This window comes from Cupriavidus taiwanensis LMG 19424, from assembly GCF_000069785.1.
In the GTDB taxonomy this organism is placed as follows: domain Bacteria; phylum Pseudomonadota; class Gammaproteobacteria; order Burkholderiales; family Burkholderiaceae; genus Cupriavidus; species Cupriavidus taiwanensis.
The window spans coordinates 1,523,035-1,638,377 of record NC_010528.1 but is presented as its reverse complement, the minus strand read 5'-3'; the positions used below and the strand labels follow the sequence as shown (position 1 = coordinate 1,638,377).

Below are 115,343 nucleotides of genomic sequence, written 5' to 3'. Positions count from 1 at the left end.
CAACTCGGACATTTGAACTTAGCCAGAACCGGACATTACAACTTTGCCGCTACACGCGCGTTTCGCATAATGTATATTATGTTAAATCGTTGACGTACCAGGCCGGCGCTACGGAATGCGCTATGAGCTCTGCCCAACGAGCTATCCCTCAACGCCACGCCTGCGTAAACTCGCTGATCACCCTTTCCAGGTGGTTACGCATTGCCGCTCGCGCCGCTGTCGCGTCGCGGGCCATCACCGCCGCGAAGATTCGCTGATGGTCTTCCTGCGATGCCTCGCGCAGCCCCGTGGTATGGAAGTGTTCCTCGATCTTGCCCCATAGCGGATCGCTGCGCCCACTGTCCCACAGCGCGGTGACCATATGCAGCAGGACCCTGTTGCCAGTCGATTCGGCCAGGCACAGGTGGAATTGCCGGTCCGCCGCCTCGTTGGCTTCCTTGTCGTCCATGTGCTCGCGCATCAGGCTCAGGGCCGCGAACATACGGTCAAGGTCGCCGTCCTTGCGCTCGCTGGCCGCCAGGCCGGCGATTTCCGATTCAATCAGAGCCCGGGCGCGCAGTGATTCTATCGGCCCCGGCCGCCAGGGCATCTCAAACGGCTCGCGACCGGGCGTGGGCGCTTCTGCGCAGACGTAGATCCCGGAGCCGCCGCGCACTTCGACCAGTCCCTGTACCTCCAGCGCGATGATGGCCTCGCGCACCAGGGTACGGCTGACGCTGAACCGCTCGGCCAGCGTGCGTTCGGACGGCAGCCGCATATTGGCGGAGAACTCTCCGGATGCGATCAATGCCTGCACCTGGCTGGCCAGGCTCAAGTACGAACGGTCGCTGGCCGCCGGCGGGTTCTCGAGTATCGGACGGGTTGCAAGAGCGCTGGTGGAATGTGGCATCGCAAGTAAGGCGGCGACTGCTGATGTGATCAACGGTTGACCACTCGCCGCAAGAAGGCATGGGCCGGACAGTGCCTGATGCAGACCATGGTAAACCATGACGGCAAAATTGGGCAACCTGTTCATAATTGGTGAACCAGATAATCCAATCCGGTACACCAATGCCGCGCGGCCTGCCGGCCATGACGCGCGCCGGTTCAGGCCGGATTGCCTTTCCGCCCTCTTCTGCCGCATCAGAGTCGCCCCAAGGAAGCCCCACCCATGAAGATGTCGTTCCGCTGGTTTGGCCCGACCGACCCGATTCCTCTCGAATACATCCGGCAGATCCCGGGCATGACCCACATCGTCTCGGCCATCTACGACGAGCCGGTCGGGGAGGTATGGCCGCTGGACAAGATCCAGGCGCTCAAGTCCACGATCGAGGCGGCGGGGCTGCAGTTCAAGGTGGTGGAGTCGGTTCCCGTCCATGAGGACATCAAGCTCGGCAAGCCGACGCGCGAGCGGCTGATTGCGAACTACCAGCAGACCATCAGGAACCTGGCCGCCGCGGGCATCGAGGTCATCTGCTACAACTTCATGCCGGTGTTCGACTGGACCCGTACGGAACTGGCAAAGAAGCTCGATGACGGCTCGACCTGCCTTGCCTTCAGCACCCGCGAGGTCGAACAGATCGACGTCAGCCAGGGGATCGCCCTGCCCGGCTGGGATTCCAGCTACGCTCACGCAGAACTGCAGTCGCTGCTGGCCGAATATCGTGGCATCGACGAAGGCAGGCTCTGGGAGCACCTGGAGCATTTCCTGCGCGCGATCATTCCGGTGGCCCAGGAGTGCGGCATCAAGATGGCCATTCATCCGGACGATCCGCCGCGGCCCATCTTCGGACTGCCGCGCATCGTCAAGAACCGCGACGACCTGGCACGCATCCTGGCGATCGTCGACACGCCGGCAAACGGCCTGACGCTGTGCTCGGGCTCGCTTGGCGCCGGCCCCCAGAACAACGTCGAGGCGCTGGTGCGCGAGTTCGGCGGCATGGGACGCATCCACTTCGCCCATATCCGCAACGTCAAGATCACGCCGGAAGGCGATTTCGAGGAAACCGCCCACCTCTCGAGTTGCGGATCGCTGGATATTGCCGCGATCGTCAAGGCGTACCACGACGTCGGCTTCCAGGGCTATTACCGCCCCGACCACGGCCGCATGATCTGGGGCGAGACGGGCAAGCCGGGATACGGCCTCTATGACCGGGCACTCGGCGCGGTCTATATCAACGGGATGTGGGAAGCGATGGAAAAGACGGCCTGAAGCGCCGTGGGGCTGCGGCCCAGACAAAACATAATCGGAGACCTGTCATGACAATCACCAAGAAATCGCCCGTGTATTCGCGCCGTTCCGCGTTGATCCTGAGCGTCGCTGCCCTCGGCCTTGGCGCGCTGGCAACCACCGCCGCGTGGGCGCAGACCAGCTGGCCGACCAAGCCAGTAACGCTGCTCGTGGGCTTTCCGCCCGGTGGCCAGACCGACTTCGCGGGGCGTGCGCTGCTTAACGGCCTGCAGAGTTCGCTCGGCCAGTCGTTTGTCATCGACAACAAGGCCGGCGTGAACGGCAATATCGCCTCCATCGAGGTCATGCGCGCGGCGCCTGACGGGAACAAACTGCTGGTAGGCAATGGCTCGATGACGATCATGCCGCACGTCTACACCAAGCTTGGCATCGTCGATCCACAGAAGCTGACGCCGATAGGCGTGATGCTGCAGTCGCCGCTGGTCCTCGTCGTGCCTGCCAGTTCGCCCATCAAGACTTACGCGCAGTTCGTCGAGGAGGTCAAGGCGCGCGACAAGTCGGGCAAGACCATCGACTATGGCTCGGGCGGCACCGGCGCATTGCCGCATGTCACGATGGAATTGCTGCGCGAGCGCATGGGCGGCCCGAAGATGAACCATGTGCCCTACAAAGGCAGCAGCCCGGCTATGGTCGACCTGATGGCCGGACGCCTGGATGCGATGTTCGATGCCACGTCGGTCGTCGCGCCTTTCATCAAATCGGGCCAGTTACGGCCGCTGATGGTCACGGGGCCGAAGCGCGTAGCCATGATCCCGGACGTGCCGACCGCTACCGAGAGCGGCATCAAGGACTTCACCATCATCTCGTTCATCGGCCTGTACGGGCCGCCGGGCCTGAGCCCTGACATCGTCAAGAAGGCCAACGGCGCATTGAATACGGCGCTGAAGGACCCGGGCGTCGTCAAGAGCATCGTCGATCGCGGCGACGAGCCCGGCGGCGGCACGCCTGAGCAGCTCGCAACGCTGACCCGCACCCACTACAAGATGTGGGGCGAGGTGGTGAAGGCCAACCACATCACGGCTGATTAAGGCCGCACAGGCCGGTGAATGCCGGTCTGTCGCCAGCGCCGCATCGTCGCGGGCCTCGTTTCGCGCCGCCCCCGCGCCTCACAGCGGGTGCGAGTGCGCGCGATCGTGGATTGGGCGGCAGGCTTTTCCGGCAGCGGTTTAAGCCATTAGCGGGGCGACATGACGCCGACAGCCGTTCTTCAACTGGCACTGACTTCGTTCGTGAGCGACTTGCCGCGTTCGAACTCCGTCACACTGCGCAAGGTTGTTTCGCAAATGGTCATCACGGCTTCGCGGGTGAGGAAGGCCTGGTGCCCGGTCACGATCACGTTAGGGAACGTAACCAGCTGCTGCAGCACGGAGTCGTCGATGATGGTGCCGGACAGGTCGCGGAAGAACAGCCCCGCCTCCTGCTCGTACACGTCGATCGCCAGCCCGCCGAGTTGCCCGCTCCTGAGCGCCGCGATGACTGCTTCCGTGTCGATCAGCCCGCCGCGGCTGGTGTTGATCAGCAAGGCTCCCGGCTTGGCGCGCGACAGCGTTTCGGCGTTGATGATGTGATGCGTCTCGGGCGTGAGCGGGCAGTGCAGCGAGATGCAGTCCGCGCTTGCGCCGATTTCTCCCTCGTCCGCGTAGCGTCCGCCAAGGGCCTCGAATTCGGGGGATGGGTACTTGTCGTAGCCGATCACGTTGCAACCGAACCCGACCATGATCTTCGCAAACACGCGGCCGATCTTGCCGGTGCCGATCACGGCCACGGTCTTGCCGCACAGGTCGAAGCCCATCAGGCCTTCGAGCGAGAAATTGAAGTCCCGCGTGCGGTTGTAGGCCCGGTGGATCTTGCGGTTGACCGCCATCAGCAGGGCCACCGCGTGTTCGGCGACCGAGTTGGGCGAGTAGTCGACAACGCGCACTACCTTGACCCCGAGCGCCTGCGCGGCTTTCAGGTCGACGTTGTTGAACCCCGTGCAGCGCAGCGCGACCAGCCTGGTGCCGCCGCGTCCGAGCGCTTCCAGCACGGTCGCATCGGCGCGGTCATTGACGAAGATGCACACTGCGCCGTGCCCCGCGGCGAGGCCCACCGTCTCGGTGTCCAAGGGAACTTCGAAGTACTTGAGCTGATGGCCTTCGACCGCATTCGCGGCATCGAGATGTTGGCGATCGTAAGACTTTGCGCTGAAAACGGCGATTTCCATGATGTGTCTCCGTGGCGAATCGCATGGGGCGCTCCGCCCAGACTGCCCTGCACTATCCGCCAGCCAGTGTGGCAGCGACCTGTACGAACAGGATTTTCACGATGGTCATTGACGGGAAGATCATCGAGTAGCCGAGGTCGGGCCGGTCGGTGGGCGCGACGCGATTGGCAAAGGCAAGGATGGCGGGATTGCCGGTCGCGCCGCAGATCACGCCCACCGCGAGGTCGAACGGCAGCCTGAAGACCCACAGGCAGAAAATCGCAGTAATCAGCAGCAGGGCAAGCAGAATTACCACGCCATAGATCAGGAAGGACACCCCGGTCACGCCGATGGTGGCGAAGAACTTCGGCCCGGATGCAATGCCCACCTGTGCGAGGAAGATGGTCAGCCCGAAGTTGCGCAGGACCAGGTTGGCCGACAGCGGCATGGTCCAGACGAACGGCCCGAGACGGCGCATCCGGCCGAGCACGAGGGCGACCAGCAGCAGCGCGGCGAGCCCCAGCGCCAGCGTGCCGACGCCGGGAATCGGCACCGGGATCAGCCCCACCAGCAGCCCGAGCGCCGCGCCGATGCCGATCGAGATAAAGCTCAGCTCGGCGGTGCCCTTGATGGAGTCGCCGAACAGCGCACGAATCGGCTTCATATGGGCGCGATTGACCAGCAGGCCGACGCGGTCACCGAACTCGAGGGTGAGGTCCTCGCGGGGCATCAGGTCCGCATCGCCGCGCCGCACATGGGCGATCGAGCAGACCATGCCTTCGGGAAAACGGATATCGCGCAGCGTGTGCCCGACCACGAGCCGGCTTGAGGCGAACACGCGCATATAGTCCAGGTCTTCGCGATGGCTTGTCATGCGGCCCGGCTGCAGTTCTCCGCACAGCGAGGTGGCTTCACGCAGCAAGGCCGGGTCGGTGGCGGTCGCGAGCAGCACGTCGTTGGCCTGCAGGACCAGGTCGTCGGCGGACGGGTAGTTGTGGTGGGCGCGACGCACGGCGGCAATCGCCACCCCCTCCGGCAGGCGCGCTACCACCTCCGACAGACGCACACCGATAAACGCCGGGTTGGTCAGCGCAATCTCGGCGGTCTCAATCAGCTTTGGTGGCGGCCGCACGATATTCGGCTTGAGCAGCGCGGTGAGGGCATACAGAAACAGGATCGGCCCTGCCACGCCGACGGGGTATGCGACGCTGTAGCCCACCGCGGCGCCGTCGCTCTTCATCGCCGTCATCGCGGCCTGCAGGCTTGCCGTGCTGGTTCCCGCGCCGGCGAACATGCCTAGCGACTCATCCAGCTTCACGCCGACCAGCGGCACCAGCGCAACCGCGACCAGTCCGGAGCCAACCACGCCGAGGACCGCAGCGGCGTTGGCCTTGATGCCGTCGGGGCTGGTCAGACCTTTAAAAAACTGCTCCCCGTACTGGATCCCAATGCCATAGAGAAAGAGCAGCAGCCCCAGCGTGCCAAGGATGGCAGGCGGCGCGGACTTCGGCGCGAACCCGCCGATCGCCAGCCCCACGAACAGCACCGCGCCCGATCCGAGCGACACGCCCTTGATATTAATCTCGCCGATGACATAGCCCAGTGCAACCGTGAGGAACAGCGTGAGCAGCGGCTGGGTTTCGAGCAATGTCCGGACTGCATCCATGGCAGCGCCTTTCTGATGGGCAGGAGCAAGGGGGCAGCGGCAAGCAACTGCGCAGGGTCACGCGCGCATTGCGCGGACGGGGGCGATGGCCCTTGTTCCGGGCATGCGTTATTGATTGCGGCTTGTAGGAACCCGATCCTCGTAACAGGCACCGGCCGACACGGCGGCAACCACCGGAATGCCCCTCGAAAATATACGATGCGCCGCACGAATTCAAGAATTGATGCGGCGCAGCTACGGGGCGACAAAACTTCCCGCCTCCGCCCAACTTGCAATCGGCCCTCCGTGCACGCAGTCAGCAGGCGCTGCGCCACCTCCACGTTATGCTGCATATCTTCGACGGAGTGCGGGCCGTGATAGAACGATTTACTTTCGTGCCCGCTCCGCCCTCCCCTCACACACGCCGCTTCTGCCCGGCCCAATACCTGTCCCCGGATGGCTGACGAGACGGCTTCGCGCCGCACGGCGATCGTTGCGTCACGGCGGGTCCGCCGCGCCGCCTCGCAGCACTCATCTACGCAGCGCAGCGCACGCAGCTTGAGCAAAATGCAAGCCCGCAATCGCATTCGTTCCGTGCGCCAGCCCACATTGGCTCTCGGCTTGCCCCCCTAAGCTAGAAAAGTCCGGTGCGAATGTCATTGCGGCATTCGCACCTGAGCTACCCCGCGCGGACCCGCCCGCGAGGCCCCTTCGCCTGTCCGCCTGGCAGATGACTCTGGCATCGATGCTCGGTGGCAGGCCTCCCGAGATTGCCGGAATCGGCTTTCACGTCGATTCGATGGCAACGCCGTGACACCAGGAGGACATACCAATGCGTCAACTCACGATCTTCCGGAAAACCGTGTGGGCATCGATGGTTGGCCTGGTCATGGCAGCGCCGCCGATTTGCGCGGCCCCTGTCAGCTTTGATAACGATGCGTGCACCAACCCCTCGGCCGAAGCCAGGCTGAGGCAGCGGGAAACCGCTGTGCTGGGCCCAGGCCATGCGGAATCGCATGCCAAGGCACGTGCCAAGCAGTGTCGCGTGGCAAAGGGCCTGGAGAAGGCCCCAACGCCGGATGAACAGGTGCTGGCTGCCGCCAGCGCCCAGGCGACCAATACGGCCGGCCAATGGAGCGCACCGTTCGTGATTCCCGTAGTCGGCATCACGGCGGTGTTGCTGCACACCGGCAAGGTGCTGTTCTGGTCGTACGAGCCGACCCAATACCATAATCCGGAGGCGTCCAACACGGGCGTCGCTTACCTCTGGGATTCCCGCACACGGACGGGATACGCCATTACGCCGCCGGAGAATATCTGGTGTGCCGGACAGACGATATTGAGCGACGGCAGGGTTTTTATTGCCGGTGGCAATCTGCGCTACCCGGACCCGAACGCGCCGGAGGGACAGCAAAACTTCAGGGGCGCGCTGAGCAGCTATACGTTCAATCCGCTTAGCGAAACCTGGACCGCGCAACCGAATATGTCGGTAGGCCGGTGGTATCCGACGGCAACCAGGCTGGCGGACAACAGGGTGGTGATTACCAGCGGTCTCGACGAGACCGGCTCCGGCAATACCACCGCGGTGGTCGAGGTGTTCACCCCTGCCGCCAGCATGGACGGGGTCGGCACGATGAGCGTGGTCTCTTTACACGACCCATCCGGCATGTACCCTTTCCAGTACCTGCTGTCATCGGGCCAGATGATGCAGGCCGGGCCTGCTTTCTACAATACCTTGCTGTTGACGCCTGGCAGCTGGTCATGGAGCAGCATTCCGAACTTGCTGAGCTCGCATTATGAATACGCCAACGGCGTTCTCTACACCGACGCCTCGGTCACGCCGGTCAAGCAGGTCGTGATGATCGCGGGTGGCGCCGAAGGCGACAGCGCCTTCCGCAACAACGAATGGTTTGACGTCGGCAACCCTAACGCCGGGTGGAGACAGTTTCCGCAATGGCTGCAGCCTCGCCATAACGCCAATACCGTGATCCTGCCCGATGGCACGCTGTTTACGGTGGGCGGAAATGCTGCCAGCAACGGTTACGACAATCCGCATTTTGACAGCGAGCTCTACAACAAGCCGGCCGGCGATCCGACCGGCAGCTGGATTTCGATGAGTCCGAACACCATACAGGCGGGCTACCACTCCAGTGCCATTCTGTTGCCCGACGCGACCGTGCTGCTGTCCCAGGATGATATGAACCCGCTGGCAACCAGCACGCACCAGGCCCAGGTCTATTCGCCCCCCTACCTGTTCAAGGGCGCGCGCCCCAGCATCACCAGCGCACCCGGTACAGTGAGCCTGGGGCAAACCTTCACCGTCGGCTCCAGTACCCCCAATGTTTCCAGCGTTGCCCTGGTAGCGCCGGGGGCAGTGACCCATGGCAACGACATGCACCAGCGCTATATCAAGTTGCGGTATACCAAACAAGGCGCCAAGAACCTGAGGGTCACCCTGCCCGCCTCGAGCTCCCTGGTGCCGCCCGGTTATTACATGCTGTTTGTCATCGACTCCCAGGGGGTGCCGTCCGTCGCGAAATTCGTTCGCATCTCCTGAATCGGGCACTGGCTGCGCGGCGGCATGATTGTTGCAATGCCGGGTATGGTTGCCCGTTCAGGAGACAGTCATGCCATTCGATGCTCGCCAGCCCGCCCGCACCGGGCGCCATGCCAGGACCGCGCTTGCGGCAATGTTGCTTTGCCTGACCACAACTGGCCTGTACGCCGCGCCGCCTGCCGGCGACGTGGACTTCATGAACAAGGCCGCACAGGCAGGCCAGATGGAGATCGATGCCAGCAAACTCGCCGAGTCCAAGGCCGCGAGCGGCACGGTGAAGCGCTTTGCCAGCCAGATGCTGCAGGACCACCGCGCCGCCGCCGAAGACCTCAAGCGGCTGGCTACCGCCAAGGAGGTGCAGCTCCCAACCACGCCGAGTCCTGACGACCAGAAGAAGCTGGAAGCCATGGGTGCCCTGCAAGGCGCCAGCTTCGACAAGCAGTACGCCAGCGAAGTCGGCGTCAAGGCGCATAACGATGCGGTCGCGTTGTTCCGCAAGGCCGCAAGCGACGCACGCGACAACGATGTACGGGCTTTTGCAAAGAAGACACTGCCGACGCTGGAGCATCACCTGGAATCGGCAAAGAAGATGGCGTCGGAGGTATCGCGATAATGACCGGGACTTCCGGTCACGGGAGAGAGGCCAGCCCGGCCCTTTGCACCCCCACCTGGACAGGTGTAGCGAGTCGTGGCTGACCTCAAGGGAGCATGATCGTGTGTACCAATTTCGCCCCGGCGACCGGGCCGATGCTGCGCGATGTCTTCGGGGTCGAGCCGCCCACTGGCGCATGGAAACCGGAGATCTGGCCGGGCGACCCCGCGCCGATCGTTCGTGCAGATGCGACGGGCCGACGCGAGTGCCTGATGGCGACGTTCGGACTTGTGCCGCGCTCGCGCCACGTCCATGGCGCCAAAGATTTTGAAATGATGAACGTCCGCGCGGAGTATGTCGGCGACAAGCGAGGGTCGTGCAGCGCGTGGCACCGTACCCAACTGTGCGTGGTCCCTGCCTTGGCGATCTACGAACCATGCTACGTTGCCGGCCAGGGGTGGGTCCGCTACCGGATCTGGCTACCGGACGAGCCAGCCATTGGCGTCGCCGGACTATGGAGGCAATGGCCAGATGGGTCCTACTCTTTCGCCATGTTCACGGTAAGCGCGCCGGGCCATGCGGTGATGAAGCTGATGCACACCCCCGGCAAGGAAAAACGCTCGGTCGTCATGATTCCGCGCCTGCAGTGGGATGCCTGGCTCGCGTGCCGGGATCCCGAACTGGCGCGAAGCTTCATGACGCTCTATCCGGCCGAGAAAATGATGGCTACCCCCGCACCGCTTGCGCCCATGCCTGCCGAGGAACCCGGCACGACGGACGTGGATTCTCCGTCGCGGTAGGCCACTTACGCAAACCGGTCATGCAGGATGGAAGCGCTGAGCTGGCGCTTCTTCCAGTACATATGGTCGATACGCTGCTGGAGCTTGCCAAGGACCGCGGGGTCCAGGTTGCCATACGTCAGCAGAACGGCCGGGTGCGTACCGTCGCCGTCTTCGTGCTCCAGGTTGTCGAAGGGCGGAAAACCGTATTTTTCCAGAAACGCCTGGATCTCTTCGTCCGAAGTGCCGGGGTCGATATTGGTGAGCAGCAAGCGGCTCATTTTCTCTCCCAATGTCAGAGGTGACGGCAGGGTGGCGCGCCTTTTGAGGTTAGCACCTTGGCCCCGTCTGGGCCAACGCATGCCGTGTCAGGCCGGCAATCTCCTGCCGCCCGGGCACATCGCCGGTCACGATTGAACGAATTCCCGTGCCAACAGCGACCGACTTTGCAAATACTCCCTGGCATCCCGCGCTCGCGCCAAAGCCAGGCGGAGTTGGCCGGGATTTCGGCTACAGGTCTTTTTTGCGCCGCGCCAAAGACAAAACCCCTCGCAGCACACGCTGTCGAGGGGTTTTGCACAATAAGAGCCTGGCGATGACCTACTTTCACACGGGTAATCCGCACTATCATCGGCGCGGAGTCGTTTCACGGACCTGTTCGGGATGGGAAGGGGTGGTTCCAACTCGCTATGGTCACCAGGCATGAGGGGTTGTGGCGCTGGGGTTGAAGCCAGCGTCACGAATCGGGATGTAGTGTTGGTTGTGTGTGTATCGAGGCACAAGGCGATCGACTCACCAGGTGAAACACACTGGTTATAGGATCAAGCCTTACGGGCAATTAGTACTGGTTAGCTTAACGCATTACTGCGCTTCCACACCCAGCCTATCAACGTCCTGGTCTCGAACGACCCTTCAAGGAGGTCAAGCCTCCAGGGAATCCTCATCTTCAGGCGAGTTTCCCGCTTAGATGCTTTCAGCGGTTATCTCTTCCGTACATAGCTACCCTGCGATGCCTCTGGCGAGACAACAGGTACACCAGCGGTACGTCCACTCCGGTCCTCTCGTACTAGGAGCAGCCCCCGTCAAGATTCCAACGCCCACGGCAGATAGGGACCAAACTGTCTCACGACGTTTTAAACCCAGCTCACGTACCTCTTTAAATGGCGAACAGCCATACCCTTGGGACCGGCTACAGCCCCAGGATGAGATGAGCCGACATCGAGGTGCCAAACACCGCCGTCGATATGAACTCTTGGGCGGTATCAGCCTGTTATCCCCAGAGTACCTTTTATCCGTTGAGCGATGGCCCTTCCATTCAGAACCACCGGATCACTATGTCCTGCTTTCGCACCTGCTCGACTTGTCGGTCTCGCAGTTAAGCACGCTTTTGCCATTGCACTTTAGGTACGATGTCCGACCGTACCAAGCGTACCTTCGAACTCCTCCGTTACACTTTGGGAGGAGACCGCCCCAGTCAAACTGCCTACCATGCACTGTCCCCGACCCGGATTCACGGGCCAAGGTTAGAACCTCAAACAAACCAGGGTGGTATTTCAAGGACGGCTCCACGTGAACTAGCGTCCACGCTTCAAAGCCTCCCACCTATCCTACACAGATCGGTTCAAAGTCCAATGCAAAGCTACAGTAAAGGTTCATGGGGTCTTTCCGTCTAGCCGCGGGGAGATTGCATCATCACAAACACTTCAACTTCGCTGAGTCTCGGGAGGAGACAGTGTGGCCATCGTTACGCCATTCGTGCAGGTCGGAACTTACCCGACAAGGAATTTCGCTACCTTAGGACCGTTATAGTTACGGCCGCCGTTTACCGGGACTTCAATCAAGAGCTTGCACCCCATCATTTAATCTTCCGGCACCGGGCAGGCGTCACACCCTATACGTCCACTTTCGTGTTTGCAGAGTGCTGTGTTTTTATTAAACAGTCGCAGCCACCATTTTATTGCAACCCCTTCACCCTTCTGGCGCAGGCCAGTCAAGCTACCAGGGCGTACCTTATCCCGAAGTTACGGTACCAATTTGCCGAGTTCCTTCTCCCGAGTTCTCTCAAGCGCCTTAGAATACTCATCTCGCCCACCTGTGTCGGTTTGCGGTACGGTCTCGTATGACTGAAGCTTAGAGGCTTTTCTTGGAACCACTTCCAATTGCTTCGCAGCACTAGGCCGCTCGCCCCATAGCCTTGAATTCCGCGCCCGGATTTGCCTAAGCGCCTTCTCCACTACAGGGACCGGGACTTCCAACACCCGGACAACCTTCCGCGATCCGTCCCCCCATCGCATCATACGACGGTGCAGGAATATTAACCTGCTTCCCATCGGCTACGCATCTCTGCCTCGCCTTAGGGGCCGACTCACCCTACGCCGATGAACGTTGCGTAGGAAACCTTGGGCTTACGGCGAGGGGGCCTTTCACCCCCTTTATCGCTACTCATGTCAGCATTCGCACTTCTGATACCTCCAGCATCCTTTACAAGACACCTTCACAGGCTTACAGAACGCTCTCCTACCACGCACTTGCGTGCGTCCGCAGCTTCGGTGACTGGCTTAGCCCCGTTACATCTTCCGCGCAGGACGACTCGATCAGTGAGCTATTACGCTTTCTTTAAAGGGTGGCTGCTTCTAAGCCAACCTCCTGACTGTTTTAGCCTTCCCACTTCGTTTCCCACTTAGCCAATCTTGGGGACCTTAGCTGGCGGTCTGGGTTGTTTCCCTCTTGACACCGGACGTTAGCACCCGATGTCTGTCTCCCGTGATTGCACTCTTCGGTATTCGGAGTTTGCTATGGCGGGGTAATCAGCAATAGACCCCCCAACCATGACAGTGCTCTACCCCCGAAGGTGAGACACGAGGCACTACCTAAATAGTTTTCGGAGAGAACCAGCTATTTCCAGATTTGTTTAGCCTTTCACCCCTATCCACAGCTCATCCCCTAACTTTTCAACGTTAGTGGGTTCGGTCCTCCAGTACGTGTTACCGCACCTTCAACCTGGCCATGGATAGATCATCTGGTTTCGGGTCTACACCCAGCGACTCAACGCCCTGTTCGGACTCGCTTTCGCTACGCCTTCCCTAACCGGTTAAGCTTGCCACTGAATGTAAGTCGCTGACCCATTATACAAAAGGTACGCCGTCACCCCCGAAAGGGCTCCGACTGTTTGTATGCATGCGGTTTCAGGATCTATTTCACTCCCCTCCCGGGGTTCTTTTCGCCTTTCCCTCACGGTACTGGTTCACTATCGGTCGATCACGAGTATTTAGCCTTGGAGGATGGTCCCCCCATCTTCAGACAGGATTTCACGTGTCCCGCCCTACTTGTCGTACACCTAGTTCCACAATCGTGTTTTCGCATACAGGGCTATCACCTGCTATGGCCGGGCTTTCCATCCCGTTCTGCTAACACCACTGCTAAAGAGTACAAGGCTCTTCCCATTTCGTTCGCCACTACTTTGGGAATCTCGGTTGATTTCTGTTCCTGCAGCTACTTAGATGTTTCAGTTCGCCGCGTTCGCTTCCCTTGCCTATGTATTCAGCAAGGGATGACCCATTCGGGCCGGGTTTCCCCATTCGGACATCTCCGGATCAAAGCTTGTTTGCCAGCTCCCCGAAGCTTTTCGCAGGCTACCGCGTCCTTCATCGCCTGTGATCGCCAAGGCATCCACCACATGCACTTGTTCGCTTGACCCTATAACAAGTGTGTCTCGAGGACACGCTCACTACAGGTTGAGTTCTCGCATTTGTGCCGTATTCCAAGTCATCTTTCGATCACTTTAAAATACATTTGGTTGATACAATCACAACCCGGTATCGCGTTCAACTACTGTGCTTCTCATCAAAGCACCGCGACACCTTTACTACATCCCATATTGTTAAAGAACAGCCGATCGTTAGATCGCTTGGCAATGCCAAATGCAAACGCTCAATCCTTAAGCGCTTGCATTTGGCCACCTGGCCTTAACCGACAAACCACCGATAAGTGTGGACGCTCAACGTTGGATGCACGCTCTGAAAGGAGGTGATCCAGCCGCACCCTCCGATACGGCTACCTTGTTACGACTTCACCCCAGTCATGAACCCTGCCGTGGTAATCGCCCTCCTTGCGGTTAGGCTAACTACTTCTGGCAAAACCCACTCCCATGGTGTGACGGGCGGTGTGTACAAGACCCGGGAACGTATTCACCGCGGCATGCTGATCCGCGATTACTAGCGATTCCAGCTTCACGTAGTCGAGTTGCAGACTACGATCCGGACTACGATGCGTTTTCTGGGATTAGCTCCCCCTCGCGGGTTGGCAACCCTCTGTACGCACCATTGTATGACGTGTGAAGCCCTACCCATAAGGGCCATGAGGACTTGACGTCATCCCCACCTTCCTCCGGTTTGTCACCGGCAGTCTCTCTAGAGTGCTCTTGCGTAGCAACTAGAGACAAGGGTTGCGCTCGTTGCGGGACTTAACCCAACATCTCACGACACGAGCTGACGACAGCCATGCAGCACCTGTGTCCACTTTCCCTTTCGGGCACCTAATGCATCTCTGCTTCGTTAGTGGCATGTCAAGGGTAGGTAAGGTTTTTCGCGTTGCATCGAATTAATCCACATCATCCACCGCTTGTGCGGGTCCCCGTCAATTCCTTTGAGTTTTAATCTTGCGACCGTACTCCCCAGGCGGTCAACTTCACGCGTTAGCTACGTTACTGAAGAAATGAATCCCCAACAACTAGTTGACATCGTTTAGGGCGTGGACTACCAGGGTATCTAATCCTGTTTGCTCCCCACGCTTTCGTGCATGAGCGTCAGTCACGTCCCAGGGGGCTGCCTTCGCCATCGGTATTCCTCCACATCTCTACGCATTTCACTGCTACACGTGGAATTCTACCCCCCTCTGACGCACTCTAGCCTGACAGTCACAAGCGCCATTCCCAGGTTGAGCCCGGGGATTTCACGCCTGTCTTATCAAACCGCCTGCGCACGCTTTACGCCCAGTAATTCCGATTAACGCTCGCACCCTACGTATTACCGCGGCTGCTGGCACGTAGTTAGCCGGTGCTTATTCTTCCGGTACCGTCATCGACCCCGGGTATTAGCCAGAGCCATTTCTTTCCGGACAAAAGTGCTTTACAACCCGAAGGCCTTCTTCACACACGCGGCATTGCTGGATCAGGGTTGCCCCCATTGTCCAAAATTCCCCACTGCTGCCTCCCGTAGGAGTCTGGGCCGTGTCTCAGTCCCAGTGTGGCTGATCGTCCTCTCAGACCAGCTACTGATCGTCGCCTTGGTAGGCCTTTACCCCACCAACTAGCTAATCAGACATCGGCCGCTCCTATCGCGCGAGGCCTTGCGGTCCCCCGCTTTCACCCTCAGGTCGTATGCGGTATTAGCTAATCTTTCGACTAGTTATCCCCCACGACAGGGCACGTTCCGATGTATTACTCACCCGTTCGCCACTCGCCGCCAGGCCGAAGCCCGCGCTGCCGTTCGACTTGCATGTGTAAGGCATGCCGCCAGCGTTCAATCTGAGCCAGGATCAAACTCTTCAGTTCAATCTCTGTGTGGACCTTCGGTTTCCCGACCGGTCCTCGCTCTTTCGAGCGGTCGCTCACTCTCAGAAAACTGACTGACCAGATCCGAAGATCCAGTCACGTTTTGCTGTGCGAGCACTGTATAACTTTTAAGCTAAAAGACCGAAGTCTTTCGCATCCGCTATCAAGCGCCCACACTTATCGGTTGTTTGTTTGTTAAAGAACTTCGCTCACCGGCTTTGCCGTTCAGCGCGCTGCGTTGTCAGCAGCGAAGGAACGAGACTTTAAAGAAATTTTTTCGATTAAGCAACTGATTTCGAAAAATTCTTTATTGCGCCTGGCGCCCTCTTTCGAGTCAATTCTTGCGCGCCGCTCCTTCCCCGTTGCGCGATGCCTTGCGAACGAGGGGGCGAATATTAATGCCTGGATGCCTGCCTTGCAAGCGTTTTATCAAGCGCAATGAAAAGAGCCTCTTTTAGCACCTGGGCGGCGCGCTCGCCACCGGGGCAGGATGCATATTGCCCCGTCCACCACCAGCGGCGTGGCCTCGACGCCTCGCGTCGACTCGAGCTCATAGGACCAGGGCAGGCCAAGGTTTGGCTTGGACTACTGCGGAAAGAGCGCCATCTGGCCCGATAACAGCGTCTCGAAGCCATCGTCCAGGAATGGCAAGATGGCATCGGCGATCGGCTGGAGCTGCCGCGTCACGTAGTAGCCGTAGTCGATCGGCGCTGTCCGGACTTCCAGCGGCTCCGGCCCTGCAACCGTCATCACATAGCTGATCCAGCCGCCCTGCTGGTACTGGCGCGGGCGCCCCTGGCGCTCGTTATAGTCGTCGGCGATGCGCGCGGCGCGCACGTGCGGCGGCACGTTGCGCTGGTACTCTTCGAGCCTGCGCCGCAGCCGCTTGCGATACACCAGTTCCTGGTCCAGTTCCCCCGCCAGCGTGCGGCGCACGATGTCGCGCACATAGTCAGCATACGGTTCGCGGTTGAAGACCTTCTCGTAGAGCGTCTGCTGGAAGCGCTGCGCCAGCGGCGACCAGTCGGTGCGCACCGTCTCCAGGCCCTTGAACACCATCTCTCGCGTGCCGCCCGGACGCTCCACCTGGCCGGCATAGCGCTTCTTGCTGCCCAGGTCGGTGCCGCGGATAGTCGGCATCAGGAAGCGGCGGAAGTGCGTCTCGAACTGCAGCTCCAGCGCGCTTTCGAGCCCGTAGGCCTGCCACAGGTGGTCGCGCCACCAGTCGTTGACGTACGCGACCAGGCTGCGCCCGATCTGCGCGGCGTCGGCTTCCGTGCGAGCGCGGCGCAGCCAGACGAAGGTGGAGTCGGTGTCGCCGTAGATCACCTCGTAGCCGCGGGCCTCGATCAGCGCACGGGTCTGCCGCATGATCTCGTGCCCGCGCATGGTGATCGACGACGCCAGCCGCGCATCGAAGAACCGGCAGCCGCTGGACCCGAGGACCCCATAGAAGGCGTTCATGATGATCTTGAGCGCCTGCGCCAGCGGCTTGTTGCCATCGCGCTTGGCGGCCTCCCGGCCCTGCCACACGCGCGCCACGATGGCCGGCAGGCAGTGCTTCGTCCGCGAAAAACGCGCCCCGCGGAAGCCCGGCACCGCATCGGCATCGTCCGGGTGCGCCAGCCCTTCGACCAGGCCGACCGGGTCGATCAGGAAGGTACGGATGATCGACGGGTAGAGGCTCTTGTAATCCAGCACCAGCACGGACTCATACAGCCCTGGCCGTGAATCCATGACGAAGCCTCCGGGGCTGGCCTCGGGCGCCTTCTCGCCCAGGTTGGGCGCGACCAGGCCCTGCCGATGCATCAGCGGCATGTACAGATGCGTGAAAGCCGCCACCGAGCCGCCGTTGCGGTCGGCCGGCAAGCCGGTGACCGTGGCGCGCTCGAGCAGGAACGGCAACAACTCGGTCTTCTCGAAGATTCGCGTTACCAGCTCGCAGTCATGCAGGTTGTAGCGCGCCAGGGCCGGCTTGTCATGGGCGAACATGCGGTCGATGGCGTCCATCCGGTCGTACGGATTGTCGATGGCCTTGCCTTCCCCGAGCAGCGACTGCGCCACAGCCTCGAGGCTGAAGGACGGAAAGTTCCAGGTGGCGGACCGCAGCGCCTCGATGCCGTCGATGATCAGGCGCCCTGGCGCGCTGGCGAAAAAGTGCTGCTGCGCGTTGTGCTCGCGCCATTCCATCTCGGTGCCGCCCCGCCCCAGCCGCAGCGGCACCTGGAACCGGCGCGCGTGCTCCTGCAACACGCGCAGGTCGAATTGCACCAGGTTCCAGCCAATGATGGCATCGGGATCGTGGTCGGCCAGCCATTGGTTCAGCCGGTGCAGCAATTCGGGCCGCGTCGCGCAGTAGTCCAGCGAGAAATCGACGTCGGCGGGCACCTGCGCAGCCGGCCCCAGCACGTAGACCTGCCGCTGGCCGCAGCCTTCCAGCGCGATCGAATAGAGTTCGCCCGCGGCGCTGGTTTCGATATCGAGCGACACCAGCCGCAACGCGGGCCGGTAGTCGGCCGACGGCTTCATCTGGGCGTTGCGCAGCAGCCCGGCGCCATCCGGCTCGCCATCGAACCACACCGGCGCGGTGATAAAGCGCTCCATCAGGTAGCGCTCCGGCGGGCGGATATCGGCTTCATACACGTCGACGCCGGCATCGCGCAGCGTCCTGGCCAACTGGATCAGCTGCCGGTGCTGGGCGCAATACAGCCCCAGCACCGGCCTGCGCTGGAAATCGCGCAGCGCCAGCGGGCGCAGTTCGACCCCGCGTTCGCGGCCCAGCAGCGCCTCGGCGCGCTCGCGCTGCACCTGCGGCACAAAGGCAACCGATGGCTGCGGCGCCAGCCGCAGCCGGCGCGGCCCGTCATCGGTCGCCAGCCAGAATTCGACTTCGGTCCCGGCTGGCGTATCGCGCCAGTGCCGCGTCAGGATGAAGCCTTGCTGAAGTGCCACGTTGCTGCGGGAACAGGAATGGAAATGCGCTGGATGCTGGAGGAAGCGGGCCGGCTTGCGCCGCGCAAGCCGGGGCGCTGCATCAAACCGGCGTTGTGCCTCGCCTTGCTGCCTCGATGGTGGCGATATCGATCTTGCGCATCGTCATCATCGCGTCGAAGGCGCGCCTGGCCGCGGCGCGGTCCGGGTCGGTGATCGCGGCAAGCAGCGCGCGCGGCGTGATCTGCCACGACAGGCCCCAGCGGTCCTTGCACCAGCCGCATGCGCTTTCCTGGCCGCCATTGCTGACGATGGCGTCCCACAGCCGGTCCGTCTCGGCCTGGTCGTCCGTCGCGATCTGGAACGAGAAGGCCTCGCTGTGCTTGAACTGCGGGCCCCCGTTCAGGCCGACACACGGGATCCCGGCAACGGTGAACTCGACCGTCAGCACATCGCCCTCCTTGCCGTCAGGATAGTCGCCCGGTGCGCGCATCACGGCGCCGACGGCGCTGTCGGGAAACGTCTTGGCGTAGAAGTTGGCCGCTTCCAGCGCATCGCGGTCGTACCACAGGCAGATCGTGTTCTTGCCAGGCATGTTGCGTCTCCTTGAAGTTGAAGGGACACGGCGCCGGATCTCCGGCGCCGTGTGGCCGGTGGGCCAGCGTGCCGTTACGAGCGGCGCCGTTGGCGGGGACTCCAATGTCTCACACTCCGCGGCGCCATGCAGGGCAAGGCATGCTATGGCTGCATCACATCGACGGGAAGGCAGCCGGCATGCCGCCGCGGCAGGCGCTGCCGCTTCACTGGGCGGTTTGCGCGCGTACGAAAGCGTCGCGCGCCGTGATGCGCCCGACGTAGTCCTGGATGCGGCGGCTTTCGCGGACCCGCGGCGCGCCGAACTGCCCCGCCCACGCCAGCGACGCGCCCAGGTAGACGTCGGCGGCGCTGAAGCTGTCGCCGAGCACGAAGGGGCCCGGGGACAGGGCTTTTTCGATGGCGTCGATGACTTCGTCATAGTCGCCCCAGCCGACGGTTTGCTTCGGTAGCGGCGCCTGGGCACGCATCATGCGGTCGGTCAGCGCGGGCTCGAAGCAGCTGCCGCAGAAGAACAGCCACCGCAGCACCGTGCCGCGCGCGGACGAGCCCGCCGGCGGCATCAGTCCGGCTTTCGGATAGGCATCGGCGAGCCAGGCGATGATGGCGCCGTTCTCGGTCAGCACGGTGCCATCGTCCAGCACCAGCGTGGGGATCTTGCCCATCGGATTGATCGCCAGGAAAGCCGGCGCCCGGCTTTCTCCCTTGGCGATATCGAGGTGCTGCAACGCGTAATCGGCGCCAACCTCCTCCAGCATCCAGCGCGCCACCGACGCGCGGCTCTGGGGGTTGTAGTAAAGCGTCATGGTCATACCGTCCTCCTGGCCTCGGCCCAATGGATGCGAGGCAGCAGGATAGCACTGACCCGGCGCCGTCAGCCGCTGAACGCCAGCAGCTGCGCGCCCTCGGCAACCTGCTCGCCGATGCCGTAGAGCACTTCGCTGACGGTGCCGTCGGCGGGGGCGCAGATGGTGTGCTCCATCTTCATCGCCTCCATCACCAGCAGCGGCGTGCCGCGCGCGACCGTGTTGCCGGCCTCGACCATCACCGCGATGACCTTGCCCGGCATCGGCGCGGTCAGCTTGCCGCCCTCGCCTTCGGCCTCGCCGGCATGCGCGAGCGGGTCCAGCCAGGCCAGCGTGGCGTGGTGCCCGCCATGGAACACGTGGAACTCGTCGCCATCCACGTGCACCTGTCCGTGCGCGCGCCGCGTGCCGAGGTTGACGCGGATGTCATCCGCCTGGCAGGTATAGGCAAAGGGCGCGGCCTGGTCGGCGTAGACCAGCGTGCTGCCGCGCGCATTGCTGTCCAGCTTCACGTCGAGCACCTGTTCGCCATAGCCGAAGCGCAGCGCGCGCGACACGCCGCCGTTGAGCCGCCACGCGCCGGCGTGGGTCCACGGCGAGTGCGGATCGGCGGCATCGATGCGCAGTTCGCGTGACTCGCGCTCCAGCAGCGCCGCCACCGCCAGCGCGATCAGCTCCATGCCGACCGGCGCGGGCGGCGGGAACAGGACCGCCTCGTTGCGCGCGATCAGGCCGGTGTCGAGGTCGGCGGTACGGAACGCCTCCGACTTCACCAGCCGCTGCAGGAAGGCCACATTGGTCGACAGCCCCACCACGTGGTACGCCGCCAGCGCCTGGCGCATGCGCGCCAGCGCCTCGTCGCGGTCCTTGCCCCAGACGATCAGCTTGGCGATCATCGGGTCGTAGAACGGGCTGATGGTGTCGCCCTCGCGCACGCCGGCGTCGATGCGCACGCCGGCCGGGCCGTGCGGGTTTCCGTCAGCCCCGCCGCCGCGCATGAACTGCACCGCCGGCGGCGTGCGCAGGAAGCGCAGCGTGCCGGTCGACGGCAGGAACTGCTTGTCGGGGTTCTCGGCGTAGATGCGCGCCTCCAGCGCGTGGCCGTCGATGCGCAGCTGCTCCTGCGCCAGCGGCAACGGCTCGCCGGCGGCAACGCGCAGCTGCCATTCGACCAGGTCCTGCCCGGTGATCATCTCGGTCACCGGATGCTCGACCTGCAGGCGCGTGTTCATCTCCATGAAGTAGAAGGAGCCGTCCTGGTTGGCGATAAATTCGACCGTCCCTGCGCCGACGTACCCCACCGCCTTGGCAGCGGCCACCGCCGCCTCGCCCATGGCGCGGCGGCGTTCCTCGGTCATGCCTGGCGCCGGCGCTTCCTCCAGCACCTTCTGGTGGCGCCGCTGCACCGAGCAGTCGCGCTCGAACAGGTAGACGCAGTTGCCGTGGGTGTCGGCGAACACCTGGATCTCGATATGGCGCGGGCGCGTCAGGTACTTCTCGACCAGCACCTTGTCGTCGCCGAAGCTGGCGCTGGCTTCCCGCTTGACCGACGCCAGCGCGGCCTCGAAGCCGTCGCCGGACTCGACTACGCGCATGCCCTTGCCGCCGCCGCCCGCGCTGGCCTTGAGCAGCACCGGGTAGCCGATGCGGTCGGCCTCGCGGCGCAGCAGCGCCGGGTCCTGGTCCTCGCCGTGGTAGCCCGGCACCAGCGGCACCGACGCCTTTTCCATCAGCTGCTTGGCCGCGCTCTTGCTGCCCATCGCGTGGATGGCGGACGCCGGCGGGCCGATAAAGACCAGCCCCGCCGCGGCGCAGGCCTCGGCGAAGGCTTCGTTCTCGGACAGGAAGCCGTAGCCCGGGTGGATGGCCTGGGCGCCGGTCTCCTTCGCCATCTCGATGATATGGTCGGCGCGCAGGTAGCTGTCGCGCGCGGCGGCGCCGCCGATATGCACGGCCTCGTCGCAGAAGGCGACGTGGCGCGCCTCGGCGTCGGCATCGGAATACACCGCGACGGTGCGGATGCCCAGCCGGCGGCAGGTGGCGGCCACGCGGCAGGCGATTTCACCGCGGTTGGCGATCAGGATCTTGTTGAACATGGAGCTTCCTAGTCGTTGTGACATGCCACGATTACATGCGGAACACGCCGAACTTCATCTCGTCGATCGGCGCGTTGAGGCTGGCCGACAGGCCCAGCCCCAGCACCGTGCGCGTCTGCGCGGGATCGATCACGCCGTCGTCCCACAGCCGCGCGCTGGCGTAGTACGGGTGGCCCTGGTGCTCGTACTGGTCGCGGATCGGCTGCTTGAAGGCTTCCTCTTCCTCCGCGCTCCACTGGCCGCCCTTGGCCTCGATGCCATCGCGGCGCACCGTCGCCAGTACGCTGGCGGCCTGCTCGCCGCCCATCACCGAGATGCGCGCGTTCGGCCACATCCACAGGAAGCGCGGCGAATACGCGCGCCCGCACATGCCGTAGTTGCCCGCGCCGAACGAGCCGCCGATGATCACCGTGAACTTGGGCACCTGCGCGGTCGCCACCGCGGTCACCATCTTGGCGCCGTTGCGGGCAATGCCCTCGTTCTCGTACTTGCGTCCGACCATGAAGCCGGTGATGTTCTGCAGGAACACCAGCGGGATCTTGCGCTGGCAGCACAGCTCGATAAAGTGCGCGCCCTTCAGCGCCGACTCCGAGAACAGGATGCCGTTGTTGGCGACGATCCCCACCGGATAGCCCCAGATGCGCGCGAAGCCGCACACCAGCGTGGTGCCGTAACGGGCCTTGAACTCGTCGAACTCGGAGCCGTCGACGATGCGCGCAATCACCTCGCGCACGTCGTACGGCTTGCGCGTGTCGGTCGGGATCACGCCGTACAGCTCTTCCACCGGGTACAGCGGCTCGACCGGCTCGTGCAGCCGGATCTGGTCCGGCTTGCGGCGGTTCAGGTGCTGCACGATATTGCGCGCCAGGCTGAGCGCATGGTGGTCGTTCTGGGCGAAGTAGTCGGCCACGCCGGACAGGCGCGTATGCACGTCGGCGCCGCCCAGGTCCTCGGCGCTGACTTCCTCGCCGGTGGCCGCCTTCACCAGCGGCGGGCCACCGAGGAAGATGGTGCCCTGGTTCTTGACGATGATCGACTCGTCGCTCATCGCCGGCACGTAGGCGCCGCCCGCGGTGCACGAGCCCATCACCACCGCGATCTGCGGGATGCCGCGCTTGGACAAATTGGCCTGGTTGTAGAAGATGCGGCCGAAGTGGTCGCGGTCGGGGAAGACCTCGTCCTGGTTGGGCAGGTTGGCGCCGCCGGAATCGACCAGGTAGATGCACGGCAGGTGGTTCTCTTCGGCGATCTCCTGCGCGCGCACATGCTTCTTGACCGTCATCGGGTAATACGTGCCGCCCTTGACGGTGGCGTCGTTGCAGACGATCACGCATTCCTGCCCGGCCACGCGGCCGATGCCGGTGATGATGCCGGCGCCCGGCGCAGCATCGTCGTACATGTCGTACGCGGCCAGCTGCGACAGCTCCAGGAACGGCGTGCCCGGATCGAGCAGTTGCTGCACGCGCTCGCGCGGCAGCAGCTTGCCGCGCGCCAGGTGCTTGTCGCGCGCGGCCGCGCCGCCGCCTTCGGCCAGCTTCGCGATCTTTTGCTGCAGGTCGGCAACCAGCTCCTGCATTGCCTGTGCATTGGTCCTGAACGACTCGGAGCGGGCGTTCAGCTTGGTTTCAATTACCGCCATAGGGGCCTCGGGCAGTCGGTTATCGGTTGTGTAGGGTCAATCTCTCGGGCCCGGCGCTCAGGCCGTCCTGGATTCATCGAGGTTCAGTTCACGCACCATCTGGTCGCGCATCACGAACTTCTGCACCTTGCCGGTCACGGTCAGGGGCATCTCGTCGACAAAGCGGATGTAGCGCGGAATCTTGTAGTGCGCGATCTGGTCGCGGCAGAAAGCGCGGATCTCGTCTTCGGTGGCGTTCTCGCCCGGCTTGAGCACGATCCACGCGCACACCTCCTCGCCATACTTGGGGTCGGGCACGCCGAACACCTGCACCGCCTGCACCTTCGGATGGCGGAACAGGAATTCCTCGATCTCGCGCGGGTAGATGTTCTCGCCGCCGCGGATCAGCATGTCCTTGACGCGGCCGACGATATTGCAGTAGCCCTCCTCGTCAATGGTGGCCAGGTCGCCAGTGTGCATCCAGCCGTCGCGGATGGCTTCGGCGGTGCGGGCCTCGTCGTCCCAGTACCCCAGCATCACCGAATAGCCGCGCGTGCACAGCTCGCCTTTCTCGCCCACCGGCACGATCGCACCGCTGGCATCGACGATCTTGACCTCCAGGTGCGGCTGGATCCGGCCCACCGTGGTGGTGCGCTTGTCGAGCGGATCGGTGGTGCTGCTCTGGAACGACACCGGGCTGGTCTCGGTCATGCCGTAGGCGATGGTCACCTCGGACATATGCATCTGCGCCACCACGCGTTTCATGGTCTCGATCGGGCATGGCGATCCGGCCATGATGCCGGTGCGCAGCGAAGAGAAGTCGTAGTCGGCGAAGCGCGGGTGGTCCAGCTGCGCGATAAACATGGTCGGCACGCCGTGCAGCGCGGTGCAGCGCTCTTCGCTGACCGCGCGCATGGTGGCCTCGGGGTCGAAGGCCTCGCCGGGGAACACCATCGCCGCGCCCGTCGACACGCATGCCAGCACCGACAGCACCATGCCGAAGCAGTGGTAGAACGGCACCGGGATGCAGAGCTTGTCCTGCTCCGAGAAGCGCATCGCCATGGCGATGAAACGCGCGTTGTTGACGATATTGCGATGCGTCAGCGTGGCGCCCTTGGGCGCGCCGGTGGTGCCGCTGGTGAACTGCACGTTGATCGCATCATGGCGGTCGAGCTGCGCCGTGATACGGTCCAGCTCCGCGCGCGCCACGCCGGCGCCGCGCGCCAGCACGTCCGCATAGCGCATCATGCCGGGGGTCTCGCCCTCGCCCATGCGGATCACGCAGCGCAGCGACGGCAGGCGCGCGGCCTGCAGCGCGCCCGGTGCGCTGGTAGCCAGCTCCGGCGCCAGCGCCTGCAACATCTCGAGGTAGCGCGAGGTCTTGAAGGCCTCGGCGGCAACAATGGCCTTGACGCCGACCTTGTTCAGCGCGTACTCCAGCTCCGCGAGCCGGTAGGCCGGATTGATGTTGACCAGCACCAGGCCCAGGCGGGCGGTGGCGAACTGGGTCACCAGCCACTCCACCCGGTTGGGCGCCCAGATGCCGACGCGATCGCCCCGGGCCAGGCCAAGCGCGTGCAGGCCGGCTGCGAGGGCATCGATCGCTTCGGCAAATTCCCGCCAGTTCCAGCGCACGCCCTGCTCGCGAAAGACCACGGCCTCGCGTTCCGGGAACGCTGCCACGGTCTGCGCCAGCAGCGCCGGCACGGTCTGCTCGGACAGCGCAATGCTGGTGTCGCCACGGACATGCGACAGCCCGCCGATTGGCAGAATGGTGGGAAGCGGCTCTCCCTGCATCTTCATCGTTGTCTCCAAAGCGCGTCGGGTTTCAACTTGAGTTGAGCACAACTCAAGATCACGAATATCGCCGGGGTGATTCGCCCAGTCCGGGTTAACCCCGTGAAGCTGCTATCAATGCTGCCGGTTCGTCATTTCGACTTCCGGTCTCGTCACATCGGAATGCCCAAAAGGTATACGGGCTGCCGGGAAAATTCAACCTTAATTTGAGGTTGACTCAACTACAGGCCAAAATCGAGTACGATGGGATGACATCGCGCGAGGCCGAGGCCGCGCCGCCGCTCCTTCCCTCCTTGCCCGGGTCCGGGCACGGTCTATCATTTCGTGCTTTTGCACACAGGGATCCGACACCATGGAAGACAACGCCGCCGCCCGCCGGATCCCGTCCGGCGCCAGGGCGGAACAACGCATCCGCGACATCCTGCGCGTCAGCCGCGAGGTATTCGCCGAACTGGGCTACGAGAAAACCACCACCACCGAGATCGCCCAGCGCCTGGGCGTGTCCGAGGCGACGGTGTTCACGTACTTCCAGAGCAAGCGCAAGCTGTGCGTGCGGGTGATCGAGGATTGGTACGATGAAATCATCGGCGCCATCGAGCGCGGCATGCCGCGCGACCAGAGCACCAGGGCGCAACTGGCGTTCTACGTGAAGACGCACCTGCGCCTGTTCTTGATACAGGGCACCGGGCTGTGCGCGCTGGTGCTGTCCGAAGGCCGGGCCAAGGGGCCGGAACTGGGGCAGGAATTCGTGCCGCTGCAACGCCGCTATACGGCGCCGCTGATGGACCTGCTGGCGCGCGGCCGCGAACATGGCGAGATTCGCCGCGACGTGCCGCTGAGCCTGTTGCGCTCGGCCATCCTGGGACCGATGGAACATATCCTGTGGGACGCCATCGCGCGCCAGCGCGAGGTGGACATCGACCAGACCGCCGCCGACATGGTGGCAGTGCTGTGGCCCGCGCTGCAGCCGGCGGATATCGAACTGGAGGCGCTGCGCGCCTTCCATGGCGAAGTCGGCGCTGCGTTGCGCAAGCTGGACCAGGCCTGAGAGGATCTCCGGCCGAACCCGCAAAATCCTTGTACGCTGGAGGCGGCATTGACTCCCAGCACGGAGATTGCGACATGGCCATCCAGCTCAACCACACCATCGTCTTCTCTCACGACAAGCGGGTATCCGCCGACTTCCTGTGCGAGGTCCTGGGCCGTCCGCCGGCCGAGCCGTTCGGGCCCTTCCTCGGCGTCGCGCTCGACAACGGCGTCACCCTGGACTTCATGGACGCGCAAGGCGATATCGCCATGCAGCACTACGCTTTCCTGGTCAGCGACGCCGAATTCGACCACGGCCTTGCCCGCGTGCGCGCCCACCAACTCACCTTCTGGGCCGACCCGTACCGGCGCCGCCCCGGCGAGATCAATACCGACGACGGCGGCCGGCGCATCTATTTCGAGGATCCCAGCAAGCACTTCCTGGAGATCTTCACCAGGGGCTGAAGTCCAGGCGGCCATGCAGTGCCTTGGGCGAGACACAGTAGCTGGCGACGCCGCCGCGCTTGTGCCTGTCCTGCGCTTGGTTGATACGGTTGGGCCTCATAGAATGGAATGGCCTGGTTTTCGCCGCATCGAAGGACCATGCAGACCGCCGCCTATCCCTACCACCCCGTGCGCGAGCGGCGCACGCTGACCTGCTTCCTGCTGGCCCTGCTCATGCACCTGCTGCTGGGGGCCCTGCTGTACTACGGCGTGCGCTGGCGCAACGCCGTGCCCACCGGTGTCGCGGCAGAACTGTGGGAGCCGGTCCCGGAAGCCACCGTGCCCGAGCCCGTGGTCAAGCCGGCGCCGACGCCCCAGCCCGTCGAAGAAGAAGACGCCGATATCGCGCTGCAGGAAAAGCAGCGCAAGGCCAGGCAGGCCGAACGCGAAGCAGAGCAAGCGCGCCAGCGCGAAAGCCAGGCCCGTGCCGAAGCGGCCCGCAAGGACACGCAACGCAAGGCCCAGGAAGCGCAGCGCCAGGCCAGCAATGCCGAGCGCCAGGCAGAACTGGCCCGCCTGCGCGCGCAGGCGGGCGGTGCCGGCGCCGCGGCCAACACCGGGGCGGGTTCCGGCTCGTCGGCGAAGCCGTCATCGGGCTATGCCGAGCGCGTGCGCCAGCGGGTCAAGCCGAACATCATCTTCAACGAGGACGTCGCCGGCAATCCGGCCGCGGTGGTCGCCGTCCACATGGCGCCCGACGGCTCGCTGCTGTCGACGCGGCTGGCCAAGTCCAGCGGCAATGCCGGCTGGGACAACGCGGTGCTGCGCGCGGTGCAGCGGTCCGACCCTCTGCCGCGCGACAGCAACGGCGTAGCGCCGTCCAATATCCTGATCACGTTCTGGCCCAAGGACGAGGGCGGCTAGGCCCCTTGCCCCGCCAGGCCGCGCCTGCATCCCGTAGCGGGCGTTATCGCACCAACGGTGTCCCGATAGAAAAAAATTCCAATAAGGCGCGCCTTCCCGGAATACGATTACAATTCCAGCCTGCCTGGAAGGACAACTCGCATGCCTGTGCTACCGCCGGCCCATATCATGAATAGACAAGAACAAGCCGACGGATTCCGCCATGACGACCGCCTCCCCCCTTTCTGTCTCACATCATCCTGCCGCCCGCCCGGCTGGCGCCCCGCTCGACCGGCTCGCGCTCGACCTCGCCGACATCTTCAGCAACAGCGCACGCCTGGTTGCCAGCCACATTGCACAGCACCTGCCCGACACCGACACGCTGCTGGCGGCGTTGCCGACGGGCGCCCTGCTGGGCTCGGCCGATACCTATACCCGGCACCTGGTCTACGGCGATCCGCTGGAACGCTTCTCGGCCATGGTGCTGGTCTGGCGCCCCGGCCAGGCCAGCCCGGTGCACGGCCATCGCACCTGGTGCGCCTACCGCGTGCTGCGCGGCACGCTGACCGAGCAGCACTACCAGTGGGACGCCGCCAGCCGGCATGCCCGCCATACCAATACCGTGGCGCGCTGCGCCGGCGATACGTTCAGCGTGCCGGGCGGGCTGCAGCATATCCACGCGCTCGGCAATGCCAGCCACGAGATCGCGGTTTCGCTGCATCTCTATGGCGTGAGCCGCGACCATATCGCCACCGGCGTAAACCTGCTGGTGCCCGCCGACGCCTAGCCGCCACGCCGCGCGCCGGGTGCGGGCGCGCCCTCCTCCCCTGACCGCCACGCACCATGGACCGCTACGACAAACAGATCCTCGCCATCCTGCAGGAAGACGCCACCTTGCCGGTCGCCGAAATCGGCGAGCGGGTCGGCCTGAGCTCGACGCCGTGCTGGCGCCGCATCCAGAAGCTGGAAGAAGCTGGCCTGATCCGCAAGCGCGTGGCGCTGCTCGACGCCGCCAAGCTTAACGCCGGGGTCACCGTCTTCGTCTCCGTCCGCACCAGCCAGCACAACGTGAAATGGCTCAAGCAGTTCCACGGACTGGTGTCGTCGATTCCGGAAGTGACCGAGTTCTATCGCATGGCGGGCGACACGGACTACCTGCTGCGCGTGGTAGTGCCCGATATCGCCGCCTACGACCGGGTCTACAAGAAGCTGATCCAGGGCGCGGAACTGGCCGATGTCAGCTCCAGCTTCGCCATGGAGCAGATCAAGTACACCACCGCCCTGCCGCTGGACTATGCCTGAGCCCGCACTTGGCGGCTGAACAGGTGACGGTGGGGCCAGCCGGGGGTGGCAAATCGCGCCATGGCAGCGGCTTCGGCCGCGCTTTTCAGCGCATCCTGTTGCAAATACCCCGCATTCCGGCAGACTAGCCGCCACGCATTCCGGGCCCGGAACCTGCTGCGACGCAGCAATGGCTGTAGAATATGCGGCCCCTATTCAAACGGCCGCGGCGTACGGTAATCCGCCCCGCCTCCGCCGAACCCCACGCGAGCCTTGACAGCAGGTTGGAATCACGCGCGCCCTCGCGCGCACTGCCGTCGACACGCGATGCACGAAGGAAACAGCAGTCAATGACAAGTGGCGCACAACGAACGGCAGCCAAAACCCGAGCAGCAGCAGTCAAGGACACCGGCCAGGCCACCCCGGCCGCGGCACACACTGATCCGACGGCCGAAGCCGCCGCGCGCAGCCAGCAGCTGCGCGCGCTGATCCAGCTGGGCAGGCAGCGCGGCTACCTGACCCACGCGGACATCAGCGACCACCTGCCGGAGAACTTCACGGATACCGCCGCGATGGAAAGCATCGTCGGCACCTTCGCCGAGATGGGCGTGAAGATCTATGAGCAGACGCCGGACGCCGAGACCCTGCTGCTGAGCGATGGCCCCGTAGTGGCCTCGGACGAGCAGGCCGAAGAGGAAGCCGAGGTGGCGCTGGCCACCGTCGATTCCGAGTTCGGCCGCACCACCGACCCGGTGCGCATGTACATGCGCGAAATGAGCTCGGCCACGCTGCTGACGCGCAAGCAGGAAGTCGAGATCGCCAAGCGCATCGAGGACGGCCTGAACAACATGGTCCACGCGATCTCGGCCTGCCCGTTCACCATCGCGACGATTCTCGAGCTGTCGGCCAAGGTCGCCAGCAACGAGATCGGCATCGATGACGTGGTCGACGGCCTGAGCGACGAGAGCATCGCCGAGCCGGCCGCCGCCGCGGCGGACGACGCCGACGACAGCAGCCTCGACAGCGCCGACGAGACCGACGAAGATGACGACGACAGCGCCGATGAGGGCAGCAGCGGCCAGCAAAGCGCCGAAGCCGACCTGGCCAGGCTGCGCGAAGAGTGCATGAAGCGCTTCGCGCGCGTCGCCGAACAGTTCGAGCGCATGCGCGCCGAAAGCGAAGCCGGCGGCGCGGCAACGCCTGCCTTCGCCGCCGCGCGGGACGCGGTGCGCGAGGAGCTGCGCACGATCCGCTTTACCGCCCGCACCATCGAGCGCCTGTGCGCCAACGTCCAGGGCATGGTGGATGAAGTGCGCGCGATCGAGCGCCAGGTGGTCCAGCTGCTGGTCGAGCGCTGCGGCATGGAGCGCGAGGACGTCATCGCGCGCTTCCCGGGCAACGAGACCAACCTGGCCTGGGGCCAGGGCCTGGTTGCCGAAGACCGCCCCTACAGCGCGGCGGTGGCGCGCGCGCTGCCGGACCTGGAAGCCCACCAGCAGAAGCTGATCGACATCCAGGCCCGCGCCGCGCTGTCGCTGGCCGAGCTGAAGGCGGTCAACCGCAAGATGCTGGCCGCAGAGCGCCAGATGCGCCAGGCCAAGCACGAGATGACGCAGGCTAACCTGCGCCTGGTGATCTCGATCGCCAAGAAATACACCAATCGCGGCATGCAGTTCCTGGACCTGATCCAGGAAGGCAACATCGGCCTGATGAAGGCGGTCGACAAGTTCGAATACCGCCGCGGCTGGAAATTCTCCACCTACGCCACCTGGTGGGTGCGCCAGGCGGTCACGCGCGCCATTGCCGACCAGGCACGCACCATCCGCGTGCCGGTGCACATGATCGAGCAGATCAACAAGCTCAACCGCCTGTCGCGCGAGATCATGCAGCAGACCGGCAAGGAACCCGATCCGGCGGTGCTTGCCGAGCGCCTGGACATGACCGAGGACAAGGTGCGCTCGATCATGAAGATCGCCAAGGAACCGGTGTCGATGGAAACCCCGGTGGGCGAGGACGGCGACACCAGCCTGGGCGACATGATCGCCGACTCGGACACCGCCACGCCCGCCGATGCCGCCCTGCAGGCCGGCCTGCGCGCGGTGGTGCGCGAGATGCTCGACGAGCTCTCGCCGCGCGAAGCCAAGGTGCTGCGCATGCGCTTTGGCATCGACATGTCGACCGACTACACGCTGGAAGAAGTCGGCAAGCAATTCGATGTCACGCGCGAGCGCATCCGCCAGATCGAAAGCAAGGCGATGAAGAAGCTGCGGCATCCCAGCCGCGCGGACCAGTTGATCACCTATCTGCGCGACGCCTGAGCGGTCTCCCGCTTCCGCGCACAGAGGAGTGTTATCCATGCCTGACTCGAACCTCTCTTTCTTTGGCAGGCTTTCGCTTGCCATGGGCACGTTCTTCGCGATCCTTGGCAACCGCGAGCTGGCCGCCGGCATCAAGCGCCTGCGCGCCGGCGAGCCGGCCGCGCAGGCGGCACCGGTGAGCGCTCCCGCCCCGGCGCCGGTTGCTGAGCCCGCCCCCGCGCTGAAGGAAGCCAGCCCGGTGGCCGCGCTGCAGCTGCTCGGACTGCTCCAGCGCGACGCCCGCTTCGTCGACTTCGTCGAGGAAGACATTGCGCGCTATGCGGACGCCGAGATCGGCGCCGCCGCGCGCCTGGTGCACGATGGCTGCCGCGCGGTGCTGCGCGAGCATTTCACCATCCGGCCGGTGCGCGAGGAAGCCGAGGGCAGCCGCGTGACGCTGGCCGACGGCTTCGACGCCAGCGCGATCCGCCTGACCGGCAACGTGGTCGGCAGCGCGCCGTTCCATGGCGCCATCAGCCATCGTGGCTGGAAGGTCGAAGACGTGCGCCTGCCGCGCCTGGCCGAACGCCACGACGCCAGCGTGATCGCCCCCGCCGAGGTGGAACTATGAGCGAGGCGCGCTATGCCATCGGCATCGACCTGGGCACGACCCACAGCGCGGTCTCCTACGTGGACCTGGCTGCCAGCGAGGGCGAGAAGACCAGCCAGCGCGTGCTGCCGATCACGCAGCTGACCGCGCCCGGGGCGGTCGAGGATCTCGAGCTGCTGCCCTCGTTCCTGTACCTGCCGCACGAAAGCGAACTGGCGCCTGGCGACCTGAACCTGCCGTGGAGCGCCGCGCGCGACTTCGCGGTCGGCGAGATGGCGCGCAGCCGCGGCGCGGGCACGCCGATCCGGCTGGTGTCCAGCGCCAAGAGCTGGCTGTGCCATCCCGGCGTCGACCGCCGCGCCGCGATCCTGCCCGCCGATGCGCCGCCCGAAGTGCCGCGCGTATCGCCGCTGGAGGCTTCGGTACGCTACCTGACGCACCTGCGCGAAGCGTGGGACCAGGCCCATCCCGATGCACCGTTCGGCGAGCAGGACGTCACCGTGACGATCCCGGCCTCGTTCGATCCTGCCGCGCGCGAGTTGACCGCCGAAGCGGCCGCGGCGGCCGGCTATGCCCGCATGACCCTGCTCGAGGAACCGCAGGCGGCGCTCTACAGCTGGATCCAGAAGAGCGCCGGCCAGTGGCGCAAACAGGTCAAGGTGGGCGACATCATCCTGGTGGTGGATGTCGGCGGCGGCACGACCGACCTGTCGCTGATCGCCGTGATCGAGCGCGAAGGCAACCTGGAGCTGCATCGCATCGCGGTCGGCGACCACATCCTGCTGGGCGGCGACAACATGGACCTGGCCCTGGCGCACGTGGTCGCGCGCAAACTGGCGGCGCAGGGCACGCAGGCCGACCCGTGGCAGCTGCGCGCGCTGACCTACGCCTGCCGCGCCGCCAAGGAAACGCTGCTGACCGACCCCGCCACCGATGCCGTGCCGCTGGTCGTGCCCAGCCGCGGTTCGAAGCTGATCGGCGGCTCGATCCGCACCGAACTGACCCGCGCCGAACTGACCCAGACCATCCTGGAAGGGTTCTTCCCGCAAGTCGACGCCTCGGCACGCCCCGTCAGTCGGGCCCGCGCCGGCCTGACGCAGCTGGGCCTGCCCTATGCGCAGGACGCCGCCATCACGCGGCACCTGGCGGCATTCCTGGGCCGGCAAGCCGGTGCCCTGGCCGAGATCGAAGGCCTGCATGCCACGCAGCCGGAAGGCGCCAGCTTCCTGCGCCCCACCGCCGTGCTGTTCAACGGCGGCGTGTTCAAGTCGGGCCTGCTGGTCGAGCGCATCCTGCAGACCCTCAACGGCTGGCTTGCTGCCGAGGGTGCGGCGCCGGCGCGCCTGCTCGACGGCGCCGAGCTGGACCTGGCCGTGGCACGCGGCGCGGCCTATTACGGCTATGTGCGGCGCGGCAAGGGCGTGCGCATCCGCGGCGGCACCGCACGCGCCTACTACGTGGCGGTGGAATCGTCGATGCCCGCGGTGCCGGGCTTCGAGCCGCCGATCCAGGCGCTGTGCGTGGCCCCGTTCGGCATGGAAGAAGGCACCGAGGCCGAGCTGCCGCCGCAGGAATTCGGCCTGGTGGTAGGCGAGCCGGTGCATTTCCGCTTCTTCGGCTCGTCGGTGCGGCGCCAGGACCAGGTCGGCACCTTGCTGGACTACTGGGGGCCGGAGGAGCTGCAGGAGCTGGAAGAAATCCAGGCGACGCTGCCCGCCGAAGGCCGCACCGCCGGCGAAGTGGTGCCGGTCAGGCTGCATGCGCGCGTGACCGAAGCCGGCACGCTCGAACTCGAGGCCGTGCCGCGCGCCAGCGGCGAGCGCTGGAAGGTGCAATTCGACGTGCGCGGCAACGCCGATGCCTGATCCCGCGGCAGCGGCGATGAAGCAGTCGATGAAGCAGTACAGCGTCGGCATCGACCTTGGCACCAGCAACACGGTGGTGGCTTACGCCAGGGCCGGCTCGGACGATATCCGCGTCTTCGACATCGACCAGCTGGTCGCGCCGGGCGAGGTCGCGGCCCGCCCCCTGCTGCCGTCGGTGCGCTACCACGCGGCGCCGGGCGAGCTCAACGGCGATGACCTGCAGCTGCCCTGGCAATCGGCCGCCAGCGCGGCCGCGCGGCGAACCGTGTTCGGGCGCCTGGCGGCGACGCTGGGCGCGCAGGTGCCAGGCCGGCTGGTGGCCAGCGCCAAGAGCTGGCTGTCGCATGCCTCGGTCGACCGCACCGCGCCGATCCTGCCCTGGGGCGGCGAGGAGGATCTCGACAAGATCTCGCCGGTGGTCGCCAGCGCGAGCTATCTCGGCTACGTGTGCGCGGCGTGGAACCACCGCTTCCCCGACGCGCCGCTCGAGCAGCAGGACGTGGTGCTCACCGTGCCGGCCTCGTTCGACGAGGGCGCGCGCGCGCTGACGCTCGAAGCCGCGCGCCTCGCGGGCCTGCCCGCGCTGCGGCTGCTGGAAGAGCCGCAGGCCGCGCTCTACGACTGGCTGTTCCGGCATCGCCAGACGCTGGAACGGGACCTCGCGCAAACCCGGCTGGTGCTGATCTGCGACGTCGGCGGCGGCACCACCGACCTCACGCTGATCCGCGTGGCGATGCAGGACGGGCAGCCGCAGCTGACACGCATCGGGGTGGGTAACCACCTGATGCTCGGCGGCGACAACATGGATTTGGGGCTAGCGCACCAGGTCGAAGCGCGGCTGGGCGACGGCGCGCCGGCGCAGCCGCGCCTGTCGGCCGCAAGCCTGTCGCAGCTGGTGGCGCGCTGCCGCGCCGCCAAGGAACAACTGCTGGGCGCGGACGCGCCCGATGCCGTCAACGTGACGCTGCTGGGCGCGGGCTCCCGGCTGGTCGGCGGCGCGCGCTCGGTGCAGGTGACGCGGCAGGAAGTCGAACAGCTGGTGGTCGACGGCTTCTTCCCCAACGTGCCGGCCAGCGAACGGCCGCGGCGCGCGCGCGGCGCCATCGTCGAGTTCGGCCTGCCCTATGCCGCCGATCCCGCCGTGACCCGCCACGTCGCGGCCTTCCTCGGCCAGCACGCGGCCCAGGCCCGTGCCGCGCTCGGCATGGACGACGCGCCGGACCATGCCCTGCCGGTGCCCGACACCCTGCTGCTCAACGGCGGCGTGTTCCGCGCGCAGGCGCTGGCGCACCGTATCGCCGACACGCTGGGCGGCTGGCGCGGCACGCCGCTGCAGGTGCTGCACAACGCCGATCCCGACATTGCCGTGGCCCGCGGCGCGGTCGCGTATGCGCGCGCGCGCGCCGGCCAGGCGCCGCGCATCGGCGGCGGCTCGGCGCGCAGCTATTTCCTGGTGCTCGACGATGGCGCCACGGGCCAGCAAGGCATCTGCCTGCTGCCGCGCGGCACCGAGGAAGGCCACGAGATCCACCTCAGCGACCGTACCTTCGCCTTGCGGCTGGGCCACCCGGTGCAGTTCCACCTGGTGTCTTCGGTGGCCGAGGCGCCCTACCAGCCCGGCGCGCTGACCGACCTGTCCGGCGGCGACTTCGTGCGCCTGCCGCCGATCGCCACCGTGGTGCCGACGCGCGGCGCCGGCGGCCCGCGCGAAACGCCGGTGCAGATCACCACGTCGCTGACCGAGGTCGGCACGCTCGAAGTCCATTGCATCAACACCGGGGATGCCGCGCAGCGCTGGCGCCTGGAGTTCCAGCTGCGCGGCAACGACGCCGCGGCGGCTGCCCCGGCGCCGACCGCGCACCCGTCGCTGCCGCAGGCGCTGGAACTGATTGACCGCACCTTCGGCGCGCGTTCGCAGGAGGTCGGGCCGAAGGAGGTCAAGCGCCTGCGCGCGCAGCTCGAGCAGATCCTGGGCGCGCGCGAGCAATGGGACAGCGCGCTGCTGCGCGAGCTGTTCGGCGCCTTGTGGGAGCGCGCCAGGCGCCGGCGCCGCACGGCGGACCATGAGCGCCTGTGGCTCAACCTGGCCGGCTATTGCGTGCGCCCCGGCTTCGGCTACCCGCTCGACGAATGGCGCGTCGCGCAGCTGTGGTCGCAGTACGACCAGGGCATCCAGTACGTCAACGAAAGCCAGAACTGGTCGGAATGGTGGACGCTGTGGCGGCGCGCCGCCGGCGGCCTGGACGAAAGCGCGCAGCTGCGCCTGCTGGAAGACATGGCCTTCTACCTGCAGCCGCCGGGCAGCGCGCATTTCAAGAAACCGGCCGGGCCCGCCCGGGGCGGCTATGCCGACATGGTGCGGCTGGCGGGGTCGCTCGAGCGCCTGCCCGTCGACGCCAAGACCGAGCTGGCCGGCTGGCTGCTGACCCGGCTGCGCAAGCCCTCCGAGAACAACCAGGGCTGGTGGGCGGTGGGCCGCATCGGCGCGCGCATGCCGTTCTACGGCAGCGCCCACAGCGTGGTGCCGGCCGACACCGCCGGCCAGTGGCTCGACGCCATCCTCGCGCTCGACTGGAAAAAGGTCGAGCCGGCCGCGTTCGCCGCGGTGCAGATCGCGCGCATGACCGGCGACCGCACCCGCGACCTGCCGGACGAGCACCGCGCGCACGTGGTGCGCCGGCTGGAAGCCGCCAGCGCGCCGCCGGGCTGGATCGCCATGGTGCGCGAGGTGGTGGCGCTCGATGCCGCGGACGAAGGACGGGTGTTCGGCGAGGCGCTGCCCGCCGGCCTCAAGCTGATCGCGGGATAGCCTTCCCAGGCCGCGCAGCCGCAAGCGTCTTGTTTGCCACTTGCCGGCGCCGGTGGGACCGATGACCTACGATGACGGTAGGCTCTCTGGGGTCTCATCGTGCAGCCGTCCGCCCGCCATCCCTGCTTTGCCTTGCTCGCCGTTGCCGTCGCGGCCATGGCCTCGGCCGGGCTGTGCCGCGCGGCCGACGATGCGCGGCTGAAGCAGCGTGCTGAGATGGTCAGCGAGATCGCGGCCATCGACGCGGGCGCCGGCGTCCCGAACCGCAACCACGGCATTGCGCCGGGCGTCCTGTCGGTGATGGGCCAGGTGCCGCGCCACGAGTTCGTGCCGGACCCGCAGAAGCCGCACGCCTACGAGAACCGGCCGCTGCCGATCGGCCATGGCCAGACCATTTCGCAGCCGTATATCGTGGCGCTGATGACCGACCTGCTGCGGGTCCAGCCTGGCGACAGCGTGCTCGAGATCGGCACCGGGTCCGGCTACCAGGCCGCGGTGCTGAGCCAGCTGGCGCGCGCGGTCTACACCATCGAGATCATCGAGCCGCTCGGGCGCCAGGCCTGCGAGCGCCTGCAGCGGCTGGCCTACCGGCAGGTGGCGTGCAAGGTGGGCGACGGCTACTACGGCTGGGACGAGCATGCGCCCTATGACGCCATCGTCGTCACCGCCGCGGCCAGCCATGTGCCGCCGCCGCTGATCCGCCAGCTGAAACCGGGCGGGCGCATGGTGATCCCGGTGGGCGCGCAGTTCCTGACGCAGTACCTGCTGCTGGTCGAAAAATCCGCGGACGGCAGCGTCAGCACCCGGCAGATCCTGCCGGTGCGCTTCGTGCCGCTGGTCGGCAAGCACTGAGGCGCGGCGCGCCGCCGGCCGGGTTACCCGATGCCACGCCCGCCACTGTTTGCCCTGGCCTTGCTCTCGGCCGCCGCGCTCGGCTATGAAATCCTGCTGATGCGGCTGCTTTCCATCATCCTGTGGCATCACTTCGCCTACATGATGATCAGCGTGGCGCTGCTGGGCTACGGCGCCGCGGGGGCGCTGGTGGCCCTGGCGCGCCGGGCGCTGGTCCGGCATTTCGTGCCGGTCTTTGCCGGCGGCGCGCTGCTGTTCGGCCTCAGCGCGCTGGCCTGTTTCGAACTGGCGCAGCGGGTCGGGTTCAACCCGCTGGAAATCCTGTGGGAGCCCGCGCAGCCGCTGCGCCTGCTGGCGATCTACCTGCTGCTGTTCGTACCCTTCCTGTGCGCGGCCACCAGCGTGTGTTTGAGCTTTGCCCGCTTTCCGCAGCAGGTGCCCCGGCTCTACAGCTTCGATATCCTCGGCGCCGGGCTGGGTTGCCTGGGCATCATCGCCGCGCTGTTCCTGCTGGATCCGGTCGACGCGCTGCGCCTGGTCGGCATGGCCGGCATGGCGGCCGCGGCGCTGGCCTGCATGGAATGCCGCTGGCATCGCCCCTGGCTGCCGGTACTGCTGCTGGCGGCGGCAGCCGTTCCGGCGGCCGTCCCGGACAGCTGGATGGCGTTGCGGCCGTCGGAGTACAAGGAGCTGAGCCAGTTGCTGCGCATCGGCGACGCGCGCGTGGTCGCTCAGCGCTCGAGTCCCCTCGGCCTGGTCACGGTGGTCGAGAGCCCGTCGATCCCGTTGCGGCATGCCCCCGGGCTCAGCCTGAATGCCACCGCGGAGCCGCCGCCGCAACTCGCCGTGCTGACCGACGGCGATGGGCTGAGCGCGCTCAACCACTACGACGGCCGGCGCGAAGCGCTGGCCTACCTCGGCGACCTGACCTCGGCCTTGCCGTATCACTTGCTGCGGGCGCCGCGCGTGCTGGTGCTGGGCAGCGGTGCCGGCGCCGACGTGCTGCAGGCGCTCTACCACGGCGCCAGCGAGGTCGATGCGGTGGAACTGAACGCGCAGGTGATCGGGCTGGTGCAGGACCGCTTCAGCGCGTTCTCGGGCAAGCCATACAGCGCGGCGGGCGTGCAGGTGCATGTCGGCGAAGCGCGGGGCTTCCTCGCAGCCAGCCCGCAACGCTACGACCTGATCCAGGTGGCGCTGCTGGATTCCTTCAGCACGTCGTCGGCGGGCCTGTATGCGCTCTCCGAGAGCTACCTCTATACCGTCGAGGCGTTCGGAGAATACCTGCGCCACCTGCGGCCCGGCGGCATGCTTGCGATCACGCGCTGGGTCTCGCTGCCGCCGCGCGACATCCCCAGGCTGTTCGCCACCGCCGTGGCGGCAATGGCGCGCGCGGGCGTGCCCGATCCCGCGCGCCGGCTGGTGCTGGTGCGCGGCTGGAAGACGGCCACGCTGGTGGTCAAGCACGGCGACTTCCAGCCCGCGGAAATCGGCGCGCTGCGCGACTTCTGCCGGGCCCGCTCGTTCGACGTCGAATACCATCCCGGCATCCGGGCGGGCGAGGCCAACCGCTACAACGTGCTCGACCGGCCGGATTTCTTCACCGCCGCGCAGGCCCTGCTCGGCCCCGACCGCGAGGGCTTCCTGTCGCGCTACAAGTTCGACGTGCGGCCCGCCACCGATGACCGGCCGTACTTCTTCCATTTTTTCAAATGGCGCACGCTGCCGGAGCTGATCGCGCTGAAGGCGCAGGGTGGGCTGCCCCTGCTGGACTGGGGCTATCCGGTGCTGGTGGCGACGCTGCTGCAGGCCACGGCCGCGGCCTTGCTGCTGATCGGCATCCCACTTCTGGTGCTGCGGCGGCGGTCGGCAGCCGCGCCCGCCGTGTCCCCATGGCGCACCGGCCTCTATTTCGCCGCGGTCGGGCTTGGCTTCATGTTCGTCGAGATCGCGTTTATCCAGAAATTCATCCTGTTCCTGAGCCACCCGCTCTATGCCGTCGCGGTGGTGCTGTGCGCGTTCCTGTGCTTCGCGGGGCTGGGCAGCCGGTATGCCCCGCGCGTGCCCGGACGCAGTCGGCGCCAGGTGGCGCTGGCAATCGGCGGCGTTTGCGCCGTGGCGCTGCTCTACCTGGCAGCACTGCCTGTGGTGTTCCCGCTGCTGATTGCCTGGCCGGATCCCGCTCGGGTTGCCATCGCAGTGGCGCTGATCGCTCCGCTGGCCTTCCTGATGGGGATGCCGTTCCCGCTCGGCCTGTCAGGGCTCGCGGCCCGCGACGACACGCTGGTACCGTGGGCCTGGGGCATCAATGCCTGCGCCTCGGTGGTGGCGGCGGTGCTGGCCACGCTGCTGGCGATCCACGCCGGCTTTACCGTGGTGGTGCTGGTGGCGCTGCTGCTGTATGCCGGGGCCGCGCTGGCGTGCCCCTGAGGCTTGCGTGGTGCCGCCGGGCCCGCGCCCTCAGCCTGCGGCCGCGTTGTCCTGGGCGGCGTGCAATACCGGCTCGCTCGGCAGCCGCGGCACGAAGCGGTGGCGGTCGATCTCGCCCCCGCGCGCCACGAGGATGGTGCCCTCCGGAATCTCTTCCCACACGCCCTGCACGTCGATCAGCGGCTCCGACAGGACCAGGAAGGCATCGTCGCCCGCGGCGGCGATGCGCGGGTCGTCCGGATAGAGTTCGCGCAACTGCCGGAACGAAGTGCTGTGGAACAGCGAGCGCGAGTTGGTCTCGCTCGAATAGCGCACCGCGACGATCTGCCGGCCGTCGGTCACGCAGACCGTCATGTTGAGCGGAAACTGCACGTCGTGGCGATGCCCGACGTCCTCGATCAGGCCGGCCATCTGCTCCAGCGCGCCGACCGGATCGCGCTCCAGCCCGAAGGTCAGCGCCAGGAAGAACATCACCTCGGAATCGGTCGAGCCCTCGATCCAGCGGAACAGGTGAGGCGCCACCGCCATCATCAGGTCGCGCCGCACCAGCGGATAGTCGCGGATCAGGCCATTGTGGACGAACAGCCAGCGGCCAAAGCGGAACGGATGGCAGTTGGTTTCCTGCGTCGGCGTGCCGGTGGCCGCGCGCACATGCGCCACGAACATCGGCGCGCGCACCGCCCGCGCGGTCTCGCGCAGGTTGGTGTCGCTCCACGCCGGGTGCAGGCAGCGGTAGCGGAACGGCACTTCGGCATGGCGCCCGTACCAGCCCACGCCGAAGCCGTCGCCGTTGGTGGTGGTATGGCCAAGCCGGGAATTCAGGCTCTGGTCGATCAGAGAGTGTTCCGGCTGGAACAATACCGTTTCCAACGCAACGGATTTGCCCGAGTAAGCCAGCCAGCGGCACATATTGCCCTCCTTGTCCTTTGCGAGTGCGGCGCGGTGCTCTCCGCCCCACACTCCAGTTGTAGGACGGCGCGGCGCGAACGGCAAAGAAATGGTCCGTCAGGCACCTTGCCGGCGCCCCGGCCAGCCGGCGATCAGGTGAAGCGATAGGCCAGCGAGATGATGATCGGCCCCAGCACCGGCAGCATCACGTTGGCGATGGCGTAGGTGATGGTGTAGCCCAGCAGCGGCACCGAACTCTGGCTGGCGGCCAGGATGGCGCTGATCGCCGGGGTGCTGACATGCTGGCCGGCGATCGCGCCGACCAGCAGCGGGCCCTCGATCCTGAGCAGCTTGTGCCCGATCCACAGCGACAGGCACGCCGGCCCCAGCGACACCGCCAGCCCGATCAGCGGCAGCACCGCACCGTGCTCGCGGATCAGCGTGATCGCATCCGGCCCGGCGGACAGTCCGACACAGGCGACGAACACCGCCAGCCCCAAATCCTTCAGGATCTGCACCGCCGACGCCGGAAAGGTGCCGAGCGACGGTTTGCGCGACTGGGCCCAGCCGAACACCAGCCCGCTCAGCAGCGCCCCGCCGCCGCTGCCCAGCGAGATGTGCATGCCGCCCAGGCTCACGCTCAGCGTGCCCACCAGCAGGCCGGCCAGGATGCCCACGCACAGGAACACCAGGTCCGTCACCTCGGAGGCCTTGGCCTCCACGCCGATGCCCGCGATGGCCTCTGACAGCGAGGGCTCCAGCCCGACGATGGTGATCACGTCGCCCAGCTGCAGCGGCGTCGAGCGCGTGATCGGCAGCGACAGGCCCGAGCGCCGCACTTCCAGCACCCACACCTCGCGCAGGCGCCGTGCCCCGGCCAGGCGTGCCAGCTCGCCGAGGGTCTTGCCGTTGACCCGGCGCTTGTTCACCACCACATGCTTTTCCACCAGCTGGATGGCTTCGGTGTGCGCCTCGGGCAACAGCACTTCGGGCCCGATCAGCGTGGCGGCCTTCAGCAGGTTGCTGCGGATGCCGACCATCGCCAGGATATCGCCGGGCTGCACGGCGTCGTCATCGCCCAGCTCGATGCTGGCCCCGCCGCGCAGCACCTTGACCACCGAGGCCCGGCCGCCGACCTGGTGCTGCAGCTGGCTGACGGTCATGCCCGCGGCCTGCTGCACCGCGTAGGCGCGCCCGATCAGCCGCGGCAGCGCCGGCTGGGTGGCCACGTCGTCGTCGGACGCGGCCTCCATGCGCGCCGCGACCTCGCGCGCGGCCTTGCGCAGGTCGATGCCGAGCAGGGCCGGCGCAATCTGGCTGGTGAAGAACACGATGCTGATCAGCCCGACCAGGTAGGTCAGCGTATACGCGGTGGCGATATTGGCCTCGTAGCGGCCCACGGTGGCGGCATCCAGGCCCAGGTGCTTGAGCGCTTCGGCGGCGGTGCCGACCACCGCCGACTCGGTCGCGGCGCCGGCCGCCAGCCCGGCGGCGGTGCCCGGATCGAAGCCCAGCCAGGCCGCCGCGCCCAGTGCGATCGCCAGCACGACCACCGCCTCCACCACCGGCAGCACCATATAGCGCAGGCTCGAGCGGTTCAGGTTGGCAAAAAACTGCGGCCCGCCGGAATAGCCCATGGCGAAGATGAACAGGGCGAAAGCCATGTCCTTCAGCTCGCCATGCATCTGGCAGCCGGTCTGCCCCATGAATAGCGCCACGATCAGCGTGCCGCACACGCCGCCCAGCTGGATCGGCCCGACCCGCGCCTTGCCGACGAAGTAGCCCAGTCCGACAGTGATGAACAGCACCAGCAACGGGTTGGCGGCAAGGAAGTCAACGTTACAGGTCATGGGGGCGCGGGTTGGGTTCGTGGAAGCGGCGGGCTCAGGGATTGAGCGGTGGCAGCGCCGGCGCGGGCTGGTGCCCGCGCCGCGGGGCGGGTGTGGCGTAGCGGCCCAGCGCCTGGGCGAGCGGGTTGCCGTCCCAGGCGGACGGCACTGGCGCCGCCCCGTAGAGATGGCGTTGCAGGCCGGTGACGGCATCGGCCAGTGCGGCATCACCGGCGGCTTCGGCCCAGGCCGCGGGCGTGGTGCCGTGGGCGGTGCGGGTCCAGCCGCCCAGCGCCAGGCTGGCGGCGGCCGCATCGCCCGCGCGGCAAGCCCGCAGCGTGGCCGCCAGCCGCGCATCGGCGCCATCTGCGCGGGCGCGGCGGCGCCCGGCGCGCCGTTGCCGCAGGCGCGCCAGGCGCGGCCGCAGCCGCCGCCACAGCAGCGCCAGCACGGCCGCGCCGAGCAGCGCGCCCGCGGCCCACAGCAGCGTGCGCCACGGCAGGCCGCCCTCGCCCGGCAGCGCGCCGGCCGATGGCCCGTCCGGCGCAAGCGCCCCGGCGTTGCGCGCGGCGGCCACCTCGACCTTCACCGCCGGCGCTTCGGAGCTGGCCGGCTGGCGCGTGGCGGGATCGACCCAGTCAACCGTGACCGGGGGCAGCGTATAGCTGCCGGGCCGCTCGAACACATAGGTCAGCGTATCGATACGCGTGCCGCCCGGCCCCCTCGCCTGATCTTGTGCCTGGTCGGACAGCCGCGCATCCGCGCGGAACATGCGCACGCCGCGCGGCGCCGCGGCCGGCGGCGGCACGATCATCATCGCCCGGGTCTGCGGCGCGAAGGTGGTGACGGTGCGCACCAGCGCATCGCCCGCATGCAGCCGGACCACGCCGTGGTCGGGGTTGTGGTCCAGCGTCTGCGTCACGCTGAGCCGCGCCACCGGCAGCAAGCGCCGGCCGGCGGCAGCGCCCGCCGCCGCGGTGCTTTTGCCGCCCGTGCCGGCCCGGATCGTGGTGACCGGCAAGGTGACGCTGCCCTCGCGCGGCGCGCCGTCGTCGCCGGCGTAGGTCACACGTACGGTCGCGGCCGGCAGCTGGAAATCGCCATCCTGCTCGGCGGTGAAGGCATAGGTCTTGCGGATGCCCGCATAGGCCACGCCGTCGATGGTCTCGGTGGAATTCACGGCGCGCGCATCCGGCAAGGTGACCACCGCCCCCGGAACCTCGAGTGCCGGGAACTGCGGCGCTGACAGGAAATAGTTGGGCGCGAGGATGGTGACGTCGATGGCAACCTGCTGGCCCACCAGCACCGGCTGCCGCGCGCCGACTTCCACGCGCACGACGGGCCCGGCGGCTGCCTGCGCCAGCCACGGCCACAGCCACGCCGCCAGCAGCAGGACCAGCGGCGCGATGCGCCGCTGCCACGCGCCCAGGGACATGGGCCGGCGCGTCATCGCGAGCCTTGTCCGGGCGCGGCCTGGCCGTGCTGCAACGCGAACTTGCGCTGCAGCAGGTCGGTCGGCGTGGTCTGGATCGCGCGCATCCACATCTCGGCGTCCTGCGTCAGCACTACCTGCAGCGACTTGCCGCCCGGCGCCGACGGCTTCGCGGCGTCGTACTTGACCTGGTCCGGCGGCAGGTCGGGCGGCTCTTCGCCGTCGTCGGAATCCGGCTTGTCCTTCGGCAATTGCTGCGCCAGCAGCTTTTCCATCAGCGCCAGATTGGCGGCTGCCGCCGGCCACTGCGGCTGGCGCCTGAGCGCCTGGCGGTAGCGCGCCGCGGCCTGCTGGTACTGGCCTTGCCGCGCCAGCGCATTGCCCTGGTTGTAGTCGGCCTGCGCGGAATCGACCCGCGCGAAGCTCTGCACCGCCTGCGCGTACTGGCCGGCGCGATACTGGGCGATGCCGCGCCACATCGGGTCGTCGAACAGCGTCGCGGCGCGCGCAAAGTCGCCCTGTTCGAAGGCGCGCCGGCCTTGCTGGTCGTGCGTCAGCCACAGGTCGACAAAGCGCCATGGGCGTACCGCGCTGCCTTGCGTGGCTGACGCGGATGACTGCGCGCGCGCCTCGGGCGGCGTGGCCAGCGCCAGCGCCAGCAGCAGGCCCGCGCTCCAGCGCACGGTCCAGCCCTTGCGGAACCACAGCATCGCCAGCAGCGCGATCGGCGCCACGAGCCACCAGCCCTCGTCCTTCCAACGTGTGCGGTCCCCGGCCTGCATTCGTTCGAGATGCGACTGCACGTGGCGCTGCACCCAGGCCACGTCGTCGTCGCTGTCCGGCGTGAAGGTCGCCACCGGCACGCCGCCTTCATGGCCAAAGCGCTCCAGCGCTTTCACATCGAGCCGCGCAAATATGCGCGCGCCGTCCTGCTCGACGAAGCCCCCAGCGGCATTGCGCAGCGGCCCGCCCTGCGCAGTGCCCAGCGCCAACACCACCGGCTGGCTGCGGCCGCTGCCGGCCTGGGCGCGGAACGCCGCCGCGGCGGCCGGGTCGACGGCGTCGGTCAGGAACAGGATGGTGCCCGGCACCGGCTCGCGTTTCAGGTCGGCGTCGATCACGCGCAGCGCCTGGGCCATGTCGCGCCCGGGCACCGGCATGATGCGCGTCTGCAGCGCATCGGCGAAGGTCTGCAGCAGGCTGGCGTCGTCGGTCAGCGGCAGCACCAGGTGGGTCGAGCCGGCATAGGCATAGAGGGCGGTGCGGCCGCCGTCGCGGCGCGCCAGCAGCGCCTTGATCTTGAGCTTGGCGCGCTCCAGCCGCGTGGGCGTGACGTCGACCGCGTCCATGCTGGGGGACAGGTCCACGGCGATCGCCAGCGGCGCCTTGTCGTCGAGGAACGGCGGGCGCTCCTGGCGCCAGCTCGGGCCCGCCAGCGCCACCGCGCCCAGCGCCAGCAGCAGCGCGGTCAGGTGCACCGGGCGCAGCGCCAGGCGGCGGCGTTCGCCCAGCATCAGCGCGTCGAGCAGGTGCGGCGCGATGGTCTCGCGCCAGCGCCGCCGCACATCGCCGCGGCGCCGCACTGCCCACACCAGCAGCACGGCCGGCATCAGCCCGAGCAGCCACCACGGGCGCAGGAAATGGAAGTGGGAGAGCGTCTCCAGCCAGGCCGGCATCAGCGCCCTCCCCCGGTGGCATCGGCCATGGCGCCTGGCGGGTCTGACGCTTCGGCGGCATCCGGTGCTTCGTCTTTCCCTGCCGCCTGGCGCCGACGCGGCCGCGCCAGCCACGCCGAATAGCCGAACATCAGCAGCTGGTAACCCAGCACCAGCGCCAGCGCCGCGCCCAGCGGCCACATGAACAGCTCGCGCCGTGGCCGCCACGACAGCGTCTTCTGGTTGTGCGGCGTGATCTGGTCCAACGTCGCGTAGATGGTCTCAAGGCCGGCCTGGTCGGCGCCGAAGAAATAGCGCCCACCGGTCTGCGCCGCCAGCTTCTGCAGCACGTCGAGATCGACCTTCTCCTCGCCCGAGGCGTTGGGATCGCCAATACCGATGGTATGCACCACTACCTTGCGTTCTTTGGCGATGCCCCCGGCGCGCTCCGGCGGCATCCGGCTGGCGGTGTCGTTGCCGTCGGTCAGTACGATCAGCACTTTCTCCGGCGCCTCGCTATGCTCGAACATCTTGATACCGAGCCCGATGGCATCGCCCAGCGCTGTGCTCGGGCCAGCCATGCCGGGCAGCAGGTCGGCGATCAGCGTCTGCACCAGCCGGTGATCCAGCGTGAACGGGGCCAGCGGATACGGGGCGTCGCCGAACACGATCAGGCCGATGCGGTCGCCCGGCCGCCTCGCCACGAAGCCGCTCACGACCTGGCGCACCGCCTGCACACGCGGAATCAGCGCGCCAGCCGGGTCGCGGAAATCGCGTGTATCCATCGACTGGGACAGGTCCAGCGCGATCAGCAGGTCGCGTGCCGGCTGCATCTTCTCGATCGGCGCTTCCAGGAACTGCGGCCGCGCCAGCGCCGTCACCACCAGCGCCCATGCCAGCGGCGCCAGCACCCATTGCAGCCGGTTGCGGCGCGGCACCACGGCGCCGGCGGCCGGCGTCAGCCCCGCGGCGCTGGCCACCTCGCCGAAGAACGGCAGGCGCACCGACGGGCTTTCCTCGCGGTACGGCGGCAGCCACCACCACAGCAGCACGGGCAGTGGCAGCAGCGCGAAGAGCCAGGGGTATTCAAACTGGTACATGGTGCTGCGCGATCCAGCGCCGGCATGCCGCGGCGACGGCGCGCACCTCGGTGTCGGGCCATTGCGCCAGCGCGGCGTCGCCGCGGTACTCGGCGTCCTGCACCAGGGCCGCAAGCTGCGGCGCGACATCCTGGGCCCGTCCCGCATGCGCCCGCAGGAATTCGGCCCAGCCGGCGCCGGCCAGGCTGGCCACCTGCGCGCGCGGCCATGCCGCCAGCGCGGTGCGCTTGAGCAGCGCCGCCATCGCGCGCAAGGCCTCGGCACGGTGTGCGGGGTCCGGATCCAGCGGCAGCGCCGCCAGTTCCGCCAGCGCCTCGCGCCGGTAGCGGTTGGCGCGATAGCGCCGCCAGGCGCGCCAGGCCGCCCACGCCAGCGCCAGCAGCAGCAAGCCCCCGGCGATCGGCCAGCCGATGGTCTGCGGCATCCACGAAGGCAGCGGCGGCACGGCGAGATCGGCCAGCGTTGCCAGGGTTGCCGGGGCGGCGCTGTGCGTGAGGCTCATCGCGCCGCCCCCGTGCGTTGCCGCACCGGCGCCTGCTGCAGCGGCCGGCCCAGCAGCCGCCGCAACTGCGGCGCGGTCTCCTCGGCGGCGGACAGCGGCAGCAGCGGCACGCCCATGGCATGGTGCCAGTCCAGCAGCGACCTGGCGCGCGCATCGGCAAATTCGGCGATGCCGCGCCGCGTGGCTGCGTGACCGAAGCCCAGCTCGACCTGCAGTTCGCCATCGCTGACCACCAGCTGTCCGGAGCCTGGCAGCGCACCGAGGAACGGGTCGTGGACCAGGATGGTCAGCACATCGTTGTGCGTCGCGAGTGCCAGCATCAGGTCGCGGGTGCGGGTGTCATGGCCGTCGAAATCGCTGACCACGATGACCAGGCAATCGTGGCGCGCCATGCGCGCGGTGCGCTCCAGCGCCGCGTTCAGCTGCCCCGCGGCGCGGCGCGCCGGCGCATCGGCGCGCAGGGCCTGGTTGAAGCGCGCGATGCCGCCCAGCAGCTGCTGCACGGCGTCGCGGCTGCGGCGTGGGGCAAACGCTTCGATACGGTCATCCCCCAGCACCACGCCGCCGACGCGGTCGCCCTCGGCCAGCACGCGCCACGCGGCCAGCGCCGCGGCCTCGGCCGCGCTGACCGACTTCATCGCGCGCCGGCTGCCGAAGAACATGTTGATGCGCTGGTCCACCACCAGCAGCACCGGACGGTCTTTTTCCTCGGTGTAGACGCGCACATGGGGCCGGCCGGTGCGCGCGGTCACGCGCCAGTCCATGCTGCGGATATCGTCGCCGGGCAAGTACAGGCGCAATTCCTCGAAAGCCAGGCCGCGCCCGCGCACCCGCGAGGCATGGCGCCCGGCCAGCACGCTGTGCACCGGCTGGCGCGGCAGGAAATGGAAGTCGCGCGCAGCCACCTCAAGCCGCGCCAGCGCCGCGTCATCCACGCTGACACCGGCCACTGCCTGCGACGACGGTGCGTGCACCGCCGGGGCAGCGCGGGCGATGGCGCGGAATGGCAGGCGCATGGGTGCCTTCGCGGTTGGTCAGGCCACCGCCACCTGCTGCACCAGGCGCTCGATCACGGCATCGGCGCCGATGCCGGCGGCATGCGCCTCGTACGACAGGATCAGCCGGTGCCGGAACACATCGCCGACCACGGCCTGCACGTCCTCGGGCGTGACGAAGTCGCGCCCGTGCAGCCACGCATGCGCGCGGGCCACCTTGTCCAGCCCGATCGAGCCGCGCGGGCTTACGCCCACCTGGATCCACTTGTCGAGGTCGTCGTCCACGGGCTTGGGCGCGCGCGTGGCCTGCACCAGCGCGACGATATAGCGCTCCACCGCCTCGCTGACATGGATGCCGTGGATCTCCGCGCGCGCGGTGAAGATGGCCTCGGGCGCGAGCCGCACCGCGGCGCTTGCGCCCCCGGCCGCGCCGCCCGCCTCTTCCGCGCGCGCCAGCCTGACGATGTCGGCCTCGGCCTGCGCCGCCGGATAGCCCACGCTGACATGCATCAGGAAGCGGTCCATCTGCGCCTCGGGCAGCGGATAGGTGCCCTCCTGCTCGATCGGATTCTGCGTGGCCATCACCAGGAACAGCGGCTCGAGCTTGTGCGTGGTGCCGCCGACGGTGACCTGGCGCTCTTCCATCGCCTCCAGCAGCGCCGCCTGGACCTTGGCCGGCGAGCGGTTGACTTCATCGGCCAGCACCAGGTTGGCGAACACCGGGCCGGCCTGGAAGCGGAACTCGCCCTTGCCCCCTTCGGTGAAATAAATCTCCGACCCGGTGATATCCGCCGGCAGCAGGTCCGGCGTGAACTGGATCCGCGACAGCCGCGCATCGAGGTTGCGCGCCAGCATCTTGATGGCGCGGGTCTTGGCCAGCCCCGGCAGGCCTTCGACCAGCAGGTGGCCGTCGGCGAGCAGGCCCAGCAGCAGGCGTTCGATCATGCGCTGCTGGCCCACGATCGATTCGCCCATGCGCTGCTGCAGGGCCAGGACGTCGTCGCGTGTGCTCATGGGGCGTTCCTTGGGGTGTTCTGTGATGCAGCCGGAGCGCGGCGGCCCTGGCCGCCGACGAACCACGCATAGTAGGGATTGTCGGGATCGGCGCGCATGGCCTGCGTGATATGGCTGGCCCACGCCTCGCGGTCGCCGCGGTAGGCGTCGAGACCGGCGTGGTAGAACGTGTGCAGGATCTCGCGCTCGTGGCGCAGTTCGCGCCAGAAGGCATCGTCGGCGCCCGCCAGCGGCGGCTCGCTCTGCAGCGACAGCAGCCTGGACAACGATTCCGGGAAGGCGTCGGGGCGGACCCAGCCGGCGTACTCGATGCGCGGGCGGTCGTCGGTCACGGGTGGGGCGTCGGCCGCATACCAGTCCAGCCCCGCCCGGTCGGTGACCCAGGTGGCCAGCAGCGCCGCGGCCGAGCGCACGCCGACCGCCTGCAGGGCCGCGGCGACCCCGGGCTGCGCAAAGCGCGCGCGGATCTGCGCTACATCCAGCGGTAATGGCGACATCGAACCGACCAGCAGCATCTCGTGCAGCTCGGTGGTCCACAGCGTGGCGTGCGGGAACACGTCGAGGAAGCTGCGCACCAGCATGCGCGTATCGGCGTCGTTCTGCGTCGGCAGCGGCAGCCACTGCGCGACCAGCCCCCCGGGTTGCAGCCGCGCCGCGGCCAGGCGGTAGAAATCGGTCGAATAGAGGTTGGCCACGCCGACGGCAGACGGCGGCGGCGGCTCCAGCGTGATCAGGTCGTAGTGCTGCGGGCTCTGCAGCAGCTCGCGCCGGCCGTCGCGCAGGCGGATCTCCACGCGCGGGTCGGTGGCCACGCCGAAATTCCCCTTGAAGCTGGGCACCGCGCGTGCGACCGGCGGCAGCAACTCCGCCACCACGCGCTGCTCCAGCCCTGGCCACGCCAGCGTCGCGCCGGCCGTGATGCCGGTGCCCAGGCCGATCACCAGCGCAGACTTCGGCGTGCCGTTGTGCACGATCAACGGCAGCAGCGCCTGCAGCCGCATATAGCGCTGCGAGGTCATGGCATCGCCGGAATTGGACACGCCCTGAATGTAGAGGCGCCGGAAGCGGTTGGTGGCGGAGGCCTGCTCCACCACCGCCACGGTGGCGCCGCGCCCTTCCTCGTAGAACACCAGTTCGCCGCCGCGCGCCCGCGCCAGCAGCGTGGCGAGGCGGTCCGGCGGCGCCAGCGCAGCGGCGATCACCGCCAGCACACCCAACATCGGCACCGCCCAGCGCGCCGCGGGCCGCACCCCACTGCCCAGCGCCACCGCCACCACGCCGACCACCGCCGCCGCGACCGCCAGCAGCGACAGCGTACGCACCAGCCCCAGGTGAGGCACCAGCACGAAGCCGGCCAGCGCCGTGCCGGCGATGCCGCCCAGCGTGTTGAGCGCGATCACGCTGCCCACGCCCGCGCCGATGCGCCGGCTGTCGACACTGACGCGCAGCACGAACGGGAACGCCGCACCGAGCAGCAGCGTCGGTACGAACACCACCGTCAGCGCCGCCAGCGCAAATCTCGCGCACGCCGCCAGCAACGGGCTCGCGGTCAGCGCCTGCACCCACGCCGACAGGCTGCCCTGTGCGCGCAGCAGCCATTCGCCCAGCAGCACGAATTCCAGCAACGCCACCAGCCCGGCCGCCGCCACCAGCAAACCGAAGGCACCCCACGGATCGCGCACGCGGTCGGCATGGCGCGCGGCGAGCGCGCTGCCGATGGCCAGCCCCGCCAGGTAGGTGGCCAGCACCACGGTGAAGGCGAAGGTGCGGGTGCTGAGAAACTGGACGATCGCCTGCGACCACACCACCTCATAGCCCAGCGCGATGCCGCCGGCGGCGGCATACAGCAGCAGCGCGAGCCGGCCGTTGGCGACATCGCCGGTGGCAGCGGCATCTTGCGCTGCATGAGCGCCGGCGGGAGCGGACGGGTTCGTTGCCCGCCGCGCCAGCAGCCACGCTGCCAGCGCCGCAACGCCGTTGAGCGCGCCCGCCGCCATGGCGCTGCCGAGGATGCCAAGCCCGGGCACCAGCACAAAGCCCGCCAGCAGCGTGCCGGCGATCGCGCCGGCGGTGTTGGCGGCATAGAGCCGCCCGCCGTGGGTGCCAACGCGGCCCGGGCGCGAGCCCAGCACGCGCATCAGCACCGGCAGCGTGCCGCCCATCGCGGCCGCCGGCAGGATCACCAGCACGAACGGCAACGCCCACGCCAGCAGGCCCACCCGGTCCTCCATCCAGGCAAACGGCGCGGCGGCGCGGGCCAGTGCCAGCGTCGCGCCGATGCCCAGTAGCAGCACCGCGATCTCGAGCCGGGCATACAGCCGCAGCGGATCACCATGGCGGTCGGCACTGCGGCCGAAGGCCCAGCCGCCCAGTGCCAGGCCACCGAAAAACGCGCTCACGGCGGTAGTGACAGCGTGGACTTCGACGCCCACCACCAGCGCAAGTTGCCGGATCCACAGCACCTGAAAAACCAGCCCCGCGGTGCCCGAGGCAAAAAGCAGCAGGGCAGGCACCAGCACGGCGTCCTGCCACGCCAGCTTGTCCTGCCCTGCCTGCGCGGCGGCCCGGGCGCCCTGCCCGTTGGTGGCCGTCGCATGCCGCACCTTATCCTTGCCGGAGCCTGCGCCGGCGCGCGCTTCTACCATGGTGCGATCCCTCTGGAATGGGCCAGCCGGCCCCTGCATCGGAGGCCGGCTGGCCGGTTACGCCGGAGGTTACTTGCCGCCGGCCGCGCCCCTGTCGATCGACGACATCACCGCTTCGGTCATCTGGTCGATGGTGAAGCTCGCCGGCCGCTGGCTGGGTGGGTAGTCCTTGAACGACTGGAGGAACGGTGCCACGCGCGAGGACGCATAACTGATCATGTAGGCGTTCTTCGCGGTCCAGTCATAGTACTGGTCGGAAACCGTATCGGCCCGCTCATAGGGGTCCATGCGCAGGTTGAATGCCTTGGGCACGCGCAGGCAGGTGAACGGGTTGGCCCAGACCTGGAAGCCGCCCGGCTGGCGCTGCTCGCAGAACACGAACTTCCAGTCGTTGTGGCGCATCGCCACCAGTTGCCCGTCATCGTTGAAGTAGAAGAAGTCCTGGCGCGGCCCGGTATTGGTCTGCCCGGTCAGGTATGGCAGGAAGTTATAGCCATCGAGATGTACCTTGAAGGTTTTCCCGCCGATGCTGGTGCCCTTGAGCAGCCGCTCCTTGATATCGCCATCCCCGGCCGCGGCCAGCAGCGTGGGGAACCAGTCGAGCCCGGAAATCATCGTAGTGGACACCGTGTTGGGCTTGATGCGGCCCGGCCACCGGATAATCGCCGGCACCCGGAACGCGCCTTCCCAGTTGGTATCCTTCTCGCTGCGGAACGGCGTGGTCGCGGCATCCGGCCAGCTGAACTGGTTCGGTCCGTTGTCCGTGCTGTAGATCACGATGGTGTTGTCGGCCACCTTCAGGTCGTCGAGCGCCTTGAGCAGCTTGCCGACGTGGCCGTCGTGCTCGATCATGCCGTCGGCATATTCATTGCCGGGCATGCCGCTCTGCCCCTTCATCGACTCGCGGACGTGGGTGAACACATGCATGCGCGTGGTATTCATCCACACGAAGAAAGGCTTGTCGGCCTTCACCTGCTTGTCCATGAACGCGACCGCCGCCGACGTGGTTTCATCGTCGATGGTTTCCATGCGCTTGCGGTTCAGCGGCCCGGTGTCTTCCACCTTGCCGTCGGCGAAAGAGCGGATCACACCCCGCGGCGCATTGGCCTTGACCCAGGCCTGGTCGTTCTTCGGGTAGTACGGGCGCTCGGGTTCCTCCTCCGCATTCAGGTGATAGAGGTTGCCGAAGAACTCGTCGAAGCCATGCGCGGTGGGGAGGTACTCGTTGCGGTCGCCCAGGTGGTTCTTGCCGAACTGGCCGGTGGCATATCCCAGCGGCTTCAGCGCTTGGGCAATGGTCACGTTCTGCGCCTGCAGCCCGACCGGCGCCCCCGGGATGCCGACCTTCAGCAGGCCCGTGCGCAACCCGACTTCACCGGTGATGAAGGTGGAGCGGCCGGCCGTGCAGCTGTTCTCGCCGTAGTAGTCGGTGAAAAGCATGCCCTCCTGGGCGATGCGGTCGATATTCGGCGTGCGGTAGCCCACCACGCCATGGCTGTAGGCGCTGATGTTGGTCTGGCCGATGTCATCGCCAAAGATCACCAGGATGTTCGGCTTCTTGCCGGACGCCGCCGGCGCCGCCAGCGCGGGCGCGGAGGCCGCGGCAACCGGAGCGCTGGTGGCCACCGGCGGATTTTCGCGCGCCGGTACCGGGGCGGCGGCGCCCGGCGCCGGGGTGGCGGCGGGCGCCTGGGCAGCCGGCTGCTGCGCCTTCGGCGGTGTTTCCTTCTTGTCGCAGCCTGTCGCCGCGATTACCGCGGCGGCCATGGCCAGCACCACCAGCCTGGAACGCCGTCCTCTGACTATGCCTTCTTCGATTCGGTGCATCTCCCGCCTCCGTTCATTGACCGCTACGGTCGGTTTACTGTGATACGCGCGCTCATGGCTTGCCGGCCGGATAGACCTGCTGCCAGTCCCGCTTCATGCTGACCACCGTCCAGCCCCTGGCGCGGGCTGCGTCCAGGGCCTTGTCGAGCTTGCCCACCCTGGACTGCCTGTCATAGGCAAACTCGCGCTCGGCATCGTCGTGATGCACCAGCACGGCCAGGCGCGGACCGTCGCCGCCGGTGGTGTACTCCAGCATCTGCAGGTCGCCGTCGGAGTTGCCCACGGCGAGGATGGGCCGGCGGCCGATATGGCGGTAGATGCCGACCGGCTTGCCCGGCCCGTCATCGATGAAATCCAGCTTGGGGTCGCGCACCAGCACCGGCTTGCCGTCGCGCACCTGGTAGCGCACCGCCTGCGAGGAGCCGATCACCTGTTCGGGCGGGATGCCATAGATGGCCTGGCTCCACGGCCGCATGAAGTCGATGGTGCCGCCCGAGACGATGTAGGTCTTGAAGCCGTTGGCGCGCAGGTAGGACAGCAGCTCGAGCTGCGGCTGGTACACCAGTTCGGTGTAAGGCCGGTTCAATTTGGGATGCCGGGACTTTGCCAGCCAGTCGCGGATGGTGCGGTCGTACTCGTCGACGGTCATGCCGCTGTTGGCCTGGGCGACCAGCGTGGCCAGCGCCTTCTCGTCGCGCATCAGACCCTGCAGGTCGTTGGCCATCAGCGCCTTGAAGGCCGGGTTGCTGCGCCACTCCGGATGCTGCGGCGCCGCGGCGCGGACCTGGTCGAGCAGGAAGAAGAACTGGAAGTACAGCGGCTGCTCGCTCCACAGCGTGCCGTCGTTGTCGAACACGGCCACGCGCTCTTCCGGCGGCACGAAGGCGGGCGAGCCGGGACGGGTCACGTCGGCGACGAATTTCAGCAGTGCCTGCCGGGCCGCGCCGTCGCGCCATGACGGCAGCGCCAACTGTGCCGTCTGCGCCGACTGCGCCGACTGCGCGGCCGCATCCTGCGCAGCGGGCGCAGTGGCGGAGGTCGAGCAACCGGCCAGCGCCAGGCCGGCCAGCGACAGCGCGGCGATGGCCTTGCGCGTGTAGCTGGCAAGGATTGCGGGAGGCGCTGCCATGGTCATGCTGCTCGCTCCTGTCGGGGGTTGTGCTGCGGCAAAGAAACGTGGTCCGCGCGGGTGTCAGTGCGCCGCGGGACCGGTGGGCCCGGCCATCGCAACCGGCGGCCGCCGCTGCATTTCCGCCCAGCGGCTTTCGTCCATCACCAGGCGGAAGCCGAGGTGCGACATGCTGTTGAAGGGATCGGTGCCGCGCCGTGCGCTGGGGCGGTAGCTCAGGCAGAAATCCTCGTTGCACAGGAACGAGCCGCCGCGCGTGACGCGCTTGGGCGCGTTGACCGGCACCCCCGGTTCGGACGGATCCCACGATGCCAGCGGGCCCACCGGGTTCTCGATCGGCTGGGCCTTGCCGGCCTCGCGCCGGAACTGGTCGGCGCGGTACCAGTCCGCGACCCACTGCCAGGCATTGCCGGTCATGTCGGCAAGGCCGTAGCCGTTGGGCGGGAAGGTGCCGACCGGGCTGGTGCCCAGCGCCCCGCCCGCCTTGGGGCTGACCACCGGAAACGGCTGATTCTGCTGGCCTTGCCAGACATTGGCCATCTGCCTGCCGTCTGGCGCAAACTGCTCGCCCCAGGCATAGGTCGCCTGCTCCAGTCCGCCGCGCGCGGCGAACTCCCATTCGGCCTCGGTCGGCAGCCGCTTGCCGACCCACCTGGCGTAGGCCTGCGCGTCTTCGTACGAGACCTGCACCACCGGGTGGTTGTCCTTGCCCTCGATCGAGCTGCCGGGGCCGTTCGGATGGCGCCAGTCGGCGCCAGGCACATAGCGCCACCAGCGCGAGTAGTCCTGCAGCGGCACCGGGCGCGACGTGCCGACGAAGACCATGCCGCCCGCGACCATGGCGCTGTCGGGCGGGCGCGGCGTGCCGGGCGGCAGTTGCACGCGCAGGGTTTCCCAGTCGGGCGCGCGCTCGGCGGTGGTGACATAGCCGGTGGCTTCGACGAACTTGCGGAAATCCCCGTTGGTGACGTGGTGCTGGTCCATCCAGAACGCATGCACGCGCACCTTGTGCGCCGGTTTCTCATTGGGCTGCGCCATCTTGCTGTCGCTGCCCATCAGGAATTCGCCGCCCGGCACGCGCACCATGCCGGCCGGGCCGTTCTTGCCATCGCCGATGACAATCGCGGGCGCGGCCGGGGTCCGTCCCTTCAGATACCAGTAGCTGCCGCCAAGGCCGGCCGCGAGCCCCACGCCGAGCAGGCCCGCCAGCAGCCACGCCCGCCTGCCGCCGTGCCGTCGGGCCGCCGGGGCCGCGGGGCCTGCACCGGAATTGCCGCTGTCACGTGGTCCGCTCATTCCCATTGTCTCTGTATGCAAAACACTGCACCGATCAGTGAAAACTATGATCTCAGATGGGTTCGGCAATCAGAAGTCAGCGTTTTAGGCTTTCTGCGGACAGTGAATTAAGTTTTTTCTGATTTACGCCGCCTCAGCGCCACGCACTGCCCACCTGGATATAGAACGCGTTCTGGCCCTTGCTGTGCGCCACATCCACGCCGATCGACACCCCCAGCTTGCGCGCGATCATGTAGCGAAAGCCCGCGCCGACGCTGTAGATGTTGGCGGCATCGGCAAAATCGTGCCAGCGCCCATAGGCCTTGCCGACACCGGTGAAGCCCAGCAGCGACCAGCGCGGCGTCACGTCCCAGCGCAATTCCATTTCCGCCGCGAGCGCGTTGCGGTCCTGGTAGCGCCCCTTCTGCACGCCGCGCAGGTCTACGTACGGCTGCGCGTAGAACGGCACGTCGCCGCTGGAAAAGCGTGTATCGGCGCGCAGGCCCAGGATCACGGTGCGCGCCAGCGGCAGCCAGGTAAAGCCGCGTGCGTTGTACATGTTGAACGACTGGGTACTGCCGAAGCCGCCGCGCGCGAACTGCGCCTCGAGTTCGGCATAGCTGCCGCGGCTGGGGTAGAAGATGTTGTCGCGCGAGTCGTAGTCGATCACCAGGCCGGCCTTGCCGATGCGCTGGGTCCGGTCGAAGCTGCCCAGCTCGCCGGCATCGCCAAATTTGAAGGTCGCGGTCGAATCGAAATACACATAGCGCGGGCCCACGTACCAGCGGGTGTCGGCGATGCGCACCAGCAGTTGCTGGACCAGGAACACCCCGCGCAGCTGATAGGCGAGCGGCTGGTTGCGCAAGCCGTAGTAGTCGAGGTTGGCATCGACCTTGGCCAGCGCGCCGAGATAGCGGTAACGGTCGCCGTCCCAGGTATGGAAATGCGCCACGCCCGCACCCCAGGTGCCGTTTTCGGTATAGGCGCCGCCAATGCCGGTGATATTGGGCGGCGCCGGGCCCTTGCCGCTGGCCCTGGCACTGGCGGCCGCGTCAGCCATCGACTGCGAGAAGAACAATAGCCCGAGGCCCGCGCCGTAACCCACCGCCGGCTCGGTGATGATGGTGGGCACGGGCAGCGCGCCGCTGTGGTTGAGCAGGAAATCGCTCATGTCTAGCGCGCCGTCTTCCTGGTCGAAGAACGACAGCGGCTTCTTGTCGCCAGCCGTGTCGGCCTGCGCCCATGCGCCGCCGCACCAGCACATGGCCAGTGCGAACATCAGAGCGGCAAGGGGTCTCGTCACGGCGCGAGGAATCATCGGCATGCGTCGGGCCTTTGCGTCGCCGCTCGCGCTAAAGCGGAAACTGGATATTCAGCCCCATGAACACCTGGAACTTGGGTACGCCGCTGCCATCATGCTTGAGCGTCCATTGGGGTTCGGCGAACAGGTTGTAGGTGTCCTTGCCGATCTTCCAGATCTTGCCGGCGCCAACGCCGACCGGGATGTAATAGCTGCCGCGCCTGAGATCGAAATTCCAGGTCGCGCTGCTGCGCAGGTACCAGCCCTGCGGCAGGTTGTAGATCACGAACGGCTGCGCGGTCAGGTTGTCTTGCGTGGGGCGGTCGCCCGCACCGGCAAAGGAATGCTGCCAGGTCACCAGGCCGCCGAGCAGGCCCCATTGCTGCGGCGAGATGCCCACCGCCGCCAGGCCGGCCTGCCACTTGCCGGTGCCGGTCTGGTCGCGGGACGCGGTGGGAATGGTGAGCTGTGGCCCGATGCCCCATTCCATGCCCAGCCCTTTCACCAGCACCAGGTTGAACAGGTTCAGGTCGCCCAGCCCGGTCTTGCTGCCATCGGGCGCAACGCCGGGCGTGGTGACCACCGGCAGGGTGAAGCGGACGATCTGCGGCAGCCCGAACAGCTTGTGCGGCACCGTGCCGCGCAGCAGCACGCTATTGCCGTCCTCGTCGCCCAGCCCGTAATAGCGCCCCACGTACTGGTCCTGCAGGTTCAGGGTAATGGTCGGGCTCAGCGGATTGTTCGACGCATTCATGTCGTCGGTCGACGGGCCGGCAGCGAAGGCCAACACCGGCGCCACCGCCGCCACGCACCCTGCAACACGCCTGGACTTCTGCATGAATATATTGACTCCCGGACGCCACGCTGAATGAGACCGCTGCCATCGCCGTTGAAATATGGCGAGAGCATCATGGCAGAGCGGCTTTGGCCTTGTGAAGTAAATATTTGCGATGCCGTAATGAAAGTTTTTGCGTGCTTTTTTTGCGTGTTTTCGCGCCAACAGTGACGCGGGGGTTTGCTGCTAGTATGCAATGTCGAAAAACCGGCGAGGGCGCCGACCGCGTGCCCTGCCCGGTCTGTCCTACCTGTTGATGCCCATGCCAAAAAACCTCGCACAACGGCTTGCCGTGACTGCCCCGCTGCTGCTGGCCTGCGCCGGCGCCCATGCCACCGAAGGCGCGCTCGGGCGTCCCGTCACCGGCACCAGCGTGGTCCCCAATGCGGGGGTGGTGTCGCCCGAGCCGGCGCTGATCGTCAACGTCGGCGAGATCTACCTCGACGGCTCGATCGGCGGCAGCCGCACCGTGCCGATCGCGGGCAAGGCCTCGGCCGGCATCGACGGCAAGATCGCCTTCACCCTGGCGACCGTGATGAAGGTGTGGGACACCGGCACCGGCGCCTGGAACTTTGCCTCCAGCTTTACGCTGCCTTATGTGTGGACCCGGGTCACGGCCAATCTTGCGGTCGGTGGCCGGGGCGCCAGCACACAGGACACTGCCTCGAACCTGTTCGACATCGCCTTTGCGCCGGTCATTGCGGGCTACCATTTTTCGAAGACCGAACACGTGGCCCTGAGCCTGAACGTATGGGCGCCGACCGGCAAGTATGACCCCAACGCCCTCGCCAATCCCAGCCTGAACAACTGGACCTTCATTCCGCAGGTGGCCTACACCCGGCTGTTTCCCGAACACGGGCTCGAGTTCGACGCCGTCGCGGGCCTCCAGTTCTACACCCGCAACCACGCCACCGATTACCAGAATGCGCCGCTGTTCACGCTCGACACCATGCTGCTCAAGCGCTTTGCCAACGGCGCCGGCGTGGGACTGATCGCCGGCACCACGCAGCAGCTCGGCGACGACAGCGGCCCGCTGGCGGACCGCCTGAACGGCTTCCGCGGGCACGACTGGGCGGTGGGCCCGATCGTGACCTACGACACCAAGGTCGGCGCCAAAAGCCTGCTGTCGCTGGGGCTGCGTTGGGTGCCATCGGTGGAAAGCAAGAATCGGCTGAAGAGCACGAACACGTTCATGGGCACGGCGACGCTGGTGTTTTGAAGGCAGGGAACGATGCAGCCACGGGGCGTTCGCACGGCTCCTGAACGGAGCAGCCGCATCAATTTGAGATGCCCGCACGCCAGCGTCCGCCTTGATCAAGCGCAAGCTCCAATTCCTTTCCAGCCTGCAAACTGGCGCCCATGACGACTTTGCCCTCCTCTTCGCCCGTTGCCGCCGAAGCACCCAAGTCCACCTCCGCCGTCCCCGCCGCGCCAAGGCGCCGCCGGGCGCTGGTGCCGCGCGGCCGCTTCGCCTTTGTCACCGGCCTGCTCAGCTGGACCCTGCTGATCGCCAGCACGCTGTTCTGGTGCACGCTGCTGTTTCCGCTGGCGCTGCTGAAGCTGGCGCTGCCGTTCACCGCGGTCAGGCGGCGCATCGACCCGCTGCTCAATGGCATCGCCACCGCCTGGATTTCCGGCAACACCGGCTGGTTCGCGTGGATCCAGCGCGAGCCCTGGGACATCCGGGGCAACGAAGGGCTGCGCTATGCCGACTGGTACCTGGTGAACTGCAACCACCAGTCGTGGGCCGATATCTTCGTGCTGCAGCGGGCGCTGAACCGGCGCATCCCGCTGCTGAAGTTCTTCCTGAAGCAGCAGCTGATTTACGTGCCGGTGATCGGCCTGGCCTGGTGGGCGCTGGATTTCCCGTTCATGAAGCGCCACGGCAAGGCCGAGCTGCGGCGCAATCCGGCATTGCGGCGGCAGGACCAGGAAACCGCCCGGCGCGCCTGCGCCAAGTTCTCGCTGGTGCCGACCAGCGTGATGGTGTTTGCCGAAGGCACGCGCTTTACCGCGGCCAAGCACGCGGCGCAGGATTCGCCGTACCGCCACCTGCTCAAGCCCAAGGCCGGCGGGCTGGCCGTGGCGCTGAACGCGATGGGCAGCAAGTTCCGGTCGCTGATCGATGTCACCATCGTCTACCCCGACGGTGCGCCGGGCTTCTGGGACCTGGCCTGCGGGCGCGCGGGCCCGGTGCTGGTGCGCATGCGCCAGCTGCCGGTGCCGCCGTCGTTCTGCGAAGCCGACTACGGCAGCGACAAGGCCTTCCGCACTGAATTCCACCACTGGCTGGCCCGCCAGTGGGAGGCCAAGGATGCGGAGATCGGGTCGCTGACGCCGCCGCGCGAGGGCTGAGCCGCCGCTAGCCGGGCAGCCGCTCGATGGCGCGCTTGCCCTGGGCCACCGCCGCCGTCAGCGAAGGGCTGCCGGCGTTGTCGCTGTTGGCGATGCTGATGTTGCCGGCGCCGGCCAGCCCGGGCCACGCGGCGTCGGCTGGCACGTTCTCGCCGGCGAGGCTGTCGGGCATGTAGCTGTAGCCGTGCGCCCAGCGGTTGACGGTGATGCCGCGGATGACTTCCTTCGAAGCAAAGCCCTGGTGCCCCAGCATGCGGTCGAGCTGCGTGCGGATGTCGCGCTCCATGGCATCGAACGGCGTGCCCAGCAGCAAGGCGCGGCCAGCGCGGAAGCGGTCGCGCGCGGGCATGCCGCTGTCGGGCACGGTCGGTACATGCAGCATGTGCAGCACGGCCGGGTCCGAGGGCTCCCTGCCCGCGGGCGGCTCCAGCCAGAGATCGGTGTAGGTCATGGCCGGCGCATGGATGCGGCGCGTGCGCAGCGCGGCAAACGCCTGCCAGTGGTCCAGCGCCACCTTGGTGTAGACCAGCGGCGCCTTGGCCTCGTTGTGGAGCACCGCCTTCTGCTGCGGCGGCAACGACGGCAGCAGGTACGGGATCATCATGTTGTAGCCGGCCAGCACCACGTGGCGCGCCTCGACCCGATGCAGGTTGCCGCTGAAGCCATAGGTGACGCGCGTGATCGGGCCGTCGGGCTCGACTGCGATCGCGGTGCTGTTCAGCCGCAGCCGCACCGGCTGCCCGTCGCGGTCGAGGCGGCCATAGTCGAACGCGGCCGACACCACCTGTGCCGGCGTGGCCATGCGCGCCGCGTCCGGGATCAGGCTCTGCACCAGCAGCCGCGCCAGCGAGGCGTTGCCATCGGCAAACCACAGCCGCGAACCCGGCGACTTGCCCAGCCGCGCATTGCCGGCCGGCGCCGGCATGTTGGCGCCGGCTGGCAAGCCGATGGCGATGGCGTCGGCCACGGAGATGCCGTCGGCATCGAGCGCATAGGCGTCGAGGCTGCGGCTGCGTAGGAAGCGCTGGCCGGCCAGGCCGATGCCGGCCTTGTCGCGCAGGAACGTAGCGTAGCGCATCGCGCGCAGCGCGGTGGTGCGCTCGGTGCCGGACAGCGCCGGCAGGTAGTCCGTGGTGCCGGCGGCCAGCCGCGCCAGCGCGGCGCGGTCCGACGCGGGCAACGGCGCGCTGTCGAGGAAGCGCGACAACGCCTGCGCGTCGGCGCCGCCCATGCGCGCGCCGCTGCGCGCGTCGATCCATTCGCCGAACGGGTCGCCCGCGACCCACTGGTCGCGGCCGAAGTGCTCGGCATCGAAAAACACGGCCCGGCCCATGCCGAGCGCGGCATACGGGTCCGCGGCCACGGCGGCGGGCGGATGCGCGGCATCGAGCCCGAGCCCCGCCAGCAGCTCGCGCACCGCGGCGTCGCCGGCAGCGCCTGCCGGCATGTCCGCGCTGCCGCCATAGGTCACCAGCCGCTTGCCGCGCACCGTGAACTCATTGCGCTTGGCGTGGCCGCCGAAATCGTCGTGGTTGTCCAGGATCAGGATGCGGCGCTTGTCGCCGAAGCGGCGGCGGTAGAACCACGCCGCCGCCAGGCCGCTGAGGCCGCCGCCGACCACCACCAGGTCGAAGGCTTCACGCGCCAGCACCGCAGGATATTTCGCGCCTTCGCGCGCCAGGCTGTGGGCCAGCGTGTAGGTGCCCGGATGGTTGCCGCGCAGGCCGGTCAGCGCCGGCGGGTAAGCGGGAGACGGCGCGCCCGCGCGAGGCTGGGCGTGCAGCCATTGCGCCGGCGCCAGTCCCGCGGCGATGCTCAGCGCGGTGCCATTGAGAAAGTCTCGTCGGGTGATGGTCATCGGCGGCTCATCGTTCGGCGTTGGCCCGGCGCTGCGCGGCAAGTGCCTGGCGCCGCGCGGCCACGTCGGCCTCGGGTACCGGCGCGGCGCGGTTGCCCCAGCTGCCGCGGATAAAGGTCAGCACGTTGGCCAGTTCCTGGTCGTCCAGGGTCCAGCCATAGCCAGGCATGTGGTAGTCAGACGGCGCGGTGCTCACGCGGGCGGTCACGGCGCCGTCCAGCAGCAGGTTGACCAGCGACGCCGGGTCCGGATCGGCCACGGTCGGGTTGCCTGCCAGCGGCGGGAATACCCTGGCGAAACCTTTGCCATCGGCGCCATGGCACGGCATGCAGAAGACCGCGTACTGGCGCGCGCCGGGCAGGTCGAAGCGGCCCTGCCGCAGCTGCTGCGCGGTGGCGGGATCGGGCCGGAACGGCTTGTCTTCGCCGCGCGCGCCCGGCAGGGACTTGAGATAGGCAGCGACCGCGTCGAGGTCGGCGGGGCTCATGTACTGGGTGGCGGTGGAAACAACCGTGGACATCGGGCCGAACGAGGTCGCGTGCGCATTGCGCCCGGTGCGCAGGAACTCGGCGATGTCCGCGCGCGACCAGGCGCCCAGCCCGGTGACCTGGTCGCCGGTCAGGTTGGTGGCGGACCAGCCCTCGACGCTGGCGCCGGACAGGAAATGGCGGCTGCGCTCGTCCAGGCCCTTCTCGGCGAACAGCGTGCCGCGCGGCGTATGGCAGGCGCCGCAGTGCGCCACCGCCTGCACCAGGTACGCGCCGCGGTTCCAGGCCGCGTCGCGCGCCGGGTCGTTGCGCACCGGATCGTCATCGAGAAACAGGACATTCCACACCGCGAGCAGGCCGCGCATGCCGAACGGCCAGCGCATCTGCGGCGCGGGATTGCGCTGCGCGACCGGCGCCACCTCGGCGCGCAGGTAGGCGTACAGGGCCGCCACGTCGTCGCTGCGCAGGCGCGCGTACGAGGAGTACGGCATCGCCGGATACAGGCGCTTGCCGTCGCGCGCCACGCCGTGGCGCACGGCGCGGTCGAACTCGGCCAGCGTGTAGGCGCCGATGCCGCTGGCGGCATCGGGCGTGATATTGGTCGAATAGAGCGTGCCGACCGCGGTGCGGATCGGGAGCCCGCCGGCGAATGGCTTGCCGCCTTCGCTGGTGTGGCAGGCCGCGCAGTTGGCGATGCGTGCCAGGTAGCGGCCACGCTCGACCTGCTGCATGTCGCCGGCGGCCTGGGCCAGGCCCGCGGGCAGCAGCGCCGCCAGCGCCAGGCCGGCCAGTTTGCGCAACGCGCGGGAAACAGCAAGGCGAGGCCCGTGGGAAAGAACGCGCATGGAGGCAGTCTGGTCAGGCGGCGGACACGGCCCAGTTGGCGGCCAGCACCAGGCAGGCCACCAGTCCGGCGGCGACAGCCACGCCGGTCACGATCAGCGGCACCGGCCGCAGGTTGTCCAGGTCGCGCTGGTGCTCGCTGCCCTGGCGCAGGCCGAAGAAGCCCCACAGCACGGTCCGCAACAGCCTCAACGGGTTCATGGCATCTCCTCGCACAACGGCAACGGATATCGGGACGAGAGGCCGATTATGGCCCGTCGCTGCCAGCCATACCAGCATCAGATAACTGGAAAAATTACGTATCAGTTGGTGGCGCCCGGGCGATAATCCCCTGACCGCCGCCGCCCTGCCCCCATCATGAAAAGGTACGAAGCCCTGGCCGAAACCCTGGCCGCCGATATCCGCAACGGCAGCCTGCCACCCGGCACGCGCCTGCCGTCGATCCGCAAGACCGTGGCCCAGTACGGCGTCAGCCCGTCGACCGCGTTCCAGGCCTACTACCGGCTGGAAGAGCGCGGGCTGGTGCGGGCGCGCGAGCGCTCCGGCTACTACGTGGCGGGACCGGCGCGGCGCGAGCTGCCGCAGCCGCAGGCGCGCCCGTCGCGGCAAGTGTCGACGCAGGTGGACATCTCCAAGCTGGTATTCGCCGTGCTCGAAGGCGCGCGCGACCGTGAGCTGGTGCAGTTCGGCTCGGCCTTCCCGTCGCCCGAGCTGTTCCCGTGGGAGCGGCTGGGCAAGTCGCTGGCGCGCGCCGGCCGCGCGCTCGACCCGTGGTACTCGGTCAACGACCTGCCGCCCGGCAATGCCGCGCTGCGCCGCCAGATCGCGCTGCGCTACCTGGGCGCGGGCGCGCCGCAGCCGGCCGAAGACCTGGTGGTCACCAACGGCGCGCTCGAGGCGCTGAACCTGTGCCTGATGGCGGTGACGCAGCCTGGCGACGTGGTCGCGATCGAGTCGCCCGGCTTCTATGCCTCGCTGCAGGCGCTGGAGCGGCTGCGGCTCAAGGCCGTCGAGATCCCGGTCGACCCCGCCGAAGGCATTGACCTGGGCGCGCTCGATACCGCGCTGTCGCGCCATCCAGTCAAGGCGTGCTGGTTCATGACGCAGTTCCAGAACCCGCTTGGCGCCAGCATGTCGGAGGACAAGAAGAAGGCGCTGGTGGCCCTGCTCGCGCGCCACCAGGTGCCGCTGATCGAGGACGACGTCTATGGCGAGCTCTACTTCGGCAACCGCTGCCCGCTGCCCGCCAAGGCCTTCGATACCCACGGGCTGGTGATGCATTGCAGCTCGTTCTCCAAGACCCTGGCACCGGGCTTTCGCATCGGCTGGGTCGCGCCGGGGCGCTTTGGCGAGGCAATCCAGCGGCTCAAGCTGATGACCACGCTGTCGGCCGGCGTGCCGACGCAGGTGGCGCTGGCCGAATACCTGCAGCACGGCGGCTACGACAAGCACCTGCGCAAGCTGCGCCATGTGCTGGAGATGCAGCAGGGGCGGATGATCGACGCCATCGGCCAGCATTTCCCGGAAGAGGTGCGGGTGTCGCGGCCGGAGGGCGGGTATTTCCTGTGGGTCGAGTTTGCCGCGGACTTCGATGCCCTCGCCTTGCACCATGCCGCGCTGGAAGCCGGCATCGGCATCGCGCCGGGACCGATCTTCTCGGCGCGGCAGGGGTATCGCAACTGCATCCGGCTCAACTACGGGCATCTGTGGAACGAAGACGCCGAGACCGCGGTGGCCACGCTCGGTCGCCTGATCGCGCAGCAGCAAGCGGGCTAGCGCGCGTCGCGATGGCGGCGCAGGGCCCACTCCAGCGCCTCGAACGCGGCCTGCACCGCCAGCGCCAGCACCGCCGCCGGGATCGCGCCGGCGAGCAGCAGCGTGGTGTCGTTCAGCGCCAGCCCGGTGGCGATGCGCTCGCCGAAACCGCCGGCGCCGACGAAGGCGGCGATGGTGGCGGTGCCCACGCTGATGATGGCCGCGGTCTTGACGCCGGCCAGCAGCACCGGCAGGGCCAGCGGCAGTTCCACGTAGCGCAGCACCTGCGCGCCGCGCAGGCCCAGCGCCCGCGCCGCGTCGCGCATGCCCTGCGGCACCTGCTCCAGCCCTGTGGCGGTATTGCGCACGATCGGCAGCAGCGCATAGAGAAACAGCGCCACCATGGCCGGCCAGACGCCGATGCGCCCCAGCAGCGGGATCAGCATCGCCAGCAGGGCCAGCGACGGCACCGTCTGCAGCACGCTGACCGCGCCCAGCACCAGCTGGCCGGTGCGGCGCCGCCGCGCCGCCAGCATTCCCAGCGGCACGCCCACCAGCGTCGCGGCGCCGACCGCGCCCGCCACCAGCCCGACGTGACGCCGCGCCAGCCGCGGCGTATCGGGTCCGAGCAGCGCGGCCAGCAGCCGGTTGCGCGCACCGGCAGGCGCGGGCGCTGACCGTCGCGCGCCGGTTCCGTCCAGAAAGGCGCGCGCGATCGCGGCGAACGGCTGGCCATCGATCTCCGCCGCCGCATTCATGGCGATCATGTCGCCGGCGCTGACGCGGCCGGCCAGGCGCTGCAATGCCTGCCAGGCCTGCGGGAAGCGCTGCGGCACGTCGAGCCGGTAGACCACCACGGCGTCATAGCGCGGAAAGTAATGCCGGTCGTCTTCCAGCACGCGCAGCCGGTATTTGCGGATCTTGGCGTCGGTGGAATAGATGTCGATGGCGTCGACCTGCCCGGCCGCCAGCGCCTCGTAGGCAACGCCGTGATCCAGCCCGAGCGGGCGCTGCGGCAGGCCATAGCGGCTGGACAGCCCGGGCCAGCCATCGGCGCGGCCGAGGAACTCATGCGACAGCCCGAGCCGCAGCCGCGGCTGTGCCGCCAGATCGCTCAACCGCCGCAACGACCCTGCGCGGGCGTCGGACACGGCCAGCGCATAGGTGTTCTCGAAGCCGAGCGCAATCGACGCCCCCAGCCCCATCGGCGCCAGCGCCCGCCGGATCTCGTCCAGCCCGGCCCCGGGCGGCAGCCTGAGGATCTCGGCGGCCAGCGTGCCGGTGTAGTCCGGGTAGAGATCGATGCTGCCGGCCTTCAGCGCCGCGAACACGATCGCCGTATTGCCCAGGCCGGGCTGGTGCTGCGCGGTGCCGGGCGGTCCCGCGGCCTGGCTCAGCAGCTCGCCAAGGATGTAGGACTCGGTAAAGCGCTTGGAACCGACGCGCAGCGGGTCCGCCGCGCGGGCCGGCAGGCTCGCGCCAAGTGCGGCCGCCAGCACCCATGCCATGGCGAGGCCCAGCCCATGCCGCAGCCCGGGCCGCGCCCTCCCGCCTGCCTGACTTCCACGAATCCCGGCCAACACGTCCGTCCCGATGTGGCGCCGGTGTGCGCCCGGCATCGCTACATCATAGGCCGCTCATGAACTTATCCCGAAATAGTATTTGCAAATTGCATGCTGAAGGCATCAGAATCCAGTTTAGACATACAACCCGTCCGCGCACTTGCGATCACCCTGCGCTCCATGGAAGTCCGGCAACTGGAAGCCTTCGCCGCAGTCGTCACCACCGGCAGCGTCACCGCCGCCGGGCGGCTGCTCGGCCGCTCGCAGCCGGCCATCACGCGGCTGATCCAGGAACTCGAGGCCGAGCTCGGCTTCGCCCTGTTCACCCGCAGCGGGCCGCGGGTCAGCCCGACCGAGCAAGGCTTCCTGCTTTACGACGAGGTCGAGCAGACGCTGGCGGGCATGCAACGGATCCGCACGCGCGCCGCGGCGCTGGCGCGCGGCGATGGCCGGCCGCTGCGCATTGCCGCCACGCCGGCGCTGGCAGCGGGCCTGCTGCCGCCGGCACTGGCGCTGGCGTTCGCCCGCGGGCTGTGCGCGCCGGAGCGCGTGGCGGTGCAGAGCCAGTCGCCGGAGCAGGTGGTGCACGCGGTGCTGACCGGCGCCGCCGACATCGGCCTGAACAGCCTGCCGCTGGAGCACCGGGGCGTGACCGTGCACTGGATCGGCCAGTCCGCCTGCGTGGCGGCGCTGCGTGCCGACGACCCGCTGGCGGCACAGCCGGCGCTCTCCCTGCACGACTGCCGCGGCCGCCGCCTCATCACCATGCACAACCCCTACCGGCTGCGCCGCCGCGTCGACCGGGCGCTGGCCGGCGCCGGCGTGCCGGCGGCGGGGGTGATCGACACCAATACCTCGATCAGCGCCCTGACCCTGGTGCGCGCCGGGCTGGGCATCGCCCTGCTGGAGCCTGTGACCGCGCGCGGGCTGCCCCTGACCGATATTGCCGTGCGTCCCATCGACGCCGATATCCCGTTTTTTTTCGGGGTGATGACGCCACAGGCGCGCCCGGCCAGCACGGCTGTGCTGGGGCTGGTGCAGGCGGTGGCCGACGCGGCTGCCGGCCTGCTGCCCGACCTGGTGCGGCGCGAGCCGGCCGAGCACGGCGCGCTGCTGCAATCGCTCTATGGCGACGCAGGCAACGCTGTCGATGCTGTCGACGCCGGCGATGCCGCGGACCACCCGACCGACGATTCCGGACTGACTAGCCATGACTGACGCCACCGTTGCAACCGCGCCCCCGCCTGCGGGACTCGCCGCCCTCGAAGCCCGGCTGCGCCAGGACCTGGCCTGGCTGGAGCTGCCCGCCAAGGCCTGGACCATGCCGCGCAGCGTCGACGGGCAGGAGGTGCTCGACGTCGCCGTGATCGGCGGCGGCATGGCCGGCCTGGCGGCAAGCGCCACGCTGACCCACCTGGGCGTGCGCGTGCGCGCCTTCGACCGCGCCCCGGCAGGCTATGAAGGCCCCTGGGCCACCACCGCGCGCATGGAAACGCTGCGCTCGCCCAAGCAGCTGACCGGGCCCGCGCTGGGCCTGCCGGCGCTGACCTTCCGCGCCTGGTTCGAGGCGCAGTTCGGCGAGGCCGCCTGGCAGGCGCTGGACAAGATTCCGCGGCTGCAATGGATGGACTACCTGCGCTGGTACCGCCAGGTGCTGGCGCTGGATATCCGCAACGAACACCAGGTCGAGCGGATCGTGCCGCGTGCCGACGGGCTGGTGGCGCTGTCGATGCAGACTCCCGCCGGCCCGCACACGGTGCTGGCGCGCCGCGTGGTGCTGGCCACCGGCCGCGACGGCCTCGGCGGTGCCTTTGTCCCGCCGGTGGCGGCCGCGCTGCCGCGCCACCTGTGGGCGCATTCGTCGGATGAAATGGACTACGCCGCGCTGCGCGGCAAGCGCGTGGGCGTGGTCGGGGCCGGCGCCTCGGCCATGGACAGCGCCGCGACCGCGCTCGAAGCCGGCGCCCACAGCGTCGAGATGCTGATCCGCCGCGCCGACATTCCGCGCGTCAACAAGAGCAAGGGCGCCGGCAACCCCGGCCTGACCTTCGGCCACTACGGCCTGCCCGACGCGTGGAAATGGCGCCTGCGCCATTACATCAACAGCCAGCAGGTGCCGCCGCCACGCGGCAGCACGCTGCGCGTGTCGCGGCATGCCAACGCGTACTTCAACCTGGGCGCCGCGCTGGAATCGATCGAGGCGCGGGGAGACGGGCTGCGGGTGCGAACCCCGCTGGGCGAGTTCGAACTGGACTTCCTGATCTTCTCCACGGGTTTCCGCATCGCGCTGGAAACGCGGCCGGAATTTGCCGCGTTCGCCCCGCATATCCGCTTCTGGCGCGACCGCCATGCGCCGCCCGCGGGCCAGGAAGACCGCGAGCTGTCCGATTCGCCCGATCTCGGCGAAGCGTTCGAATTCCAGGAGAAGACACCCGGCGCCTGCCCCGGCCTGACCCGCATCCACTGCTTCTGCTATCCGGCGGCGCTGTCGCACGGCACCGTCTCCGGCGACATCCCGGCGATCAGCGACGGCGCGCGCCGGCTTGGCCAGGGCATTGCCGCGCGGCTGTACCAGGAAGACATCGAGCTGCACTACGCCGCGCTGCAGGCTTATGCCGAGCCCGAAGTCTTCGGCGACGAATGGGTGCCGGCGCCGCCGCCGGCGCTGCGCACCGCCAAGGCCTGACCCCCAATACGACTCCACCACGCAAGAGCGTCCGATGACCCAGCCCCCGACTTCCCCGGTCGACCTGATCGACCAGCTTGCCGGCCTCGCGCCGGGCAGCGCCACCCACGCCCTGCGGCACCAGCGCGACAAGGTCGTGGCCGCCACCCAGGGCAGCTACGATGCCCTGTTCGACCCCGAACTGCCCGGCGTGTCGCTGGCGGAACGGCTTCTGGTGGCGCTGTATGCCGCCCGCCTGACGCCGTCGCCGGCACTGGCCGCCCACTATCGGAGCCGGCTCGAGCAGCTCGGCGCCGATGCCAGCCAGGTGCGCGCCGTAGCCGAAGGCGCGCCCGCGGACATCGCCGAGCCGCGCCTGCGCGCCATGCTTGAATTCACTCGCAAGCTGATCGAAAAGCCGGTCGAGGGCGACCGCGCCGCGCTGCTGGCACTGCCCGCCGCCGGCCTGGGCACGCCGGCCGTGGTCACGCTGGCGCAGCTGGTCGCGTTCCTGTCGTACCAGGTGCGGCTGGTGGCCGGCCTGGACGCGCTGAAAGCCCTGCAAGCCCTGAACGACAACCCCGCCGGAGCCAAGGCATGAGCGAAATCATCCAATCCCACGGCTTCACCAACGAAGTGCTCGACTGGAAGGCATGGCTCGACGTGGTCGACCTCGACCAGGCCACGCCGGAGCAGATCGCCGTGCTGGAAGAAAGCCACCCCAAGGCCAAGGTGCAGGACTACTACCGCTTCCTGGTCCATCAGCCCGAGATCCTGCGCCAGCGCTCCACTGCCTTCAACGCCATCATGTACGCGCCCGGCGGCATGCCGCGCGCCGAACGCGAGCTGTCGACCACGGTGGTGTCGCGCATCAACGGTTGCGTCTACTGCGCCTCGGTCCATGCGCAGCGCTTCGAGCAGCTGGCCAAGCGCAACGATGTGATCCGCCAGGTCTTCGACGACCCCTACACCGCCGGCACCACCGAGCGCGAACGCGCCATCGCGAAGTTCTCGGCGGAACTGACCGAGCGGCCGGCCGAAGTCACCGCCGAACAGCTCAGACCGCTGCGCGAGGCCGGCGTGACCGATGCGGAGATCCTGGACCTGATCCATTCCATCGCGATCTTCGCGTGGGCGAACCGGCTGATGCTGAATCTTGGCGAGCCGGTGTTTCCCGAGCAAACCGGCGCATAACTTCAGACGGCGTGATGCACGGCCAGCCAGACGGTAGGCTGGCCGGCACCGGTCCACGCGACGCGGTGCCGGCAATGCGCCGGCAGGTGCAGCCAGTCGCCCGGCGCCATGCGATGCTCGCCGGGCTGCCCTTCGATCTCGAGCGCGGCACTACCGCTGAGCAGCAGCACCCACTCCGCCTCCGCGCTGTCGTACCAGAAGCCCTCCGGGCTGGCCTGGCCGTTGGAGACGATGCGCTCGATGCGCAGGCCCGGGCGCTGCAGCAGCGGCTCAAAGATTTCCTGCGCCGCGCCTGCCGGGACGCCGGCGAGCAGGTTTCCGTGTTCAGGCTGCATGCTGCCTCCTTCGGGCCGTGGCGGCGGCCCGCTCAGTCGCCCGGCCCGGGCGCCAGCACGTCGCGCGCGCCGTTGCGGCCCATCGGCGAAACCAGCCCCGCGACCTCCATCTGCTCGATCAGCCGCGCCGCGCGGTTGTAGCCGATGCGCAGCTGCCGCTGCACCGCCGAGATCGAGGCGCGGCGGCTGGTCAGCACGAAGCTGGCGGCCTCGTCGTAAAGCGGGTCGGCCTCGCCGTCGCCGCCGCCGCCGTCGCCGAACAGGTCGGCGCCGCCGGCCTCGGCCGGGTCGCCGGCGAGGATGGCCTCATCGTAGTCCGGCTCGCCGAACTGCTTCCAGTGCTCGACCACGCGGTGCACTTCGTCGTCGGCGACAAAGGCGCCATGCACGCGCTGCGGATAGCCGGTGCCCGGCGGCAGGAACAGCATGTCGCCCTGGCCGAGCAGGCTTTCGGCGCCCATCTGGTCGAGGATGGTGCGCGAATCGATCTTGGACGAAACCTGGAACGCCACGCGCGTCGGGATATTGGCCTTGATCAGGCCCGTGATCACATCCACCGACGGCCGCTGCGTGGCCAGGATCAGGTGGATGCCGGCGGCACGCGCCTTCTGTGCCAGGCGCGCGATCAGTTCCTCGATCTTCTTGCCCGCGACCATCATCAGGTCGGCCAGCTCGTCGATGACCACCACGATCATCGGCAGGCGCGACAGCGGCTCGGGTGCGTCCGGCGTCAGCGAGAACGGGTTGGGCACCTTCTGTCCCGCGGCCTCGGCGGCGCGGATCTTCTGGTTGTAGCCGGCCAGGTTGCGCACGCCCAGCGCCGACATCAGCTTGTAGCGCTTTTCCATTTCACCGACGCACCAGTTGAGCGCGTGGGCGGCCTGCTTCATGTCGGTGACCACCGGCGCCAGCAGGTGCGGGATGCCCTCGTAGACCGACAGCTCCAGCATCTTGGGGTCGATCATGATCAGGCGCACGTCTTCCGGCGTGGCCTTGTACAGCATCGACAGGATCATCGCGTTGACCGCCACCGACTTGCCCGAGCCGGTGGTGCCGGCCACCAGCAGGTGCGGCGCGCGCGCCAGGTCGGTCACTACCGGATTGCCGGTGATGTCCTTGCCCATCGCCAGCACCAGCCGCGAATGATGCGCCTGGAACGAGGCGGCATTGACGATCTCGGACAGCCGGATCATCTGCCGCCGCGCGTTCGGCAGCTCCAGCCCCATGCAGGTCTTGCCCGGGATGGTCTCGACCACGCGGATCGAGGTCACGCCCAGCGCGCGCGCCAGGTCCTTCATCAGCCCGACCACCTGCGCGCCGCGCACGCCCATGGCGGGCTCGACCTCGAAGCGGGTGATGACTGGACCGGCGCCGGCGCCGACCACGGCGACCGGGACCTTGAATTCGGCCAGCCGCTGGGCGATCAGGTCGCCGGTTTCACGCAGGCGCTCTTCCGAAACCTGCTCGGCGCTGTCGACTTCGCTCTCCAGCAGATCGGCCGGCGGCAGGCGGTAGTCGACCGCGGGACGCGGCTGCGGCGGCGCCACCGGTGCGGGCGCCGGGGCGGCGGCAGGCGGCATCGCGGCCGCCAGCGGCACGGTGCGCCCGACCACGGCGGGCAGCACGATGCGGGGCTTGGCCGGCGGCGACGGCGGCTGGCTGGCTGCCGTGGCTTCGACAGGTGCCAGGGTTTCAGTGGCTGCGGCAGATTCGACGGGCTCGGCTGCTGCCACTGCCTCGGTTGCGTCGACGACATCCGCCAAGTCGACGGCTGGCAAGTCGTCCGGTTCGACGGCTTCGCCGACCAGATCGTTGCCATCCATCACGGCGCTTTCCGTGCCGGCGTCTTCGGCCGGGAGCAGCGCCACGGCGTCGGGCTGGGGCTCATTGCCCTCCTCCATCGCGGAACTTGCCACAGCGTGGGCAACGGCGTCGGCCTCGGCGTCGTGATCCGCCGCGCTGGCTTCGCGTTCCTGAGCGGTCTCGCCCATGCTTTCCGGCACGTCGGCCAACAGCGTTTCGGCTTCCGCTTCGCTGGGGGCTTCCGCCGCGACGTCAGCCAGCGGCGGTGTCGCAACCGGGTCGGGCTCTGCAGCGTTCACGTCGATGGCCGGATCCGCGGCCGCTTCGGGCATGGCCACCGGCAAGGCGTCCGATGCCGGGTCGGCCAACTGCACTGTGGCGGGCTTGCCCGCCAGGGCCTGCAACTCGGCGAGCAGGTCGAGCGCTTCCTGCCGGAGCGCGGCCAGCGATGGGGCATCGCCATCCAGCGCGAGGGGTTCGGCCGGGACGGCGGCAACAGCGTCGTCGACCGGAACGGAAGGCGTCGCCGGCGCCGACATCACGATTTCCGGTGCCGGCATGGGCTCTGCCTCGGGTGCGGCGATGGCCGGCGCTGGAACGGCGGCATCCTGTTCGACACTGGCGGCCGCCTGTGTGGCGACCGCGGTCTCGTCCGGAGCGGCGGCAGTGGCGGCAGTGGCCGCAGTGGCCGCGACAGCTGCGGTCGGCACTGCCGCCGCGGCGGCGGGCTTCGCGGCCGCTTCCGGCAGCGTCGTGATCGCCGAACGGACCAGCGGCTGCGGCTGGCGGAACGGGCTGCTGACCACGGTGCCGCGCAGCGGCTGTGCCGGCTGCGGGGCCGCGGCCGGCGCGGGCGTGGCTGCAGCGGCAGGCTTGCGCGCTGCCGGCTGAGCCGGGCGCGGTGCCGGCGCGGCGGCTGCCGGCGCTGGCTGCGGGGCACGCACCGGCTTGGTGGCGCCCGGCGCGTCGGCATGATGCAGCCAGATCTCGCCAGGCTGCGGCGGCGATTCACGGGTGCGGCGCGGCGGCTGCCAGGCAGGCTGGCGGCGCGCGGACACGGCTTCAAAACTGCGATGGCGCGTTGCGGGCGCGGTCCAGCCGGCAGTGCCGGAGGCCGCCGCGTCACGGCGCTCGGCCTCGCGCAGCGGCTGCGTGGCCGCAAACGACACCGGCGGCTCTTCCGGGGCCGCGGCGGCCGCAGCCGCACGGCGCGGCTTGCGCGCAAACAGGCTGCGCCAGGTCTCGCCGAACACCATCGGCGCGGCCAGCGCCAGCACGCCCAGCATCAGCAGCAAGGCACCGGTCCAGCCGAACAGGTTGCCGAAGCTGCCGGCCAGCGCGCGGCCGACACCGCCGCCGGCGGTCGATTCCGGATCCGCGCCGCTGGTCAGTGCCTCCAGGCTGGCGCTCGCGCACAGCACGGCCAGCGTGCCCAGCCACACGCGCAGCGAGCCGGGCCCGGCCAGGCGCCGCTCGCCGGCCAGCCAGCGCGTCACCAGCCGCCACAGCAGCGGTACTATCCAGAAAGTCGAAAATCCGAACCAGCCCAAACCCATTATCGACATGCCATCTTCAAAACACCGGGCAGCGATTGTAGCGGTTATGGCAGTCGGCGATTGAATCGGAAAGCGCAAATATTCGTAACGCGGCGCGCTTTCCGCGCCATTGCGCAAGATGCCGGCGCGATCCCCGGCACCTTCCCGACTGCGCCATGACGCCGCCAGGGGCCGACGCAGCCGCGCCGCGCTACCATTCGGCAAACCCGATCGCATCGCATACCGGCGGCCCACCGCCCTCCCCTCCCCATGCCAATCCGTTACGCCAGGCTGCGCATCCTCGTCGTCGAAGACCACCCGTTCCAGCGTGCCGCCGCCGAAGGCCTGCTGCGCCATGTCGGCGTGCTGACGCTGGCCAGCGCGCAGAACGGGACGCAGGCGGCCGAGCTGCTGGCGCGCGAGCCGTTCGACGTGGTCCTGTGCGACATCGAAATGCCGGGCTGCAATGGTCCCGAGCTGATCGCCGAGCTGCACCGGCGCGGCCCGCACGCCTTCGCCGGCGCGCCGCCGGTGTGGGTGTGGGTCACGGCGCTGGCCGAGGACATCCTCGATTCCAACCGCGGCCTGGCGCATGCGGCCGGCATCCCGCGCGTGCACGCGCTGCGCAAGCCGCTGTCGCGCGATGCGCTCGAAGTGATCCTGGCCGATGCCCTGGTGCGCCGGGATGCCGCGGCCGGCATCCCGGCCTGGTCCCCCGGTGACGAGGAACTGCTCGCCGCGACCCGGGCCGGCACGGACCTGCTGGTCATGCTGCAGCCACAGTACGACATCGCCAGCGGCCGCCTGGCCGGGGCCGAAGCGCTGGTGCGCTGGCGCCATCCCGAGCATGGCCTGGTAGCGCCGGACCAGTTCATCCCGCAGCTCGAGGCGCTGGACGCGGCCGACCCGGTGTTCTTCCTGGTGGCGCGCCAGTGCCTGGCGGCGCTGCAGCGCCTGCGCGCCGCCGGTGTCGGGATTGCGATGGGCCTGAACGCGTCGGCGCAAACGCTGTGCCGCCCGGGCGTGCTGGAATCGTTCGACGCGCTGGTGGGCGCCAGCGGCGTGCCGCGGCAGGCGCTGACGGTGGAGCTGACCGAGGGTTACCCGGTGCCCGACACGCTGGCACTGTCGGTCGCGCTGAACCGTCTGCGCCTGCTCGGCTACGGTGTGGCGATCGACGATTTCGGCGTGGGCATCGCCACGCTCAAGCTGCTGGCGGACCTGCCCTTCACGCAGCTGAAAGTGGACCGGTCGTTCGTCGCCGAAGTCGACGGACACGGCCAGCGGGCGACGATCTGCCGCAGCATGATCGCCCTGGCCAGGGAACTGGGACTGGAATGCGTGGCCGAGGGCGTCGAGACCGATGCCCAGCGCGCCGCGCTGCTGGCCCTGGGCTGTCCGCTGGGCCAGGGCTACCTGTGGTCGGCGCCGAAGCCGGCCGAGGCCTTCGTCGCGGACGCCATCGAGCGGGCGGCGGCCCCGCCGCCGGCCTGAGCGCCGGCGCCGCCCGCGCTACTGCCCGACCCGGAACGGATACTTGGCAAAGATCTGCGCCACGGTCTTGTCGATGCGCTGCTGGGCGCTGGCCTTGTCGCTGGTGTCGACGCTGCCGACCGCCACGCCTTCCCACACCAGCTTCATCTGGCGCCGGTCGACCAGGTCGATGTTCACCGTGCCCTCGGTGTAGCGATACACGTCGTTATAGAAGCCATAGCCCGGCCACGGCGCATACAGCCCGCCGCGATAGCCGTAGTAGCCCATCATCGGCGCGGGTGCCGGGCTGACTTCCACCTTTTCCTGCAGCTTCGCGTTGAAGTTGACCAGCAGGTCCGGCGACTGCGCCGCGTAGCGGTAGCCGCGCGCGCCCAGTTCGCGCTGGACCGCGGTCTTGAAGTACTGGGTGGTCAGGCTTTCATAGCCGGCGCGGTCGGTGCCGGGACGCTCGACGAAGCCAAATGTGCGGTAGGCGCTGAAGTCCGTGTCGCGGTTGTAGTCGGTCTTGATGTCGGGCACGCTGGCACAGCCCGACAGCACCAGCGCCGCGACCGCCGCGGGGATCGTTCCCCGGATCGCAAGCGGGAAGAGTTGCCGGAACACATTCACGATACACCTCCAGGAATTGTCGGCGGGACGTGGGATTGCGGATTGCGCTAGTTGAGCTTGCCGTTGATGCCGCCGACGCTGAGCCGCCCCGCCCCCAGCAGCAGCACAGCCAGCGCCGCCCCCAGGTACATGCCCTGCAGCTCCAGGGCCCAGCCGCCGGTATTGGACAGCATGCCAAGCTCCTTGGTATGCACCAGCGCGATGGCGAACAGCATGTTCAGGGCAACCACCAGCGCCGCCAGCCGGCTCCACAGCCCGATGATCAGCAGGATCGGCGCGACGATCTCGCCCAGGTAGACCCCGTAGGCGACCCAGGCCGGCAAGCCGGCGTCGGCGACCACCTTCGACACGAAACCGATGCCGGACGCGCCCGTGACCTTGGCGATGCCATGCATCAGGATCAACACGCCAAGCACGATGCGCAGCAGCGCCTTGCCCAAGTCCTGGGAACCCTGAGAGCCACCCATGGCCATTCTCCTTGCCGTTGTCTGTGAGAGGTTATCGATCCATGCGCCTTAGCCCTCACGCGCACGGTTCGCCCCTGTACCTTAGTGCGAGCCGGCGTGAACGTAAAGCCGCAAATGCGCGACGCGCGCCCGCCCGGGCACGGCCCGGCAACGCCTTTCACATGGCGCCGGCAAATGCCGCAGGCAGCGCTACACCACGCGGTGCATCGACGGCACGCGCGGCGGCTGCATGCCGACCTTGTGCGCGCATTCGGGCAGCACCTCGCCCAGGAAGTCGAGGAAACGCCGGGTGGCCGGCGTCACGCCCTTGCGCGACGGGAACACCGCGTGCAGCGTGCCGACCGGCATGTCGTACTGCGGCAGCACCAGTTCCAGCTCGCCGCTCTCCAGCGCCTCGCGGCAGAACATGCGCGGCAGCATGGCCACGCCGACCCCGGCGATGGCGGCCTCGCGCAGCAACGCGAATTCGTCGGTGACCAGGCGCGGATCGTAGGCAATCTGGATCGAATCGCCGGTCTTGCAGCGCAGGGTCCAGACATGCTTGCCGTCGTGCGGCTGCTGGCCCACGCCCGGCATGCCGTCCAGCGCCTGCGGCGTGCGCGGCCGGCCGATGCTGTCGAGCAGCGACGGACTGGCCACCAGCATCAGTTCGCTTTCGCCGAAGGTGCGCACCGCCAGGCTGGAGTCTTCCATGACCTCGCGCACGCGCAGCGCGAGGTCGAAGCCCTCGCCGATCACGTCGACGCGCCGGTTGGTGGTCTCCAGCTCGATGCGCACGGCCGGGTTGGCGCGCATGAAGTGGCCGATCGCGGGCGCCAGCAGGATCTGGGCGATGGCGATCGGGCAGCTTACCCGCAGCGTGCCGCCGGGCTGCTCGCGCGCCTGCTCGATGACTTCGCGCGCCGCCTCGGCCTCGTTGAGCATGGCGCGGCAGCGTTCGTAGAAGGATTCCCCCAGCGGGGTCACGCGTACCTGTCGCGTGGTCCGGCGCAGCAGCTGCACGCCCAGGTCGCGCTCGAGCTGGGCGATGCGCCGGCTCAGGCGCGACTTGGGCACGCCGGTGGCGCGGCTGGCCGCGGAAAAACTGCCATGCTCGACCACTTGGGCGAACAGCGACAGGTCGTTGAGGTCTTGCATGGATGGCTCCGGGGTCACCCCGATGGCTCCGCAACCCGGCCGGAACGGCATCCGAATGGCGTTGCATCGGTAGAACAATCCTTTGCATTTTGCCTCACTACCGATACCAATGGCCAGCCGCTATCTTTCCTCCATCGCAACCGCATCCTTGTGGAGAAAGACATGAACATCCTGCAGATCGATACCAGCGTCCTCGGCGACAACTCTGTTTCGCGCAGCCTGACCGCCAGCGTGGTGGCCGACCTGGTCGCCGCCAACCCCGGCGCCACCGTGACCGTGCGCGACCTGGACCAGGATGCCCCGGCGCACCTGTCCGGCAACCTGCTGCCCGTGCTGGGCGGCCCCAAGGACGGCCTGAACGCCGTGCAGCAAGCCGAGCTGGAGCGCACCGAGCAGTGGCTGGCCGAGTTCCTCGCCGCCGACGTGCTGGTGCTGGGCGTGCCGCAGTACAACTTCGGCATCCCTAGCCAGCTCAAGGCCTGGATCGACCGCATCGCGCAGGCTGGCCGCACCTTCAAGTACACCGAGAACGGCCCGGTGGGCCTGGCCGGCGGCAAGCGCGTGATCGTGGTGTCGTCGCGCGGCGGCGTGCGCCAGGATGCGAATGCGCTGGACCTGCATGAGCAGACCGTCGACGTGGTGCTGCGCTTCCTGGGCATCACCGACATCAGCTACGTTCGCGCCCACGGCCTGGCCATGGGACCGCAGTTCCGCGAAGCCGGGCTGGCCAGCGCCCGCACCGAGATCGCGGCGCTGAACGACGCCAGCCGGCTGGCCGCCTGACGCGGCCCGGGCCCGGGACGGCGCTGTAGGACGGCGCCGGCTCGCCGCGGGGCCGGATCGGGTCTATGATGGTTCGGGGCGCTACGGCGCCCCGCGTGCCATGGGCGGCGCGCAGCCGCGGCCCATGGGCGCCGGCGGCGCACCGCCTGCAGTCATCGACCGATCCAACCCGGGAGCCCGCATGACTTCAGCCCTGTTGCCAGGAGCCGCCCTTCATCCGCCGCACGAACCCGCCCTGCTGTCGCAGTACCGGCATGTACGCGCCGCCACCGAAACCCTGGTGGCGGACCTGTCCGATGCCGATGCCACCGTGCAGTCCATGGACGACGCCAGTCCCGCCAAATGGCATCTGGCGCACACCACGTGGTTCTTCGAAGAATTCGTGCTGGCCGCACGCATACCGGATTACGAGCCCGTGGATCCGGCCTACCGCTATCTGTTCAACTCCTACTACGAAGCAGTCGGCGCGCGGCACCCGCGGCCGCAGCGCGGGCTGCTGACGCGCCCGTCGCTGGACGAAGTGCTGGCGTACCGCGAGGCCGTCGACGAAGCGATGCTGTCGCTGCTGGGCAGCGCCCAGACCGACGACGAGGCCGCGCTGATCATGCTGGGGCTGCAGCATGAACAGCAGCACCAGGAACTGCTGCTGACCGACGTGCTGCACCTGTTCGCGCAGAACCCGCTGCGCCCGGCCTTTGCCCCGGAGCTGCCTGCGCCCGTCATCGCCGACCCGCGCCCCGCGCCGGACTGGATCGGCTTCGACGGCGGCCTGGTCGAGATCGGCCACCGCGGCGAGACCTTCGCCTTCGATTGCGAAACCCCGCGCCACAAGGTGTACCTGGCTCCTTTCACGCTGTGCTCGCATCCGGTCAGCAACCGGCAGTGGTTCGAGTTCATCGAGGATGGCGGCTACCAGAGCGCCGGCCTGTGGCTGTCCGACGGCTGGCGCTGGGTGGGCGAGCAAGGCATCCAGGCGCCGCTCTACTGGGAAGAGCGCGAAGGCACCTGGTGGCAGATGACGCTGCGCGGCATGCATCCGGTCGATCCGGACAGCCCGGTGACCCACGTCAGCTTCTACGAGGCCGACGCGTTCGCGCGCTGGGCCGAGCGCCGCCTGCCGACCGAGGCGGAATGGGAACACGCCGCCAGCCGCCTGCCTGCCACCGGGAATTTTGTCGAAGGACGCGCGCTGCGGCCGCTGCCGGACCGGCAGAACACCGCGGGCGTGCTGCGCCAGATGTTCGGCGACGTATGGGAATGGACCGCCAGCGCCTTCCTGCCCTATCCGGGCTTCCGTCCCAACGCGGGCGCGGTCGGCGAGTACAACGGCAAGTTCATGAGCGGCCAGATGGTGCTGCGCGGCGGATCCTGCGTCACGCCCGAATCGCATATCCGCGCGACCTACCGCAACTTCTTCTATCCGCACCAGCGCTGGCAGTTCACCGGCGTGCGGCTGGCCGACGACGTCTAGGGCCGGGTCCAGTATGGTGCCAGCCAGCGCCAGGCCAGCCACGCCAGCGCCACCCACACCAGCACGATGACCACGGCGGCCGCGCGATTGCGCGGCCGCTGCGCATGGGTGGCCTGCCACGCCTCGGCACGGCCGCGGCATTCGTCCTTGACCGTGGCGGGAATCATCCGCAGCGTGAGCCAGATCCCCAGCGGCACCAGCAGCACGTCATCCAGATAGCCCAGCACCGGGATGAAATCCGGGATCAGGTCGATCGGGCTGAAGGCATAGGCCACCACCAGCGCGCCCAGCACCCGCGCCGCCCACGGCGTGCCGGGATGGCGGCTGCAGAACCACAGCATCAGCAGGCTGCCCTTGAGCCCGCGCGCCCACTGGCGCAGGCGCGAACCGCTGGCCATCGCGCCGGCTTACCAGCCCTTGCTCTGCGGCGCCGCGGGGCGCTGGCCGCCGGGCTCGGCGACGGGCGGCTTCAGCGGCGGCGCCGGCACAATCGGGGTCTGCGGGTACAGCTTCTGCCAGCGCGCTTTCAGGCCGCTGGCGATCTCGGCCTGGTTGTAGCGCTCGGCAAAGTCGATCACGGTCATGCCCTGCTGGTTCTTCAGGCGCATGTCGGCGCCTTCGTCCAGCAGCAGCTTGACGGTCTCGATATGGCCGCCGCGCGCGGCCATCATCAGCGGCGTGGTGCCGTTGGGGCTTTCGGCGTCGATATACGCGGCATGGTCGACCAGGTACTTGACCACGTCGTTGTGGCCGTTGGTGGCGGCATAGTGCAGCGGGGCCCAGCCGGTCTTGTTGATCTCGGCCTCCATGTCGTCGACCATCAGCTTGACCATGTCGAGCTGGCCCTGCAGCGCGGCCATCATCAGGGGGGTTTCGCCGGCCGGGTTGGCCTTGTCGAAATCGATGTCCTTGGCGCGGATCAGCACCGTGGCGGCCTTCAGCGACTTCTCGCGCAGCGCCAGCACCAGGGCCGGATTGCCGCGGTTGTCGACCACGTTGGGATCGACGCCCTTGGCCAGCAGCTTCTTGACGGTGTTGGCGTCGTCGAATTCCACCGCCTTGCGCATGTCGTCGGCCGGCGCGGCCTGGACGAGCGTGGCGGCGGCCAGCGCGACAGCGCCGGCGGCACGGCGGACAAACTTCATGTCAAACATGAGATTTCCTGTCAATGTGCTTGAATAAGTTGAAGAAATTTTCCGTCGTCTGTTCCGCCACCTGTGCCACCGGCAGCCCGCGCAGCTGCGCAATGAACTCGCCCACATGGCGCACCCAGGCCGGCTCGTTGGTCTTGCCCCGGTACGGCACCGGGGCGAGGTAAGGGGAATCGGTCTCGATCAGCATGCGGTCCAGCGGCACCTTGCGCACGGTCTCCTGCAGGTCCGCCGCGCTCTTGAAGGTGACGATGCCCGAAAACGAGATATGGAAGCCCTGGTCCAGCGCCTGGCGGGCGACATCCCAGGTTTCGGTAAAGCAGTGCATCACGCCGCCGGCCTCGCCCGCGCTTTCCTCGCGCATCAGGCGCAGCGTGTCGTCGGCGGACGAGCGGGTATGGATGATCAGCGGCTTGCCGGTCTGGCGCGCGGCGCGGATATGGGTGCGGAAGCGTTCGCGCTGCCATTCCATGTCGGCAATGCTGCGGCCGTTCAGCCGGTAGTAGTCCAGCCCCGTCTCGCCGGTGCCGACCACGCGCGGATGGGCGGACAGCGCCACCAGCCGCTCCAGCGTCGGATCTTCGCCCTCTTCATAGTCCGGATGCACGCCGACCGACGCATACAGGTTGGGATGCTGCTCGGCCAGCGCCAGCACGCGCGGGAAGTCTTCCAGCGTGACCGAGATGCACAGCGCATGCGTGACCTGGTTGGCGCGCATGTTGTCCAGCAGCTCCGGCAGGCGCGCGGCCAGTTCGGGGAAATCGATATGGCAGTGGGAATCGACAAACATGGGAAATCTCAGGTGCGGCGTTCAGGCGGAGTTCAAGCCGCATCCACGCGGCGGCCGACGATGATCAGGTCGCGCTCGACGCCGTCGAGCACGGCAACGCGCGGCAGGTCGCCCCAGCGCGTGAAGCCCAGCGCCGCGAACAGGCCGAGGCTGGGGGCGTTGTGGCCGAAGATAAAGCCGAGCAGCGTGTTCACGCCGACCGCGGGCGCCTGGTCGATGGCCTGCTGCAGCAGGTAGCGCCCCAGTCCCTGCCCACGGTGCCGGGTGTCCAGGTAGATCGACACTTCGGCGGTGGCGCCATAGGCCGGGCGCCCGTAGAAATCGGAAAAGCTCATCCAGCCGGCCATGGCGCCGTCAGCGCCCTCGCACACCCAGAGCGGCCGGCGCCCGGGCTGGTGGGCATCGAACCAGGCCTGGCGCGAGGCCACCGTGACCGGCTCGGTGTCGGCGGTGACCATGCGCGAAGCGACGGTGCTGTTGTAAATGGCAACGATGCCCGGCAGGTCGCGAGGCTCGGCAATGCGTAGCGAGAAATTCATTAAAAATCAATATATTGCGAGATATACCTCGCAATCTTCATAAGGTTTGAGTGGGGCGCCCGGACTCCAGCATCTTGCCCAGGATTTCCTCCACCGCGCGGCGCAGGTTGCGCCCGTTGTCGTCGTCGGGCAGGTGGACGCCGACGCCGGGTGTCTTCATCGGCGTGCCCGCGGGCGTGATCCAGGCCACGTGGCCCGCGATCTGGTACTTCTGCGGCCGGTCCAGCAGCGACAATACCAGGAACACCTGCTCGCCCAGCCGGAACGGCCGGTTCGATGGCACGAAGATGCCGCCGCGCGCCAGGAACGGCATATAGGCCGCGTACAGTCCGGCCTGGTCCTTGATCGACAGGGACAGCACATTGGGGCGCGACGCCGCCCCGCTGCCCGCCGGGCCGCCCGCTGTGTTGCCCGCTGTGTTGCCCGCTGTGTTGCCAACCCCCGCCTCGGCCGGCGCAGTGCCGGCGACTGCCGTGTTCATGGATGACCCCCTGACAATGACGATGCTGCTTGTTGTTATGGTTCGGGCCCGGCCGCTGCCGCCCTAGCGGAACAGTTGCCGGTACTCCAGGAATACCGCTTCCATTACCAGCCGTGCCGCCAGCGGATGGTTCTCGCTGCGGCGGTGTGCGTTCAGGCGCGCGGCAAACGCCTGCAGGCCGCGCGCATCGGTGGCACCGGCGCACCGCACCAGCGCGGCGCGCTCCCGCGGAAAGTACCGCGGCGCGGCGCCGCTATCCAGGCGCAGTGCCAGCAGATCGTACGTCCAGCGTTGCAGGATGCCAAGCACGGCGGGCACCGGCAGCTTCTGCAGTTGCTCGGCCGCCGCGGTGGCATCGAAGGCGGCCGCGGCACCGAGCTGGCCGACCAGCCAGCGCTGCAGCGGCTGCTCTTCGGCCTCGGCGGCGTGCAGCGCGGTCAGCGGCGCGCCGCCGGCCAGCGCCAGCTGGGCCTCGGCATCGGCCACGCCCTGGCCGCCCAGCCATGCCAGCGCGGCCTCAGTCGTGGGCCGCTGCGCCGAAAACTGGCGGCAGCGCGACAGGATGGTCGGCAGGATGCGGTCCAGCCGGTCGGTCACCAGCAGGAAAACAGTGGATGGCGGCGGTTCTTCCAGCGTCTTCAGCAAGGCATTGGCGCCTTCGGCCTGCAGCGCGTCGAGCGGATAGACCACTACCACGCGCAGCCCGGCGCGGTGCGTGCCCACCCCCACGGCCTCGATCAGCGCGCGCACCTGCTCCATGCGGATGATCTTGCTGGGCGCCTTCTTCTTGCCGCCGTCGTCGGTTTCGGCCTCGGCCGAGGCGTCGAGAGCCTCGGGCCGCACCACCGTGAAATCCGGATGGTTGCCCTGGCTGAACCAGTGGCAGGCGGCGCACTGGCCGCACGGCTGTCCATCCGCCAGCGGCGCCTCGCACAGCAGCCCCTGGGCGAAATGCAACGCCAGGTCGCGCTTGCCGATGCCTTGCTGGCCGTGGATCAGCAAGGCATGCGGCAGCCGCTCGCGCAGCGCGCCCAGCCGTTGCCAGTCTTCTTTCTGCCAGGGATAGAGCATGTCAATCAACAGGTTAGCGGTCCAACTTCGAGTACTGGCCGAATATTGCCGTGAGGTCGGATAAAAATGCTGGTGAATCAGATCGTTGCGAGGATCTTTTCAAGTTCGTCGCGAATATCGGCAATGCTGCGGGTGGCGTCGATGACGCGGAAGCGGTGTGGCGACTGCGCGGCGCGGCGCAGATACTCGTCGCGGGTGCGCTGGAAGAACGCACGCGATTCCGCCTCGAACTTGTCCGGCGTGCGCGCGGCGGCCAGGCGGGCGCTGGCGGTCTCCAGCGGCACGTCGAACAGCAGTGTCAGGTCCGGCTGCAGGCTGCCCTGGACCCAGTTCTCCAGCACCTCGAGCCGCTCCGTGGCCAGGCCCCTGCCGCCGCCCTGGTAAGCGAAAGTGGCGTCGGTGAAGCGGTCGGAAATGACCCACTTGCCACGCTCCAGCGCCGGGGCGATGACTTCGGCGATATGCTCCCTGCGCGCCGCGAACATCAGCAGCGCCTCGGTCTCCAGGTGCATCTTGCGGTGCAGCAGGATCTGGCGCAGGTCTTCGCCGAGCGACGTGCCGCCGGGCTCGCGCGTGGTGACGACACCGGCGATGTCGGCGCGCGCGCGCAGGCGGTCGGCAACCCAGTCGATATGGGTGCTCTTGCCGGCGCCGTCGATGCCCTCGAAGGTAATGAATTTTCCGCGCATGGAATGCCTATTTGCCGCGCTGGTACTTGTCGACCGCGCGGTTGTGTTCGGGTAGCGAGTTGGAGAAATGGCTGCTGCCGTCGCCGCGGGCGACGAAGTACAGTGCGTCGGACGGCGCCGGCGTGGTCGCCGCGGCCAGCGAGGCCAGCCCCGGAAGCGCGATGGGCGTCGGCGGCAGGCCGGTGCGGGTGTAGGTATTGTACGGGGTGTCCGTCTGCAGGTCGCGCTTGCGCAGGTCGCCGTCGAAGGCCTCGCCCAGGCCGTAGATCACGGTCGGGTCGGTCTGCAGCAGCATGTTCTTGCGCAGCCGGTTGATAAACACCGCGGCGATCATCGGGCGCTCGGCGGCCTGGCCGGTCTCCTTTTCGACGATCGACGCCATCACCAGGGCCTCATACGGAGTCTTGTACGGCAGGTCGGGCGAGCGCGCGTTCCAGGCCTCGTTGAGGCGCCGCTGCATGGCGCGGTAGGCGTGCTTGTACAGCTCGAGGTCGCTGCTGCCGCGCGCGAACAGGTAGGTGTCGGGAAAGAACAGCCCCTCGGGCGAAGCCTCGGGCGCGCCGATGGCTTTCATCAGTTCGGCGTCGGACATGCCGCGGGTGTCGTGTCGCAGCGCCGGGCTGGCGTCGACCGCCGCGCGCATCTTGCGGAATTCCCAGCCCTCGATCACCGTGACCACGTAGTGCGTGACCTCGCCGCGGGCGAGCTTGCCGAGGATCGACAGCGGCGTCGCGCCGGTTTCGAATGCATAGCCGCCGGCCTTGAGGTCCGCGCCGCGGCCGGTCAGCCGCGCCAGCAGCACGAACAGCCGCGGGTCCATGCCCACGCCGCCGCGCTGGATCTGCCGGCCGACGCTGGCCACGCCGGAATTGGGCTTGATCACCACTTCCACCGGCGACCTGCCAAGCGACACCGGGTGATTGGCCCACCACGCGAAGCCGCCCGCAGCCGCCAGCGCGAACACCAGCACGGCGAGGCCGAGGCCAAGGAATAAACGTTTCATGTATCAGGTATGGGGACCGGTGCCGGGCGCCCGCCGGCGGACTGGCATGCCGCCGCGGACCACCGGCGCCGGCCGAAAATCTCGTAGCCCCATATAATAACCGGCAGCCTGGCCCCGACCGTGAGCCGTGGCGCCGGCGCCTCCCGCAGGCCAGGCGCCGCGCACCCCTCGGAGCCGGAATTCTTCCCCCGATTTGCCTTTGACGATTGCCTCGCAATGCCAGCATTGAATCCCCAAGCCCAGGAACTCGCCGCAGGCCTTGACGCGCTGACCGCCGGCGGCGTGGTCTGCACTCCGGCCGGGCTCGGCCTCGTCCGCGTGGCGGGCGACGATGCCGCCAGCTTCCTGCATACCCAGCTGACCAACGCGGTCGACGACCTGGCGCCGGGCACGGCGCGCCTGGCGGGCTACTGCTCGCCTAAGGGCCGGCTGCTGGCGACCTTCCTGATGTGGCGCGACGCCGACGGCATCGTGCTGCAGCTGTCGGCCGAAATCCAGGCCGCGGTACAGAAGCGGCTGTCGATGTTCGTGCTGCGCGCCAAGGCCAAACTGTCCGATATCACCCCGGCCCACGCCATCCTCGGCGTGGCCGGCGCCGGCGCCTCCCAGGCGCTGGGCGCGGCCGGCCTGCCCGCGCCCGAAGCCCCCTTTGCCGTGGCCGGGGCCGATGGCGTCACCGTGATCCGCCTGCCGGACAGTGCCGGACAGCCGCGCTGGCAGCTGGTGCTGCCGGCCGAACGCGCCGACGCCGTGCGCGCGGCGCTGTCCGCCACGCTGACAGGCGCCGCGCCGGCGTTGTGGGACTGGCTCGAGGTGCAATCCGGCCTGCCCCGCATCGTCGCGGCCACGCAGGAGCAGTTCGTGCCGCAGATGATCAATTTCGAGCTGGTCGGCGGCGTCAATTTCCGCAAGGGCTGCTATCCGGGCCAGGAAGTGGTGGCGCGCAGTCAGTACCGCGGCACCCTCAAGCGGCGCATGTGGCTGGTGCAGGGCGAAGGCGAGGTGCCGGCTCCCGCGGCCGAGATCTATCGTCCTGAGGACCCGGGCCAGCCCTGCGGCATGATCGTCAATGCCGCGCCCGCACCGGATGGCGGCTGGGCCGGGCTGGCCGAACTGAAGATCGACGCTGCTGGCAGCGCACTGCGCCTGGGCAGCGCCGAGGGTGCGGCCGTGGCCACCGCCAACCTCCCCTACGACGTGCCGCTCGGGGATGCCGGCCCGGCCGCCCGGGCCGCCGGCTGATTGCCACAGGACCTGCCATGAGCGATCACCTCTACGTCTATTTCCGTGTTCCGGAAGCCGTCGCCGCCGAGGCGCTGCCGCACTGGCACCGCTGGATGGAAACGGTCGCCGAAGCCACCGGAATTGGTGGTACGCTGATGCGCAGGCCGGAAACCCGCGCCGGCGTGCAAACGTGGATGGAGTGCTACGCCGACGTGCCGCCCGCGTTCGATGCCACGCTCGAAGGGCTGTGGCGCCAGAGCGGGCTGGACCAGTGGGTCGAAGGCGAGCGGCGCGCCGAACACTTTATCGACCTGGACGTGCTGTAGGCGCCTTCGCAGAGGTCGTGCGGGCACCGTCGGACTGAAGTACGTGGGACACCGCTGACGCGGCCAGCCCCCGCGGCAAAGGAAGCCAAACGATGTGTCTGATCCTGGTTGGCTGGCAATCGCACCCGGACTATGCCCTGGTGGTGGCCGGCAACCGCGATGAATTCTATGCCCGCCCCGCGGCGGCCGCGCACTGGTGGCAGGATGCGCCGCAGGTGCTGGGCGGCCGCGACCTCGCCGAGGTGATCGGCGAACCCGGCACCTGGATGGGGGTCAATGCCGAGGGCCGCTTCGCCGCGCTGACCAACTACCGCGCCCCGTCCGAAAAACGCACCGACGCCCGTTCCCGCGGCGAGCTGGTGGCCGGCTTCCTGCGCGGCCACGCGGCGCCCTTCGACTACCTCGACCGTCTTGCCGGCGAAGACGGCGCCTACAACGGCTTCAACCTGCTGGCGAGCGACCTGCGCGAACTGTGGTGGTACAGCAACCGCTCGGCGTCGCGCCAGCCGCAACGGCTGCGTCCCGGCCTGTACGGATTGTCCAACGCGCTGCTCGATACGCCCTGGCCCAAGGTGCGCAGCCGCGTCGGGGCGCTCGCCGAAGTGCTGGCGGCGGACAGCGGCCAGGCCAACGCCAGCGCCGAGCCGTACCTGCAGATGCTGGCCGACGAACGCCAGGCCGCCGATTTCGAGCTGCCGTCCACGGGCGTGGCGCCGGACTGGGAAAAGCTGCTGTCGTCGGCCTTTATCCGCTCGCCGATGTATGGCACGCGCGCCAGCACGGTACTGCGCATACGCCACGACGGGCGCTTCGACCTGAACGAGCGCAGCTTCGACGCCGATGGCCGCATCGGCGACGTGGCCTATCACGGCACGCTGAACCTGTCGCGCGACACCGGCATCGTGCAGGCGCCGCGCTGACGGCCGGGCCTCAACCGGCCAGGCGCTTGCGCATCTCCACGTGCGGGATGCCCGCCTCTTCGAATTCCGGCCCCACCTGCGCAAAGCCCACGCGCGCATAGAACGGCGCCGCGTGCGTCTGCGCGTTGAGCACCAGCTCCGGATAGCCCAGCTGCTCGGCCTTGCGCATCAGCGCCTCCAGCACCAGCGCGCCGACACCGCTGCCGCGCGCCGGCTTCAGCACGGCCATGCGGCCGATATGGCCGTCGGGCAGCAGCCGGCCGGTCGCCAGCGGCGTGCCGTCCGCGGCCAGCGCCAGCGCATGCCAGCTGGGTTCGTCCCATTCGTCCCACTCCAGTTCCACCGGCACGCCCTGCTCCTCGACAAAGACGGCGTAGCGGATGGCGCGCGCGCGATCGCGGGCTTCGGACCAGGGGCAGATCAGGACGGTGGCGGACATGGCGGAGAAAACGGGAAGGTGGAAATGCAGCGCGCCCCTGCCACGAGCACGGGCGGGCGCCAATGATACGCCAGGCTCGCGCGCCCCGCAGCCGCACCAATGCGGAGCCTTGGCCGCACCGTACGCGGCCATTTGCACCATATCAGGGTTTACCTGGGGTCGGCAGCCGTATAGCAAATTTGTATGATGACCTGATTACCGAATGACCTGGGAAGCTGCCGTGTTCCAGAAAGTCCCTGCCCGCGCCCTCACCGACAACGTTGCCGAACAGCTGCTGGACAAGATCCAGAGCGGGGCCTTTGCCCGCGGCGACAAGCTGCCCACCGAGGCGGTGCTGTCCGAAGAATTCGGCGTCAGCCGCACCGTGGTGCGCGAGGCCATCTCGCGGCTGAAGTACGAAGGCGTGGTCGAGTCGCGCCAGGGCAGCGGCGTGTTCGTGACGCTGCAGGCAGGCATCCGGCCGCTGCGCATCGACTACACCGACACCGGCGCGCTGGAATCGGTGCTGCAGATCGTCGAGCTGCGCCGCGCGATCGAAGCCGAGGTCGCCGCGCAGGCGGCGCGACGCCGCAGCGATGCCTCGATGGCGGCCATCGACGCGGCGCTGGCCCGGCTGGACGACGTGGTGGCCCAGGGCGGCGACGGCGTCGCCGAGGACGTCGGCTTCCATCGCGCCATCGCCGAGGCGACCGGCAACCCCTATTTCCTCAAGACGCTGGAATTCCTGAGCCAGTACCTGGAAGCCGCCACGCGCGTGACCCGCACCAACGAAGCGCGGCGCGCGGATTTTTCGCGACAGGTGCGCGAGGAACACCAGGCCATCGTCGCCGCTATCCGCGCCGGCGACCCGCTCGCCGCGCGCAATGCCGCGCAGAACCACATGTACAACGCCGCGCACCGGCTGGCCCAGCTGGGCGCCGACGAGAGCGGCGGCCAGCACGGCGCCAGCAACTGACGCGCCGGCGCAAGCATCGAATCATCCGTATCTGTTTCAGGGAGTCCTTATGTCCAGGAATATCGGCGTCATCGGCCTTGGTGCCATGGGCTTTGGTGTCGCGCAGTCGCTGCTGCGGGCCGGTTTCAACGTGCACGCCTGCGACCTGCGCCCCGAGGTGCTGCAGCGCTTTGCCGACGCCGGCGGCGTGCCGTGCGGCTCGCCCGCCGAGCTGGGCAGCCGCTGCGACGTGGTGCTGACGCTGGTGGTCAACGCGCAGCAGACCGAGGCCGTGCTGTTCGGCGCCAATGGTGCCGTGGCCGGGATGCAGCCCGGCAAGCTGGTGATCGCCAGCGCCACGGTGCCGCCGGGCTTTGCCGAGACCCTGGGACAGCGCCTCGCCGAAAAGGGCCTGCTGATGCTGGACGCGCCGGTCTCCGGCGGCGCCGCGCGCGCCGCCAGCGGCGAAATGACCATGATGACCTCCGGCCCCGCCGAAGCCTATGCGCTGGCCGAAGACGTGCTGGCCGCCATCGCCGGCAAGGTCTACCGCCTGGGCGCCGCGCACGGCGCCGGCTCCAAGGTCAAGATCATCAACCAGTTGCTGGCCGGCGTGCATATCGCAGCCGCGGCCGAGGCGATGGCGCTCGGCATGCGGGAAGGCGTGGACCCGGACGCGCTCTATGACGTGATCACGCACAGCGCCGGCAATTCGTGGATGTTCGAGAACCGCGTGCCCCATATCCTGAAGGGCGACTACACGCCGCTGTCGGCAGTCGACATCTTCGTCAAGGACCTGGGCATGGTGCTCGACACCGCGCGCACCAGCAAATTCCCGCTGCCGCTGTCGGCCGCCGCGCACCAGATGTTCATGATGGCCTCCACCGCCGGCCACGGCGGCGAAGACGATTCGGCCGTGATCAAGATCTTCCCGGGCATCGAGCTGCCGGGCAAGGCCGAGTAAGGAGCACAGACGATGACCGCGCTCCTTGGCTGCATCGCCGACGACTTTACCGGCGCCACCGATCTCGCCAACACGCTGGTGCGCAATGGCATGCGCACCGTGCAGACCATCGGCGTGCCCGAATCCGTGGCCGATATCGGCGCGGCCGACGCGCTGGTAGTCGCGCTGAAATCGCGCACCATCCCCGCCGCCGAAGCCGTGGCGCAGTCGCTGGCCGCGCTGGAATGGCTGCGCGCGCAGGGCTGCCGCCAGTTCGTGTTCAAGTACTGCTCGACCTTCGATTCGACCGATGCCGGCAATATCGGCCCGGTCGCCGAAGCGCTGCTGAACGCGCTGGACAGCGATTTCACCATCGCCTGCCCGGCCTTCCCCGAGAACGGCCGCACCATCTTCCGCGGCCACCTGTTCGTGGGCGATGCGCTGCTCAACGAGTCGGGCATGGAACACCATCCGCTGACACCGATGACCGATGCCAGCCTGGTGCGCGTGCTGCAGCGCCAGAGCCGGAGCAAGGTCGGCCTGCTGCGCTACGACGCCGTGGCGCGCGGCGCGCAGGCCACGGCCGACCGCATCGCGTCGCTGCGCACCGAGGGCGTGCGGCTGGCGATTGCCGATGCGGTGTCTGACGCCGACCTGTTCACGCTGGGCGAAGCCTGCGCCGGCCTGCCGCTGATCACCGGCGGCTCGGGCATCGCGCTCGGCCTGCCGGAGAATTTCCGCCGCGCCGGCCTGCTGCCGCAGCGTGGCGATGCCAACGCGGTCCCCGCCGTCGACGGCCCGGGCGTGGTGCTGGCCGGCAGCGCCTCGCGCGCGACCAACGGGCAAGTGGCCCGCTGGCTGGAGCAAGGCCGCCCGGCGCTGCGCATCGACCCGCTCGCGCTGGCGCGCGGCGAAGCCGTGGCCGACGCCGCGCTGGACTTCGCCGCCGCGCACGACGAGCCGGTGCTGGTCTACGCCACGTCCAGCCCCGACGAGGTCAAGGCCGTGCAGGCCGAACTGGGCGTGGAGCGCGCCGGCCACCTGGTCGAGCAGTGCCTGGCCACCGTCGCCGCCGGCCTGCTGGCACGCGGCACGCGCCGCTTTGTCGTCGCCGGCGGCGAGACCTCCGGCGCCGTGGTGCAGGCGCTGAACGTCAGGGCGCTGCGCATTGGCACGCAGATCGCCCCCGGCGTGCCGGCCACGGTCACGCTCGGCGCCACGCCGCTGGCGCTGGCGCTCAAGTCGGGTAATTTCGGCGGCCCGGACTTCTTCGACGAAGCGCTGCGCCAGCTGGGAGGCCAGTGATGAGCACCGAAAGCAAGCTGCGCGAAGAGATCTGCCGCATCGGCGCCAGCCTCTACCAGCGCGGCTATACCGTCGGCTCGGCCGGCAATATCAGCGCGCGGCTGGATGACGGCTGGCTGATCACCCCGACCGATGCCTGCCTGGGCATGATGGACCCGGCCGCGGTCGCCAGGGTCGCCGCCGACGGCACCTGGGTGTCGGGCGACAAGCCGTCAAAGACGCTGACGCTGCATCGCGCAATCTATGACAACAACCCCGGGGCGCACGCCGTGGTGCACACGCACTCGACGCACCTCGTGGCCCTGACGCTGGCCGGTGTCTGGCAACCGGACGACGTACTGCCGCCGCTCACGCCCTACTACGTGATGAAGGTCGGCCATATCCCGCTGATTCCCTATCACCGGCCCGGCGATCCCGCGGTCGCCGCGCGCGTGGCCACGCTGGCCGCGCAGGTGCGCGGCGTGCTGCTGGAGCGCCTCGGCCCGGTGGTGTGGGAGTCCAGCGTCTCGCGCGCCGCGTTCGCGCTGGAAGAACTGGAGGAGACCGCCAAGCTATGGATGATGATGAAGGACACGCCGGGCTTCGCCGCCCGCGCGGCGCTGCCCGACGGCGCACTGGCTGAGTTGCGCGACGCCTTCCAGGCGCGCTGGTAGCACAGCCACCCGTTTTTCCGACTGACCACGGCCATACGGACCTGACCGGCGCGGTTGCCTTGCGGCCACCGTGCGGGGCACGCGCATGCCTGCGCTTCGCATAGCCGGCACACATTACTAGACCAGACTCACCCTACCCGGAGACCACCGATGCCATCCAACCAACCGGCGGCCAGCGTGCCCGCCTTCGACAGCCTGGGCGGCAACGCCCGGCTCGACACCGACACCCAGATCGAGAAACGCGCCTACAGCAAGGTGTTCTGGCGCATCATGCCGTTCCTGATGCTGTGCTACGTGGTCGCCTACCTCGACCGCGTCAACGTCGGCTTTGCCAAGCTGCAGATGGGCCAGGACCTGGCCTTTTCCGAGACCGTGTTCGGCCTGGGCGCCGGCCTGTTCTTCATCGGCTATTTCCTGTTCGAGGTGCCCAGCAACCTGCTGATGCACAAGATCGGCGCGCGCATCTGGATCGCGCGCATCATGATCACGTGGGGCATCATCTCGGCGCTGTTCCTGTTCGTGAAGACGCCGACGCAGTTCTACGTGATGCGCTTCCTGCTCGGCCTGGCCGAGGCGGGCTTCTACCCCGGCGTGATCCTGTACCTGACCTACTGGTACCCGGCCAACCGCCGCGCCAAGATGATCGCGCTGTTCATGTCGGGCATCCCGGTCGCGGGCATGTTCGGCAACCCGCTGTCTGGCTGGATCATGGACGCCTTCAACGGCACGCATGGCATGAGCGGCTGGCAATGGATGTTCCTGCTCGAAGCCCTGCCCGCACTGGTGATCGGCGTGGTGACGATCTTCGTGCTGCGCGACGGCATCGACAAGGCACCGTGGCTCAGCGCCGATGAAAAGCGCGTGCTCAAGCGCAACATCGACGAAGACCAGCAGAAGGCCGGTGCGGCCGCCGGCCAGTCGCACGGGCATTCGCTGGGCGCCGTGTTCAGCGACCGCCGCGTGTGGTGGATGTGCCTGATCTACTTCTGCTTCGTCACCGGCCAGTACGCGCTGACGTTCTGGATGCCCACGCTGGTCAAGGCCAGCGGCGTGACCGGCAACCTGAAGATCGGCCTGCTGTCGGCGATCCCGTTCATCTGCGCCATCGTCGTCATGAACATCCTCGGCCACAGCGCCGATGCGCGCCAGGAGCGCCGCTGGCACCTGATCGTGCCGGCGCTGATGGGTGCGGTGGGCTTTGCCATTGCCGCCTCGTTCACCAACAATACGACCGTGTCGATCGCCGCGCTGTCGCTGGCCGCCGCCGGGGTGCTGACCTGCGCGCCGCTGTTCTGGTCGCTGCCTACCGCGTTCCTGTCGGGCATTGCCGCCGCTTCCGGCATTGCCGTGGTGAACTCGGTCGGCAACCTGGCCGGCTTCGTCTCGCCCTACATGGTCGGCGCGCTGAAGGACCTGACGCACAGCACGCAGCTGCCGATGTACGTGCTGTCCGCGATCCTGGTGGTGGGCGCCGTGCTGGTATGGCTGACGCCGGCTAAACTGGTCAACCGCTGATATCCGGCCGGGGCGGTCGCGCTGACCGCGACCGGCCCGGCTTCGTCCTACGCTCTGGAGTTCCCATGCCGCGCTTCGCCGCAAATCTCTCGATGATGTACAACGAGCACGCTTTCCTGGATCGCTTCGCCGCTGCGGCGGCGGACGGCTTCCAGGCGGTGGAGTACCTGTTCCCGTACGAGCATCCCGCCGCCGAGCTGCGCGCGCGCCTCGACGCGAACGGTCTCACCCAGGCGCTGTTCAATGCCCCGCCGGGTGACTGGGCTGCGGGCGAGCGTGGCCTGGCGTCGCTGCCGGGGCGCGAGGCCGAATTCCGCGACGCCATCGGGCGCGCGCTGGAGTACGCCGGCGTGATCGGCAATGACCGCGTGCATGTGATGGCAGGCCTGGTGCCGGCCGATGCCGACCGCGCGCGCTACCGCGCCACCTACCTGGAAAACGTCGCTTATGCCGCGAAGGCGGCCGCCGCGCAGGGCGTGACCATCGTGCTGGAGCCGATCAACACGCGCGACATGCCGGGCTATTTCCTGAACCGCCAGGACGACGCGCAGGCGATCTGCAAGGAAGCCGGCGCGGCCAACCTGAAGGTGCAGTTCGACTGCTATCACTGCCAGATCGTCGAGGGCGATATCGCGATGAAGCTCAGGCGCGACATGGCCGGCATCGGCCATATCCAGATCGCCGGCGTGCCCGAGCGCCATGAGCCGGACCTCGGCGAGCTGAACTACCCGTACCTGTTCGACCTGATCGACTCGCTCGGCTACCAGGGCTGGATCGGTTGCGAATACCGTCCGCGCGCCGGCACGTCCGAAGGACTGGGCTGGCTCAAGCCCTACCTCGGCCGCTGATTGCAGAACCACCACAGATCTCTTGCCATGAACGTACTGATTACCGGCGGCGCCGGCTTCCTCGGCCTGCAACTCGCCCGCCTGCTGCTGCAACGCGGCACCCTGAACCTCGACGGCAAGGCGGTCGCCTTCGACCGCCTGACGCTGCTCGACGTGGTCGCGCCGCAAGGGCTGGACGATGCGCGCGTGCGCGTGGTCACCGGCGACCTGTCCGATCCCGCGGTGTTGCGCCAGGCCATCGACCAGGACACCGGCGTCGTGTTCCACCTCGCCGCCGTGGTCAGCGGCCAGGCCGAGGCGGATTTCGAGCTGGGCATGCGCGTCAACCTCGACGCCTCGCGCGCGCTGCTCGAAACTTGCCGCGAACTGGGCCACAAGCCGCGCGTGCTGTTCACCAGCTCGGTCGCGGTCTATGGCGGCGAACTGCCGCCGGTGGTGCAGGACGACACCGCGCTGAACCCGCAATCGTCGTACGGCGTGCAGAAGGCGATCGGCGAACTGCTGCTGTCCGATTACAGCCGCCGCGGCTTCGTCGACGGCCGCGTGCTGCGCCTGCCGACCATCAGCGTGCGCCCGGGCAAGCCCAATGCGGCGGCCTCGTCGTTCGCCAGCGGCATCATCCGCGAGCCGCTCTCGGGCGTGGCAGCGAACTGCCCGGTGGCACCGGAGACCAAACTGTGGCTGCTGTCGCCGCGCGCTGCGGTGGCGGCGCTGGTCAATGGCATCGAACTGGCAGGCGAACGGTTGGGCAACCGCCGCGTGGTCAACCTGCCGGGGCTGTCGGTCACGGCGGCGGGCATGGTGGATGCACTGCGCCGCGTCGCCGGCGATGCAGTGGCGGACCTGGTGACGTGGGAACGCGAAGAACGCGTCGAGAAAATCGTCGGCACGTGGCCGGCGGCGTGGAATGCGGAACGGGCCTTGTCGCTGGGGTTCGAGAGCGATGCCAGCTTTGATGCGGTGATCTGGGCTTATATGGAGGATGCGGGGGTGGCTAAGTAAGCCCACTGCCCTTCGCATTGGCGACCGCTTTTCATTGACTGAGAGCCGGTCCCCTCTCCCGCTTGCGGGAGAGGGCTAGGGAGAGGGCAAGACTTTCGTGCCCTTACGCGCCCTGTCGCAAGGCACACGCCTGCCCTCTCCCCCGCCCCTCTCCCGCAAGCGGGAGAGGGGAGCAACCCAGCGGGAATCGAGGCGTCTTCGCCATCATCCCGCCGGCTTCACCACTTCATACCCCTCGATAATCTCCCGCACCACCCCCGGGATCGGCGCCGACTTCTGCGTCGCCGGATCCGCGCACACATAGACGATTTCACCGGTGATCAGGTGCTCGTCGCCCCGGTACATCTCCACGCGGAACAACATGCTGGACCGCCCCAGCCGTGCCATGCGGCCGCGGATATCGAGCTGATCGTCAAAGCGCGCCGACGCGTGGTACTCCAGCGTGGACTTGACCACGAAGATGTCGACCCCGTGCGCGTGCAGCACGTCTTCCGGATATCGGATGCCCAGCGCACGCCAGTACTCGGTCACGCAGATATCGCAATACGTCAGGTAGTGCGCATTGAAGACGATCGATTGCGGATCGACTTCGGACCAGCGCACGCGCAGCGGGATGGTGTGGCGGAACGCCTCTTTGGCCATTGACGTGGTCTCCCTGGTGGTTTGTCGGGGCAATGCAAAGCATCAGGCCGCTGCGCCTGCCGGCGCCGGGCCGGCAGGCGCGGCGGCCTGGCTGGACGCAAGCGGCGCTGGCTTACTGCGGCTTGGCCAGCCCCAGCTTCTCGATGATGGCCTTTTCCTTCTTGACGGTGTCCGCCGCGAACTGCGCGTACTGCTGGGTGTTCATGTAGAACGGCTCCATGTCGAACTTGGCCAGCGACTCGCGGTAGTTGGGCATTTCCATCGCCTTCTTGAAGGCGTCATGCAGCTTCTGCACGATCTTCGGGTCGGTGCCCTTGGGCGCGACCAGGCCGAACGGCGAGGTCTGCACGATGCCCATGCCCAGTTCCTTCAGCGTCGGCACGTTGGGGAAGCGCGCCGAGCGCTTCTCGCCCCAGGTCGACAGCAGGCGCAGCTTGCCCTGTTCCACGTACGGCGCCCACGCCGGCGTGTCGGCCACCGACATCACGTGGCCGCCCAGCAGCGCCTGCATCGATTCCGAATTGCCCTTGTAGGGGATGTGCGAAAACTGCACGCCCTGCTTCATGGCCAGTTCTTCCATGGTCAGGTGCAGCGTCGTCATCGAGCCCGGCGAGCCGTAGGTGAGCTTGCCCGGGTTGGCCTTGGCGTAGGCAATGTAGTCCTGCATGGTCTTGATCGGCGAATCGGCCGGCACCACCAGGCCGAACGAGTAGCCGGCAAGGTTGATGATGTAGCTCAGGTCCTTGACCGGGTCCCAGTTGATCTTGGTGGTGTACGGCAGGCGGTAGACCGGCATGGCGACCTGCGCCAGCGTATAGCCGTCGGGCGCGGTGCTCTGCATCATCTGCGCCGGCAGCACGCCGCCGGCACCGGGCTTGTTCTCGACGATCACCGGCTGGCCCAGGATCTTCGAGGCGTTGTCGGCCAGCACGCGGAACGGGATATCCGTGGAGCCGCCGGCGGTGTAGCCGATCACCAGCCGGATCGGGCGCTGCGGGAACTTGTCGGCCTGGGCCTGGGCGGGCATGGCGGCAAGACCGAGGGCCGCGGCGGTGGCGGCGATGCCCGCGCGGGCGATGAAGTGGCGGCGTTGCATTTGAATGTGTCTCCTAGTGCTGCAAATCACTGCTTGAAAAATACGCGGACCGGCGCGACCGCAAGGCAAAGCCTAGTCCTGCGAGGTGCCGAACGCGGTGCGCAGCGCGGCGACGGCATCGGCATGGGCCTGCGCCACCGCGGGCACGAACCGGCCCAGCTTGAAGAAATCATGGATCATGCCGGGGTAGTCGGCCAGCGTGGCGGCAACGCCGGCGGCGCGCAGCTTTTCGGCGTAGGCCACGCCCTCGTCATGCAGCGGGTCGTAGCCGGCCACGGCGATCCATGCCGGGCAGACCCCGTCCACTTTGGCGCCGGTGCCGCCGCCGTCCAGCGGGGCAAAGCGCCAGTCATCGCGGCTGGCATCCTGGTCCAGGTACTGCGCAAAGAACCAGCGGATCATGTCCGCCGTGAGCAGGTAGCCGTCGGCCAGCGCGCGGTGCGACGGCGTGTCTTGCCGTGCGCAGGTGCCCGGATAGACCAGCAGCTGCAGCACCGGCGCCAGCCCGGCATCGCGTGCCTCGACCGCGCAGGCCGCGGCCAGCGTGCCGCCGGCACTGTCGCCGCCCAGGCCGATGCGGGCCGGGTCGGCGCCGAGCTTGTCGGCTTCGGCGAAGGCCCAGTGCAGCACGTCGAAGGCGTCGTTGACCGCGGTCGGGAAGCGCCACGCGGGCCCGAGCCGGTAATCCACCGACAGCACCATGCAGTCGGCCTTGCCGCACAGCAGGCGGCACAGCGGATCGTGAGAATCGATGCTGCCGACCGTGAAACCGCCGCCATGGAAATACACCAGCAGCGGCAGCGGCTCGATCCAGCTGGCTTCGCGCGGCGTGTACAGCCGCACCGGGATGGCGTGGCCGTCGCGAGCGGGCACCAGCAGGTCTTCCGCGGTATGCACCGGAGGCGGGTGGATGTCCAGGATCGGCGCGCTCTTCTCGTAAGCGATCTTGGCATCTTCCGGGGCCATGGCGTGGATCGGCGGCCGCTTTGCGCGCACGATCAAGGCCAGCAACGCGGCCATCTGCGGGTCCAGCGGACTGTCCGGCAGGCCTGGCGTGGCGGATGGGGAAGACGGTACGACAGACATAGGACGTGATGCGGCGCAAACCCCGGTGCAGGCCGCGCGCGCTGCGCTGGCGCGGGGTCGGCATCGGGAGAAGTTCGAATAGTGAACGATCGTTCGATTTTAGTATGATGCCAGATGTTTCCGACCCCGGGCAGTCCGAGATAACCCCGAAAAGTGCTACCCATCGTGCCACGCGGCAAGTTTTTGCGCGATGATCGGCTGGCAGCACGCCGAGGGGCGAGCGGAAACGATTGCGGCAGGTCCATTGAACCCCAGGACAGCGCACGGCGCCAGCCACAGGCCAGGCCCGTGACGACAAGGAATTCCAGCGCGAATTCCACTATTTCGCGGCAGATCCCAGCAGGAGACAAGCAAACATGGCGTTCATCTACTATCTGACCCACATTCACCTGGACTTCGGCGCGGTCAGCGTGCTGAAGTCGGAATGCGAGCGCATCGGCATCAGCCGGCCGCTGCTGGTCACGGACCAGGGCGTGGTCGCGGCTGGCGTGGCGCAGCGCGCCATCGACGCAATGCCGGGCCTGCCGGTGACGGTGTTCGACGAGACCCCGTCGAACCCGACCGAGGCCATGGTGCGCAAGGCCGCCGCGCAGTACCGCGAGCACGGTTGCGACGGCCTGGTGGCGGTGGGCGGCGGGTCATCGATCGACCTGGCCAAGGGCATCGCCATCCTGGCCACGCACGAGGGCGAGCTGACCACCTATGCCACCATCGAAGGCGGCAGCGGCAAGATCACCGACCGGGCCGCGCCGCTGATCGCGGTGCCCACCACGTCCGGCACCGGCAGCGAGGTCGCGCGCGGCGCCATCATCATCCTGGACGACGGCCGCAAGCTGGGCTTCCACTCGTGGCACCTGCTGCCCAAGTCCGCGGTGTGCGACCCCGAGCTGACGCTGGGCCTGCCCGCCGGCCTGACCGCCGCCACCGGCATGGACGCCATCGCCCACTGCATCGAGACCTTCCTGGCCCCTGCCTTCAACCCGCCCGCGGACGGCATCGCGCTGGACGGCCTGGAGCGCGGCTGGACCCATATCGAACGCGCCACCCGCGACGGCAAGGACCGCGACGCGCGCCTGAACATGATGAGCGCGTCGATGCAGGGCGCGATGGCGTTCCAGAAGGGACTGGGCTGCGTGCATTCGCTGTCGCACCCGCTCGGCGGACTGAAGATCGACGGCCGCACCGGCCTGCACCACGGCACGCTCAACGCGGTGGTGATGCCGGCGGTGCTGCGCTTCAATGCCGATGCGCCCACCGTGGTGCGCGACCACCGCTACGCGCGCCTGCGCCGCGCCATGCACCTGCCCGACGGCGCCGACCTGGCGCAGGCGGTGCACGACATGACCGCGCGCCTGGGCCTGCCCACCGGGCTGCGCCAGATGGGCGTCACCGAGGACATGTTCGACAAGGTGATCGCCGGCGCCCTGCGCGACCACTGCCACAAGACCAACCCGAAAGAAGCCAGCGCCGCGGATTATCGGCGTATGCTTGAGCAGTCCATGTAGCACACCGCGTAGCACCCAGCGGCTTCCCGCCGGTCGGACCGACCAAGCGGCCGTCCGGCGACCCTCCCTCCACAGCGCAGGAGACACCATGAGCGGCGAGCACTTGCAGGTAGTCCATGGCGACATCACCCGGATGGAAGTCGATGCCATCGTCAATGCGGCCAACAGCGGCCTGCTCGGCGGCGGCGGCGTCGACGGGGCCATCCACGGGGCCGGCGGCCCCGCCATCATGGAGGCCTGCCGCGCGATCCGCGACGCGCAGGGCGGCTGCCCCACCGGCGAGGCGGTGCTGACTACCGGCGGCCGCCTGCCGGCCCCGTACGTGATCCACGCGGTCGGGCCAGTGTGGCAAGGCGGGGGCCAGGGCGAGGAAGCGCAGCTCGCCAATGCCTACCGCAACAGCATCCGGCTGGCGGCGCAGCATCACCTGCGCACGCTGGCCTTCCCCAACATCAGCACCGGCATCTATGGCTTCCCGCGCGAACGCGCGGCCGATATCGCCATCGCCGCGGTGCGCGAGGCGCTGGCCACGGCGCCGGAGATCGAGCAGGTCACCTTCGTCTGCTTCGACGACGAGAACTACCGGCTTTACCGCGAGCGGCTGAGCTAAAGCCTGCATGCGGCGTAATGCCGTTCAGATAAGGCATCAAACACTACTGTCATTCCCGCGCAGGCGGGAATCCAGCGTCTTTCACGTCCCCTCGGGGAAAAAGTCACTGGGTTCCCGCCTGCGCGGGAACGACAGGGCAACTGAACGGCATTCCCGCATGTGGGCGCGCGATCAGCCCGGCAGCGCGCTGCGGATCAGCAGGTTGATCCGTTCCGGCTGCTCGTGGATCACCCAGTGGCTGCCTTCGGGGATGCGCTCCAGCCGCAGGTCGGGCACGAAATCGGCCAGGCCGTCCACCAGCGATTTCGGCAGCGCGCGGTCGCGCTCGCCCCACACCACCAGCGTCGGCACCCTGACCACGAAAGCGGCCGGGTCCAGCCGCGAAATGTCGGGCGGCGGCTCGCCCTCGCCCGGCGGATGCATCGGCGAAGCGCGGTAGAAATTGACGCCGCCGGTAAGCGGATGCACGCCGGCATCGTTGCCCTCGCCCGGCTGCGACCACGCCGCGTGGTACCTGGCGCGCGTCTCGGCGGTGTACCAGGCCGCCGGCTTGCCGTCGTCGTCGGACAGCATCCGGTCCAGCAGCGCGAAGTCGTTGGCCGCCAGCGCCTGTTCCGAGCCCGGCTTGCGCAGCCAGTTCATGTAGGCCGACGCGGCCTGCTGCGCCGGATCGGTGGCCAGCGCGCGTGCGAACAGGTAGGGGTGCGGCGAGTTGATGATGACCAGCTGGCGCACCAGCTGCGGGAACTGGATCGCCAGGTTCCAGCAGATCGCGCCGCCCCAGTCGTGCGCCACCACGATCGCCTGGTCATAGCCCAGCGCGCCGATGAACTGCACCAGGTCTTCGACGATATGGCGCGGCCGGTAGGCCTCTACCTCGCCGGGCTTGCTCGACAGGTTGAAGCCGCGCAGGTCGGGCGCGACGGCGAAGTGCGTGCGCCCGAACTCGGCCAGCTGCGCCTCCCATTCGAACCAGAATTCCGGAAAGCCGTGCACGAACAGCATCAGCGGCTTGCCGCGCTCGCCGGCGCTGGCGTAGTGCAGCCGGGTGCCATTGGGCAGCGTGGCGTACTGCAGGTGGCGGATCACGGCGGCGGGGGCTGCCATGTTGTTCTCCATATGCGGTCCTCCTCGTGGCGGCGTTGTGCAGGCGTGTGATCAGCCGCGCAGCGCGGCAACGAGGCCGGCGCGGACCTCGGGCTTGTCGGCAAACGGATCGCCGGGGTTGTGCTGCCCGACGATATCCTCGAAGCGCTGGCGCACGGGAGCGAGCGCCTGGGGGTGGGAATAAATATAGAAGCTTTCGTCGCGGATGGCATCGAACGTGATCCGAGCCACCTCCGCCGCGGTCACCTTGCCCGCGCCGACGGCCTTGTCCGACAAGGCCTGCGACACCAGCTGCGAGCGCGTCGGCGGCGCCTGGTTGGCCAGCTCGGCGGGCCGGTTGCGCTGCGACTGGCTGATGCCGGTCGGCACGAAATACGGGCACAGCACCGAGCAGCGCACCTGCTCCGTCACCAGCCCCAGGTCCTGGTACAGCGTTTCTGTCAGCGCCACCACCGCATGCTTGGATACGTTGTACACGCCCATCGCCGGCGGATTCAGCAAGCCCGCCATCGATGCGGTGTTGACGATATGCCCCTGGAACGCCGGGTCCTTCTCCGCGGCGGCCAGCATCAGCGGCGTGAAGATGCGCACGCCATGCACCACGCCGTACAGGTTGACGCCCAGCACCCATTCCCAGTCCTGCTGCGAGTTTTCCCAGATCAGGCCGCCCGCGCCGACGCCGGCATTGTTGAACAGCAGGTTGACCTGGCCGAAGGCCTCGATCGCGGCATCGGCCAGAGCCTGGACCTGCTCGGCGCGCGAGACGTCGGTGCGCAGGCCGATCACCGGCACGTTGCGCGCCTGGAATTCGGCGACGGTCGCGTCCAGCGCGTCTTCCTGCACGTCGGCCAGCACCAGCTTCATGCCGAGGTCGGCGGCGATGCGCGCAAATTCCTTGCCGAAGCCCGAAGCGCCGCCGGTAATGACGGCCACCCTGTTGGAGAAATCCTTCATGTCGTCTGTCCTGTCGCGTGAGTCAGATGGGGAATGCCGGCCGCCTGGCCGGCATGCGGGTTCAGTCCAGCAGGTCGGGCTGTTCCTTGACGATGCGGGCATAGAGCGGCTGGAACTGGAACCAGCCTGCCTGCGCGGTGCCGACGATCGAATAGGCCTGCCGTGCGGCAGCGTCGGCAATCACCTTCAGCGGCGCCTGCGTGCGCGCGGCGGCGGCTTCGGCCAGCAGCTGCACCTGGCAGGAGCGCTCCATGGTGATGAACCACCACGCCGCTTCGTCGACGGTCTTGCCGACGGTCAGCAGGCCATGGTTCTGCAGGATCGCGGCCTTGTTCTGGCCCAGCGCGTTGGCGATGCGCTGGCCCTCGTCGAGTTCGACCACCACGCCGCCAAAGTCGTCATAGACCGCATGGTCGTTGTAGAAGGCACACACGTCCTGCGTCAGCGCGTCGAGCGGCCGGCCCAGCGTCGACCACGCGCGGCCATAGGTACTGTGAGAATGCGCGGCAGCGACTGCGTCGGGACGGGTCTGGTGCACGCGCGAGTGGATGGCAAAGGCCGCGGCGTTGACCGGGTAGTCGCCCTCGACCACGTCGCCGTGGTGGTCGCAGCGGATCAGGTTCGAGACCCGGACCTGGCTGAAATGCACGCCGAAGGGATTGACCCAGAAGGTGTCGGGAAACTCGGGGTCGCGCGCGGTGATATGGCCCGCCACGCCTTCGTCGAAGCCGAATTTCGAGAACAGCCGGAAGGCGGCGGCGAGGCGCTGCTTGCGGTGCAGGCGCTCTTCGGCGGCAGTGGCAAACTGCGGCGGCCGCGGCAGGTTGCGGTAGCGCGCCTTGACCTCTTCCGGCAGGCCGGCGCCGATCTCGTCGGCGCTCTGGATTTGCGGGGCTTGCGGGGCATTCATCGGTGTCTCCGTCCAGGTGATATCCGTTGCCCGCGGCGCGCCGTGCAGGTGCGCCGCGGCCCTGCATGCGCGGGTCAGACCAGCTTGACCAGCTGCTTGCCGAAGTTCTTGCCCTTGAGCAGGCCGATGAAAGCCTCCGGCGCGCTGGCCAGGCCCTCGGCGATGCTCTCGCGGAACTTGAGCTTGCCCTGCGCGACCGCGGTGCCCAGCTCCTTCAGTGCCTGCGGCCACACCTCCATGTGCTCGGAGACGATAAAGCCCTCGATCGTCAGCCGCGAGACCAGGATCAGCTGCGGGTTCTTCAGCGGCAGCGGCTGGCCGTCATAGCCGGCGATCATGCCGCACAGGGCGATGCGGCCGAAGGCGTTCATGCGCGACAGCACCGCGTCGAAGATCTCGCCGCCGACGTTCTCGAAGTAGCCGTCGATGCCGTCGGGCGTGGCCTCCTTGAGCATGGTGTAGAGCTCTTTCGGGTCTTTGGCGGCCTTGTAATCGATGCAGGCATCGAAGCCCAGCTCGTTGACCACGTAGTCGCACTTGTCCTTGCCGCCGGCAAAGCCCACCGCGCGGCAGCCCGCCAGCTTGGCCAGCTGGCCCACCACGCTGCCGACCGCGCCCGACGCGGCGCTGACCGCGATGGTCTTGCCCGCCTTGGGCTGGATGATCTTGTTCAGGCCGTACCACGCGGTCACGCCCGGCATGCCGACCGCGCCGAGGTAGGCCGACAGCGGGATATGCGTGGTATCGACCGGCTGCAGGCCGGTGCCGTCGCTGACGCCCATTTCCTGCCAGCCGAACATGCCGACCACCTTGTCGCCCGGCTTGAACTTGCTGTTTTTGCTTTCCACCACTTCGCCGACGGTGCCGCCGATCATCACTTCATTGAGCGGCTGCGGCGCGGCGTAGGACTTGCTTTCGTTCATGCGGCCGCGCATGTACGGGTCGAGCGACAGATAGTGGTTGCGCACCAGTACCTGGCCGTCGGCGATCTGCGGCACGGGCACTTCTTCCAGGCGGAAATTGGCCGCCGTCACCGCGCCTTCGGGACGCGAGGCCAGGACGATGCGCTTGAACGTGTTGGACATGGTCGGGTTCCTTCCAATGGGAGATGGAAACTGCATGGAAACTGCTAAAGCGGGGCATGAACCGCCCCGCATGTGCTGCGCCGGCGCTCAGCCGTCGGCGCCGGTATCGGTTTCGCCGGGGCGCTGCGGCGGCATGCGCCGGATGTACTTGAACGTGCCAGAGCCGCGCGCCACGGTCTTGCCGTCGGCATCGACGATCTCGGCCTCGCAGAACACCATGGTGGTGGTGCGGTGCACGGTGGTGCCGCGCGCGGTCAGGTGGCCGCGGCCCGGCGCCATGAAACTGCTCTTCATCTCGATGGTGACCACGCCGCGGCCATCGGCATCGCTGCTGCGGCCGGCCACCGCCATGGCCACGTCGAGCAGCGTCATGATCACGCCGCCGTGGGCCATGTCCCAGCTGTTCTGGTGGCGTTTTTCGGTCGACAGCGCGATCTCGCTGCGTCCGCCCTCGGCCAGGCTGCAGGTCACGCCAAGCTCGGCAAGGAAGGGAATATGGCTCAGGGAGCCGGTGTACTGGTTCATGGCAACGCGAATGGAAGTGGGGGACTGGAGAGGCACCGGCAGTTTGGCCGCCGGGGCCGACCCCGCATTATTGCCGCAAACGAAGACCGTCGGCCGGACCGTGCTCAGACCGCGCTGACGCCGCCGTCGACCGCCAGGATCTGCCCGGTGATGTGCTTGCCGGCATCGCTGGCGAACAGCAGCGCGGCGCCCTTCAGGTCTTCGTCGTCGCCCAGCCGATGCAGCGGCACCCCCGCGCACATGGCCTCGACGCCCATGCGCTCGAGCGAGCCCTTGGTCATCTTTGACGGGAAGAAGCCCGGCGCCAGCGCGTTGACGGTGATGTTGTGCTCACCCCACTCCGCCGCCAGCGTGCGGGTGAAATTGACCACCGCGCCCTTGGAGGTGTTGTAGGCAATGGTCTCCATCGACCCCGGCGGATTGCCGGCCAGGCCCGCGATCGACGCCACGTTGATGATGCGGCCGTAGCGGCGCGGGATCATCGACAGCTTGCCGATGCGCTGGCTCAGCAGGAACAGGCCGCGGATATTCAGGTTCATCACCTTGTCCCACGCTTCCAGCGGATGGTCTTCCGCCGGGGCGCCCCAGGTGGCGCCGGCGTTGTTGACCAGGATGTCGACGTGGCCGAGTTTGGCGATGGCCTCGTCGGCCAGGCGCGCGATCTCGGCTTCCTGCGAGCCGTCGGCGGCGATCCAGTCGGCTTCGATGCCGAGGCCTTTCAGATGCGCCTGCGCGGCGCGCAATTCGTCGGCCTTGCGCGCCGACAGCACGATGCGCGCGCCCTGCTCGCCCAGCGCCTCGGCAATCTGCAGGCCAAGCCCGCGCGAGCCGCCGGTGATCAGTGCGGTCTTGCCCTTCAGGTCAAACAGTTGCTGGATGGTGCGCATGTTGTCTATTCCTTGCATATCTTGAGTGAGGCAGTAAGCAGCCAGAACCGGCGCTCAGAACCACGCGTCCTGCATGTCCAGCGTGGTGCGGTCGAGCGATGCCAGCAGATCGAGCTGCGGACCGGCCTTTGGCAGTTCGAAGCGGAAGAAGTACGCCGCCGCGGCCAGCTTGCCGCGATAGAAGTCCTGGTCTTCCTGGCCGCTCGCCTGCGCCAGCGCTTCCCGCGCCAGCAATGCCTGCTCCAGCCAGATCCACGCGACCACCACGTGCCCGAAGGCTTCGAGGTAGACCGACGCGTTGGCCAGCGTCACGTTGGCATCGCCGGCGCTCCACAGCGTCTGCGTGACTTCGGCCAGGCGCTGGCTTGCAGCGCCGAGTGCGCGCGCCTGCTGCGCCAGCTCCGCATCGTCCGCGGCCAGCGCGCGGCCGATGGTGGCCTGCACGCGCTCGCCCAGCAGCCTGAACGCGGCGCCATCCTTCATCACCACCTTGCGGCCGAGCAGGTCCAGGCCCTGGATGCCGTGCGTGCCTTCGTGGATCGGGTTGAGGCGGTTGTCGCGGTAGAACTGCTCGACGTTGTATTCGCGCGTGTAGCCATAGCCGCCATGCACCTGGATCGCCAGGTTGTTGGCCTCCAGGCACCATTGCGACGGCCAGCTCTTGGCGATTGGCGTCAGGATGTCGAGCAGCAGCGCCAGGCGCGCATGCGCAGCCTCGTCGCCGGCGGCAGCGGCGGCCTCTTCCTCGTCGACCAGCTTCGCGCAGTACAGGTTGAGCGCCAGGCCGCCCTCGACATAGCTCTTCTGCGCCAGCAGCATGCGGCGGATATCGGCGTGCTCGACGAGCTTTACCTGCGGGCTGGCGGCATCCTTGCCGCCGGGGCCGACCGGGCGGCCTTGCGGACGGTTGCGCGCATAGTCCAGCGCATGCAGGTAGCCGGTATAGCCCAGCATCACCGCGCCCAGGCCCACGCCGATGCGCGCCTCGTTCATCATGTGGAACATGCAGGCCAGGCCCTTGTGCGGCTCGCCCACCAGGTACCCGATCGCGCCGGCCTTGCCGCCCGGCTTGTACTTCATGCCCTCGCCGAAGTTCAGCAGGCAGTTGGTGGTGCCGCGGTAGCCCATCTTGTGATTCAGGCCGGCCAGCACCACGTCGTTGTGCTCGCCCAGCGAGCCGTCTTCGTTCACCAGGTACTTCGGCACGATGAACAGCGAGATGCCCTTCACGCCCGGGATCAGCTTGCCGTCCGGGCCCGGGATCTTGGCCAGCACCAGGTGGACGATGTTCTCGCTCAGTTCGTGTTCGCCCGCGGAGATCCACATCTTGTTGCCGCGCAGCCGGTACTGCGCGCCCAGCGGCGATTCGCCCTCATACTCGGCGCGCGTGGTGATGTCCGACAGCGACGAGCCGGCCTGCGGCTCCGACAGGCACATGGTGCCGAAGAAGCGCCCTTCCATTTCCGGCTTGACGAAGGTCTCGACCTGCGCCGGCGTGCCGTGTGTGAGCAGCAGGTTGGCGTTGCCGATGGTCAGGAAGGGGTAGGAGCTGGTGCCGACGTTGGCACCCTTGAAGTAGGCGAAGCCGGCCTTCTCGACCACCACCGGCAGCTGCATGCCGCCCAGCTCGTAGTCCTGCCCGGCGGCCATCAGGCCGGCGTCGCAGAAGGCCTTCAGCGCGGTGCTGACCTCGGGGATGATGCTGACGGTCTTGCCGTCGAATTCGGGTTCTTGCTGGTCGTTCTTCTTGTTGTGCGGCGCGAACAGGTCGGTGGCGATCTTCTCGCAGGTATCCAGCGCGGCATCGAAGGTCTCGCGCGAGTGATCAGCGTAGCGCGGGATGCGGGTCAGCTCGTCGACCTTGAGCCATTCATACAGGATGAAGTTCAGGTCGCGGCGGGAAAGGATCATCGACATGGTGTCTCCAGGCGGCGCTCTGCGTGGGGCGCTCGCGAATTCTTGTTGCCTGCTTGCGTACTGGCCAGCTTCAATGCGAAGCGGTCAAAAAAAGGCGCTGCCGCGCCCCGCTTCCGACTCCCCCGATCAACCGCCTTCGCCAAGCCGCGCGATCGTTCCCTGCGCCACCGCGCAGAGCTTTTCTTCGCCATCCCTGACGGCAAACACGTCACAGCGCACCACCGCCTGCTGGCGGCCCACGCTGACGCATTCGGCACGGGCGATCAGCATCTCGCCGAGCGCCGGGCGCACATAGTTGATCTTGTATTCGGAAGTCACCACGGGCACCTGCATGGCCGCGCCGCCCGCATAGGTCAGCGCGTTGTCGGCCAGGTAGCTGACCACGCCGCCGTGCAGGAAGCCATGTTGCTGGCGCAGGTCCTGCCGGACCGGCAGCCGCAGCTCGGCCTTGCCCGGCGACAGCGCCGCCAGCTCGGTGCCGACCAGGACCGAGAAGGGCTGGCTGGCCAGCACCTCCCGGCCCCAGGCGAGCATGTCGGCGGCCGTCGCCGGCCGCGTCGTGCCCGCGGACATCAAAGGACCTCGAACAGGCCGGCAGCACCCTGGCCGCCGCCAATGCACATCGTCACCACGACATACTTGACCCCGCGGCGCTTGCCCTCGATCAGCGCATGGCCGACCAGGCGCGCGCCCGATACGCCGTACGGATGCCCCACCGCGATCGCGCCGCCATTGACGTTGAGGCGGTCCATCGGGATACCCAGCGTGTCGGCGCAGTACAGCACCTGCACGGCAAAGGCTTCGTTCAGCTCCCACAGGCCGATGTCGTCGACCTTCAGGCCAGCCTTCTTCAGCAGCTTGGGCACCGCGAACACGGGACCGATGCCCATCTCGTCGGGCTCGCAGCCGGCCACGGCAAAGCCGCGGAACACGCCCAGCGGCTGCAGGCCCTTGGCCGCCGCCACGCGCGCGTTCATCACCACCGCGGCCGAGGCGCCGTCCGAGAACTGCGAGGCATTGCCGGCGGTGATCACGCCGCCCGGCACCGCGCTGCGGATCTTGGCCACAGCTTCCAGCGTGGTATCCGGGCGGATGCCTTCGTCGCGGTCGATGGTGACTTCCTTCGTCACCAGCTGGCCGGTGGACTTGTCGGCGACGCCGGCGAGCACCGTCATCGGCACGATCTCGTCGTTGAACTTGCCGGCTTCCTGCGCGGCCGCGGCGCGTTGCTGGCTGCGCACGCCGTATTCGTCCTGGCGCTCCTTCGAGATGTTGTAGCGCTTGGCCACGTTCTCGGCGGTCTGCAGCATGTTCCAGTAGATTTCCGGCTTGTTCTTGGTCAGCCAGCTTTCCTGGACCATATGGCGGTTCATCTCCTGCTGCACGCACGAGATGCTCTCGACGCCGCCGGCCACGAAGATGTCGCCCTCGTCGGCGATCACGCGCTGCGCGGCCATGGCGATGGTCTGCAGGCCCGACGAGCAGAAGCGGTTGACGGTGGCGCCGGGCACGGTGACCGGGCACCCGGCGCGCAGCGCGATCTGGCGCGCAATGTTGGCACCGGTGGCGCCTTCCGGGTTGGCGCAGCCCATCAGCACGTCTTCGACCTCGGCGGCCTCGATCTTGGCGCGCGCGATGGCGTGCTGGACCGCATGCCCGCCCAGCGTGGCGCCGTGGGTCATGTTGAAGGCGCCCTTCCAGCTCTTGGCCAGGCCGGTCCGTGCGGTGGATACGATGACTGCTTCGTTCATGTGTTGCTCCTCGGAATCTCTTGTGTCGTTCGGTTCGGTGTTTCGGTTCAGCCCTGGCCGCTGAGCAGGTCGGCGGACATCACGCGCGCGACGCCGGCGGCGCCGAGGTCCTGCCATGCCTGTGCCAGCGACCCTTGCAGGTCGATGGCCCGGCACGCATCCTCGACCACCGCGGCCTCGAAGCCCGCGGCGCGCGCATCGAGCGCGCTCCAGGCCACGCAGTAGTCCGTCGCCAGCCCGGCGCAGAACACGCGCTGCACGCCATGCTCGCGCAGGTAGCCGGCCAGGCCGGTGCGCGTGATGCGGTCCGCTTCCATAAAGGCGGAGTAGCTGTCCACGCCGGCATGGTGGCCCTTGCGGATCAGCAGCCGCGCGTGCGGCACGTGCAGCCCCGCATGCAGCGCGGCGCCGGGCGTGTCCTGCACGCAGTGCACCGGCCACAGCACCTGCTCGCCATACGGCAGCGTCAGCATCTGGAACGGCTGCGTGCCGGCATGGTTGGCCGCGAACGAGACGTGCGCGGCCGGATGCCAGTCCTGCGTCAGCACCACGTGCCCGAACGCCCGCGCCAGCCGGTTGATGACGGGCACCACCTCGTCGCCGTTGGGCACGGCAAGCGCGCCGCCCGGCATGAAGTCGTTCTGCACGTCGATCACCAGCAGGCAATCGTCAGGTCGGAGCGTGGTGTCCATGTCAGTGCCAGGAAGAACCGTGATGGCGTCTTAGCCGCGTCTTACCCGTTAAAGCCCTTGCCTTCGTCCGCCAGCTTCTGCAGCAGCGGCGCGACCTGCCAGGCTTCGCCGTGGTAGCCCTTGGCGTAGCGCTTCATTGCCAGCGCCACGTTGTACAGGCCGACCTGGTCCGCGTACAGCATCGGGCCGCCGCGGAACAGCGGGAAGCCGTAGCCGGTCAGGTACACCATGTCGATATCCGAGGCCTTGGAAGCAATGCCTTCTTCCAGGATCTTGGCGCCTTCGTTGACCAGCGCGAACACCAGGCGCTCGACGATCTCCTCGTCCGAGATCTTGCGGCGCGTCAGCCCCAAGTCCTTCGAATGCTGCACGATCATGTCGTTGACCTGCTGGTTCGGGTACGGCTTGCGGTCGCCCGCCTTGTAGTCGTACCAGCCCGCGCCGGTCTTCTGGCCGAAGCGGCCCATCTCGCACAGCAGATCGGCGGTCTTCGAATACTGGATGTCCGGCTTGTCCACGGCGCGGCGCTTGCGGATGGCCCAGCCGATGTCGTTGCCGGCCAGGTCGCCCATGCGGAACGGGCCCATGGCGAAGCCGAACTTCTCGATGGCCTTGTCGACCTGCTCCGGCAACGCGCCTTCGTCCAGCAGGTAGCCCGCCTGGCGGCTGTACTGCTCGATCATGCGGTTGCCGATAAAGCCGTCGCACACGCCCGACACCACCGCCGTCTTCTTGATCTTCTTGGCCACCTGCATCACCGTGGCCAGCACGTCCTTGCCGGTCTTGTCGCCGCGCACCACCTCGAGCAGCTTCATCACGTTGGCCGGGCTGAAGAAGTGCATGCCGACCACGTCCTGCGGACGCTTGGTGAACGAGGCGATCTTGTTGACGTCCAGCGTCGAGGTGTTCGAAGCCAGGATCGCGCCCGGCTTCATCACTTCGTCCAGCTTCTTGAACACGATTTCCTTGACGCCCATTTCCTCGAACACGGCCTCGATGACCATGTCGGCGTCCTTGATGTCGTCATAGGACAGCGTGGTCGACAGCAGGCCCATGCGCTGCTCGACCTTCTCCTGCGTCAGCTTGCCCTTCTTGGCGCTGTTCTCGTAGTTCTTGCGGATGACGCCGACGCCGCGGTCGAGCGCTTCCTGCTTGGTTTCCAGGATGGTGACCGGGATGCCCGCGTTGAGGAAGTTCATGCTGATGCCGCCGCCCATGGTGCCGGCGCCGATCACGGCGACCTTCTCGATCTTGCGCACCGGGGTGCCTTCGGGCACGTCGGGGATCTTGCTGGCGGCGCGCTCGCCAAAGAAGGCATGGCGCAGCGCGCGCGATTCCGGCGTGGTCACCAGGAACAGGAAGCCCTCGCGCTCCTGCTTCAGGCCCTGCTCGAACGGCTTGAGCGAGCCGGCCACGGCTTCCAGGCACTTCAGCGGCGCCGGGAAGTTCTTGGCCATCGCGGCCACGGTGTTGCGGGCGAAGCCGAGGTAGCCTTCGGCATTCTCGTGGCGCACCTTCAGGTCGCGCACCTTGGGGTGCGGGCCGCTGGCGGCGCCGACGTTCTGGGCGAACTTGATGGCGGCGGGCAGCACGTCGCCGTCGACGATTTCATCGAACAGCTTGGTGCCGGCGAACTTCTCGGACGGCACCGCGGTGCCCGACACGATCATGTTGGCCGCGGCTTCCAGGCCGATCACGCGCGGCAGGCGCTGCGTGCCGCCCGCGCCGGGCAGCAGGCCCAGCTTGACTTCCGGCAGCGCAATCTGCGCGCCCTTGGACGCGACGCGGTAGTTGCAGCCCAGCGCCAGTTCAAGGCCGCCGCCCATGGCGACCGAATGCACCGCCGCCACCACCGGCTTGGTCGACGCTTCCAGCACGCGGATCACCGAGTGCAGCGTCGGCTCCTGCATGGCCTTGGGCGTATTGAATTCGCGGATATCGGCGCCGCCCGAGAAAGCCTTGCCAGCGCCGGTGATGACGATCGCCTTGACGGCGGCATCGTCCAGCGCACGGGTCATGCCTTCGACGATGCCAAGCCGGGTGCTGTGACCCAGGCCGTTGACAGGGGGATTGTCGAGCGTGATGACGGCTACGCCGTCCTGAACCTGATACTGCGCTGTCATGCTGGTTCCTTTGGTGTCAGAAGTTGTCTCGGGATTCGAATTCTCGAATGAATGTTCTCTGCTGCGCGGGGCATGCCGGCTGGCGCCGCGCCCGCCCCCGGGTCGCGGCCGTCACGGGCGGGGTTAACCCTTGTCCCGATCTGCCGCTTTCCCGCGCCCCGCAACGCCTTCCGGCGCTTGGGCGAAACAAGCATACACAGAATAGCACGGTCGTTCAATTTTAATTTCCGGACATTTTCGGGTCCATGCGCAATGCGAATGCCGCCCCTGATCGCGCTGCATGGAGCCAACGCTTAACGACCGCGAGGCTGCGCACCCCAATGCCGCTTAAGGCACTTGACCAGCGTCCGCGCGCGCCAGCTCCAGACCAGTATCGGACTTTATTTGACCGATACGGGAAATTCGCCGGGCCAGACGCGGTAGACTCGCGGCTTTTCGTTTTTTGCCGCCGGGCCTTCACGAGATGCCGGGCGGCGGAAGGTCCAGCGACCCTGATGTCTTCCCCCACCACGTCTTCGTCCCGGCGCGCTTCGGCGCAGCATGGACACCAGCACCCGGTCGTCGAGCACGACGACCTCCAGCGCAAGCTCAAGGCCCGCCACCTGACCATGATCGCCGTCGGCGGCGCGGTCGGCACAGGCTTGTTCGTGGCCTCGGGTGCGTCGATCGCGCAGGCCGGCCCCGGCGGCGCGCTGCTGATGTACATGCTGATCGGCCTGATGGTCTATTGCCTGATGACCAGCCTGGGCGAGCTGGCGGTGCACATGCCGGTGGCCGGTTCCTTTGTCACCTACAGCGCGCTCTATGTCGACGAAGGCTTCGGCTTCGCGCTGGGCTGGAACTACTGGTTCAGCCTGGCGGTGACCATTGCCGTCGAGCTGACCGCGGCGCAGCTGGTCATGCAGTACTGGTTCCCCGACGTGCCCGGGGTGGTCTGGAGCGCCGGCTTCCTGCTGCTGATGTTCGGGCTCAACGCCTTCTCGGTGCGCGGCTTCGGCGAGGCCGAATACTGGTTCGCGCTGATCAAGGTGGTGACCGTGGTGGTGTTCCTGGGCGTAGGCCTGCTGATGATCTTCGGCATCATGCAGGGCGGCCCGCAGTCCGGCTGGCACAACTTCACCACCGGCGACGCGCCCTTCGTCGGCGGCATTCCGGCCATGTTCGGCGTGGCCATGATCGCGGGCTTCTCCTTCCTTGGCACCGAAACCGTCGGCGTTGCCGCCGGCGAGGCCGAACGCCCCGCCATCACCATTCCGCGCGCAATCCGCCAGACCTTCTGGCGCATCCTGCTGTTCTATGTGCTGGCCATCCTTGTTATTGGGGTGCTGATTCCCTACACCGACCCCAACCTGCTGCGCAACGACGTGACCGACGTCGGCGTCAGCCCGTTCGCGCTGGTGTTCCGCCACGCCGGCCTGGCCTTCGCCGCCGGGCTGATGAACGCGGTGGTGCTGACTGCCCTGCTGTCGGCCGGCACTTCCAGCATGTACGTGTCGACGCGGATCCTGTATGGCCTCGCCGTCAGCCGCCGCGCGCCGCGCGTGTTCGGCAAGCTCACGCGCAATGGCGTGCCGTTTTATGCGTTGCTTGCGACCACCGGCATCGGCGCACTGTGTTTCCTCAGCTCGCTGCTTGGCAACAAGACCGCCTACCTGTGGCTGCTCAACACCTCGGCCATGACCGGCTTCATCGCCTGGCTCGGCATTGCCGTCAGCCACTACCGCTTCCGCCGCGGCATGGCCCGCCAGGGGCATGACCTTGGCAAGCTCGCCTACCGCTCGCCGCTGTATCCGTTCGGGCCGGTCTTTTCGGCGGTGCTGTGCGTGGTGATCATCGGCGGGCAGAATTACCAGGCATTCGCTGACATACCGAACCGGTGGCCGGAGATCGTCGCCACTTATATCGGCGTGCCGGTGTTCCTGGTGCTGTGGCTGGGATATCGGAT

General features: G+C 68.0%; 95 protein-coding genes and 3 rRNA genes (1 of these 98 running past the window's edge). 39 read left to right on the top strand and 59 right to left on the bottom strand.

The window, feature by feature from the left end; genetic code table 11:
* Window positions 1–148: 148 nt before the first annotated feature.
* On the bottom strand, window positions 149–889 hold the full coding sequence (locus RALTA_RS07505; protein WP_041232132.1) for a FadR/GntR family transcriptional regulator: 741 nt from the start codon (window positions 887–889) through the stop codon (window positions 149–151).
* 261 nt (window positions 890–1,150) lie between these two features.
* Between RALTA_RS07505 and uxuA the strand changes: the two genes are divergently transcribed.
* Together uxuA and RALTA_RS07495 are read left to right on the top strand one after the other, a co-directional pair.
* A complete protein-coding gene (gene uxuA / locus RALTA_RS07500; protein ID WP_012352832.1) occupies window positions 1,151–2,191 on the top strand; it encodes a mannonate dehydratase in 1,041 nt (346 codons plus the stop codon).
* 92 nt (window positions 2,192–2,283) lie between these two features.
* Complete coding sequence (locus RALTA_RS07495; RefSeq protein ID WP_242405254.1) at window positions 2,284–3,258, top strand: Bug family tripartite tricarboxylate transporter substrate binding protein; 975 nt, start codon at window positions 2,284–2,286, stop codon at window positions 3,256–3,258.
* A 179-nt stretch (window positions 3,259–3,437) separates the two neighbouring features.
* Here the strand turns inward: RALTA_RS07495 and RALTA_RS07490 are convergent, their stop codons facing one another.
* Together RALTA_RS07490 and RALTA_RS07485 are read right to left on the bottom strand one after the other, a co-directional pair.
* Window positions 3,438–4,433 (bottom strand): 2-hydroxyacid dehydrogenase, encoded by a 996-nt coding sequence (locus RALTA_RS07490; RefSeq protein ID WP_012352830.1) that lies wholly within the window; start codon window positions 4,431–4,433, stop codon window positions 3,438–3,440.
* Between the two features lie 52 nt (window positions 4,434–4,485).
* Entirely contained in the window at window positions 4,486–6,078 is a 1,593-nt protein-coding gene (locus tag RALTA_RS07485) for an aspartate:alanine exchanger family transporter (RefSeq protein WP_012352829.1), read from the bottom strand.
* An 811-nt stretch (window positions 6,079–6,889) separates the two neighbouring features.
* Here RALTA_RS07485 and RALTA_RS07480 point away from each other — a divergent pair.
* The 3 genes from RALTA_RS07480 to RALTA_RS07470 all read left to right on the top strand — a co-directional run bounded on the left by RALTA_RS07480 (window position 6,890) and on the right by RALTA_RS07470 (window position 10,006).
* Window positions 6,890–8,614: a galactose oxidase early set domain-containing protein gene (locus RALTA_RS07480; protein WP_012352827.1), complete on the top strand. Its 1,725-nt coding sequence runs from the start codon at window positions 6,890–6,892 to the stop codon at window positions 8,612–8,614.
* 70 nt (window positions 8,615–8,684) lie between these two features.
* Window positions 8,685–9,227, top strand: coding sequence for a DUF4142 domain-containing protein (locus RALTA_RS07475; RefSeq protein ID WP_012352826.1), 543 nt, complete (start codon window positions 8,685–8,687; stop codon window positions 9,225–9,227).
* Between the two features lie 101 nt (window positions 9,228–9,328).
* Entirely contained in the window at window positions 9,329–10,006 is a 678-nt protein-coding gene (locus tag RALTA_RS07470; RefSeq protein ID WP_025586621.1) for an SOS response-associated peptidase family protein, read from the top strand.
* Between the two features lie 5 nt (window positions 10,007–10,011).
* Here RALTA_RS07470 and RALTA_RS07465 read toward each other — a convergent pair whose 3' ends face one another.
* The 10 genes from RALTA_RS07465 to RALTA_RS07420 form a co-directional block, all read right to left on the bottom strand.
* Window positions 10,012–10,266 (bottom strand): hypothetical protein, encoded by a 255-nt coding sequence (locus RALTA_RS07465; RefSeq protein ID WP_012352824.1) that lies wholly within the window; start codon window positions 10,264–10,266, stop codon window positions 10,012–10,014.
* Between the two features lie 306 nt (window positions 10,267–10,572).
* Window positions 10,573–10,686, bottom strand: a 5S ribosomal RNA gene (rrf, locus tag RALTA_RS07460).
* 116 nt (window positions 10,687–10,802) lie between these two features.
* Window positions 10,803–13,681 (bottom strand): 23S ribosomal RNA (locus RALTA_RS07455).
* A gap of 323 nt (window positions 13,682–14,004) precedes the next feature.
* Window positions 14,005–15,536, bottom strand: a 16S ribosomal RNA gene (locus RALTA_RS07450).
* The 16S, 23S and 5S rRNA genes sit together here, the layout of an rRNA operon.
* Before the next feature lie 585 nt (window positions 15,537–16,121).
* Window positions 16,122–18,488, bottom strand: a complete 2,367-nt coding sequence (locus tag RALTA_RS07445; protein WP_012352823.1) for a DNA polymerase II — start codon at window positions 18,486–18,488, stop codon at window positions 16,122–16,124.
* A gap of 82 nt (window positions 18,489–18,570) precedes the next feature.
* Complete coding sequence (locus RALTA_RS07440; protein ID WP_012352822.1) at window positions 18,571–19,062, bottom strand: VOC family protein; 492 nt, start codon at window positions 19,060–19,062, stop codon at window positions 18,571–18,573.
* Window positions 19,063–19,267: 205 nt separating this feature from the next.
* A complete protein-coding gene (locus RALTA_RS07435) occupies window positions 19,268–19,873 on the bottom strand; it encodes a glutathione S-transferase family protein (protein WP_012352821.1) in 606 nt (201 codons plus the stop codon).
* 62 nt (window positions 19,874–19,935) lie between these two features.
* Window positions 19,936–21,963 (bottom strand): acetyl/propionyl/methylcrotonyl-CoA carboxylase subunit alpha, encoded by a 2,028-nt coding sequence (locus RALTA_RS07430; RefSeq protein ID WP_012352820.1) that lies wholly within the window; start codon window positions 21,961–21,963, stop codon window positions 19,936–19,938.
* A gap of 31 nt (window positions 21,964–21,994) precedes the next feature.
* Entirely contained in the window at window positions 21,995–23,602 is a 1,608-nt protein-coding gene (locus RALTA_RS07425; RefSeq protein WP_012352819.1) for a carboxyl transferase domain-containing protein, read from the bottom strand.
* Window positions 23,603–23,659: 57 nt separating this feature from the next.
* Window positions 23,660–25,384, bottom strand: coding sequence for an AMP-binding protein (locus tag RALTA_RS07420; protein WP_012352818.1), 1,725 nt, complete (start codon window positions 25,382–25,384; stop codon window positions 23,660–23,662).
* 346 nt (window positions 25,385–25,730) lie between these two features.
* Here RALTA_RS07420 and RALTA_RS07415 point away from each other — a divergent pair, with 346 nt between their 5' ends.
* The 11 genes from RALTA_RS07415 (at window position 25,731) to RALTA_RS07365 (ending at window position 39,895) form a co-directional block, all read left to right on the top strand.
* The gene (locus RALTA_RS07415) at window positions 25,731–26,426 is read left to right on the top strand and encodes a TetR/AcrR family transcriptional regulator (RefSeq protein WP_012352817.1); all 696 of its coding nucleotides are present in this window, start codon (window positions 25,731–25,733) and stop codon (window positions 26,424–26,426) included.
* Window positions 26,427–26,500: 74 nt separating this feature from the next.
* Window positions 26,501–26,869 (top strand): VOC family protein, encoded by a 369-nt coding sequence (locus RALTA_RS07410; protein ID WP_012352816.1) that lies wholly within the window; start codon window positions 26,501–26,503, stop codon window positions 26,867–26,869.
* A 138-nt stretch (window positions 26,870–27,007) separates the two neighbouring features.
* Complete coding sequence (gene tolA / locus RALTA_RS07405; RefSeq protein ID WP_012352815.1) at window positions 27,008–27,772, top strand: cell envelope integrity protein TolA; 765 nt, start codon at window positions 27,008–27,010, stop codon at window positions 27,770–27,772.
* Between the two features lie 202 nt (window positions 27,773–27,974).
* Entirely contained in the window at window positions 27,975–28,538 is a 564-nt protein-coding gene (locus RALTA_RS07400) for a cysteine dioxygenase family protein (protein ID WP_012352814.1), read from the top strand.
* A gap of 56 nt (window positions 28,539–28,594) precedes the next feature.
* Window positions 28,595–29,053 (top strand): Lrp/AsnC family transcriptional regulator, encoded by a 459-nt coding sequence (locus RALTA_RS07395; protein WP_012352813.1) that lies wholly within the window; start codon window positions 28,595–28,597, stop codon window positions 29,051–29,053.
* 329 nt (window positions 29,054–29,382) lie between these two features.
* Window positions 29,383–31,350: an RNA polymerase sigma factor RpoD gene (gene rpoD / locus RALTA_RS07390; protein ID WP_012352812.1), complete on the top strand. Its 1,968-nt coding sequence runs from the start codon at window positions 29,383–29,385 to the stop codon at window positions 31,348–31,350.
* A 37-nt stretch (window positions 31,351–31,387) separates the two neighbouring features.
* Entirely contained in the window at window positions 31,388–31,960 is a 573-nt protein-coding gene (locus RALTA_RS07385; protein ID WP_012352811.1) for a DUF2760 domain-containing protein, read from the top strand.
* Window positions 31,957–33,804 (top strand): Hsp70 family protein, encoded by a 1,848-nt coding sequence (locus RALTA_RS07380; protein ID WP_012352810.1) that lies wholly within the window; start codon window positions 31,957–31,959, stop codon window positions 33,802–33,804. The genes RALTA_RS07385 and RALTA_RS07380 overlap by 4 nt, the downstream gene beginning before the upstream one ends.
* 28 nt (window positions 33,805–33,832) lie before the next feature.
* Window positions 33,833–36,613, top strand: coding sequence for an Hsp70 family protein (locus tag RALTA_RS07375; RefSeq protein ID WP_012352809.1), 2,781 nt, complete (start codon window positions 33,833–33,835; stop codon window positions 36,611–36,613).
* Window positions 36,614–36,712: 99 nt separating this feature from the next.
* On the top strand, window positions 36,713–37,465 hold the full coding sequence (locus tag RALTA_RS07370) for a protein-L-isoaspartate(D-aspartate) O-methyltransferase (RefSeq protein WP_012352808.1): 753 nt from the start codon (window positions 36,713–36,715) through the stop codon (window positions 37,463–37,465).
* Window positions 37,466–37,495: 30 nt separating this feature from the next.
* Window positions 37,496–39,895: a spermidine synthase gene (locus tag RALTA_RS07365; RefSeq protein ID WP_012352807.1), complete on the top strand. Its 2,400-nt coding sequence runs from the start codon at window positions 37,496–37,498 to the stop codon at window positions 39,893–39,895.
* Window positions 39,896–39,925: 30 nt separating this feature from the next.
* Here the strand turns inward: RALTA_RS07365 and RALTA_RS07360 are convergent, their stop codons facing one another.
* The 14 genes from RALTA_RS07360 to RALTA_RS07295 all read right to left on the bottom strand — a co-directional run bounded on the left by RALTA_RS07360 (window position 39,926) and on the right by RALTA_RS07295 (window position 58,324).
* Window positions 39,926–40,804, bottom strand: a complete 879-nt coding sequence (locus RALTA_RS07360; protein WP_012352806.1) for a class II glutamine amidotransferase — start codon at window positions 40,802–40,804, stop codon at window positions 39,926–39,928.
* Between the two features lie 131 nt (window positions 40,805–40,935).
* Window positions 40,936–42,633, bottom strand: a complete 1,698-nt coding sequence (aspT, locus tag RALTA_RS07355; RefSeq protein WP_012352805.1) for an aspartate-alanine antiporter — start codon at window positions 42,631–42,633, stop codon at window positions 40,936–40,938.
* Window positions 42,634–42,667: 34 nt separating this feature from the next.
* On the bottom strand, window positions 42,668–44,047 hold the full coding sequence (locus RALTA_RS07350; protein ID WP_012352804.1) for a BatD family protein: 1,380 nt from the start codon (window positions 44,045–44,047) through the stop codon (window positions 42,668–42,670).
* An 11-nt stretch (window positions 44,048–44,058) separates the two neighbouring features.
* Entirely contained in the window at window positions 44,059–45,720 is a 1,662-nt protein-coding gene (locus RALTA_RS07345; protein ID WP_012352803.1) for a VWA domain-containing protein, read from the bottom strand.
* Window positions 45,720–46,799 (bottom strand): vWA domain-containing protein, encoded by a 1,080-nt coding sequence (locus RALTA_RS07340; RefSeq protein WP_012352802.1) that lies wholly within the window; start codon window positions 46,797–46,799, stop codon window positions 45,720–45,722. The genes RALTA_RS07345 and RALTA_RS07340 overlap by 1 nt, the downstream gene beginning before the upstream one ends.
* Window positions 46,786–47,301: a DUF4381 domain-containing protein gene (locus RALTA_RS07335; protein WP_012352801.1), complete on the bottom strand. Its 516-nt coding sequence runs from the start codon at window positions 47,299–47,301 to the stop codon at window positions 46,786–46,788. The genes RALTA_RS07340 and RALTA_RS07335 overlap by 14 nt, the downstream gene beginning before the upstream one ends.
* Window positions 47,298–48,317 (bottom strand): DUF58 domain-containing protein, encoded by a 1,020-nt coding sequence (locus RALTA_RS07330; protein ID WP_012352800.1) that lies wholly within the window; start codon window positions 48,315–48,317, stop codon window positions 47,298–47,300. Before RALTA_RS07330 ends, RALTA_RS07335 begins: the two co-directional genes overlap by 4 nt.
* 18 nt (window positions 48,318–48,335) lie before the next feature.
* Window positions 48,336–49,310, bottom strand: a complete 975-nt coding sequence (locus RALTA_RS07325; protein WP_012352799.1) for an AAA family ATPase — start codon at window positions 49,308–49,310, stop codon at window positions 48,336–48,338.
* On the bottom strand, window positions 49,307–51,955 hold the full coding sequence (locus RALTA_RS07320) for a fused MFS/spermidine synthase (RefSeq protein ID WP_041232130.1): 2,649 nt from the start codon (window positions 51,953–51,955) through the stop codon (window positions 49,307–49,309). The genes RALTA_RS07325 and RALTA_RS07320 overlap by 4 nt, the downstream gene beginning before the upstream one ends.
* 69 nt (window positions 51,956–52,024) lie before the next feature.
* Window positions 52,025–53,782, bottom strand: a complete 1,758-nt coding sequence (locus tag RALTA_RS07315; protein ID WP_012352797.1) for an arylsulfatase — start codon at window positions 53,780–53,782, stop codon at window positions 52,025–52,027.
* Window positions 53,783–53,834: 52 nt separating this feature from the next.
* Window positions 53,835–54,917 (bottom strand): HAD family hydrolase, encoded by a 1,083-nt coding sequence (locus RALTA_RS07310; protein ID WP_012352796.1) that lies wholly within the window; start codon window positions 54,915–54,917, stop codon window positions 53,835–53,837.
* 57 nt (window positions 54,918–54,974) lie between these two features.
* On the bottom strand, window positions 54,975–56,207 hold the full coding sequence (locus tag RALTA_RS07305; RefSeq protein ID WP_012352795.1) for a formylglycine-generating enzyme family protein: 1,233 nt from the start codon (window positions 56,205–56,207) through the stop codon (window positions 54,975–54,977).
* A gap of 133 nt (window positions 56,208–56,340) precedes the next feature.
* Window positions 56,341–57,450: a BamA/TamA family outer membrane protein gene (locus RALTA_RS07300; RefSeq protein WP_240989986.1), complete on the bottom strand. Its 1,110-nt coding sequence runs from the start codon at window positions 57,448–57,450 to the stop codon at window positions 56,341–56,343.
* Between the two features lie 88 nt (window positions 57,451–57,538).
* A complete protein-coding gene (locus RALTA_RS07295; protein ID WP_012352793.1) occupies window positions 57,539–58,324 on the bottom strand; it encodes a hypothetical protein in 786 nt (261 codons plus the stop codon).
* Window positions 58,325–58,583: 259 nt separating this feature from the next.
* On the opposite strand from RALTA_RS07295, the gene RALTA_RS07290 reads away from it, so the two are divergent.
* Window positions 58,584–59,540, top strand: coding sequence for a SphA family protein (locus RALTA_RS07290; RefSeq protein ID WP_012352792.1), 957 nt, complete (start codon window positions 58,584–58,586; stop codon window positions 59,538–59,540).
* A 140-nt stretch (window positions 59,541–59,680) separates the two neighbouring features.
* On the top strand, window positions 59,681–60,676 hold the full coding sequence (locus RALTA_RS07285; protein ID WP_012352791.1) for an acyltransferase: 996 nt from the start codon (window positions 59,681–59,683) through the stop codon (window positions 60,674–60,676).
* Window positions 60,677–60,683: 7 nt separating this feature from the next.
* Here the strand turns inward: RALTA_RS07285 and RALTA_RS07280 are convergent, their stop codons facing one another.
* From RALTA_RS07280 to RALTA_RS07270, 3 genes are read right to left on the bottom strand one after another with little or no spacing between them, the layout of a single operon-like run.
* Window positions 60,684–62,534, bottom strand: a complete 1,851-nt coding sequence (locus RALTA_RS07280) for an NAD(P)/FAD-dependent oxidoreductase (protein ID WP_012352790.1) — start codon at window positions 62,532–62,534, stop codon at window positions 60,684–60,686.
* Window positions 62,535–62,541: 7 nt separating this feature from the next.
* Window positions 62,542–63,867 carry a cytochrome c gene (locus RALTA_RS07275; protein WP_012352789.1) on the bottom strand — a complete coding sequence of 442 codons (1,326 nt, stop codon included), beginning with the start codon at window positions 63,865–63,867 and terminating at the stop codon, window positions 62,542–62,544.
* A gap of 13 nt (window positions 63,868–63,880) precedes the next feature.
* Entirely contained in the window at window positions 63,881–64,066 is a 186-nt protein-coding gene (locus RALTA_RS07270; protein WP_012352788.1) for a DUF2970 domain-containing protein, read from the bottom strand.
* Between the two features lie 156 nt (window positions 64,067–64,222).
* On the opposite strand from RALTA_RS07270, the gene RALTA_RS07265 reads away from it, so the two are divergent.
* The gene (locus tag RALTA_RS07265) at window positions 64,223–65,641 is read left to right on the top strand and encodes an aminotransferase-like domain-containing protein (RefSeq protein WP_012352787.1); all 1,419 of its coding nucleotides are present in this window, start codon (window positions 64,223–64,225) and stop codon (window positions 65,639–65,641) included.
* On the opposite strand, the gene RALTA_RS07260 is transcribed toward RALTA_RS07265, so the two are convergent.
* Window positions 65,638–67,128, bottom strand: coding sequence for a glycine betaine ABC transporter substrate-binding protein (locus tag RALTA_RS07260; RefSeq protein ID WP_050976442.1), 1,491 nt, complete (start codon window positions 67,126–67,128; stop codon window positions 65,638–65,640). The two genes, RALTA_RS07265 and RALTA_RS07260, sit on opposite strands and share 4 nt — an antisense overlap.
* Window positions 67,129–67,362: 234 nt before the next feature.
* Between RALTA_RS07260 and RALTA_RS07255 the strand changes: the two genes are divergently transcribed.
* Genes RALTA_RS07255 through RALTA_RS07240 form a run of 4 tightly spaced genes read left to right on the top strand, consistent with a single transcriptional unit; the run spans window position 67,363 to window position 71,041 of the window.
* A complete protein-coding gene (locus RALTA_RS07255) occupies window positions 67,363–68,400 on the top strand; it encodes a LysR family transcriptional regulator (RefSeq protein ID WP_012352785.1) in 1,038 nt (345 codons plus the stop codon).
* The gene (locus RALTA_RS07250) at window positions 68,393–69,868 is read left to right on the top strand and encodes an FAD-dependent oxidoreductase (protein ID WP_012352784.1); all 1,476 of its coding nucleotides are present in this window, start codon (window positions 68,393–68,395) and stop codon (window positions 69,866–69,868) included. The genes RALTA_RS07255 and RALTA_RS07250 overlap by 8 nt, the downstream gene beginning before the upstream one ends.
* A 34-nt stretch (window positions 69,869–69,902) precedes the next feature.
* Window positions 69,903–70,448, top strand: coding sequence for a CMD domain protein (locus tag RALTA_RS07245; protein ID WP_012352783.1), 546 nt, complete (start codon window positions 69,903–69,905; stop codon window positions 70,446–70,448).
* Entirely contained in the window at window positions 70,445–71,041 is a 597-nt protein-coding gene (locus RALTA_RS07240; RefSeq protein ID WP_012352782.1) for a peroxidase-related enzyme, read from the top strand. The genes RALTA_RS07245 and RALTA_RS07240 overlap by 4 nt, the downstream gene beginning before the upstream one ends.
* A 2-nt stretch (window positions 71,042–71,043) precedes the next feature.
* Here RALTA_RS07240 and RALTA_RS07235 read toward each other — a convergent pair whose 3' ends face one another.
* Together RALTA_RS07235 and RALTA_RS07230 are read right to left on the bottom strand one after the other, a co-directional pair.
* Complete coding sequence (locus RALTA_RS07235; RefSeq protein ID WP_012352781.1) at window positions 71,044–71,376, bottom strand: cupin domain-containing protein; 333 nt, start codon at window positions 71,374–71,376, stop codon at window positions 71,044–71,046.
* 32 nt (window positions 71,377–71,408) lie between these two features.
* The gene (locus RALTA_RS07230) at window positions 71,409–74,735 is read right to left on the bottom strand and encodes a DNA translocase FtsK (RefSeq protein ID WP_012352780.1); all 3,327 of its coding nucleotides are present in this window, start codon (window positions 74,733–74,735) and stop codon (window positions 71,409–71,411) included.
* A gap of 249 nt (window positions 74,736–74,984) precedes the next feature.
* Between RALTA_RS07230 and RALTA_RS07225 the strand changes: the two genes are divergently transcribed.
* On the top strand, window positions 74,985–76,208 hold the full coding sequence (locus RALTA_RS07225; RefSeq protein WP_012352779.1) for an EAL domain-containing response regulator: 1,224 nt from the start codon (window positions 74,985–74,987) through the stop codon (window positions 76,206–76,208).
* Between the two features lie 18 nt (window positions 76,209–76,226).
* On the opposite strand, the gene RALTA_RS07220 is transcribed toward RALTA_RS07225, so the two are convergent.
* The 3 genes from RALTA_RS07220 to RALTA_RS07210 all read right to left on the bottom strand — a co-directional run bounded on the left by RALTA_RS07220 (window position 76,227) and on the right by RALTA_RS07210 (window position 78,421).
* On the bottom strand, window positions 76,227–76,817 hold the full coding sequence (locus tag RALTA_RS07220; protein WP_407637502.1) for a DUF4136 domain-containing protein: 591 nt from the start codon (window positions 76,815–76,817) through the stop codon (window positions 76,227–76,229).
* Between the two features lie 47 nt (window positions 76,818–76,864).
* The gene (locus tag RALTA_RS07215) at window positions 76,865–77,284 is read right to left on the bottom strand and encodes a DoxX family protein (protein WP_012352777.1); all 420 of its coding nucleotides are present in this window, start codon (window positions 77,282–77,284) and stop codon (window positions 76,865–76,867) included.
* A gap of 189 nt (window positions 77,285–77,473) precedes the next feature.
* The gene (locus tag RALTA_RS07210) at window positions 77,474–78,421 is read right to left on the bottom strand and encodes a LysR family transcriptional regulator (RefSeq protein ID WP_012352776.1); all 948 of its coding nucleotides are present in this window, start codon (window positions 78,419–78,421) and stop codon (window positions 77,474–77,476) included.
* 162 nt (window positions 78,422–78,583) lie between these two features.
* Between RALTA_RS07210 and RALTA_RS07205 the strand changes: the two genes are divergently transcribed.
* Window positions 78,584–79,204, top strand: coding sequence for an FMN-dependent NADH-azoreductase (locus tag RALTA_RS07205; protein ID WP_012352775.1), 621 nt, complete (start codon window positions 78,584–78,586; stop codon window positions 79,202–79,204).
* Between the two features lie 181 nt (window positions 79,205–79,385).
* Complete coding sequence (gene egtB / locus RALTA_RS07200; protein ID WP_012352774.1) at window positions 79,386–80,675, top strand: ergothioneine biosynthesis protein EgtB; 1,290 nt, start codon at window positions 79,386–79,388, stop codon at window positions 80,673–80,675.
* On the opposite strand, the gene RALTA_RS07195 is transcribed toward egtB, so the two are convergent.
* The 8 genes from RALTA_RS07195 to mltG all read right to left on the bottom strand — a co-directional run bounded on the left by RALTA_RS07195 (window position 80,672) and on the right by mltG (window position 86,399).
* Window positions 80,672–81,073 (bottom strand): YkvA family protein, encoded by a 402-nt coding sequence (locus tag RALTA_RS07195; RefSeq protein ID WP_012352773.1) that lies wholly within the window; start codon window positions 81,071–81,073, stop codon window positions 80,672–80,674. The two genes, egtB and RALTA_RS07195, sit on opposite strands and share 4 nt — an antisense overlap.
* 9 nt (window positions 81,074–81,082) lie before the next feature.
* Window positions 81,083–81,829 (bottom strand): ankyrin repeat domain-containing protein, encoded by a 747-nt coding sequence (locus RALTA_RS07190; RefSeq protein ID WP_025585908.1) that lies wholly within the window; start codon window positions 81,827–81,829, stop codon window positions 81,083–81,085.
* On the bottom strand, window positions 81,822–82,616 hold the full coding sequence (locus tag RALTA_RS07185) for a TatD family hydrolase (RefSeq protein WP_012352771.1): 795 nt from the start codon (window positions 82,614–82,616) through the stop codon (window positions 81,822–81,824). The genes RALTA_RS07190 and RALTA_RS07185 overlap by 8 nt, the downstream gene beginning before the upstream one ends.
* Window positions 82,617–82,648: 32 nt before the next feature.
* Entirely contained in the window at window positions 82,649–83,155 is a 507-nt protein-coding gene (locus RALTA_RS07180) for a GNAT family N-acetyltransferase (protein WP_012352770.1), read from the bottom strand.
* 37 nt (window positions 83,156–83,192) lie between these two features.
* Window positions 83,193–83,636: a PilZ domain-containing protein gene (locus RALTA_RS07175; RefSeq protein WP_012352769.1), complete on the bottom strand. Its 444-nt coding sequence runs from the start codon at window positions 83,634–83,636 to the stop codon at window positions 83,193–83,195.
* 63 nt (window positions 83,637–83,699) lie between these two features.
* Window positions 83,700–84,707: a DNA polymerase III subunit delta' gene (locus tag RALTA_RS07170; protein ID WP_012352768.1), complete on the bottom strand. Its 1,008-nt coding sequence runs from the start codon at window positions 84,705–84,707 to the stop codon at window positions 83,700–83,702.
* Window positions 84,708–84,784: 77 nt separating this feature from the next.
* Window positions 84,785–85,396, bottom strand: coding sequence for a dTMP kinase (gene tmk / locus RALTA_RS07165; protein WP_012352767.1), 612 nt, complete (start codon window positions 85,394–85,396; stop codon window positions 84,785–84,787).
* Window positions 85,397–85,403: 7 nt separating this feature from the next.
* A complete protein-coding gene (gene mltG / locus RALTA_RS07160; RefSeq protein ID WP_012352766.1) occupies window positions 85,404–86,399 on the bottom strand; it encodes an endolytic transglycosylase MltG in 996 nt (331 codons plus the stop codon).
* A gap of 216 nt (window positions 86,400–86,615) precedes the next feature.
* Here mltG and ygfZ point away from each other — a divergent pair, with 216 nt between their 5' ends.
* The 3 genes from ygfZ (at window position 86,616) to RALTA_RS07145 (ending at window position 88,869) form a co-directional block, all read left to right on the top strand.
* Window positions 86,616–87,641, top strand: a complete 1,026-nt coding sequence (ygfZ, locus tag RALTA_RS07155) for a CAF17-like 4Fe-4S cluster assembly/insertion protein YgfZ (protein ID WP_012352765.1) — start codon at window positions 86,616–86,618, stop codon at window positions 87,639–87,641.
* Window positions 87,642–87,658: 17 nt separating this feature from the next.
* Window positions 87,659–87,949, top strand: coding sequence for a DUF4936 family protein (locus RALTA_RS07150; protein WP_012352764.1), 291 nt, complete (start codon window positions 87,659–87,661; stop codon window positions 87,947–87,949).
* Window positions 87,950–88,041: 92 nt separating this feature from the next.
* Window positions 88,042–88,869 (top strand): NRDE family protein, encoded by an 828-nt coding sequence (locus RALTA_RS07145; protein ID WP_012352763.1) that lies wholly within the window; start codon window positions 88,042–88,044, stop codon window positions 88,867–88,869.
* Between the two features lie 10 nt (window positions 88,870–88,879).
* Here the strand turns inward: RALTA_RS07145 and RALTA_RS07140 are convergent, their stop codons facing one another.
* Complete coding sequence (locus RALTA_RS07140; RefSeq protein WP_012352762.1) at window positions 88,880–89,308, bottom strand: GNAT family N-acetyltransferase; 429 nt, start codon at window positions 89,306–89,308, stop codon at window positions 88,880–88,882.
* 220 nt (window positions 89,309–89,528) lie between these two features.
* Between RALTA_RS07140 and RALTA_RS07135 the strand changes: the two genes are divergently transcribed.
* From RALTA_RS07135 to denD, 7 genes are all read left to right on the top strand, one after another.
* Window positions 89,529–90,263: a FadR/GntR family transcriptional regulator gene (locus tag RALTA_RS07135; RefSeq protein ID WP_012352761.1), complete on the top strand. Its 735-nt coding sequence runs from the start codon at window positions 89,529–89,531 to the stop codon at window positions 90,261–90,263.
* A gap of 49 nt (window positions 90,264–90,312) precedes the next feature.
* Entirely contained in the window at window positions 90,313–91,206 is an 894-nt protein-coding gene (ltnD, locus tag RALTA_RS07130) for an L-threonate dehydrogenase (protein WP_012352760.1), read from the top strand.
* Window positions 91,207–91,218: 12 nt separating this feature from the next.
* Window positions 91,219–92,490: a 3-oxo-tetronate kinase gene (otnK, locus tag RALTA_RS07125; protein WP_012352759.1), complete on the top strand. Its 1,272-nt coding sequence runs from the start codon at window positions 91,219–91,221 to the stop codon at window positions 92,488–92,490.
* On the top strand, window positions 92,490–93,143 hold the full coding sequence (otnC, locus tag RALTA_RS07120) for a 3-oxo-tetronate 4-phosphate decarboxylase (protein ID WP_025585918.1): 654 nt from the start codon (window positions 92,490–92,492) through the stop codon (window positions 93,141–93,143). Before otnK ends, otnC begins: the two co-directional genes overlap by 1 nt.
* 150 nt (window positions 93,144–93,293) lie before the next feature.
* Window positions 93,294–94,658 carry an MFS transporter gene (locus RALTA_RS07115; protein WP_012352757.1) on the top strand — a complete coding sequence of 455 codons (1,365 nt, stop codon included), beginning with the start codon at window positions 93,294–93,296 and terminating at the stop codon, window positions 94,656–94,658.
* Between the two features lie 65 nt (window positions 94,659–94,723).
* Complete coding sequence (gene otnI, locus RALTA_RS07110) at window positions 94,724–95,506, top strand: 2-oxo-tetronate isomerase (RefSeq protein ID WP_012352756.1); 783 nt, start codon at window positions 94,724–94,726, stop codon at window positions 95,504–95,506.
* 27 nt (window positions 95,507–95,533) lie between these two features.
* Window positions 95,534–96,508, top strand: a complete 975-nt coding sequence (gene denD, locus RALTA_RS07105) for a D-erythronate dehydrogenase (protein ID WP_012352755.1) — start codon at window positions 95,534–95,536, stop codon at window positions 96,506–96,508.
* A 204-nt stretch (window positions 96,509–96,712) separates the two neighbouring features.
* Here denD and RALTA_RS07100 read toward each other — a convergent pair whose 3' ends face one another.
* From RALTA_RS07100 to RALTA_RS07090, 3 genes are all read right to left on the bottom strand, one after another.
* Window positions 96,713–97,150: a YbgC/FadM family acyl-CoA thioesterase gene (locus tag RALTA_RS07100; RefSeq protein WP_012352754.1), complete on the bottom strand. Its 438-nt coding sequence runs from the start codon at window positions 97,148–97,150 to the stop codon at window positions 96,713–96,715.
* A 112-nt stretch (window positions 97,151–97,262) separates the two neighbouring features.
* Complete coding sequence (locus RALTA_RS07095; protein ID WP_012352753.1) at window positions 97,263–98,246, bottom strand: tripartite tricarboxylate transporter substrate binding protein; 984 nt, start codon at window positions 98,244–98,246, stop codon at window positions 97,263–97,265.
* 72 nt (window positions 98,247–98,318) lie between these two features.
* A complete protein-coding gene (locus tag RALTA_RS07090) occupies window positions 98,319–99,332 on the bottom strand; it encodes an alpha/beta hydrolase (RefSeq protein WP_012352752.1) in 1,014 nt (337 codons plus the stop codon).
* A gap of 356 nt (window positions 99,333–99,688) precedes the next feature.
* On the opposite strand from RALTA_RS07090, the gene RALTA_RS07085 reads away from it, so the two are divergent.
* Window positions 99,689–100,837 carry an iron-containing alcohol dehydrogenase gene (locus RALTA_RS07085; protein ID WP_012352751.1) on the top strand — a complete coding sequence of 383 codons (1,149 nt, stop codon included), beginning with the start codon at window positions 99,689–99,691 and terminating at the stop codon, window positions 100,835–100,837.
* Between the two features lie 88 nt (window positions 100,838–100,925).
* Window positions 100,926–101,447, top strand: a complete 522-nt coding sequence (locus RALTA_RS07080; RefSeq protein WP_012352750.1) for an O-acetyl-ADP-ribose deacetylase — start codon at window positions 100,926–100,928, stop codon at window positions 101,445–101,447.
* A 171-nt stretch (window positions 101,448–101,618) separates the two neighbouring features.
* Here RALTA_RS07080 and RALTA_RS07075 read toward each other — a convergent pair whose 3' ends face one another.
* The 11 genes from RALTA_RS07075 to RALTA_RS07025 all read right to left on the bottom strand — a co-directional run bounded on the left by RALTA_RS07075 (window position 101,619) and on the right by RALTA_RS07025 (window position 113,398).
* The gene (locus RALTA_RS07075) at window positions 101,619–102,566 is read right to left on the bottom strand and encodes an alpha/beta fold hydrolase (protein WP_012352749.1); all 948 of its coding nucleotides are present in this window, start codon (window positions 102,564–102,566) and stop codon (window positions 101,619–101,621) included.
* Between the two features lie 39 nt (window positions 102,567–102,605).
* Window positions 102,606–103,508 (bottom strand): SDR family oxidoreductase, encoded by a 903-nt coding sequence (locus tag RALTA_RS07070; protein WP_012352748.1) that lies wholly within the window; start codon window positions 103,506–103,508, stop codon window positions 102,606–102,608.
* A gap of 61 nt (window positions 103,509–103,569) precedes the next feature.
* Complete coding sequence (locus RALTA_RS07065; protein ID WP_012352747.1) at window positions 103,570–104,418, bottom strand: class II aldolase/adducin family protein; 849 nt, start codon at window positions 104,416–104,418, stop codon at window positions 103,570–103,572.
* A 74-nt stretch (window positions 104,419–104,492) separates the two neighbouring features.
* A complete protein-coding gene (locus tag RALTA_RS07060) occupies window positions 104,493–105,503 on the bottom strand; it encodes an NADP-dependent oxidoreductase (RefSeq protein ID WP_012352746.1) in 1,011 nt (336 codons plus the stop codon).
* A gap of 87 nt (window positions 105,504–105,590) precedes the next feature.
* Window positions 105,591–106,028 (bottom strand): PaaI family thioesterase, encoded by a 438-nt coding sequence (locus tag RALTA_RS07055; protein ID WP_012352745.1) that lies wholly within the window; start codon window positions 106,026–106,028, stop codon window positions 105,591–105,593.
* 104 nt (window positions 106,029–106,132) lie between these two features.
* Window positions 106,133–106,915 (bottom strand): SDR family oxidoreductase, encoded by a 783-nt coding sequence (locus RALTA_RS07050; protein ID WP_012352744.1) that lies wholly within the window; start codon window positions 106,913–106,915, stop codon window positions 106,133–106,135.
* A 54-nt stretch (window positions 106,916–106,969) separates the two neighbouring features.
* Entirely contained in the window at window positions 106,970–108,832 is a 1,863-nt protein-coding gene (locus RALTA_RS07045; RefSeq protein WP_012352743.1) for an acyl-CoA dehydrogenase, read from the bottom strand.
* Window positions 108,833–108,958: 126 nt separating this feature from the next.
* Window positions 108,959–109,405 (bottom strand): PaaI family thioesterase, encoded by a 447-nt coding sequence (locus RALTA_RS07040; RefSeq protein WP_012352742.1) that lies wholly within the window; start codon window positions 109,403–109,405, stop codon window positions 108,959–108,961.
* The gene (locus RALTA_RS07035) at window positions 109,405–110,583 is read right to left on the bottom strand and encodes an acetyl-CoA C-acyltransferase (protein ID WP_012352741.1); all 1,179 of its coding nucleotides are present in this window, start codon (window positions 110,581–110,583) and stop codon (window positions 109,405–109,407) included. The genes RALTA_RS07040 and RALTA_RS07035 overlap by 1 nt, the downstream gene beginning before the upstream one ends.
* Before the next feature lie 47 nt (window positions 110,584–110,630).
* Window positions 110,631–111,275 (bottom strand): bifunctional nicotinamidase/pyrazinamidase, encoded by a 645-nt coding sequence (gene pncA / locus RALTA_RS07030; RefSeq protein WP_012352740.1) that lies wholly within the window; start codon window positions 111,273–111,275, stop codon window positions 110,631–110,633.
* Window positions 111,276–111,316: 41 nt separating this feature from the next.
* On the bottom strand, window positions 111,317–113,398 hold the full coding sequence (locus RALTA_RS07025) for a 3-hydroxyacyl-CoA dehydrogenase NAD-binding domain-containing protein (RefSeq protein WP_012352739.1): 2,082 nt from the start codon (window positions 113,396–113,398) through the stop codon (window positions 111,317–111,319).
* 608 nt (window positions 113,399–114,006) lie between these two features.
* Here RALTA_RS07025 and RALTA_RS07020 point away from each other — a divergent pair.
* A protein-coding gene (locus RALTA_RS07020) for an amino acid permease (protein WP_232348017.1) crosses the window boundary here: on the top strand, window positions 114,007–115,343 show its 5' portion. The gene runs 88 nt beyond the window's last position; the window shows 1,337 of its 1,425 coding nt (coding positions 1–1,337); the start codon lies at window positions 114,007–114,009; the stop codon falls past the right edge of the window.

Bases quoted from the DNA above. Each gene is read 5' to 3' on its own strand.
- RALTA_RS07505 (WP_041232132.1), bottom strand. From the start codon at position 889: ATGCCACATTCCACCAGCGCTCTTGCAACCCGTCCGATACTCGAGAAC.
- uxuA (WP_012352832.1), top strand. From the start codon at position 1,151: ATGAAGATGTCGTTCCGCTGGTTTGGCCCGACCGACCCGATTCCTCTC.
- RALTA_RS07490 (WP_012352830.1), bottom strand. From the start codon at position 4,433: ATGGAAATCGCCGTTTTCAGCGCAAAGTCTTACGATCGCCAACATCTC.
- RALTA_RS07485 (WP_012352829.1), bottom strand. From the start codon at position 6,078: ATGGATGCAGTCCGGACATTGCTCGAAACCCAGCCGCTGCTCACGCTG.
- RALTA_RS07480 (WP_012352827.1), top strand. From the start codon at position 6,890: ATGCGTCAACTCACGATCTTCCGGAAAACCGTGTGGGCATCGATGGTT.
- RALTA_RS07475 (WP_012352826.1), top strand. From the start codon at position 8,685: ATGCCATTCGATGCTCGCCAGCCCGCCCGCACCGGGCGCCATGCCAGG.
- RALTA_RS07465 (WP_012352824.1), bottom strand. From the start codon at position 10,266: ATGAGCCGCTTGCTGCTCACCAATATCGACCCCGGCACTTCGGACGAA.
- RALTA_RS07440 (WP_012352822.1), bottom strand. From the start codon at position 19,062: ATGCCTGGCAAGAACACGATCTGCCTGTGGTACGACCGCGATGCGCTG.
- RALTA_RS07435 (WP_012352821.1), bottom strand. From the start codon at position 19,873: ATGACCATGACGCTTTACTACAACCCCCAGAGCCGCGCGTCGGTGGCG.
- RALTA_RS07430 (WP_012352820.1), bottom strand. From the start codon at position 21,963: ATGTTCAACAAGATCCTGATCGCCAACCGCGGTGAAATCGCCTGCCGC.
- RALTA_RS07425 (WP_012352819.1), bottom strand. From the start codon at position 23,602: ATGGCGGTAATTGAAACCAAGCTGAACGCCCGCTCCGAGTCGTTCAGG.
- RALTA_RS07420 (WP_012352818.1), bottom strand. From the start codon at position 25,384: ATGAAGATGCAGGGAGAGCCGCTTCCCACCATTCTGCCAATCGGCGGG.
- RALTA_RS07415 (WP_012352817.1), top strand. From the start codon at position 25,731: ATGGAAGACAACGCCGCCGCCCGCCGGATCCCGTCCGGCGCCAGGGCG.
- RALTA_RS07410 (WP_012352816.1), top strand. From the start codon at position 26,501: ATGGCCATCCAGCTCAACCACACCATCGTCTTCTCTCACGACAAGCGG.
- tolA (WP_012352815.1), top strand. From the start codon at position 27,008: ATGCAGACCGCCGCCTATCCCTACCACCCCGTGCGCGAGCGGCGCACG.
- RALTA_RS07400 (WP_012352814.1), top strand. From the start codon at position 27,975: ATGACGACCGCCTCCCCCCTTTCTGTCTCACATCATCCTGCCGCCCGC.
- RALTA_RS07395 (WP_012352813.1), top strand. From the start codon at position 28,595: ATGGACCGCTACGACAAACAGATCCTCGCCATCCTGCAGGAAGACGCC.
- rpoD (WP_012352812.1), top strand. From the start codon at position 29,383: ATGACAAGTGGCGCACAACGAACGGCAGCCAAAACCCGAGCAGCAGCA.
- RALTA_RS07385 (WP_012352811.1), top strand. From the start codon at position 31,388: ATGCCTGACTCGAACCTCTCTTTCTTTGGCAGGCTTTCGCTTGCCATG.
- RALTA_RS07380 (WP_012352810.1), top strand. From the start codon at position 31,957: ATGAGCGAGGCGCGCTATGCCATCGGCATCGACCTGGGCACGACCCAC.
- RALTA_RS07375 (WP_012352809.1), top strand. From the start codon at position 33,833: ATGAAGCAGTACAGCGTCGGCATCGACCTTGGCACCAGCAACACGGTG.
- RALTA_RS07365 (WP_012352807.1), top strand. From the start codon at position 37,496: ATGCCACGCCCGCCACTGTTTGCCCTGGCCTTGCTCTCGGCCGCCGCG.
- RALTA_RS07360 (WP_012352806.1), bottom strand. From the start codon at position 40,804: ATGTGCCGCTGGCTGGCTTACTCGGGCAAATCCGTTGCGTTGGAAACG.
- aspT (WP_012352805.1), bottom strand. From the start codon at position 42,633: ATGACCTGTAACGTTGACTTCCTTGCCGCCAACCCGTTGCTGGTGCTG.
- RALTA_RS07350 (WP_012352804.1), bottom strand. From the start codon at position 44,047: ATGTCCCTGGGCGCGTGGCAGCGGCGCATCGCGCCGCTGGTCCTGCTG.
- RALTA_RS07345 (WP_012352803.1), bottom strand. From the start codon at position 45,720: ATGCCGGCCTGGCTGGAGACGCTCTCCCACTTCCATTTCCTGCGCCCG.
- RALTA_RS07340 (WP_012352802.1), bottom strand. From the start codon at position 46,799: ATGTACCAGTTTGAATACCCCTGGCTCTTCGCGCTGCTGCCACTGCCC.
- RALTA_RS07335 (WP_012352801.1), bottom strand. From the start codon at position 47,301: ATGAGCCTCACGCACAGCGCCGCCCCGGCAACCCTGGCAACGCTGGCC.
- RALTA_RS07330 (WP_012352800.1), bottom strand. From the start codon at position 48,317: ATGCGCCTGCCATTCCGCGCCATCGCCCGCGCTGCCCCGGCGGTGCAC.
- RALTA_RS07325 (WP_012352799.1), bottom strand. From the start codon at position 49,310: ATGAGCACACGCGACGACGTCCTGGCCCTGCAGCAGCGCATGGGCGAA.
- RALTA_RS07320 (WP_041232130.1), bottom strand. From the start codon at position 51,955: ATGGTAGAAGCGCGCGCCGGCGCAGGCTCCGGCAAGGATAAGGTGCGG.
- RALTA_RS07315 (WP_012352797.1), bottom strand. From the start codon at position 53,782: ATGCACCGAATCGAAGAAGGCATAGTCAGAGGACGGCGTTCCAGGCTG.
- RALTA_RS07310 (WP_012352796.1), bottom strand. From the start codon at position 54,917: ATGACCATGGCAGCGCCTCCCGCAATCCTTGCCAGCTACACGCGCAAG.
- RALTA_RS07305 (WP_012352795.1), bottom strand. From the start codon at position 56,207: ATGAGCGGACCACGTGACAGCGGCAATTCCGGTGCAGGCCCCGCGGCC.
- RALTA_RS07300 (WP_240989986.1), bottom strand. From the start codon at position 57,450: ATGTGCTGGTGCGGCGGCGCATGGGCGCAGGCCGACACGGCTGGCGAC.
- RALTA_RS07295 (WP_012352793.1), bottom strand. From the start codon at position 58,324: ATGCAGAAGTCCAGGCGTGTTGCAGGGTGCGTGGCGGCGGTGGCGCCG.
- RALTA_RS07290 (WP_012352792.1), top strand. From the start codon at position 58,584: ATGCCAAAAAACCTCGCACAACGGCTTGCCGTGACTGCCCCGCTGCTG.
- RALTA_RS07285 (WP_012352791.1), top strand. From the start codon at position 59,681: ATGACGACTTTGCCCTCCTCTTCGCCCGTTGCCGCCGAAGCACCCAAG.
- RALTA_RS07280 (WP_012352790.1), bottom strand. From the start codon at position 62,534: ATGACCATCACCCGACGAGACTTTCTCAATGGCACCGCGCTGAGCATC.
- RALTA_RS07275 (WP_012352789.1), bottom strand. From the start codon at position 63,867: ATGCGCGTTCTTTCCCACGGGCCTCGCCTTGCTGTTTCCCGCGCGTTG.
- RALTA_RS07270 (WP_012352788.1), bottom strand. From the start codon at position 64,066: ATGAACCCGTTGAGGCTGTTGCGGACCGTGCTGTGGGGCTTCTTCGGC.
- RALTA_RS07265 (WP_012352787.1), top strand. From the start codon at position 64,223: ATGAAAAGGTACGAAGCCCTGGCCGAAACCCTGGCCGCCGATATCCGC.
- RALTA_RS07260 (WP_050976442.1), bottom strand. From the start codon at position 67,128: ATGGCATGGGTGCTGGCGGCCGCACTTGGCGCGAGCCTGCCGGCCCGC.
- RALTA_RS07255 (WP_012352785.1), top strand. From the start codon at position 67,363: ATGGAAGTCCGGCAACTGGAAGCCTTCGCCGCAGTCGTCACCACCGGC.
- RALTA_RS07250 (WP_012352784.1), top strand. From the start codon at position 68,393: ATGACTGACGCCACCGTTGCAACCGCGCCCCCGCCTGCGGGACTCGCC.
- RALTA_RS07245 (WP_012352783.1), top strand. From the start codon at position 69,903: ATGACCCAGCCCCCGACTTCCCCGGTCGACCTGATCGACCAGCTTGCC.
- RALTA_RS07240 (WP_012352782.1), top strand. From the start codon at position 70,445: ATGAGCGAAATCATCCAATCCCACGGCTTCACCAACGAAGTGCTCGAC.
- RALTA_RS07235 (WP_012352781.1), bottom strand. From the start codon at position 71,376: ATGCAGCCTGAACACGGAAACCTGCTCGCCGGCGTCCCGGCAGGCGCG.
- RALTA_RS07230 (WP_012352780.1), bottom strand. From the start codon at position 74,735: ATGGGTTTGGGCTGGTTCGGATTTTCGACTTTCTGGATAGTACCGCTG.
- RALTA_RS07225 (WP_012352779.1), top strand. From the start codon at position 74,985: ATGCCAATCCGTTACGCCAGGCTGCGCATCCTCGTCGTCGAAGACCAC.
- RALTA_RS07215 (WP_012352777.1), bottom strand. From the start codon at position 77,284: ATGGGTGGCTCTCAGGGTTCCCAGGACTTGGGCAAGGCGCTGCTGCGC.
- RALTA_RS07210 (WP_012352776.1), bottom strand. From the start codon at position 78,421: ATGCAAGACCTCAACGACCTGTCGCTGTTCGCCCAAGTGGTCGAGCAT.
- RALTA_RS07205 (WP_012352775.1), top strand. From the start codon at position 78,584: ATGAACATCCTGCAGATCGATACCAGCGTCCTCGGCGACAACTCTGTT.
- egtB (WP_012352774.1), top strand. From the start codon at position 79,386: ATGACTTCAGCCCTGTTGCCAGGAGCCGCCCTTCATCCGCCGCACGAA.
- RALTA_RS07195 (WP_012352773.1), bottom strand. From the start codon at position 81,073: ATGGCCAGCGGTTCGCGCCTGCGCCAGTGGGCGCGCGGGCTCAAGGGC.
- RALTA_RS07190 (WP_025585908.1), bottom strand. From the start codon at position 81,829: ATGTTTGACATGAAGTTTGTCCGCCGTGCCGCCGGCGCTGTCGCGCTG.
- RALTA_RS07185 (WP_012352771.1), bottom strand. From the start codon at position 82,616: ATGTTTGTCGATTCCCACTGCCATATCGATTTCCCCGAACTGGCCGCG.
- RALTA_RS07180 (WP_012352770.1), bottom strand. From the start codon at position 83,155: ATGAATTTCTCGCTACGCATTGCCGAGCCTCGCGACCTGCCGGGCATC.
- RALTA_RS07175 (WP_012352769.1), bottom strand. From the start codon at position 83,636: ATGAACACGGCAGTCGCCGGCACTGCGCCGGCCGAGGCGGGGGTTGGC.
- RALTA_RS07170 (WP_012352768.1), bottom strand. From the start codon at position 84,707: ATGCTCTATCCCTGGCAGAAAGAAGACTGGCAACGGCTGGGCGCGCTG.
- tmk (WP_012352767.1), bottom strand. From the start codon at position 85,396: ATGCGCGGAAAATTCATTACCTTCGAGGGCATCGACGGCGCCGGCAAG.
- mltG (WP_012352766.1), bottom strand. From the start codon at position 86,399: ATGAAACGTTTATTCCTTGGCCTCGGCCTCGCCGTGCTGGTGTTCGCG.
- ygfZ (WP_012352765.1), top strand. From the start codon at position 86,616: ATGCCAGCATTGAATCCCCAAGCCCAGGAACTCGCCGCAGGCCTTGAC.
- RALTA_RS07150 (WP_012352764.1), top strand. From the start codon at position 87,659: ATGAGCGATCACCTCTACGTCTATTTCCGTGTTCCGGAAGCCGTCGCC.
- RALTA_RS07145 (WP_012352763.1), top strand. From the start codon at position 88,042: ATGTGTCTGATCCTGGTTGGCTGGCAATCGCACCCGGACTATGCCCTG.
- RALTA_RS07140 (WP_012352762.1), bottom strand. From the start codon at position 89,308: ATGTCCGCCACCGTCCTGATCTGCCCCTGGTCCGAAGCCCGCGATCGC.
- ltnD (WP_012352760.1), top strand. From the start codon at position 90,313: ATGTCCAGGAATATCGGCGTCATCGGCCTTGGTGCCATGGGCTTTGGT.
- otnK (WP_012352759.1), top strand. From the start codon at position 91,219: ATGACCGCGCTCCTTGGCTGCATCGCCGACGACTTTACCGGCGCCACC.
- otnC (WP_025585918.1), top strand. From the start codon at position 92,490: ATGAGCACCGAAAGCAAGCTGCGCGAAGAGATCTGCCGCATCGGCGCC.
- RALTA_RS07115 (WP_012352757.1), top strand. From the start codon at position 93,294: ATGCCATCCAACCAACCGGCGGCCAGCGTGCCCGCCTTCGACAGCCTG.
- otnI (WP_012352756.1), top strand. From the start codon at position 94,724: ATGCCGCGCTTCGCCGCAAATCTCTCGATGATGTACAACGAGCACGCT.
- denD (WP_012352755.1), top strand. From the start codon at position 95,534: ATGAACGTACTGATTACCGGCGGCGCCGGCTTCCTCGGCCTGCAACTC.
- RALTA_RS07100 (WP_012352754.1), bottom strand. From the start codon at position 97,150: ATGGCCAAAGAGGCGTTCCGCCACACCATCCCGCTGCGCGTGCGCTGG.
- RALTA_RS07095 (WP_012352753.1), bottom strand. From the start codon at position 98,246: ATGCAACGCCGCCACTTCATCGCCCGCGCGGGCATCGCCGCCACCGCC.
- RALTA_RS07090 (WP_012352752.1), bottom strand. From the start codon at position 99,332: ATGTCTGTCGTACCGTCTTCCCCATCCGCCACGCCAGGCCTGCCGGAC.
- RALTA_RS07085 (WP_012352751.1), top strand. From the start codon at position 99,689: ATGGCGTTCATCTACTATCTGACCCACATTCACCTGGACTTCGGCGCG.
- RALTA_RS07080 (WP_012352750.1), top strand. From the start codon at position 100,926: ATGAGCGGCGAGCACTTGCAGGTAGTCCATGGCGACATCACCCGGATG.
- RALTA_RS07075 (WP_012352749.1), bottom strand. From the start codon at position 102,566: ATGGAGAACAACATGGCAGCCCCCGCCGCCGTGATCCGCCACCTGCAG.
- RALTA_RS07070 (WP_012352748.1), bottom strand. From the start codon at position 103,508: ATGAAGGATTTCTCCAACAGGGTGGCCGTCATTACCGGCGGCGCTTCG.
- RALTA_RS07065 (WP_012352747.1), bottom strand. From the start codon at position 104,418: ATGAATGCCCCGCAAGCCCCGCAAATCCAGAGCGCCGACGAGATCGGC.
- RALTA_RS07060 (WP_012352746.1), bottom strand. From the start codon at position 105,503: ATGTCCAACACGTTCAAGCGCATCGTCCTGGCCTCGCGTCCCGAAGGC.
- RALTA_RS07055 (WP_012352745.1), bottom strand. From the start codon at position 106,028: ATGAACCAGTACACCGGCTCCCTGAGCCATATTCCCTTCCTTGCCGAG.
- RALTA_RS07050 (WP_012352744.1), bottom strand. From the start codon at position 106,915: ATGCGCACCATCCAGCAACTGTTTGACCTGAAGGGCAAGACCGCACTG.
- RALTA_RS07045 (WP_012352743.1), bottom strand. From the start codon at position 108,832: ATGTCGATGATCCTTTCCCGCCGCGACCTGAACTTCATCCTGTATGAA.
- RALTA_RS07040 (WP_012352742.1), bottom strand. From the start codon at position 109,405: ATGTCCGCGGGCACGACGCGGCCGGCGACGGCCGCCGACATGCTCGCC.
- RALTA_RS07035 (WP_012352741.1), bottom strand. From the start codon at position 110,583: ATGAACGAAGCAGTCATCGTATCCACCGCACGGACCGGCCTGGCCAAG.
- pncA (WP_012352740.1), bottom strand. From the start codon at position 111,275: ATGGACACCACGCTCCGACCTGACGATTGCCTGCTGGTGATCGACGTG.
- RALTA_RS07025 (WP_012352739.1), bottom strand. From the start codon at position 113,398: ATGACAGCGCAGTATCAGGTTCAGGACGGCGTAGCCGTCATCACGCTC.